Here is a 113,783-nt window from a genome sequence, read left to right on the forward strand (position 1 = left end):
CAGGCAGCCGCCGTACTCACGAGGCAGTTGGGGCAGAGGGGGAGTCAGGCCGGGGGCGTCTTGGGGGGGTCTCATCCCCCCCCCCCCCCCTCCCCCCTTCCCCTCCCCCCCCCCCCCCCCCCCCCCCCCGCCGCGCTCCGAGGAAGCGGGCACCGCCCACCAGTGTGGGGTACGACGCGGGCCCGCCACGAGGGGCGTGCGGGCACTTTCTGCGCCCGGACGGTGACCGGGCGGTTACAGCGCGGCCGCGCCGCGGTCCTTCAGGGCACGCCCGTACTGCTCCAGCACCCACAGCTCGTTGGCCACGGCCGCCAGGTGGTCGGGGTCGGCCTGGTTGCCCAGCCGGACCATGTTCGCCTGGACGTCCTTGACCCGGCGCTCGACCGCGCGCAGCCGGACCTGGACCAGCTGCACGCCGGCGTAGGCCTCGTCCACGGTCTTCGCGCGGACCGCCTCGACGGCCAGCTCGGTGACGAGCGAGCGGACGGTGTCGTCGGGCGCCGCGTCCCGGACCCTGGCCAGGTAGCCGGCGTCCCCTTCGGTCGCCGCCTGGGTGACGCCGCCCGCCTGCTCGATGGCGCGGCGCACCAGCACGTAGGGGGCGCCGGTGAACTCGTCCTCGCCGTAGGCGTCGAACGCGGGGGCGACCAGGGCGGGGTGCTGGAGGGCGAGCTTCAGCAGCTCGCGCTCGGTGAGCTGGGCGGGGCTGCGCAGGTTCAGGGCGGGCCCGGGGCGGGCCTGCGGGGCGGCCGGCGCGGCGGGCTGCCGCTCGGCGCCCGGCCGCGGCCGGGCGCCCGCCTGCTCGGGGCGCCGGGCGCGCTCGCGGGCCCAGCGGGCCAGCTGGCCGACGCGGTGGACGACGAACTGGGTGTCGAGGATGCCGAGCATGCCGGCGAGCTGCACGGCGTACTCGTGCTGGATGGCGCCGTTCTTGATGTTGGCCACGATGGGCGCGGCGGCCTCCAGGGCGGCGGCGCGGCCCTCGGCGGTGTCGAGGTTGTGCCGGGCGACGACCTGGCGGATGGCGAACGCGAACAGCGGGGTGCGCGACTCGACCAGGGACGCCACGGCCGCGTCGCCCTCGGCGAGGCGCAGCTCGCAGGGGTCCATGCCGCCGGGGGTGATGGCGATGGAGGTCTCGGCGGCGAACTTCTGGTCGTCCTCGAAGGCGCGCAGGGCGGCCTTCTGGCCCGCGGCGTCGCCGTCGAAGGTGAAGACCACCTCGGAGGCGGCGTTGTCCATCAGCAGCCGGCGCAGGATCTTGATGTGGTCGCCGGCGAAGGCGGTGCCGCAGGTGGCGATGGCGGTGGTGACGCCGGCGAGGTGGCAGGCCATGACGTCGGTGTAGCCCTCGACGACCACCGCGCGGTTGGTGCGGGCGATCTCCTTCTTGGCGAGGTCGATTCCGTAGAGGACGTGCGACTTCTTGTAGATCGCCGTCTCGGGGGTGTTGAGGTACTTGGGGCCGTTGTCGTCGTCGCGCAGCTTGCGGGCGCCGAAGCCGACGACCTCGCCGGTGATGTCGCGGATGGGCCACATCAGACGGCCGCGGAAGCGGTCGATGGGCTTGCCGCTGCGGCTGTCCTGGGAGAGGCCGGAGAGCAGCAGCTCCTTGTCGCTGAAGCCCTTGCCGCGCAGGAAGCGGGTGAGGTGGTCCCAGCCGGCGGGGCTGTAGCCCACGCCGAAATGCTCGGCGGCGGCCTGGTCGAAGCCGCGGCCCGCCAGGAACTTCCGGCCGATCTCGGCCTCGGGGCTCGCCAGCTGCTCGGCGTAGAACCGGGCGGCGATCTTGTGCGCCTCGACCAGGCGGATGCGCTCGCCCTGCTGGCGGCCCGGGGTGTAGCCGCCCTCCTCGTAGCGCAGCGTGATGCCGGCCTGGGAGGCGAGCCGCTCGATGGTCTCGGAGAAGGAGAGGTGGTCGATCTTCATGATGAAGTCGACGGTGTCCCCGCCCTCCTGGCAGCCGAAGCAGTAGAAGAGCCCCTTGGCGGGGCTGACCTGGAAGGACGGGGACTTCTCGTCATGGAAGGGGCAGAGGCCCTTGAGGTTGCCGCCGCCCGCGTTGCGCAGCTGGAGGTACTCGGACACGACGGCGTCGATCGGGACCGCGTCCCGGACCGCCTTCACGTCGTCATCGTTGATCCTGCCTGCCACGGGTGAATTCTACGGTGGCCCGTCGCCGCTCCCGTCCGCGCGGCCCCTCTCCGGTCTCCCACCGAGCTTGATCACGAATACGAGGTGGGGTCCGACGCCCTCGACGGTGAACTCCTCGCCGCGGGCCTCGAAGCCGTGCCGCTCGTAGAAGCCGCGGGCGCCGGTGCGGCCGTTGCACCACACCAGGGCGGCGCCCCGGGCCGCGGCCTCGGCGAGGCCCGCGCGCAGGACCGCGACGCCGTAGCCGCGGCCGCGCACCGCCGGGTCGCTGGCCATGCCGCGGAAGCGGTAGGCGTCCTCACCGGTGCCGCCCTCACCCGTGCCGCCCTCGCCGGTGCCCGGCAGCGGCTCGGGCAGGAAGGTCACGCAGCCCCGGACGGCGCCCCCCGCGTCGTACGCGGCGACGTGGAAGGTGCCGGGCGCCGCGTCCTCGGGGAAGGCCGCCTCGGCGGCGGGCAGACCGGGGCGCAGCACGGCGTGCCGCAGGGCGAAGACCTCGGCGACGGGCACCAGGGCGGTGCGGATGCCGCCCGTCATGCCGTCGCCAGGGAGTCCAGCGGCACGGACGGGTCGGCGAGCGCGTCGGGGTCCGGGCGGGCGCCGGCGCGCACGAGGCGCTGGACGGACGTGGCGACGTCCCACACGTTGACGTTCATCCCGGCCAGCACCCGGCCCTCGGAGAGCCAGAAGGCGATGAACTCGCGCTTGCCGACGTCACCGCGGCAGACCACCTGGTCGTAGCTGCCGGGGGGCGCCCAGCCCGAGTACTCCATGCCCACGTCGTACTGGTCGGAGAAGAAGTACGGCACGCGGTCGTAGGAGACGTCCTGGCCGAGCATGGCGCGGGCGGCGGCGGGGCCCTCGTGGAGGGCGTTGGCCCAGTGCTCGACGCGCAGCCGGGTGCCGAGCCAGGGGTGCTCGGCGGCCGCGACGTCGCCCGCCGCGTAGATGTCGGGGTCGGAGGTGCGCAGCGAGGCGTCCACGGCGATGCCGCCGCCGTCCGCGCGGTCGACCAGGGCCAGCCCCGCGGCCTCGGCCAGCGCGGTGCGGGGGGCGGCGCCGACGGCGGCGAGGACGTCGTGGGCGGGGTGCTCCTCGCCGTCGTCGGTGCGGGCTGCCAGCACCATGCCGTCGTGGCCGGCGATCTCGGTGAGGCGGGCGCCGAAGTGGAAGCGGACGCCGTGCTCGGCGTGGAGGTCGGTGAAGAGCTGGCCGAGCTCGGGGCCCAGGACGGTGTGCAGCGGGGTCGGTTCGGGCTCGACGACGGTCACCTCGGCGCCGTAGCCGCGGGCCGCCGCGGCCACCTCCAGGCCGATCCAGCCGGCGCCGGCGATGACGAGGTGGCCGTTGTCGCGGCCGAGGGAGGACAGCACGCCGCGCAGCCGCTCGGCGTGCGCCAGGCGGCGCAGGTGGTGGACGCCCGCCAGGCCGGTGCCGGGGATGTCGAGGCGGCGCGGCTCGGAGCCGGTGGCCAGGAGCAGCTTGTCGTAGTGCACGAGCGTGCCGTCGCCCAGGCGCACCGAGCGGGCCGCGCGGTCGAGGTGGACGGCGGGCTGGCCGAGGTGGAGCTCGATGTCGGCCTTGGCGTACCAGTCGGGCTTGTGGACGAAGACGCTGTCGCGGGCGTCGCGGCCCGTGAGATAGCCCTTGGAGAGCGGCGGCCGCTCGTAGGGGTGCTCGCGTTCGTCGCAGATGAGGATCACCCGGCCGGTGAACCCCTCGGCGCGGAGGGTCTCGGCCGCCTTCGCTCCGGCCAGGCCCCCTCCGACGATGACGAACGTCCGGTGTGCGTCCACCACTTGCTGCCTCCTCGCTGCGCGCGGAACGGGTCGGTCGCCCGGCACGTCCGCGGTTGTCGTCCTCGGGCGGAAAGAGCCACTGCCGAGAGTCCCGTACCCCGCGTGGCGCCGGTAGAGGGACTACCCCGGAGCGGGTGCCGCCCGCAAGAGCCGCGCGGGGTCAGCCGCGCGGGCCCGTCGGCACGTCGCTCCGCGAACCGACGAGCCGGGCGTGCAGGGTGCGGGCCGAGCTGTCGGTCAGCGCGGCGATCTGGTCGACGATCGCGCGCATCCGGCCCGCGTCGTCGGACGCCTCGGCGAACAGCGTGCGGAACTGCGGGTCGAGGCCGTCGGGGGCGCGGGCGGCCAGCGCGGCGCCCAGCTCGGCGATGACGACGCGCTGTTCGGCGCGGAGCTTCTCCTGGTCCTCGCGCTGCATGACGTAGCGGTCGGCGACGGCCTTGAGCACGGCGCACTCCAGCCGGGTGCCGTGCGGGACGACCAGCTCGGCCCCGTAGCGGGTGAGCCGGCCGGGCCCCCAGGCGGCCCGGGTGGCCCCCTCGGCGGCGAGGCAGAAACGGCCGATGAGCTGGCTGGTGGCGTCCTTGAGGCGGGCCTGGGAGACGGCGGAGCCGTCGTAGCCGTGCGGCCACCACTCCTGTTCCAGGAGCCGGTCGAGGGCCTCGGCGAGCTCCTGCGGGTCGGCGCCCGGGGCGTAGCGGCCGGCGGCGACGGCGAAGACCTCGCGCCGCTCGGGCTCGGCGAGCAGGACGTTGGGGTCGAGGTGGCCGGCGTGCAGCCCGTCCTCGACGTCGTGCACGGAGTAGGCCACGTCGTCGGCCCAGTCCATGACCTGCGCCTCGAAGCTCTGCCGGTGGCCGGGGGCGCCCTCGCGCAGCCACTGGAAGACGGGGACGTCGTCGGCGTAGACGCCGAACTTCCGCGAGGCGGGGTCGGTGGGGTGGGCGCCGCGGGTCCAGGGGTACTTGGTGGCGGCGTCCAGGGCGGCGCGGGTGAGGTTGAGGCCTACGCTGACCAGCTCGCCGGTGGCGGGGTCGGGCACGAAGCGCTTGGGTTCGAGCCGGGTGAGCAGGCGCAGCGACTGGGCGTTGCCCTCGAAGCCGCCGCAGAGCCCGGCGACGCCGTCGAGGGCCTGCTCGCCGTTGTGGCCGAAGGGCGGGTGGCCGAGGTCGTGCGCGAGGCAGGCGACCTCGACGAGGTCGGGGTCGCAGCCGAGCGCCGCGCCCAGCTCGCGGCCCACCTGAGCGCACTCCAGGGAGTGGGTCAGCCGGGTGCGGGGGCTGGCGTCCCAGGCCTGGGAGCGGGTGCCGGGGGTGACGACCTGGGTCTTTCCGGCCAGCCTGCGCAGCGCGGCGGAGTGCAGCACCCGGGCCCGGTCGCGCTGGAAGGCCGTGCGGCCGGGCCGCTTGTCGGGCTCGGGCGCCCAGCGCTCCAGATCCGGCGTTCCGTAGCCCGCGATGCCGTTCCGCTCCGACGCTGTGTCCGCTGTGCTGGCGTTCATACTCCCGACGGTAGCCGCAGGGTGTGACAGCAGCGATGCGCGTGGGGGGCGGGAACCAGCCGGACGTCCACCGCGTTCACCTCTTCGCGAACGGGGGAGGTCTCATGGAATTCGCGGGTCCGGTGCGAAGGGCACGCCTGCGGCTGCCCGCCACGAGGAGTGGCCGGCGGCGCCTGCTGTGGGTCGTCATGACGGCCTGCGTGCTGGGGCTGCTGCCCGCCACGTGGGTGTACGCGGCCGGCACGCCCCGGGTGCGCGACATCTCCGACGTGCCGTCCGCGCCGGTGGCGATGGTCTTCGGCGCCGGGCTGTGGGAGGGCCGGCCCTCCCCCTATCTGGCGCACCGGCTGGACGCGGCCGCGGAGCTCTACCGCGCCGGCAAGGTCCGTGTCGTGCTGGTGACGGGGGACAACAGCCGCGACGACTACGACGAGCCGGACGCGATGCGCGCGTACCTGGTCGCGCGCGGGGTCCCGGACGGCAGGATCGTCAGCGACTTCGCCGGTTTCGACACCTGGGACTCCTGCGCCCGCGCGGAGCGCGTCTTCGGCGTGAAGCAGGCGGTCCTGATCACCCAGGGCTTCCACATACGCCGCGCGGTGGCCCTGTGCGAGGCCGCCGGGATCGACTCGTACGGCGTCGGGGTGGCCGCCAAGCACGACGTCACGTGGTACGCGGGCGGCGCCCGGGAGGTGTTCGCGGCGGGCAAGGCGGCGCTGGACGCGCTGGTCCGGCCCAGCCCGGCGTTCCTCGGCCCGCACGAACCGGGCGTGGAGCGGGCCCTGAGCGCCGCCGGGGACAGGCCCTAGCGCGCCTGTCCGGGCGTCAGGCGCGCCGGGGCTCGCGGCCGTTTATGGCGTCCACGTAGAGCCGGAAGATCTCGTCGTCGTTCAGGGGGCTGTAGGAGATCTTGTCGCTCTCCTCGCCGTCGGGGCCGCCGCCGTTGAGGCCGCCCAGGACCCCGATGAGGTCGCCGGTCCGGGTCCGCTCGTCGAAGTTCGCCAGCCAGGGGCTGCCCGAGGTGCCGCCGTAGAAGCCGTCGCAGCGCATGGTCATCTGCTTGTGGCCGGTGAGTCGGCCGGTCATGGCGGTGCAGCGGATGGCCCGGTCGGCGGGGTCGCTGTCCGAGCTGGGGTAGCCGACGACGGTGACCCTGTTGACGTAGCCGGGGGTGCGCACCAGGCGGTTGGCGCCGGTGACGCGCTCCAGCTGGCGGCCCCGGCTGTCGGCCTTGACGGTGGCGAAGGCGAAGTCGAGGTCGGAGGCCTCCCCGGTGTCGCCGCGCCGCGGGTCGACGAAGGACCGTTCCACCGCCCAGACGCCGTACGGCTGGCTGCTCTCGCCCTGCCGGTAGTCCGGGACGAACGCGGCGTCGTCGAAGCCGCAGTGGCCGGCCGAGACGATGAGGTTGCCCTTGGGGCTGTGCACCACGCTGGCCGTGCAGTGGTGGTCCCGCATGTCCTCGCCGACGTAGAAGAGCACGCCGACCGTGGGGATGCCGTCGAAGTGGCGGGCGCTGCTCGTGACGGGCGGGGCCGCGACCGCGCGGTCGCCGTCGGCGGCGTCGTCCCCGGCGGCGGCCGTGGACATCCGCGCGGGGCCCCAGAACCGCCGCGCCTCCTCGCTGGACCAGCCGGTGTCCCGACCGTGCCCGCCGGCCCCTTGGGGTACGGCGGCCGCCAGCGCGACCACATAGAGCCCCGCGAACAGGGCCCGGACCCACCGGGCCCGGCTCCACCGGGAGAAACGCACGAGCACCCCCACCACGTCAGGAAGGTAGCGACAGGCTAACCGCACGGAGGGGATTTGCCGTGCACCGGGCTGTATTTCCGCATGGTCATTTCGCGCATGGTCGGGAGGGCGCATCGTCACATGAGCCCACGAACGCCTCACCCGCCCCACTGGTCATACGCCAGCTTGCACACCAGCGCCAGCACCACGACGACCAGGACGCCCCGCACGAAGCCGCTCCCCCGCCGCAGGGCCATCCGCGCGCCCAGCGCCCCGCCGGTGAGGTTGAAGACGGCCATCGGGCCCGCCACCTGCCACACCACGGCGCCCTGCGCGGTGAAGGTGACCAGCGCGCCCACATTGGTGCAGACGTTGACGATCTTGGCGGTGCCGGAGGCCGTGACCAGGTTCATGTGCAGGATGCCCGCCAGCGCCAGCACGAGGAAGGTGCCGGTGCCGGGCCCGATCAGCCCGTCGTAGAAACCGATGCCCAGCCCCGCGACCAGGACGGCGGTGAGCAGGCGGCGCGCGGTGGGCGGCCCCGCGCCGTCCGCCGCCGCCGAGGTACCGAACGACGGCCGCAGCAGCACGAACGCGAGGACCGCCAGCAGCACCGCCATGATGAGCGGCCGCAGGACGGCGCTGTCGATGCCCGACGCGAAGAACGCGCCCGCCAGCGAGCCGCCGAGCGCCGCGAGCCCGATCCGGACGGCGGTCCGCACATCGATGGGCGCCGTGCGGGTGTACGCGACGGCGGCGGCGGTCGTCCCGCAGATGGCGACGGCCTTGTTGGTGCCGAGGACGTGCGCGGGCGCCAGATGCGGCAGCCCCACCAGCAGGGCCGGCAGCTGGAGCAGCCCGCCGCCGCCCACCACGGCGTCGATCCAGCCGGCCGCCGCCGCGGTGAGACACAGCACGGCCAGCGTCGTCAGCGATATGTCGGGGGTCACACGGCGTGATCGTACGCCCAGGTCGCCAACGCCCCCGCGCGGGCGAGCCGTTCGCGCCGAGGTGATCAGGATCAGGGCGGGGGCGATCAGGAAAGGGGCGTACCGTCCCAGCGCCAGGACTCCCGCCGCGGCCGGCCGGGCAGCTCGGCGCGGCCGGTGGCCCACAGCAGCGTGCGCCACGGGTCGTCGCCCACCGGCACGTCCCGGAACAGCCGGCGCAGCACCCGGGCGCACAGGCCGGCGTCCGGCTCCCACCGCACGCCGAGCCCCTCGGCGACGTCGTGGAGGTGCGCCAGCGCCTCGACCACGCCCATGGCGGCGAACCCCTCGGGGTCCGACGTCCCGTAGCTGTGGAACGCCCGGGCGGTGGGCGGACTGGTGCGCACCATGGCCACCAGCAGCCCGGTGGCCGCCTCCAGCACCTGCAACAGCCCCGTCACGCCCGCGTCCCGCTCGGCGTGCAGGGTCTCCTCGGGGCCGCCCTCCCGCACCCGGGTCATCAGGAACGGCACATAGCCGTCCACCGGTCCGCCGCGCGACGCCAGTTGGGCGGCGTAGCAGAACATGTCGTCCGCCAAGTGCTCGATCGTCTCCCAGCAGGTCCACTCCAGCGACCCCGCCGGCTCGCCCCACCTCCCCTCGGGCGCCTCGCGCAGCAGGGCCACGGCCCCGCGCACCACGTCCTGGAGGTCCTCCGGCGTGACGGGCACACGCGGCCCGGCCGGCTCATCCGTTCGCGACATGTCGCGACGCTATCAACAGCCTTTGGCCAACGGCGCGATCGTCTTCCCGTTAGCCTGGCCGGAGGGCCGCCCTTCACCCGCAGGCGAGGAGCACAGCAGACATGAACGGCTGGAGCACGAGCGACATCCCGGACCAGAGCGGCCGCACCGCCGTGGTGACCGGGGCGAACAGCGGCATCGGGTTCGTCACGGCCACGGAGCTCGCCCGGCACGGGGCCCGGGTGGTGCTGGCGTGCCGGGACGTCACGCGCGGGAAGGCCGCCGAGGAGCTGCTGCGGGCGCGGGTGCCGGGGGCCGACGTACGGCTGGCCGAGCTGGACCTCGCGGACCTGGCGTCGGTGCGGTCCTTCGCGGCCGACCTCAAGGAGGACCGGCTGGACCTGCTGGTCAACAACGCCGGGGTCATGGCGCTGCCGCACCGCAGAACGGTCGACGGCTTCGAGATGCAGCTGGGCACCAACCACCTGGGGCACTTCGCCCTCACCGGCCTGCTGCTGCCGCTGCTGCGCGAGGCCGGCCCCGGGGCGCGGGTGGTGACGGTCTCCAGCGGGCTGCACTTCCTGGGCACGGTCGACCCGCGGGACCTCCAGATGGAGCACCGCTACCGGCGCTGGATCGCCTACGGGCGGTCCAAGAGCGCCAACCTCCTCTTCACCCACGAGCTGGCCCGGCGGCTGACGGCCGAGGGGTCCGGCGTCACCGCCCTCGCCGCACACCCGGGCTACGCGGACACCAACCTCCAGACGGCGGGGCCGCGCATGGAGGAGCGGGCCTGGGCCGAGCGGGGCGTGGAGCTGCTCAACCGCCTCGTCGCGCAGAGCGCCGACGAGGGCGCCCTCCCCTCGCTGTACGCCGCCACCGCCCCGGGCGTACGGCAGGACGACTTCTACGGCCCCCGCCACCTGCTCTGGCGCGGCGCCCCGGCCCCCTCGCCGCGCGCCCGCTGGACACGCGACGACCGGGCGAGCGCCGGCCTGTGGGCGGTCTCGGAACGCCTGACGGGCGTCACGTACCCGCCGGCGCTGGGCTAGGGCCGCTCCGGCTCCAGGCCCGAGACACGGAGCACCGCCCGGGCGCCCTCGCCGTCGATGCGTTCGGCCAGGGCGGCCAGCGGCAGCGCCCCCTCCCGCAGCAGTCCCCGCTCGCGGGCCCGCCGGGCGCCCGTCTCCAGGTGGTGCCAGAGCAGGGGGTTCGCGGTGAGGACGCCCGGGTCGAGCTCCACCCGGTTGCCTCCGACGTCCCGCAGGACCAGCCGGGGGGCGATGCCGTCGGCGCGGCGCACCTGGGTGAGGAGGTCGGTGCGCACGCGGTGCTCGCGCAGGAGGCCGCGGGCCGCCAGCCAGCCGGGGCCGGCCGTGACCCGCACGGGTCTGAGCACGCCGACGAGCGCGGCGCCGAGCGCCGCCCAGCAGGCGCCGCGCGGCACGTCGAGGCTGCCCCGGGCCAGGTCGGCGAGGAGGAGCAGGCCGCCCAGGGCCGTACCGCACCACCACGCCGAGCGGGCCTCGCGCCGCCAGCCGCGGTCCCAGGCCGGCACCGCGCCGGCCGGTGGCCGCTCCCCCGGGCCCCGGCGGTGTCCGTCGCGTACGCGCGCACGCGTCCGTAAGGTCTGTCGCCGTCCCATGGTGCCGACGCTAGGGCCGTCCACCGCCCGAAGCCCGTCGCGTTGACGTCGCGCTGACGCTGTTTTGGCCATTCCTTGCGCCTCACTGACACGCCTCTCCCCGAAAGCGTTCGGATGCGTTAAGGACCCATATGGAAACCGCCAAAATCCGCCAAGACGCCGCCAAGGACGGACGCGCCCCCGGTGGCGCGGGCGCACGCTGAGCCTCCGACCCCACGGAGGTACGACAAAAGATGTCCATGCTGGCCAATTCGGAGCACGCCGCGGGCACCGGCGACGAGGAGCCGCCGGATACCGGCGCCGCGCGGGCCGCCGAGGACCGGCACCGGCTCACCGCCACCCAGGGACTGGCGGCCCTCTCGCTCGACGCCATGGCGTCGGTGGCGTACGGCCCCGAGGCGATCGTCCTCGTCCTGGCCGCGGCCGGCGCGCACGGCCTCGGCTTCACGCTGCCGGTCACCCTCGCGATCGCCGCCCTGCTGGCCGTCCTCGTCGCCTCCTACCGGCAGGTCATCGCGGCCTTCCCGGACGGCGGCGGCTCGTACGCGGTCGCCAAGCGGCACCTCGGCCGGCGTACGGCCCTGGTCACCGCGGCATCGCTGGTGCTGGACTACGTGCTGAACGTGGCCGTCTCCGTCACCGCCGGCGTCGCCGCCCTGACCTCCGCCTTCCCCTCCCTCCACGACGACCGGCTGTGGCTCTGCCTGGGCGTCCTGGTGCTGGTCACGGGCGTGAACCTGCGCGGCATCGCGGAGTCCGCCAAGGCCTTCGTCGTCCCCACCGCCGTCTTCGTCGGCTCGATCCTCGTCCTGATCGTCGCGGGGCTGCTCCGGGACGCCCCGGCGAGCACCGAGACCGCCGCCGGGCACGCGTCCGTGCTCGCGGACGACACCACCGCCGTCGGCGCCCTGCTCCTGCTGAAGGCCTTCGCCGCCGGCTGCTCCGCGCTCACCGGCGTCGAGGCCGTGGCCAACGCCGTTCCCGCGTTCCGCGCCCCGGCCACCCGCCGGGCCCAGCGCACCGAGGTCGCCCTGGGCGCGCTGCTGGGCGTCATGCTGATCGGCCTGTCCGTGCTCATCGGCCGCTTCCACCTCCAGCCGGTGGAGGGCGTCACCGTCCTCGCCCAGCTCGCCGACGCCTCCCTGGGCCACAACTGGGCCTTCTATGTCGTGCAGTTCGCCACCGTCGTCCTGCTCGCGCTCGCCGCCAACACCTCCTTCGGCGGCCTGCCGGTGCTGATGGGCCTGCTGGCCCGGGACAACTACCTGCCGCACGTCTTCGGCCTCAAGGCCGACCGCCAGGTCCACCGGCACGGCGTCCTGGCGCTGGCCGCCGTCTCCGCGCTGCTGCTCGTCCTCTCCGGCGGCGACGTCAACACCCTCGTGCCGCTCTTCGCGATCGGCGTGTTCGTCGGCTTCACCGTCTGCCAGGTCGGCATGGTCCGCCACTGGCGCCTCGAACGCTCCCCCGGCCGGCGGGGCAAGGCGCTGCTCAACGGCTTCGGGGCCCTCCTCACCGGCGTCTCGGCCGTCGTCGTCACCGCCACGAAGTTCACCGAGGGCGCCTGGCTGATCGTCGTCGCGCTGCCGCTGCTGGTCCTGGCCTTCGAGGCCGTCCACCGGACGTACGGGCGGATCGGCGACCGCCTGGGGCTCGGCCGGGTGCCCGAGGCCCCCCGCCGCTGCCACTCGCTGGTCGTGGTGCCCGTGTCCTCGCTGTCCCGGCTGACCAGCGAGGCCCTGACGGCCGCCGTGTCGCTCGGCGACGAGGTGGTGGCCGTGACCGTCACCCAGCCCGACGCGGAGGGCCGGCGCGCGGCCGAGTCGCTGCGCCGCGACTGGGAGTTGTGGAGCCCCGGCGTCGACCTGGTCGAGCTGCCCGCCCCCACGCGCACCCTGGGCCGCCCGATCGTCGACTACGTCCGCGAGCTGTCCGACCGGCACCCGGACAACCGGGTGACCGTGCTCATCCCCGAGGTGGAGCCGGCGCGCGTCTGGCAGCGGCTGCTCCAGAACCAGCGCGGCGCGGTCGTGGCCCACGCGGTGCGCCGGGACACCGACGCGGTGATCTGCCGGCTGCGCTTCAGGATCGGGGCCTAGCGGCCCAGCGACGACGGAACGAGCCCGGGACGGCTACCCAACGGGCCCGGACGCTACGGAACCGTACCTTCTGGTTCTGGACGCCTCCGGGCCCCCGCGTAGCCCGGCTCACCCTCTTCCCGTACGCCCCACGGACCGGCGCGCGTACCCCGGCGTGCGCGAACGTCGCGCCGGCGCCCATGAATCCGCCGGCACACGGGCTCCACCACCCCCCGCGCGGGGCGCGAACCGGCGCGAACCGCCCGCCCGCCGCGGCTACATCGTGGCGGGTGTCGAGCGCTCGGGGACCGCCGACTTGACCCTGCCCCGGGACTGCGGCCCCCGGTGCCCTCCGCGCAGCAACGCCGCGCCCAGCGGGGTCAGGGTGTGCATCACCGCGCTGCCGTTGCGCAGCGTCAGCACCAGCCCGGCCTCGCGCAGCACGCCCGCGTGCTGGCTGGCCGAGGCGGCCGACACCCCCACCCTGCGGGCGAGTTCGCTGGTGGTGCAGCCGCCGCCGATGGAGCCCAGGACGGCCGAGCGGGTGTGCCCCACCAGCTTGCCCAGCGAGCGCGGGGCCGCCGGGACGGCGGGCGCCGACTCCGACATGGCCCGCGCGGGATACACCAGCACCGGCGTGAGCTCGGTGTTCTGCAGGGTCACGGGGGTGCGCCGGCAGAAGAAGGACGGCAGGAGCAGCAGCCCGCGGCCGCCCAGGTACATGTCCCGGTCCACGGGGTAGTCGACCTCCAGTACCGGGGCCCGCCAGCGCATGGTGGGCGGCAGCGAGGAGAGCAGCGCGTCGGCGCCGCCGTCCAGCAGCGCCCGGCCGCGCACGGCCCGGTCCGCCTCGATCTGGGCCTGGATATGGGCCCAGTACGGGGCGATGGCGGCCTGGTGATAGGCATGGAGGGCGCTGATCAGCTTGCCGAACGCCCGGGAGTCGCCCTCGGCGAGCGATCGTATCCAAGCCGGCAGGGTCCGGACGGTGGGCAGCCGGCTCAGTTCGTCGTGGACCCGGTCGGCCGGGGTGGCCCGCAGTGCCTCTATGCCGGAGTCGAGTCCGTCTAAGCCTTCGGCCGGTGTCAGGAAGTCGGGGAAATATCCACGGGGCGGAACGAGCGGCGCCAGAAGCCGCGTTTCACCATTCAACCGAGGCCGGGTTTCCGACCGCCAATCCCCGAAGATCGACTCGCCTTGTTTGTCCCGAAGCCGGTGCAGGCTCAATACGGTTTCCCAGAGCACGTCCGGGTCTCCGGCCAGGCGCAACCGGGCCAGATCGAGTCCAGTGAAATGGACACGCAGCACCAAACCCCCACATGAGACATCCGCGACCACCCCCCGCTCACTGAGTATGCACACCGATACGAGGTGTTACCACGTCCTTTTGGCCACAGTTGAAAGGACTCGCGGCGAACATCGCAGAAGCGAAATGCTATTCACGCACTCAGGGCCGCCCCGCTCGTTCCCGTGGGGGGTGGCGAGCGAAAAAGCGGCCGCTGGGTATGCGAGTTGCCGCCCGAGCCGATGCGGGCGGCAACAACTCCCGGTGGGGGAGTAAAGAGGGGCGGCGCTCCCGCACGGGCGCCGCCCCTTCGCCATGCGCCCGTACCTGTCGCAGGTTACGACAGGGTTAACACCCGCGAACGCGGGGCCTCCGGACGCCCAGGAGGGGCGGTCCCTTCGCGAGGACCGCCCCTCCTTCCTTCCGGAGCCGTGAGTGGGGCTGAGGGTCGAGGTCATCCCATACGGCGGCTCCGGAGGTCATATGGCCGCGCTCAGCGGCTGTCGCTGCCTCCCCGGCCGTTCAGCGCCGCGGCGCGGCCCGCCTCCAGGCGGGCGACCGGGATGCGGAACGGGGAGCAGGAGACGTAGTCCAGGCCCACCTGGTGGAAGAAGTGCACCGACTCCGGGTCGCCGCCGTGCTCGCCGCACACGCCGAGCTTGAGGTCGGGGCGGGTGGCCCGGCCGGCCTCGACGGCCGCGCGGACCAGCGAGCCCACGCCGTCCTTGTCGATGGTCTCGAAGGGGCTGACCCCGAAGATGCCCTTCTCCAGGTACGCGGTGAAGAAGCTGGCCTCGACGTCGTCGCGGGAGAAGCCCCACACGGTCTGGGTGAGGTCGTTGGTGCCGAAGGAGAAGAACTCGGCGGCCTCGGCGATCTGCCCGGCCGTCAGGGCGGCGCGCGGCAGCTCGATCATCGTGCCCAGCGGCAGCTTGAGGTCGGTGCCGCTGGCGGCCTCGACACCGGCGATGACGCGCTCCGCCTCGTCGCGGACGATCTCCAGCTCCTGGACGGTGCCCACCAGCGGGATCATGATCTCGGCGCGCGGGTCGCCGCCACCGCTCCGGCGCTCGGCCGCGGCCTCGGCGATGGCCCGCACCTGCATGGCGAACAGGCCGGGGATCACCAGACCCAGGCGGACGCCGCGCAGACCCAGCATCGGGTTCTGCTCGTGGAGCTTGTGCACGGCCTGGAGCAGGCGCAGGTCGTTCTCGTGCGCCTCCTGACGGGCCTCGGCGAGCGCCACGCGCACCGACAGCTCGGTGATGTCGGGCAGGAACTCGTGCAGCGGCGGGTCGAGCAGGCGGACCGTCACCGGCAGCCCGTCCATCGCCTCGAACAGCTCGACGAAGTCGGCCTTCTGCAGCGGCAGCAGGGCACCCAGTGCCTCCTCCCGCTCGGTGTCGGTGTCGGCCAGGATGAGCCGCTCGACGAGCTCGCGCCGCTCACCGAGGAACATGTGCTCGGTGCGGCACAGGCCGATGCCCTGGGCGCCGAAGCGGCGGGCGCGGGCCGCGTCCTCGGCGTTGTCGGCGTTGGCGCGGACGCGCAGCCGGCGGGTGCGGTCGGCGTAGGCCATCATCCGGTGCACGGCCTGGACCAGCTCGTCGGCGTCGTCGGCGCCGGCGTGCATCCGGCCCTCGAAGTACTCCACGACCGGGGACGGCACGACCGGGACCTCGCCCAGGTAGACCTTGCCGGTGGAGCCGTCGATGGAGACGACGTCGCCCTCCTGGACGACCACGCCACCGGGGGCGGTCATCTTCCGCTGCTTGGTGTCGACCTCCAGCTCCTCGGCGCCGCAGACACAGGTCTTGCCCATGCCGCGCGCCACGACGGCCGCGTGCGAGGTCTTGCCGCCGCGCGAGGTCAGGATGCCCTCGGAGGCGATCATGCCGTCGAGGTCGTCGGGGTTGGTCTCCCGGCGGATCAGGATGACCTTCTCACCCGAGCGGGACCACTTGACGGCGGTGTAGGAGTCGAAGACCGCCCGGCCGACCGCCGCGCCCGGCGAGGCGGCGATGCCCCGGCCCAGCAGCTCGGTCTTCGCCTTCTCGTCGAAGCGCGGGAACATCAGCTGCGCCAGCTGGGCGCCGCTGACGCGCTGGAGCGCCTCGGCCTCGTCGATCAGGCCCTGGTCCACCAGCTGGGTGGCGATGCGGAAGGCGGCTCCGGCGGTGCGCTTGCCGACGCGGGTCTGGAGCATCCACAGCTTGCCGCGCTCGATGGTGAACTCGATGTCGCACAGGTCCTTGTAGTGCGTCTCCAGCGTCTCCATGATCTGCATCAGCTGGTCGTACGAGGCCTTGTCGATGCGCTCCAGCTCGGCGAGCGGCATGGTGTTGCGGATGCCCGCGACGACGTCCTCGCCCTGCGCGTTCTGCAGGTAGTCGCCGTAGACGCCCTGGTGGCCGCTGGCGGGGTCACGGGTGAAGGCGACGCCGGTGCCGGAGTCGGGGCCCAGGTTGCCGAAGACCATGGAGCAGATGTTGACGGCCGTGCCCAGGTCGCCGGGGATGCGCTCCTGACGGCGGTAGAGCTTGGCGCGGTCGCCGTTCCAGGAGTCGAAGACCGCCCTTATGGCGAGGTCCATCTGCTCGCGCGGGTCCTGCGGGAAGTCCCGGCCGGTCTCCTTGGAGACGATGCCCTTGAACTCCTCGACCAGGTGCTTCAGGTCCTCGGCGCGCAGCTCGACGTCGGTGACGACGCCCTTGGCCCGCTTGGTCTCCTCCAGCGCCTCCTCGAAGAGCTCGCCGTCGACGCCCAGCACGGTCTTGCCGAACATCTGGATGAGGCGGCGGTACGAGTCCCAGGCGAACCGCTCGTCGCCGGCCTGGGCCGCGAGGCCGGTCACGGACTCGTCGGACAGGCCGATGTTCAGGACGGTGTCCATCATGCCGGGCATGGAGAACTTGGCGCCCGAGCGCACCGACACCAGCAGCGGGTCGTCGGCCTGGCCGAGCTTCTTGCCCATGTGCGCCTCGAGGGCCTCCAGGTGGGCGGTGACCTCGTCGCGCATCGACGCGGGCTCCCGGCCGCCCTCCAGGTAGACCTTGCAGGCCTCGGTGGTGATGGTGAAGCCCGGAGGGACGGGCAGCCCGAGGTTGGTCATCTCGGCGAGGTTGGCACCCTTCCCGCCGAGCAGGTCCTTGAGGTCCTTGTTGCCCTCGGTGAAGTCGTAGACGAACTTCTGGCGATCTTCGGATACCGGCACGGGAATCGACTCCTCACTCGGGCCTCCCGGGGACGCTGAGGGGGGGAGGGCTGCCCTGACGGCGGGGAGCGTACCCAGATCGAAGGCGTCTGAGGAGGTCTACTCCGCCAACTTGGGGGCGCAACCACCCGTCCGCCAGCAGATCGAAAGTTGCGCGCTCATTTGAGGCACCCACCCTCCTCCTTCATTTCCTGAACGCAACATGACCGAAAATCATCAACCCGTCACGTCGCGTCGAGAAAACCCGCCATCCGCCGTCACCTTGTGAAGCCAAAAGGGGTGGCACGCAGTGCCACCCCTCGGAAAGGTGTACCCCTGATTCCGGTGCTCATCTGAGCGAGACCCTTATCAGAGGTGGCGAGAATCACGCCGTGTTCGACGCCCTTTCGGCGGCGTTTCACCCGCCCGACGTGTCGAGTTCCGCGTCCGCGCCCACAGTCGCGGCGTCGTAGGGGTCGTTCAGCCACCCGTCCGGAAGCACCACGCGGTTACGGCCGGAGGTACGGCCGCGGGGGCCGTCGGCACCCACCGGCCAGGCCTGATCCAGGTCGAGCTCGCTCAAAAGAGCGTCCAGTTCGCCCAGAGATGAGGCGATTGCCAGCTTCTTACGGAGCTCCGACCCGATGGAGAAGCCCTTGGTGTACCAGGCGACGTGCTTGCGGAAGTCGATGACGCCCCGCTCCTCGTTCTCCAGCCACTGGCCGAGCAGCTCCGCGTGGCGCAGCATCACGGCCGCCACCTCGCGCAGCGTGGGCGCGGTGGCCGCGCCCTCCCCGCCGTCCTCGAAGACGTTCACCAGGTCGCGGAAGAGCCAGGGGCGGCCCAGGCAGCCACGCCCGACGACCACGCCGTCGCAGCCGGTCTCGCGCATCATGCGCACCGCGTCGTCGGCGGACCAGATGTCGCCGTTGCCCAGGACGGGGATCTCGGGCACGGCCTCCTTCAGCCGGGCGATGGCCTCCCAGTCGGCGGTGCCGCCGTAGTGCTGGGCGGCCGTGCGGCCGTGGAGGGCGATGGCCGTGACGCCCTCCTCGACGGCGATCCGCCCGGCGTCGAGGTAGGTGATGTGCTCGTCGTCGATGCCCTTGCGCATCTTCATGGTCACCGGCAGGGAGCCGGCGTTGCCGACGGCCTCGCGGAGGATCGAGCGCAGCAGGTTGCGCTTGTACGGCAGCGCGGAGCCGCCGCCCTTGCGGGTGACCTTGGGGACGGGGCAACCGAAGTTGAGGTCGATGTGGTCGGCCAGGTCCTCGTCCACGATCATGCGGACGGCCTTGCCGACGGTCACCGGGTCGACGCCGTAGAGCTGGATGGAGCGCGGCTTCTCGGTCCCGTCGAAGTGGATCAGCCGCATCGTCTTGGCGTCCCGTTCGACGAGCGCCCGCGTGGTGATCATCTCGCTGACGAAGAGCCCCTTGCCGCCGGAGAACTCACGGCACAGCGTGCGGAAGGGAGCATTGGTGATCCCCGCCATAGGGGCCAGGACCACCGGCGGCTGCACCGGGTGCGGACCGATCTGGAGCGTCATTGGGCGGGCTTCCTCGCAAGTCGTGCGGACGATGGGGCGGACCGTTCATTGTCCCTCATCCGGCGCAACCGCCTCAGCGGCCGAAGGTCCCGTCCCGCCGGGTCCTCCTGTCCGCCTCCGTTCCCGCCTCCCCCCGTACGAGGGCGTGGAGCCTGCGCAGCCCCTCCTCGGACTCCTCGTCGACGGGGGTGAACGTGATCAGACGGGTGCCGGGGCCCGGGCCCGCCCACAGGCTGGTGTGGTCCAGGCGCAGCATCCCGGCGTACGGGTGCCGCAGGACGGCCGTCTTCTGCTCCTCGACCGGGACGACCTCGTGCCGCGTCCAGAGCTCGCGGAACTCCGGCGAGGCGTCGCACATCCTCTTGAGCAGGCACTTCCACGCGGGCTCGGCGACGTGCTCGGCCATGGCCCGGCGGAACTTGGCCACGATGGCCCGCCGGGCCTCCGCGCCGTTGAGGGCCGAGGCGCGCCAGACGGGGTCGGTGAACTGCAACCACAGGCAGTTGCGGTCCTCCGGCGGGACGGCGTCGAGGTCGCACGTCAGCCGGGCGTAGACGCGGTTGTAGGCCAGGATGTCGTAGCGCGCGTTCTGTACGCAGGCGGGCAGCGGTTCGAGCTGGTCGAGCATCCGGCGCAGGGCGGGCGTGACGCGCACGACGTCCGAGCCGGGCAGCGGGTCGACGACGTCCGCGAGGGCGAAGAGGTGGGCGCGCTCGCCCCGGTCGAGCCGCAGGGCGCGGGCGACGGAGTCCAGGACCTGCGCCGAGACGCGGATGTCGCGGGCCTGCTCCAGCCACGTGTACCAGGTGACGCCGACGGCGGCGACCTGGGCGACCTCCTCGCGGCGGAGCCCCGGCGTGCGGCGGCGGGGGCCGCGCGGCAGGCCCGCCTCCTCGGGGGAGATGCGCTCGCGGCGGCTGCGCAGGAAGGCCGCCAGCTCATGGCGGCGGACCTCGTCGGGCCGGGCGGCCGCGTACTCGGCGGCCAGGGTCTCGATCATCGTCGTGCTCACGCGCTCCAGGGTGTGCCACCGCCGATCCGGTTGCCAGGTGGCTCCGGTACCAGGATAACGAGGCTCTGGTACCCGGCTGGGGGCGCTGCCATCGTCGGTCCGTGAGCGAAATCCCCATACCGAGTCCTGCCGCCGCCGGCGCGCCCGCCCCGGCCTCCTCCGTCCCCTCCCCCGACCCCCGTACCTCCCCCGGCACCGGCTCCGTTCCCGCCATCGGCCGGCTGGGGCTGTTCACCGTGCTGATCGGCGCCGCGCTGCCGTTCCTGGACTTCTTCATCGTCAACGTCGCCCTGCCGACCATCGACCACGACCTGGACGCGGGCCCGGCCCTGCTGGAGATGGTGGTCGGCGGCTACGGCGTCTCCTACGCGGTGCTGCTCGTGCTGGGCGGCCGGCTGGGCGACATGGTGGGCCGGCGCCGGCTGTTCCTGTGGGGAACGGCCGCGTTCGGCGTGACGTCGGTGGCGTGCGGCCTGGCGCCGGACGCCTGGTCGCTGGTGATCGCGCGGGTCGCGCAGGGCGCGGCGGCCGCGCTGATGCTGCCGCAGGTGCTCGCGACGATCCAGGCGACGACCAGCGGTGAGCGCCGCACCCGGGCGATGAGCCTGTACAGCGGTACGGCCGGGGTGGCCAGCGCGGTCGGGCAGGTGCTCGGCGGGGTGCTGGTCTCCGTCGACCTCGCCGGGACCGGCTGGCGGTCGATCTTCCTGCTCAACGCGCCGATCGCGGTGGTGGCGCTGGTCCTGGCGCTCCGCTCGGTGCCCGAGACCCGGTCGGCGAACCCGACGCGGGTGGACGCCCGGGGCACGGTCCTGCTGACGCTGACCCTGGTGTCGCTGCTGCTGCCCCTGACCGAGGGCCGGTCGACGGGCTGGCCGCTGTGGTCGTGGCTGCTGCTGGCGGTGTTCCCGGTCGCGGCGGTGGCGCTGGTCGTGGTGGAGCGGCGCGAGGAGCGGGCCGGGCGGACGCCGCTGGTGCCGCCGTCGCTGCTGCGGATCCACTCGGTACGCAGCGGGCTGGCGCTGATCGTGCCGTTCTCCATCGGCTGGGGCGGGTACATGTTCGTGCTCGCGGTGGCGCTCCAGGAGGGGCTGCGGCTCGGGCCGATGGCGGCCGGGCTGGCACTGCTGCCGCTGTGCGTGACGTACCTCGCCGGCTCGCTGGCGGGGCCCCGGCTGGCGGCCCGGTACGGGAGGTCGCTGGTGACGGCCGGGTCGCTGCTCCAGGCGGTGGGGCTGACCACGGTGATCGCGACGTTCTGGTTCGGCTGGGACGGGCTGGGGCCGGCCGGCCCGGGGGCGGGACTGGCCGTCCAGGGCCTGGGCCAGGGGCTGCTGCTGCCGCTGACGCTGCGGATCGTGCTGAGCGAGGTGCCGCCGGACCGGGCGGGCGTCGGCAGCGGGGTGATGGTGACGACGCAGCAGGCGTTCATGGCGCTGGGCGTGGCCACGATGGGCTCGCTCTTCCTGTCCCTGACACCGGCGACGGGGATGCGGGACGCGCTGGCGATCACGCTGGGGGCACAGCTGGTGCTGGTGGCGGCGACGGTGCTGCTCAGCCTGCGGCTGCCGCGCACGGCGCACTGAACCGGGGGCCTCGATCCCGGGTGCGGACACACATGGACTGACAGATATTGAAATCTGTCAGTCCATGTGTCACGCTGTGGGGGTACCACCCGCTCCGTCCCCGAGGAGTTCCCCGTGCTGCACCGCACTCTCGGCACCACCGGCCCCAAGGTCTCCGCTCTCGGCCTCGGCTGCATGGGCATGTCCGCCCTCTACGGCGACGCCGACCGCGCCGAGTCGATCGCCACCCTCCACGCCGCCCTGGACGCCGGCGTCACCCTGCTCGACACCGGCGACTTCTACGGCATGGGGCACAACGAGCTGCTCATCGGCGAGGCCCTGCGCACCGCCCCCGCCGCCCACCGCGAGAACGCCCTCACCAGCGTCAAGTTCGGCGCCCTGCGCGACCCGGACGGCGGCTGGTCGGGGTACGACGGCCGCCCCGCCGCCGTGAAGAGCTTCGCCGCGTACTCGCTCCAGCGGCTGGGCGTCGACCACATCGACGTCTACCGGATCGCCCGCGTCGACCCGGACGTCCCGATCGAGGAGACCGTCGGCGCGATCGCCGAGCTGGTCGAGGCCGGGCACGTCCGCCACATCGGCCTGTCCGAGGCCGGCGCGGACACCATCCGCCGGGCCGCCGCCGTCGCCCCCATCGCCGACCTCCAGATCGAGTACTCCCTGATCTCCCGCGGCATCGAGGACCGCATCCTCCCCACCTGCCGCGAGCTGGGCATCGGCGTCACCGCCTACGGCGTCCTCTCCCGGGGCCTGATCAGCGGCCACTTCTCCCACGACCGGCAGCTCGCCGCGAATGACTTCCGCGGCATGAGCCCCCGCTTCCAGGGCGAGAACCTCCAGCGCAACCTCGACCTGGTCGACGCCCTGCGCAAGGTCGCTGAGGACCGGGGCGCGACGGTCGCCCAGACGGCCATCGCCTGGGTCCTCTCCCGCGGCGAGGACATCGTCCCCCTGGTCGGCGCCCGCCGCCGCGACCGCCTGACCGAGGCCCTCGGCGCCCTGGACATCACCCTCACCCCGGCCGACCTGACCGCCATCGAACAGGCCGTCCCCGCGGGATCCGCAGCCGGCGACCGCTACCCGGCCTCCCAGATGACCCACCTGGACAGCGAGCACTGAGGGCCCCCACCCGCGCCGGGTCTGGGCACAACCCGGCCCACCGGGCCGCACCGGTACGGTCGTAGTACCACCCACCCCCGGAAGGGACCCACCCCCAGATGCCCGAACCGCTGACACAGGACCGCATCCTCGAGGCCACCGAAGACGTGCTGCGCCGCTACGGCCCCGCCAAGGCCACCGTCGTCGACGTGGCCCGAGCCCTCGGCGTCAGCCACGGCAGCGTCTACCGCCACTTCGGGAGCAAGGCCGCCCTGCGGGAGGCGGTCACCGGGCGCTGGCTCGACCAGTCGCACGCCGAGCTGTCGGCCCTGGCCGACGCCGAGGCCCCGGCCGACGGCCGGCTGCGCGAGTGGCTCGCCGCGCTGTTCGCGGCCAAGCGCCGCAAGGCCGGCGACGACCCCGAGCTGTTCGCCACGTACATGGTCCTGGTCGGCGAGAACAGCACCACGGTCGAACGCCACATCGCGACGATGATCGAGCAGCTCGCCCGGATCATCGAGGGCGGCGTGGACGAGGGCGCGTTCCGCCCGGTCGACCCCGCGACGGCCGCCCGCGCGGTCTGGGACGCGAGCAGTCGCTTCCACGACCCGGCCTACGCGGCGGAGTGGTCACGGCCGGACATCGAGCCGGCCTTCGACGCGGTGTGCGACCTGGTCCTGCGCGGCCTCCACCACTAGGCCGGCCCGGGGGTCACCCCACCCCGAGGAACCGCAGCACCGCCAGCACCCGCCGGTGGTCGGCCTCGGCCTTCGGCAGGTCCAGCTTGGCCAGGATGTTGTTGATGTGCTTGGCCACGGCGCTCTCGCTGATGACGAGCCGTTCGGCGATCCCCGCGTTGGACCGGCCCTCGGCCATCGACGCGAGCACCTCCCGCTCGCGGGCCGTCAGCCGGTCCAGCGGGTCGCTGTGCCGCCGCGTCAGCAGCTGCGCGATCACCTGCGGGTCGAGCGCGGTGCCGCCGGCCGCCACCCGCCGCAGCACCTCGATGAACTCCTCGACGTCCGCGACGCGTTGCTTGAGGAGATAGCCGAAGCCCGCGGTTTCGCCGGTCAGCAGGTCGGTGGCGTACCGCTCCTCGACGTACTGGGAGAGCAGCAGCACGGCCACCTCCGGCCACCGCGCGCGCAGGACCAGCGCGGCCCGTACGCCCTCGTCGGTGAAGCCCGGCGGCATCCGCACGTCGCACACGGCGAGGTCCGGCCGGTGCTTCTCCACGGCCGCCAGCAGGGACTCGGCGTCGCCGGTCTCCGCGACCACCTCGAATCCGGCCGCCTCCAGGACCTTCACCAGGCCCACCCGGAGCAGGACGGAATCCTCGGCGATCACAGCGCGCACGGCAGCTCCACGGTCACTTCGGTCGGGCCCCCCACGGGGCTGCTGATCGAGAACGTGCCGTCGACCGACGCGACGCGCTTGGCCAGCCCGGCCAGCCCGGTGCCGCCCGAGGGATCGGCCCCGCCCACGCCGTCGTCGGTGACGACGATCAGCAGTATCCCCTCCCGCGTTTCGACCGTGACATCCGCCCTGGAGGCGCGCGCGTGCTTGACCACGTTGGCCAGCGTCTCGGAGACCACGAAGTAGGCGACGGCCTCGACCGCGGGCCCCGGGCGCACCGGCAGATCCACCGTCACCCGGACCGGCAGCGGGGCGCGTTCGGCGAGTCCGGACAGGGCGGCGTCCAGGCCCCGGTCCTCCAGCACCGCCGGGTGGAGTCCGCGCACCAGGTCCTGAAGCTCGGCGACGGCCTCCTTCGCCTCCCGGTGGGCCTCGTCGATCACCTTGCGCGCGTCGTCGGGCAGATCGGTCAGCGTGACCTTGGCCAGGCCCAGGTTGACCGCCAGCGACACCAGGCGCTGCTGGGCGCCGTCGTGGAGGTCCCGTTCGATCCGCCGCCGCTCGGCGTCCGCCGCGTCCACCACGCCGGCCCGGCTCTCGGTGACCTCCTCCACCCGCCGCTCCAGCTCCTCGGCCCGGCTGGGCCCGAGCCGGCGCAGCGCGGCCCGGGTGTCGAGCCGGGCGAGCACCCCGGACAGCCAGGCGGCCGCGTACAGCCCGGCGATCCCGGCCGCGGTGAGGTAGCCGGCCGCCACGGCCCAGCCGGGCCGCGCGAGCCGCGTCTCGGGCGGCAGCGCCCATATCCACACGGAGACGGTGGCCGCCACCGCGGACGCGGCCCACAGCAGCAGCACCCCGGCGCCGCCCGCGGCGATCAGCGGCCCGACCAGCAGGTGGTACCGCGCCTGGGGCCATGAATAGGCCTGCCCGGTGGCCGGGATGTCCACCCCGAGCCGGCCCCGGAAGCGGGCCCGCTGCGCCCGCGACAGCAGCGGCACCGCGGCCCCGAGCACCGCCAGCGGCACCAGCACGGCCACCAGGCAACTCAGCGCCTCGGTCGGCCCGCCGGGCAGCCAGGGCACGGAGAGGACGAGGAGCGCGGCGAGCTGGACGATCACCCCGACGGCGAGGAAGGCGGTGGAGCGGCCGGCCCCCTGGAAGGGGCGACGGAGCAGAGCGGCGATGTGCATGCGGGACACGGTAGGCGCGCAGGTCAGGGGCGTGGAATGGCGGTGGTGCCCGGCTCGGGGTGCAAGCAGCACCACCTCGGCGGCACACCGGAACGCCGGAAGGCCCCGGCCCCCGCGGGACGCGGGGAGCCGGGGCCTTCCGGTGAACGCTCGGGCAGCGTCTGCCCGCCTGATCAGCAGCCGATCAGGCGCGCGGCCAGGTAGCCCTCGATCTGGTCGAGGGAGACGCGCTCCTGCTTCATGGTGTCGCGCTCGCGGACCGTCACCGCGTTGTCCTCGAGGGTGTCGAAGTCGACGGTGACGCAGAACGGGGTGCCGATCTCGTCCTGACGGCGGTAGCGGCGGCCGATGGCGCCGGCGTCGTCGAACTCGATGTTCCAGTGCTTGCGCAGGTCGGCGGCCAGGCCCTTGGCCTTCGGGGACAGCTCCGGGTTGCGGGACAGCGGCAGGACCGCGACCTTGACCGGGGACAGGCGCGGGTCGAGGCGCAGGACGGTGCGCTTCTCCAGCTTGCCCTTGGCGTTGGGGGCCTCGTCCTCGACGTAGGCGTCGAGCAGGAAGGCGAGCATGGTGCGGCCGACACCGGCGGCGGGCTCGATGACGTAGGGGGTCCAGCGCTCGCCGGCCTCCTGGTCGAAGAACGACAGGTCCTGGCCGGAGGCCTTGGCGTGGGCGCCCAGGTCGTAGTCGGTGCGGTTGGCGACGCCCTCCAGCTCGCCCCACTCGTTGCCGCCGAACTGGAAGCGGTACTCGATGTCAGCGGTGCGCTTGGAGTAGTGGGAGAGCTTCTCCTGCGGGTGCTCGTACCACCGCATGTTCTCCTCGCGCAGGCCGAGACCGGTGTACCAGTTCCAGCGCTGCTGCATCCAGTACTCCTGCCACTGCTCGTCCTCGCCCGGCTTGACGAAGAACTCCATCTCCATCTGCTCGAACTCGCGGGTGCGGAAGATGAAGTTGCCGGGCGTGATCTCGTTGCGGAAGGACTTGCCCATCTGGGCGATGCCGAACGGGGGCTTCTTCCGGGAGGTCTGCTGGACCTGGGCGAAGTTGGTGAAGATGCCCTGGGCGGTCTCGGGGCGCAGGTAGGCGACCGAGCCGGAGTCCTGGGTCGGGCCGAGGTGCGTGGAGAGCAGGCCGGAGAACTGCTTGGGCTCGGTGAACTGCCCCTTGTTGCCGCAGTTGGGGCAGTTGATGTCGGCCAGGCCGTTCTCGGGCAGCTTGCCGTGCTTGGCCTCGTAGGCCTCCTCCAGGTGGTCGGCGCGGTAGCGCTTGTGGCAGGAGGTGCACTCGGTCAGCGGGTCGGAGAAGGTGGCCACGTGACCGGAAGCCACCCACACCTCGGAGGCGAGGATCACCGACGAGTCGATGCCCACGACGTCCTCGCGCGAGGTGACCATGTAGCGCCACCACTGACGCTTGATGTTCTCCTTGAGCTCGACGCCGAGCGGGCCGTAGTCCCAGGCGGCACGCTGGCCGCCGTAGATCTCACTGCACGGAAAAACAAAGCCACGGCGCTTGCTCAGGCTGACGATGGTGTCGATCTTGTCGGCGGCCACGGTGCTCTCTTCATTGCGACGACGAACAGCGAATGGCTCAGGTTACCGGCGCCACACCCCCTCTCATCAAATCGGCTCTGGCCTTGGCTTGACCCGGTCCCCCGGACCCTCTGCTGTTGACAATCGTTTCCATCTTTGTTGAAAATGAGTGTCATGAACGTACGTCCGATCCGTCCCCTTCGCTCCCGCCGCCGAATAACCGGCGCCGCGGTCGCCCTCGCCGCGACGCTCGGCCTGGTGTCCCTCTCGGCCTGTTCGGTCCTGAGCTCCGACGGACGGACGGCGGACGGGAAGCTCAAGGTCGTGGCGTCCTTCTACCCCATGGAATTCCTGGCGAGGGAGATCGGCGGCGACCACGTCAGCGTCACCGGGCTCACCAAGCCCGGCGTCGAACCGCACGACCTGGAGCTCACCCCCCGGCAGACCGGCTCCCTCCAGGACGCCGGGGCGATCGTCTACCTCAAGGGCCTCCAGCCCGCCGTCGACACGGCGATCGGACAGTCCGGGAACAAGCACGTCGCCGACGCGGCCTCGCTCACCTCTCTGGAGAAGCACGGCACCGAGGTCGACGGCCACGACCACGGCGGTCACGACGACCACGAGGAGCACGAGGGCCACCGGCACGCCGACGAGAGCGGCGCCGACCCCCACATCTGGCTGGACCCCGTGAAGTACGCCGAGGTCGCCAAGGGCGTCGCCGCCACCCTCGCCGAGGCCGACCCCGACCACGAGGGCGACTACACGAAGAACGCCACCGCCCTGGCCGACCGGCTGCACGCGCTGGACCGGAAGTTCTCCGAGGGGCTGAAGAAGCGCGCCTCGGACACCTTCGTCACCACCCACGCCGCCTTCGGCTACCTCGCCGAGCGCTACGGCCTGGACCAGGAGTCCATCAGCGGCGTCGACCCGGAGTCCGAGCCCAGCGCCGCCCGGATGAAGGACCTCCACAAGCTGGCCGGCGACCACCACGTCAGCACCGTCTTCTTCGAGACCCTGGCCAGCCCCAAGACCGCCCGGACGCTGGCGAAGGACCTGGGCCTGCGCACCGACGTCCTCGACCCGCTCGAGGGCATCACCGACGACTCCAAGGGCCGCGACTACTTCGAGGTCATGGAGTCCAACCTCACCGCCCTGCAGAAGGCGCTCGGCACCACGTGACCACGCCCGAGGAGATCATCATGGAGCAGCCCGTCATATCCCTGCGCGGGGGCACCGCCTCGCTGGGGTCGCGCCCCGTGCTCCGCGGCGTCGACCTGACCGTCCGGCGCGGCGAGGTCGTCGCGCTGCTCGGCGCCAACGGCTCCGGCAAGTCCACGGCCGTCCGCTCGATCGTCGGCCAGGTGCCGCTCACCGGCGGCGAGCTGGAGCTCTTCGGCACCCCCCGGCGCCGCTTCCGCGACTGGGCGCGCGTCGGCTACGTGCCGCAGCGCACCACCGCCGCCGGCGGGGTGCCGGCCACCGTCCGCGAGGTCGTCGCGGCCGGCCGGCTGGCCCGCACCAGGCTGGGCCCGGTCCGCAAGGCCGACCGGGAGGCCGTGCACGAGGCCCTGGAGCTGGTGGGCATGGCCGACCGCGCCAAGGACCCCGTCGACGCCCTCTCCGGCGGCCAGCACCAGCGGGTGCTCATCGCCCGCGCGCTGGCCGGCCGCCCCGAGCTGCTGATCATGGACGAGCCGATGGCCGGCGTCGACCTGGCCAGCCAGGAGGTCCTCGCGACCGCCCTGCGCGGCGAGGTCGCCCGGGGCGCCACGGTGCTGCTCGTCCTCCACGAGCTCGGCCCGCTGGAGCCCCTCATCGACCGCGCGGTGGTCCTCCGGGACGGCTGCGTCGTCCACGACGGGCCCCCGCCCAAGGCCGTCGGCCAGCACGCGCTGCCCGGCCACGACCACGTACACCCGCACGCCGACCCGGCCGCGGAACCGATCCGGACAGGGCTGCTGAGCTGATGGACATCCTCGAACTCGCCTTCATGCAGCGGGCGCTGCTGGCCGCCCTCCTCGTGGGCGTCACCGCCCCCGCCATCGGCATCTACCTCGTCCAGCGCCGCCAGGCGCTGATGGGCGACGGCATCGGCCACGTCGCCCTCACCGGCGTCGGCCTGGGCTTCCTGCTCAACACCAGCCCCGTGTGGGTGGCCACGGCCGTCTGCGTGGCGGGCGCCGTGGTGATGGAGCTGATCCGGTCGTACGGCAGGACCCGCGGCGACATCGCGCTCGCCCTGCTGTTCTACGGCGGCATGGCCGGCGGCGTCATGCTGATGAGCCTCTCCGCGAACGGCTCCAACGCCAACCTCACCACGTACCTCTTCGGGTCCATCACCACCGTCTCGCAGCAGGACATCGTGGCGATCTGCCTGCTCGCCGCCTTCGTGGTCGCCACCACGATCGGCCTGCGCCGGCAGCTGTTCGCCATCTGCCAGGACGAGGAGTTCGCGCGCGTCACCGGTCTGCCGGTGCGGCTGCTGAACCTGCTCGTCGCCGTCACCGCCGCCGTGACCGTCACCGTCGCCATGCGCGTGGTCGGCCTGCTGCTGGTCAGCGCCCTGATGGTGATCCCCGTGGCGGCCTCCCAGCAGATCACCCGCAGCTTCGCCGCGACCTTCTCGATGGCCGTCTCCATCGGCGTCCTGGTGACCCTTTCGGGCACCGTCACCTCCTACTACGTGGACGTGCCGTCCGGCGCCACGATCGTGCTGATGGCCATCGGCGTCTTCCTGGTCCTGACCGCGCTGGCCACCCCGCTCGCCCGGCGGAGGGCCGACCGGGCGGCCCTGGCCGAGCACTGCACCCTCGAGGACTCCCCCGCCGCGACGCCCGGGGCCCCCGACGACGTCCGCGTCTGACGAGCCTGCCGGGCCCGCCCCGAGGGCCTGGCACAATTGGCGTGGCAACACGTGCGATGTTCTGGCCGTCCTGAGGAGGCAACTGTGGCGACCGCCGGACCCCCGGTACGCGGACGAGCCACCAAGCAGCGGGCGGCCGTCGCGGCCGCGCTCGACGAGGTGGACGAGTTCCGCAGCGCGCAGGAACTCCACGACATGCTCAGGCACCGCGGCGCCTCCGTCGGTCTGACCACGGTCTACCGCACCCTGCAGTCCCTGGCCGACGCCGGCGAGGTCGACGTACTGCGCACCAGCGAGGGCGAGGCGGTCTACCGCCGCTGCTCCAGCGGTCACCACCACCACCTGGTCTGCCGCGCCTGCGGCAAGGCCGTCGAGGTCGAGGGCCCGGCCGTCGAGAAGTGGGCCGACTCCATCGCGGAGGACCACGGCTTCGTGGACGTCGCCCACACGATCGAGATCTTCGGTACGTGCGGCGACTGCGCGGCGGCGCAGGCCGAGAGCTGACCTGATACGCGAACTGCCCCGGACGTCCTCGGACGTCCGGGGCAGTCGTCGTTCTCCGGCGCTAGACCCGCGGCAGACTCGCGTCCAGCAGCGCGCGGAGGCGGTCGACGTCGCCGGGGGCGGCGAGGGCCCGCTTGGGCAGGATCACCAGGCACGCGCCGCGCCTGTCGGCGCTCAGCAGCACGAAGAGGTCCTTCGTCTCGGTGTAGCGGCCGAACGCCGACCACGCCATCGAGCGGGACCCGTTCGCCGACGTACCGGCCAGGCCGCCGGCCGCCACCGTCGTCCGCGTCCGGCCCTCGCGCTCCAGGATCTTGTGGGCGTTGCGGGCCCGCAGCGCGGGGGCTCCCCACAGCGTGAAGACGGTCAGGAGGCCGAAGGTCACCAGGGGGTTCCAGTCCCTCGGCTCGACCCCCTTGGCCACGACCCCGGCCACGAAGACCGCGTAGCACAGCGGCAGTGCCACCTTCAGCAGCCGGGCGCTCCGTACGGTCCGGCCACGGGCCCGCAGCGCCGACCGGACGTCGGCGACCGTCAGCTCGTAGTCGAACGTCAGGGCGTCGGCCGGGGCCGGCGCCGTCGTGGTCTCGCTCATGCGGTGGTGGATTCCCCGCCCTCGACCGCGTCCTCGATCGCGTCCTCGACCGCGTTGGGGATCGCGCCGCCGAAGCGCCGGTCGCGCTGGGCGTACTCCAGGCAGGCGCGCCACAGGTGGCGGCGGTCGAAGTCGGGCCACAGGACGTCCTGGAAGACCATCTCGGCGTAGGCGCTCTGCCAGATCAGGTAGTTGGAGGTGCGCTGCTCACCGGAGGGGCGCAGGAAGAGGTCCACGTCCGGCATGTCCGGGTAGTACATGTACTTCTGGAGGGTCTTCTCGGTGACCTTCGAGGGGTCGAGCCGGCCCGCCTTCACGTCCTCGGCCATCGCCTGCGCCGCGTCCGCGATCTCCGCGCGGCCGCCGTAGTTCATGCAGAAGTACAGCGTGAGCTTGTCGTTGTCCTTGGTCTGCTCCTGGGCGACCTGGAGCTCCTTGGCGACCGACTTCCACAGCTTGGGCATCCGGCCCACCCAGCGTACCCGGATGCCGAGCGCGTCGAGCTGGTCGCGGGTCTTGCGGATGAAGTCGCGGTTGAAGTTCATCAGGAAGCGCACCTCGTCCGGGGAGCGCCGCCAGTTCTCGGTGGAGAAGGCGTAGAGGGAGATGCTCCCGACGCCCATCTCGATGGCGCCCTGGAGGACGTCCAGCACGCGCTCGGCGCCGACCTTGTGCCCCTCGGTGCGCGGCAGGCCGCGCTCCTTGGCCCAGCGGCCGTTGCCGTCCATGACGATGGCCACGTGGCCGGGGACGAGCTCACCGGGGATCTTCGGCGGGCGGGCGCCCGACGGGTGCGGGTCGGGGGTGCGGTACTCGCGTCGGGAACGGCCCAGAATCCCGCGTCGTGCCATCGAAGCCACTTCTCCTTGATCCCTGTTTCTCGGATTCCTATTGCTCGACATACCGGAGCGAGCGAAGCCCCCGCTCCAGATGCCACTGCAGATACGCGGCCACCAGGCCGCTGCCCTCGCGCACATGACGCGCCTCGCAGGCATCCGCCGTAGCCCAGTCCCCGGTCAGCAGCGCGCCGAGCAGCTGGATCGACTCCGAGGAGGGTACGACGCATCCGGGCACCCGGCACTCCCCGCACACCACGCCGCCGGCCGACGCCGAGAAGAACCGGTTGGGACCGGGCATCCCGCACTTCGCGCAGGCGTCGAAGCTGGGCGCGTAGCCGTTGACCGCGAGCGAGCGCAGCAGGAACGCGTCGAGGATCAGGTGCGGGGCGTGCTCCCCGGCGGCGAGCGTCCGCAGCGCCCCGACCAGCAGCAGGTACTGCTGGACCGCCGGCTCGCCCTCGTGGTCGGTGAACCGCTCGGCGGTCTCCAGCATGGCGGTGCCGGCGGTGTAGCGGGCGTAGTCGGTGACGATGCCGCCACCGTACGGAGCGATGGTCTCGCTCTGGGTGCACAGCGGCAGCCCCCGGCCGACCAGCTCACCGCCGCGCGCGAAGAACTGCACGTCGACGTGGGAGAACGGTTCGAGCCGGGCCCCGAACTTCGACTTCGTGCGCCGGACGCCGCGCGCCACGGCCCGCACCCGCCCGTGTCCCCGCGTGAGCAGGGTGATGATGCGGTCCGCCTCCCCCAGCTTCTGGGTGCGCAGCACGATGCCGTCGTCACGGAAGAGGGTCATGCCGCCATTCTCGCGTACGCGGCGGGGTGCCCCGGGCCACGGGCGGCCCCCCGCCGTCCGGCCGGCGCCCGGCTCAGGCGTCCGGCTCAGGCGCCCGGACCGGCGCCCTCCGGGAAGGCCCGGCCGGCGGCACGGCGCCAGCGGTTGGCGGGGAGGGCGGGGCGCAGGGCGGCGTAGGCGCCGCAGTACTTGGTGAAGACGGCCGGCCGCACACCGTGGTGGTGCAGCAGCAGGTCCGCCTCCGTCAGGTGGCCCGCGCTCTTGGTCTCCACGAGCACCAGCCCGTCGGCGCAGCGCACGGTGTGCCCGGTGCGCAGGTCGGTGCAGACGAGCCCGGCGTCGCACGTGATGCGCTCGCCGTCGGCGACGAACGTGGTCCGCAGATAGTCGGTGCTGAGCGAGGGGGCGAGCGCCCCGGGCGCCTCGATGCCGTACGCGGCGCGCAGGGTGGCGGCGAGGAAGGCCCGGTACGGGGCGTCCAGCGGGCCGTCGGCGCCGGTCAGCGGGCGGCGGTGCTTGACGGTGTCGCCGCGCCGGCCCTTGAGCTTGATCTCGAACTGCCGCTCCCCCGAGTCCTGGTAGAGGCGCTCGCGGATCTTGAAGCGCAGCCTGCGGCCCTGCCGGTGGTCGTGGAAGGAGCGCAGGCCGGGGGTGTCGTAGTAGACGGAGTGGTAGCCGAAGGCGCGGCGGCCGTCGATGGTCAGGGCGCGGAAGGGGCCGCCGGGGCGGCGGGGGTCGGTGAGGCGCGCGACCACCTGAAGGAACGTTTCAGCGGGCACCAGATAGCTGCGGTCGAAGCGGGTGAGCAGCTCGGCGCGCGCGGTGACCTCGGCCAGGGTGATCGACCGGGCGGTAGCGGCGGCCCGGTCGAGGGCCCCGGCGGCGGCCGGGGCGGCGAGGGCGGGCCCGGAGGCGGAAGTGGCGGCCCCGGGGACGGGGGTGGCGGGGGCGGGGGCCGGGGCGCTCACGCGGCCTCCCACGCGGGCGCGGCCGGCCGGCTCACGGCCTGGCCGCCCCGGTCGGCGGACCGCTCGGGCGAGCGCGCCGCGCCCGCCTCGGGCTCGCGGTAGCGGACGTCGACGACGGTCAGGTCGCGGACGTAGTCGATCTCCATGACGGTCCACTGCTGCGGCTCGCCGAGCCGCCGCGCGAGGTCGGCGCGCAGATCGGCGGGGTCGGCGTGGACGGTGTCGAGGGTGACGAGGGTGCGGCGCGAGCGGGCGAAGAGCCGGGGGTGGTCGGCACCGTAGACCACCAGCAGCAGGATGCCGCTGAGCGCCGCGGCCATCCCGAACGCGAGGTGCGGCAGACCGCAGACCAGGCCGAGGACGAGGGTGGTGAAGTAGTAGGCGACCTCCTGGTGCTGGACGGCGTCCGAGCGGAGCCTGATGATCGACAGGACGCCGAAGAGGCCGAAGCCGAGGGCGAGACCGCCGTTGCCGCCCACCTCGGCGAGCGCGGCTACCACGGTGAACAGCGCGACGTTCAGCGCGAGATACGCGGGGACCAGGTCGCGTCGCCGGTGCCTCGGGTAGTAGATCGCGAAGGTCAGCAGACCCACCGCGGCCAGGTCGAGACCCAGATGGGCGGCAAGGTGTCGCACGGTTTCCATCGTTCCCTCTCTCTGTGCGATCGAACGATCACAGATCCGAGGGAAACTCTGGATGAACACGGCCGGTCACTCAGAGAAACAATGCGATTTCTTGACGAACACACCTGTCACGTTGACCGGAAACGGAAGGATCAGGTCGCAATTCGCGCTCTTGTGCGGGCGGGCGCCGGCTCACATGGGAGGCGCCGGGCGCCCGCGCCGTTCACGAGGGCGTACGTGCCGCGGCCAGGAGTCTGTCGGTGTCCTCCGGGCAGAGCAGCAGCGCCCGGCCCACCGTCGCCAGGACCTCCCGCTCGGCGGGCCGGTACGGGCCGTCCGCCAGTGCGATCCGGGCCCCCTGGAGCAGGATCGACTCCCGCCCGGCCGGCGCCAGGTGCGGCGCCAGAGGCTCCAGGGCCTCGTGGAGCTCGATGGCCAGCGCCGTGCCGCACGCGTCGAAGCCACCGCCCTGGCCCGCGCCGCCCGGCGGCGTCGCGTACCGCCCGGGCAGCCGCCCGGTGTCCGCGGCCAGCGCCTCGATCAGCGTGACCAGCTGCTCCTCGCTGCAGTCCGCGAAGCCCGCCGCCCGCACCGCGCCGACCGCCGCGCGCCGGACCGTACGCGCCTCGGTGCCGCCCGCGGCCAGCACGGCCAGCGCGACGGTGTGCACGGCGTCCCGCAGCATCGCCGAGAACCGCGTCGTCGTCGGGTGGTCGAGCACGTCCATGGCGAACCGGCCGCGGCAGGCCGTGCATTCGACGATGGGCCCCACCGGGCCGCGCGGCAGCAGCGGTACACCGAACGCGACGAGGCGACGGCGGCCCGTACGGCGGTGGTAATTGCGGTCGCCGCCGCAACCGGGGCAGAAGAACTCGCCGTCCCCGACAGTGCGCCACACGGTGCGTACGCCCACCACGCACCGGTCCGGGCTGTGTCGGCCTTGCGCGTGCATCACGGCGCACCTCCATAACGCCACGGCCTCGTCGCCGCGTTGACGTGATGTTAGCCACATCCTTGATGCGGCGTCAGTACCTCGTCACGCACAGGCACGCGGCATGCGGCCGCCGGCGCCACCGAGCCCACCGGATGCGGTGCTTTCGGTGGCGCCGCGTTGACGGACGGACCGCCTGACGACCGCCTCCGCCCCCGTCAGCCGCGGTACGCCCGGTTCACCGCCGACACGACGGCCTTGATCGAGGCGCGCGTGGTGTTGGCGTCGATGCCGATGCCCCACAGCACCTTTCCGTCGATCACGCACTCGATGTACGAGGCCGCCTGGGCGCTGGCGCCCTCGCTCATGGTGTGCTCGGTGTAGTCGAGCAGACGGGCGTCGACCCCGGTGGCGGCCAGCGCGTCGAAGAACGCGGAGATCGGGCCGTTGCCCGTACCGGTCATGACCGTCTCCACGCCGTCCACGACGGCCTCGACGGTCAGCGCGTCGGTGCCCTCGCTGGTGGTGGACGTCTGGGCGCTGCGCAGGGTGATCCGGCCCCACGGGTCGGTGGCCATGGGCAGGTACTCGTCCTGGAAGACCGCCCAGATCTCCTGCGGGGTGACCTCGCCGCCCTCGGCGTCGGTCCGGGCCTGGATGATCCTCGAGAACTCGATCTGCATCCGGCGCGGCAGGTCCAGCTTGTGGTCGTTCTTCAGGACGTAGGCGATGCCGCCCTTGCCGGACTGCGAGTTCACCCGGATGACCGCCTCGTAGGACCGGCCGACGTCCTTGGGATCGATCGGCAGGTACGGCACCGCCCACTCGATGTCGTCCACGGTCTTCCCGGCGGCGGCCGCGTCGGCCGCCATCGCCTCGAAGCCCTTCTTGATGGCGTCCTGGTGGGAGCCGGAGAAGGCGGTGTAGACCAGGTCGCCCGCGTAGGGGTGGCGCGGGTGGACCTCCATCTGGTTGCAGTACTCGGCGGTGCGGCGCACCTCGTCGATCTGCGAGAAGTCGATCATCGGGTCGACGCCCTGGGAGAAGAGGTTCATGCCCAGGGTGACCAGGTCGACGTTGCCGGTGCGCTCGCCCTGGCCGAACAGGCAGCCCTCGACCCGGTCGGCGCCGGCCATGACCGCCAGCTCGGCGGCGGCGACGGCGGTGCCGCGGTCGTTGTGGGGGTGCGCGGACAGGCACACGAACTCCCGGCGGGAGATGTTGCGCGACATCCACTCGAAGCGGTCGGCGTGGGTGGAGGGCGTGGAACGCTCGACGGTCGCCGGCAGGTTCAGGATGATCTCGCGGCCCTCCTCGGGCTGCCAGACGTCCATGACGCCCTCGCAGACCTCCAGGGCGAAGTCCAGCTCGGTGTCGGTGAAGATCTCCGGGCTGTACTGGTAGCCGAACACGGTCTCGTCGCCGAGGATCTTGTCGGCGTACTCCATCACCAGCCGGGTGCCGTCCACCGCGATCTGCTTGACCTGCTCGCGTGAGCCGCGGAAGACCACCCGCCGGAAGACCGGGGCCGTGGCGTTGTAGAGGTGGACGGTGGCGCGGTGGGCGCCGCGCAGGGACTCCACGGTCCGCTCGATCAGCTCCTCGCGCGCCTGGGTGAGGACGGAGATCGTCACGTCCTCCGGAATCGCGCCCTCCTCGATGATCGAGCGGACGAACGCGAAGTCCGTGGCCCCGGAGGAGGGGAAGCCGACCTCGATCTCCTTGTAGCCCATCCGGACCAGCAGGTCGAACATCTCACGCTTGCGGGCGGGCGACATCGGGTCGATCAGTGCCTGGTTGCCGTCCCGCAGGTCGGTCGACAGCCAGCGGGGCGCGGCGGTGATACGGCGGTCCGGCCAGGTGCGGTCGGACAGGTCCACGGCCTCGAAGGGGCGGTACTTGTGGATGGGCATCCCGGAGGGCCGGCGCACGGCGGTGGCGGCGGTGACGGGCGTGGGGCGGCCGACGGACGGGGACGTCTGGGACATCTGCGGAGGGCTCCTCGGTGATCCGCGGGGTGCGGCCGACGGGCTGCTGCTCGGGATTCTCCGGTTTCTCCGGGGCGTTTCCGCAACGCCGAAACTCCGCGGGGAGGGGGTCGGCCTACGTCTACAGGCCCTCGCCGCGGCAGCTAAGAAGAAGCAGCACGTCACGCATGATGCGAGAAACACTAACCGAGGCGCGCGGGGATCGGCAGGGCCGTTCCAGCATGCGGGACACCCGCGGAAGCCCGCGGGAACCCACGAGAACCGGCCGGAACCCGCGAGACACGGAACGCCGCCACTCGTTTGTGTTAATCACCGCATCGCCCAATGACAAGGCCCGGGGGCGGTGTCAGATTGCACGCATGGCCGAATCAGAGAAGTCAGAGAAGACGGTTTTCTGCACCATCGTTCCGCCGCACGTCCTCGATCATCTCGCCCAGAGGGAAGACCCGCTCCTCCACGAGCCCGCCCGCCGCACCCTGGAGCACGACGGCGCCCTGCGCACCCGCCGCCGGGTCACCGCCCTGCGCGGGGTCTACGCCGACTCCTCGGCCGGCACCCCCTCCGAGACGCCGCGGCGCACGATCTACGACGCGCGCCACATCGAGAACCTGCCGGGCACCAAGGTGCACGCCGAGGGCGACGCGCCGAGCAAGGACGCCACCGTCAACCGCGCCCACGCCGGTCTCGGCGCGACGTTCGATCTCTATCTGAAGGTCTACGGCCGGCATTCCATCGACGACTGCGGACTGCCGCTGAACGCCAGCGTCCATTACGGCCACAAGTACAACAACGCCTTCTGGGACGGCGAGCAGATGGTCTTCGGGGACGGCGACGGCGACGTCTTCCTCGATTTCACGATTCCCGTGGACGTGATCGGCCACGAGCTGACCCACGGGGTCGTCCAGCACACGGCCAATCTGGAGTACTACGGCCAGTCGGGCGCGCTGAACGAATCCCTGGCCGATGTCTTCGGCTCCCTGATCAAGCAGTACGCCCTGGGGCAGACCGCCGACCAGGCCGACTGGCTGATCGGCTCGGGGCTGCTGGGCCCGGGCGTGGACAAGGGCACGGCCCTGCGCTCGATGAAGGCCCCGGGCACCGCGTACGACGACGACGTCCTCGGCAAGGACCCGCAGCCCGCCACCATGGACGACTACGTCCGCACCAGCCGGGACAACGGCGGCGTGCACATCAACTCCGGCATCCCCAACCACGCCTTCTACCTGCTGGCCACCGCCCTCGGCGGGCAGGCCTGGGAGCGGGCCGGGCGGATCTGGTACGCCACGCTGACCGGCGGCGAGCTGGCGGCCGACGCCCAGTTCGCGGACTTCGCCCGGCTGACCGTGGCCTCGGCCCGGACACTGTACGGCGAGGGCGACGCGGTCAAGGCCGTGCTGGAGGCGTGGCGCCAGGTGGGCGTCCCCACGGCGTAGGGACCCGTAGACGGAGGACGACGGGGTAGGGATGACGCCATGCGTATCGTCATCACCCGAACCGGCGGATTCGCCGGCATCGAGCGCCGGGCCGAGCTGGACACCTGCGGCCGGCCCGACGCGACGCACCTGGAGGCCCTGGCGCACCGCGCCCTCGCGCCGGGCCGGGACGCGCCGGCGAGGGGGGTGCCGGACGGCTTCCACTACGTGATCGACGTGGACGGCCGCTCGGTCCACCTCGCCGACCCCCACCTCACGGAGGACCAGCGCGAACTGATCCGCACCGTCCTGAAGGAAGGGGCGTGACGGCAGGGGCGTGAGGTAAGGGGCGCGACGGCCTAGAAGCCCAGCTTCCGCAGCTGCTTCGGGTCCCGCTGCCAGTCCTTCGCCACCTTCACATGCAGATCCAGGAAGACCGGCGTACCCAGCAGCGCCTCGATGTGCTTACGGGACTTCATGCCGACCTCCTTCAGCCGGGCGCCCTTGGGGCCGATGATGATGCCCTTCTGGCTGGGGCGCTCGATGTAGACATTGGCGTGGATGTCCAGCAGCGGCTTGTTCTTGGGACGGTCCTCGCGCGGCAGCATCTCCTCGACCACGACGGCGATGGAGTGCGGCAGCTCGTCGCGGACGCCCTCCAGGGCGGCCTCGCGGATCAGCTCGGCGACCATGACCTGCTCGGGCTCGTCGGTGAGGTCGCCCTCCGGGTAGAGCGGCGGGCTCTCCGGCAGCATCGGCGCGATCAGGTCCGCCAGCAGCGACACCTGCTTGTCGCCGACCGCGGAGACCGGCACGATCTGCGCCCACTGGATGCCCAGCTCGTCGCCCAGCTGCTGGATGGCGATCAGCTGCTCCGCCAGCGTCTTGGAGTCCACCAGGTCCGTCTTGGTGACGATGGCGATCTTGGGCGTCTTCTTGATCCCGGCCAGCTCGCCCGCGATGAAGCGGTCACCGGGGCCGAGCTTCTGGTCGGCGGGCAGGCAGAAGCCGATCACGTCGACCTCGGCCCAGGTGGTCCGCACCACGTCGTTCAGCCGCTCGCCGAGCAGGGTGCGCGGCTTGTGGAGACCGGGCGTGTCCACCAGGACGAGCTGCGCGTCCGGGCGGTGCACGATGCCACGCACGGTGTGGCGGGTGGTCTGCGGACGGTTCGAGGTGATCGCGACCTTCGTCCCCACCAGTGCGTTGGTCAGGGTCGACTTGCCCGCGTTGGGCCGGCCGACGAAGCACGCGAAGCCCGCGCGGTGGGGGGCCTGGGAGGGGGACGAGGCGTTATCCATACCGGCCATTCTCCCCGATCCCGGCCGAGACGCCGACCAGCGGTCGGCGGGAGGGGCGGGCCGGCGTCCCCGCCGCGTTCGACGCCACGCCGGGTGCGGCCGTGAGGCTCCGGGCCGCTCCGGGCCCGCCCGCGCTACCGCCCCCGCCGCGGTTCCGTCGCCGTGATCAGGAGGCCGCCCAGGATGGACAGGTTGGTGAAGAAGCCGACGCGGTGCTGGGCGCGTTTGGCCGGGTCGGTTTCCTTCCAGTAGGGGTGGCCCGCCAGGGTGGTCGGGATCAGGCTGGCGGCCAGGGCGAGGGCGGAGAGGCGGGGCAGGACGCCTAGGGCGAGCAGGGTGCCGGCGCCCGCGTGGACCGCGCCGTTGAGGCGGACCAGGGCGCGGGCGTCGCGGGGCAGCAGCCCGGGGACGAGGTCCGCGATGGCCAGGGCCACGGGGGCCGCGACGGGGGCCAGCGCCTCCGGGTGGCGGTACGTCTGCACGCCGCTGGTGACGAACGCGGACGCCAGCAGCGGTCGGGCGACACGGGTGACCACTCGCACGTGGCACAGGTTCCCGGGCCGGGCCGGGGGAAATCGCCGCTCGCGCGGGATTCCCCCGGTCAGACCTCGCCGTCCGCGCGGACCGGCTCGACCAGCACGGTCACGATGCGGTTCCGGCGGCCGGCCGACGCCTCCGCGGTCAGCCGCAGGGCGGTCAGGGAGGGGTCCGGGCCGTGCCCGGCGAGCAGCGGGACCCGTGCCGTGGCGCCGGCGATCGGCACCCGGCCGAGGGACTTCGCCAGCAGGCCGCCGACGGTCTCCACGTCCTCGTCGTCGAACTCCTCCAGGCCGTAGAGCCGGCCCAGGTCGCCGATGTCGAGGCGGGCGGTGACGCGGAAGCGGTCGTCGCCGAGCTCCTCGACGGGCGGCAGCTCCCGGTCGTACTCGTCGGTGATCTCGCCGACGATCTCCTCCAGGATGTCCTCGATGGTGACGATGCCGGCCGTGCCGCCGTACTCGTCGATGACGACCGCGCAGTGGGTGCGCTGCTGCTGCATCTCGCGCAGCAGGTCGCCGGCGTTCTTGGTGTCGGGTACGAAGACGGCGGGCCGCATGGCCGTGGAGACGAGCTCGCTCTCGGCGTCGCGGTTGATGTGCGTCTTGCGGACGAGGTCCTTGAGGTAGACGATGCCGACCACGTCGTCCTCGTTCTCGCCCGTCACCGGGATGCGCGAGAAGCCCGAGCGCAGCGCGAGGGTCAGCGCCTGGCGGATGGTCTTGCCCCGCTCGATGACGATGAGGTCGGTGCGCGGCACCATGACCTCGCGGACGAGGGTGTCGCCGAGCTCGAAGACGGAGTGGACCATGCGCCGCTCGTCGTCCTCGATCAGCGACTCCTTCTCGGCCAGGTCGACCATGGCCCGCAGCTCGGCCTCCGAGGCGAAGGGGCCCATGCGGAAGCCCTTGCCGGGGGTGAGGGCGTTGCCCAGGAGGATCAGCAGCCGGGGCACCGGGCCCATGATCCGGGCGAGCGGCAGCAGCACGTAGGCCGCCGCGGTGGCGGTGTTCAGCGGGTGCTGGCGGCCGATGGTGCGCGGGGAGACGCCGACGGCCACGTACGAGACGAGGACCATCACGGCGATGGCGACGGTCAGCGCCTGCCAGGTGGAGTCGAACTCCTCCAGGCAGACGTAGGTGACGAAGACGCCCGCCGCCATCTCGCAGGCGACGCGCACGAGCAGCGCCACGTTCAGATAGCGGGTGGGGTCGGCGGCGACGGCCATCAGCCGCGCGCTGCCCCGCCGCCCGGACCGGACGGCCTCCTCGGCCCGGAACCTGGTGGTCCGGGCGAGGCCGGCCTCGGCGCAGGCGGCGAGCCAGGCGACGACGAGCAGCAGGACCGCGGCGGCGATCAGCTGGCCGGTCACGTGAACGTGGGAGCCGGGGAGGGCCCTTCGATGCCGCGCTCGGCGCGCCAGCCGTCGATGATCGCCGCCTGGAGGCCGAACATCTCGGCCTTCTCGTCGGGTTCCTCGTGGTCGTAGCCCAGGAGGTGGAGGACGCCGTGGACGGTCAGGAGCTGGAGCTCCTCGTCCATGGAGTGCCCGGTCGGCGCCTCCTGGCCCTGCTTGTGCGCGACCTCGGGGCACAGCACGATGTCGCCGAGGAGGCCCTGCGGCGGCTCGTCGTCGTCCTTGGCCGGCGGCCGCAGCTCGTCCATCGGGAAGGACATCACGTCCGTGGGACCGGGCAGGTCCATCCACTGGATGTGGAGCTGCTCCATGGCTTCGGCGTCGACGACGATGACCGAGAGTTCGGAGAGCGGGTGGATGCGCATCCGGCCGAGGGCGTAGCGGGCGACGTCGAGGATCGCCTGCTCGTCGACCTCGGTGCCGGATTCGTTGTTGACGTCGATTGCCATCGTTGCTGCGCTTTACTTTCCGTTGCGGCTGTCGTACTGCTCGTACGCGTCGACAATACGTCCGACGAGCTTGTGCCGGACGACGTCGTTGCTGGTGAGCAGCGAGAAGTGGACGTCGTCGACGCCCTCCAGGATCTCCCGCACCTGGCGCAGACCGCTCTTCGTGCCCCCGGGAAGGTCGATCTGGGTGATGTCACCCGTGATGACGATCTTGGAGTCGAAGCCGAGCCGGGTCAGGAACATCTTCATCTGCTCGGGGCTGGTGTTCTGCGCCTCGTCGAGGATGATGAACGCGTCATTCAGAGTACGGCCGCGCATATATGCCAGCGGCGCGACCTCGATCGTCCCGGCGGCCATCAGGCGCGGGATGGAGTCGGGGTCGAGCATGTCGTGCAGCGCGTCGTAGAGCGGCCGCAGATACGGGTCGATCTTCTCGTAGAGCGTGCCGGGCAGGAAGCCCAGGCGCTCGCCCGCCTCCACCGCGGGGCGGGTCAGGATGATGCGGTTGACCTGCTTGGACTGGAGCGCCTGGACCGCCTTGGCCATGGCCAGGTAGGTCTTGCCGGTGCCGGCGGGGCCGATGCCGAAGACGACGGTGTGCTTGTCGATGGCGTCGACGTAGCGCTTCTGGTTGAGGGTCTTGGGCCGGATGGTGCGGCCGCGGCTGGAGAGGATGTTCTGGGTGAGGACCTCGGCGGGGGTCTCCGACCCCTTCTCCTCGTCCCTGAGCATGGCGATCGACCGTTCCACCGCGTCCTCCGTCATCGGCGCACCCGTGCGGAGCACCAGCATCATCTCGTCGAACAGGCGCTGGACGAGGGCCACTTCGCGCTGCTCGCCCGTCGCGCTGACCTCGTTGCCCCGTACGTGGATGTCCGTCGACGGGAAGGCCTTCTCGATCACGCGCAGGAGAGCGTCCCCGGAACCCAGGACCGTCACCATGGGGTGCTTGGCCGGGACCGTGAAGCGGGCTGTCGCCTGCGGTCGTGTGGGTGTCTGAGTCATGGGCCGGCCCTGAAGGCCTGCTCATCCCCTCTTTCCTGCGTTCCTGTATCCGAAGAACCCTTGGATACCAAGGGTACGACGGGCCGCCCGCGGGCCCGAAGGGATTTACGGCCGCCGGAAGCCCAGGGTGGGGACGGCCCGGCGCAGCGGCCAGGGCCGGGGGGCGGCGGGCAGCAGGCCGTCCAGGAAGGCGTAGCGGCGCAGCGTGGCCGGGGACTGGTCGTCGAACGACCGCACGTGCTGCCACCAGGCCGCGATCTCCACCCAGCCGGGCGCGGACAGCGACCCCCCGAACTCCTGCACCGACAGCGCGGCGGTCAGCCCCGCGAAGGCCAGCCGGTCCGCCAGCGGCCAGCCGGCGAGGGTGCCGGTGACGAAGCCCGCCACGAAGACGTCCCCGGCGCCGGTCGGGTCCAGCGCCTCCACCACGATGGCGGGCACCTCGGCGCTCTCGCCCGTCCGGCCGTCCACCGCGTACGCGCCGCGCTCGCCCATCGTCACCACGGCCAGCGGCACCTTCTCCGCCAGGGCGTGCGCGGCGGCGCGCGGCGAGCGGGTGCGGGTGTAGCGCATGGCCTCCTCGGCGTTGGGCAGGAAGGCCTCGCAGTGCTCCAGGTCCGCCAGGTCCGCCGGGTCCCAGCGGCCGGTCTCGTCCCAGCCCACGTCGGCGAAGATCCGGCTGCCGCGGCGGGCCGCCGTGGCGATCCACTCCTCCTGCTTGCCGGGCACCAGCAGGGCCACGCAGGCCCGGGCGGCGGGCGGGCACTCGGGGGCCGGCTCCTCCGGCGGCGGCGCCTCGTGGCCGTGCGAGACCATCGTCCGCTCGCCCTCGTACGCCATCGAGACGGTGACCGGGGAGTGCCAGCCGGGCACCGTGCGCGACAGGCTCAGGTCGATGCCCTCGCCGCGCGAGAGGGACTCCCAGCAGTACTCCCCGTACATGTCGTCGCCGAAGGCGGCCGCGAGGGAGGTGTGGAGGCCGAGCCGGGCCAGGGCGGTGGCCATGTTGGCGATGCCGCCGGGGCTGGAGCCCATGCCGCGCGCCCAGGACTCGGTGCCGCGCACCGGCGCCGAGTCCAGCCCGGTGAAGATGATGTCCAGGAAAACAGTTCCGGTCAGATAGACGTCGGTCGCGGGATCTCCGTCCGAACGCACCGCGGCGAGCGGGTCCAGAACGGGCGCCGCGCCCTCGTAGCGCTCGACCGGGATCGGCCCGCGGTGACCGGCTGCCCGGTCCGTGACGTGCGACGTGTGCGGCGAAGAGACCGTCATGCTCGCTCGTTGCTCCTCTCAGGGATGCACGGGTGCGGGTCCGGACAGTCTGCCCGATGCTGCGGTACGTTCCGGCCATGAGGCTGACGATTCTCGGCGGTGGCGGATTCCGGGTGCCGTTGGTGCACCGGGCCCTTCTCGACGACGCCCGGCGCGACGCGCCGGGCCGCTGCACGGAACTCGTGCTCCACGACACCGACTCGACCCGTGCCAGAGTGATCGCGTCCGTGCTGGCCGCCCAGGCCGCCGGCGTGCCGGGCGCCCCGTCCGTGCGCATCGCCGACGACCTCGACGACGCCCTGCGCGGCGCGGACTTCGTCTTCTCCGCGATCCGGGTCGGCGGCACGGCCGGCCGGGTGATGGACGAGCGAATCCCGCTCAGCGAGGGCGTGTTGGGGCAGGAGACGGTCGGCGCGGGCGGTGTGCTCTACGGTCTGCGCACGGTCCTGGTGGCGCTCGACATCGCGGAACGGGTGGCGGCGGTGGCCCCGGACGCGTGGGTCATCAACTTCACCAATCCCGCGGGCATGGTGACCGAGGCGATGTCCGCGGTTCTCGGCGACCGCGTCATCGGCATCTGCGACTCCCCGGTGGGCCTGGTGCGGCGCGCCTCGCGGGCGCTGGGTGCCGACCCCGATCGGGTGACGTTCGACTACGTGGGGCTCAATCACCTCGGATGGCTCAGGACGTTGGAGGTCGACGGCCGGGACGCGCTGCCCGGCCTGCTCGCCGACGAACGGGCCCTGGGCTCCTTCGAGGAGGGCAAGCTCTTCGGCGCCGAGTGGCTGCGGGCGCTGGGCGCGCTGCCCAACGAGTACCTCCACTACTACTACTTCCGGCGGGAGACCCTGCGCTCGGTGCAGGAGGCCGCCAAGACCCGCGGCGAGTTCCTCGACCAGCAGCAGAGCGGTTTCTTCCGGGAGGCCGCGGCCACCCCGCACCGTTCGCACGAGCTGTGGGAGCGCACCCGGCTCCAGCGCGAGGTGACGTACATGGCGGAGAGCCGGGCCGCCAGCGGCGGCTGGCAGCGCGACAGCTGCGACCTCGACGGCGGCGGCTACGACCAGGTCGCCCTCGCCCTGATGCGGGCCGTCGCCGGCGACGCGGGCGCCCGCCTGATCCTCAACGTCCGCAACGGCCCCACCGTGCCGGCGCTGGCCCCCGACGCCGTCATCGAGACCGTGTGCGTCGTCGACGGCAAGGGCGCCCACCCGCTGCCGTGCGCGCCCCTGCGCGAGGACCAGCTCGGGCTGATGCTCCAGCTCAAGGCGGTCGAGCGGGCGGCCATCCAGGCCGCCGTGCACGAGGACCGCGACGCGGCCCTGCGTGCCCTGGCGCTGCACCCGCTGGTCGACTCCCCGGCCGTCGCGGCCCGCATCCTGTCCCGGGCGCACGGCGCGAAGGCGGTGGCGGGGGTCCGCTAGCCGGCGTACGCCCGGCACCGGGCGCCTCCGGAACGCCGGACGGGCCGTACGCCCGCGCGTACGGCCCGGTCCGGCTCCCGGGGACGGCCCCCCTGTGGTCCTCCAGCGGGCTGTGGTCCTCCAGCGGGCTGTGGCCCTCTAGCGGGCGGCCCGGGAGCGGGCCCCGCGCAGGCCGATCGCCGTCAGGACGGCCACCAGCGCCACCACGGCGGCGTCCACGCCCAGCCCCAGCCGCACCCCGCCCAGCGTCGCGGCGGCGAAGGACGAGCCGCCGTCCCGGAGCGCGGCCGCGTGGGCCGACGCCAGGGCGCTGAGCAGCGGGATGCCGATGGTGATGCCCACCTGCTGCGAGCTCGTGACGAGGCCCGTGGCCAGGCCCTGCTCGCCGTCCGGCAGGCCCGACGTCGCCGTCACGCCGTAGGCGACGATCGCCCACAGATGGCCGACGCAGCCCAGCGAGACCGCGACCAGCGCCGGCAGCGCGCCGGAGGAGACGCCCACACCCAGCAGTGCCGCCGTGAAGACGGCCTGGACGACGAGGCCGGCGATCAGGGTGCGGTGGGCGCCGAACCGGGCGATGAGCCGCGGCGCCGTCATGCCGGCGACGACCGCGAGCAGCCCCTGCACGCCGAAGACCAGACCCGTGCGGAACGCCGACAGCTCCAGCACCTCCTGGAGGTACAGGGTGAGCAGGAAGACCACCGTGCTCATCATCGCGAACGTCACCAGACCGGCGAGGTTGCCCCACGCGACCGTCCGGCGCCGCAGCATCGCCAGCGACACCAGCGGTTCGGCGGCCCGCGACTCCACCACCACGAAGGCCACCAGCAGCAGCACGCCCGCGACCAGGGTCGCCGGCACGTCCGCGTCGCCGAAGCCGCGCTGCGCCGCCGTCGACAGGGCGTAGATCAGGGCCAGCAGGCCGCCGGTCACGGTCACCGCGCCGGGCACGTCCAGCCGGGGCCGCGCCGGGTGCCGCGACTCGGTGAGCAGGCCGGGCGCCGCCAGCAGGACGCCCACGCCGGCCACGGCGAGCAGCCCCATGGTCGACCGCCAGCCGAACGTGTCGGTCATGACGCCGCCGAGCACCATGCCCACGGTGAAGCCCAGCGAGAGCAGGGTGCCGCTGATGCCCAGCGCCCGCTCGCGCTCCGGCCCCTCGGCGAAGGTGGTGGTCAGCAGGGACATGCCGGTGGGCACGATCACTGCGGCGCCCAGGCCCTGGAACGCCCGCCCGGCCAGGAAGGAGGCCGGGTCCCAGGCGAGCGTGGCGAGCACCGAGGCCACGGTGAACAGCGCGAGACCCGCCAGGAAGAGCCGGCGCCGTCCGTACAGGTCGGCGATCCGCCCGAAGAACAGCAGGAAGCCGCCCGAGGGCAGCGCGAACGCGGTGACCGCCCACTGGAGGTCGGCCTGGCCCATGCCGAGGTCGTCGCCGAGGACGGGCAGCGCCACGTTCAGGATGGAGAAGTCGAGCGCGACGATGAACTGCGCGGCGCACAGCACCACCAGGATCAGCTTCGCGCGGGTGGACAGGACGGGCGCGGAGGGCGCGGGGGCGGACGGGGCCGGGGCTGTGGTGCCGCCGCGTTCCGTACGGGAGAGGGAGTCGGTCGCCATGCGGACCACCCTCCGGCGTCCGGAACACCCGTGGGGAGTGCGTGTTTATGGTGGTGGTCGCACCACCAGCCGAGGGGGAGAGTTGAGCGTCGCGCAACAGGAAGCCGTCACCCGGACCGCGGAGGACAAGCCGCGCCGCCGCCAGGAGCTCCGCGAGTTCCTGATGAGTCGTCGGGCCAGGGTCTCACCCGCCGAGGCGGGCCTGCCGGGCGGCGGGGGCCGCCGCCGTACGCCGGGACTGCGCCGCGAGGAGGTGGCGGTCCTCGCCGGGGTGGGCGCCAGCTGGTACCAGTGGCTGGAGCAGGGGCGGGACATCACCGTCTCGCCGCAGGTGCTCGACGCGGTCGCGCGCGTCCTGCGGCTGGCCGGCGCCGAGCGCCGCCACCTCTACCTCCTGGCGGGGCTGAACCCGCCGCTGCCCGAGTCCGCGCACGACCCCGAGTACCTGTGCGACGGGCTGGTGCGGCTCATCGACGCCTGGCTGCCGGCGCCGGCCCACATCATGGACCCGTACTGGAACATGGTCGCCTTCAACGAGGCCGCCGGTACGATCCTGGGCCTGCGCCGGCGCGAGCGGCAGAACTGCATCGTGGACTTCTTCACCGACCCCGTCTACCGCGCGCGGGCCACGAACTGGGACGAGAACGCCCCGAAGGTCGTCGCCCAGTACCGCGCCGCCTGTTCCGAGCGTCCCGGCGACGAGGGCTTCGAGGCCGTCGTCGCGGAGCTCTCGGCGCGCAGCCCGGAGTTCACCGAGCTGTGGGCGCGCGGCGACGTGCAGCCCGGGGGCCTGCTGCTCAAGGAGATCGAGCACCCGCTCATGGGCACGCTCCGGCTGGAGAGCACCCAGCTGCGCGTACCGGCCCGGCCGGACCTGACGGTCGTGCTGCACAACCCGGTCCCCGGCTCCGGCACGGCCGAGAAGATCGCCTGGCTCACCTCGCCCGAGGGGCGGCGCGGCGCGATGTACTCGGTGCCGGGGGACGAGGCGGGCGGGGAGGCGGGCTGAGGGCCGCCGGGGGCGGCACCTATGCTCCGGGTATGACGGATGCCCTGGACCCCGAGGACCGCAAGCTCATCACGCTCGCCCGCGCCACCCGCGCCCGCAACGGCGTGGCCGAGGGCGCGGCCGTCCGCGACGAGACGGGCCGTACGTACGTCGCCGGAACGGTCGCCCTGGACTCGCTGCGGCTGAGCGCGCTGCGGACGGCGGTGGCGATGGCCGTGGCCAGCGGCGCGACGTCGCTGGAGGCCGCCGCGGTGGTCTCCGAGGCGGAGTCGGTCCCCGGCGAGGACCGCGCGGCGGTCCACGACCTGGGCGGCCCCGGCACCCCGGTGCTGCTCGCGGGCCCGGACGGCACCGTGCGCGGCACGGTCGCGGCGGGCTAGCCCGTGGCCCGGAGACGGTCCCGGGCCTGGGGCCCCTGGTTCATGGTCGCCGTGTCGACCGGCCTCACCGGCATGCTGGTCGTGGACCACTGGGGACGGGGCGAGGACTTCGACTGGAAGACGCTCGCGATGGTGTCCTTCCTGTGGCCGCACGTCCTGGAGGAGCTGCTGCGCGACCGTGGCCGGCGGGCCGCCGCCGACCGCGCCCGTGCCGTCGGCGCCTCGACCCCCTTCGTGGCCACCGCCTTCCTGTGGGCCGACGTGATCCTCGGCTGGGTGGACGGCGAGGGCACGGACTGGTTCGCGCTCGCGTGCGGCCTCCTGCTGCCCGCCGCCGGCCTCCTGAAGCTGGCCTCCGTACTGGCCGGACGCTCGGCACGCCGGGCCTGACCGCGCCCGCCCGGTCGCGGGACCGCTGACCGGCGCGGGCGGGTCGGCCGAACGGCCGGGCCCCTAGAACACCACCACCGACCGCAGCACGTCACCCGTGTGCATGCGCTCGAAGGCCTTCTCGACGTCGTCCAGGCCGATCGTCTCGGTGACGAAGGCACCGAGGTCCAGGCGGCCCTGCTGGTGGAGGTCGATGAGCATGGGGAAGTCCCGCGACGGGAGGCAGTCGCCGTACCAGGAGGACTTCAGCGCGCCGCCCCGGCCGAAGACGTCGAGCAGGGGCAGTTCGATCTTCATGTCGGGCGTCGGGACGCCGACGAGGACCACCGTGCCGGCCAGGTCGCGGGCGTAGAACGCCTGCTCGTACGTCTCCGGGCGGCCGACCGCCTCGATGACGACGTCGGCGCCGAAGCCGCCGGTGAGCTCGCGGATGGCCTCGACGGGGTCGGTCGTGCGGGAGTTGACCGTGTGGGTGGCGCCCATGCCGCGCGCCATCTCCAGCTTGCGGTCGTCCACGTCGACGGCGATGATCCGGGCGGCCCCCGCCAGGCGCGAGCCGGCGATGGCCGCGTCGCCGACGCCGCCGCAGCCGATGACGGCGACCGAGTCGCCGCGTCCCACCCCGCCGGTGTTGATCGCGGCGCCGATGCCCGCCATCACGCCGCAGCCGAGGAGGCCGGCGACGGCCGGGGAGACGGCCGGGTCGACCTTGGTGCACTGGCCGGCGGCGACGAGCGTCTTCTCGGCGAAGGCGCCGATACCGAGGGCCGGGGAGAGCTCGGTGCCGTCCGTGAGCGTCATCTTCCGGCGCGCGTTGTGGGTGTTGAAGCAGTACTGCGGGCGGCCCCGCAGACAGGCACGGCACTGGCCGCACACGGCCCGCCAGTTGAGGACGACGAAGTCACCGGGCGCCACCTCGGTCACACCCTCGCCGACGGACTCGACCACGCCCGCGGCCTCGTGGCCCAGCAGGAAGGGGAAGTCGTCGTTGATGCCGCCCTGCTTGTAGTGGAGGTCGGTGTGGCAGACGCCGCACGCCTGGACCTTCACCACGGCCTCGCCGGGTCCGGGGTCCGGTACGACGATCGTCTCCACCCGCACCGGCTCGTTCTTCCCCGGTGCGATGACTCCGCGGACTTCCTGCGCCATGGTCAGCGCCCCACCCTTCTCGTCGCTGGATCTGTCACACGGCCGGCGAAATCGCCGACAAGGTCACGGTACGCCCAAGGATCTTTCTCCGCGCGTAGAGGGCTCTTGACCAGTCCATGCCGAGCCGCTTAGCTTCGCGCTGCACCCTCGTTGTTACCCAGGAGTCAACACGTGTCGCTGTCCCTGAAGTCCACCCGCGTGCGCATCGCGGCCGCCACCGCCGCCCTGGCCGTCGGCGCCGGCCTCTACACCGCCGGCGCGGCCTCCGCCGACCACGCGGTGCCCCGTACGGACAAGGAGATCCCGAACCTCACCCAGGTCCAGGACAAGATCAAGGCCTTCTACGGCGACACCGTCGACGCGAACGGCCAGCACTACGCCTCGCCGGACAGCAACTACGCCAAGCAGGTGGCCGGCATCGAGAAGAAGGCCAAGGCCCAGCTCGAGCAGGTCGTCAAGAACAGCGCCCACGCCAAGAAGGGCGCCAAGAAGCCCGCCATCGTCCTCGACCTGGACGACACCACGCTCCTGACCTACAACTACGAGCTCCAGGTGGGCTTCCACTTCACGCCCGAGTCGCAGGACGCCTACCTGAAGTCCACCGACATGGCGGCCGTCTTCGGCATGCCGAAGCTCGTCAACTGGGCCAAGTCGAAGGGCATCGAGGTCTTCTACGTCACCGGCCGCGGCGAGCACCAGCGCGAGTGGAGCGCCCGCAACCTCAAGAACGTCGGCTACAAGCCCGTCGCCGACACGCAGCACTTCTTCCTGAAGAACAAGCAGAACCCGCCGGCGTACCTCCCGTGCGGCGCGAAGTGCACGACCGTCGAGTACAAGGCGGGCACCCGCAAGTACATCGAGTCCAAGGGCTACGACATCGTCGCCAACTTCGGCGACCAGTACAGCGACCTCAAGGGCGGCTACGGCGACCGCACCTACAAGCTGCCGAACCCGATGTACTACCTGCCCTGATCCCACAGGGCCCCACATGAGGGCCCCACATGCCACCGGGCCGGTGTCCCACGGGGGGACATCGGCCCGGTTCGCTCGTACGGCGGTTCTGTACGGCGTTCTGTGCGGCGTTCTGTACGGCGTTCTCAGCGCCGCTTCGGCACCGGCACCCGCATCAGGTCGCGGGCGACGGTCAGCTCGCCGGTGAAGCCGGCCTCCCGCGCCTGCCGCTCGAAGACCGACGGGTCGTCGTAGCGCTGCGAGAAGTGGGTCAGCACGAGGTGCCGCACCCCCGCCCGCGCCGCCACCCGGGCCGCCTGACCTGCCGTCAGATGCCCGTGGTCCACCGCCAGATCCTCGTCCTCGTCGGTGAACGTCGACTCGATGACGAGCAGGTCGCAACCCTCGGCGAGCTCGTGGACGCCGTCGCACAGCCGGGTGTCCATCACGAACGCGAAGCGCTGCCCGCGCCGCACCTCGCTCACCTCGTCCAGGGTGATCCCGCCGACCGCGCCCTCGCGCTGGAGCCGGCCGATGTCCGGCCCGGCGATCCCATGGGCCGCCAGCAGCTCCGGCAGCATCCGGCGCCCGTCGGGCTCGACCAGGCGGTAGCCGTAGGACTCCACCGGATGCGAGAGCCGGCGTGCCTCCAGGGCGTACGACGGGGTGTCGGCCAGCACCGCGCCCGTGCCCGCCACCGGCTCCTCGGCCAGCTTCACCGTCTCCTTGTACGCCGTGGCGTACCGCAGCCGGTCGAAGAAGCGCTGTCCGCTCGCGGGGTAGTGCGCGGTGACCCGGTGGGGCACCCGGTCGAGGTTGACGCGCTGGATCACCCCGGCGAGGCCGAGGGAGTGGTCGCCGTGGAAGTGGGTGACGCAGATCCGGTTGAGGTCGTGCGCGGCCACCCGGGCGCGCAGCATCTGACGCTGCGTTCCCTCGCCCGGGTCGAAGAGGATGCCCTCGCCGTCCCAGAGCAGGACGTAGCCGTTGTGGTTGCGGTGCCTCGTCGGCACCTGGCTGGCCGTACCGAGGACGACCAATTCGCGGACGGACAAGGTCTACCCCGGGGGCCAGTCGAAGCCGCGGCCGCCGAGGACGTGGGCGTGCGCGTGGAAGACGGTCTGCCCGGCGCCGGCACCGGTGTTGAAGACGATGCGGAAGCCGTTGTCCCCATTCTCCTGGAGGGCCACCTCGCCGGCCTCGCGGAGCACGTCGGCGGCGATCGCCGGCTCGGCGGAGGCGAGGGAGGCCGCGTCCGGGTAGTGGACCTTGGGGATCACCAGGCAGTGCACCGGGGCCTGGGGGTTGATGTCGCGGAACGCGAGGGTCGTCTCGGTCTCCTTGACGACCGTCGCGGGTACATCACCCGAGACGATCTTGCAGAACAGGCAGTCGGCCTGCGGTTCTCCCGCCACCGGTGGGCTCCTCCCGGATCGTCGGCTCGTACGGTCCGGATGTTACCGGGCCGTCCGTACGAGCGTGGCGACCCGCCCCGTCACTTGCCCTGCGGCGGGGCCGGCGAGGGCGCGTGCGGCGGCGTCCTGTCCGTGCAGTCCGGCGAGGGGTGCGAACCGGGGGTGTGCGGCGGCGGCTTCGCCCCGCCGGGCCGGCTCGGCGCGGGCGGCGGGTCGGCGGGTTTGCCGCCGCTGTGCGCGCAGTCGCCGAGCACGCCGGCGGAGAACACCGTCCGGCCGTCGACCTTGGCGGTGAGGAGGCCGCGCAGGCAGGACCGGTCGGTCATACCGGTGATCCGGCCGAAGACGATGATCTTCTTGCCCGACTCGGTGCGCCCCTCGCAGTCGACGCCCACGACGGTGACCGGCTGGGTGGCACCGCTGCCGTCCGGGCCGCCGTTCTCCGCCTTGCCCCGGCAGTTGAGCCAGGCGGCCTTGGCGCCGACGTGGTCCAGCTCGGCCCCGGCCAGCCGCTGCGTGGTGACGGCGACGGTCACCGCGTCGAGCCCGCCGGCCGGTTCGCAGCCGGCCAGGGTCAGCACCGCGACGCCGGTGACCACGGCGGCGCCCGCCGCGTACCGCGCCCTGGACAGACGTATGCGCCCCAACGCACCCATAGCGGGAGTGTCCCATTGGCCGGACGCGTGGGGAAGGACGCCTCCGGGCCACGGCCACGCGGGCAATTCCCCAACCGGCCGCGGCCGTTCACCGGACGGGGCCCGCCGGCGCCCCGCCTGCGCGCGCCCCGCTCACCGCCGAGGGCGTACGTGGCCACGAACCAGCGCTCCGGATATCGCACGCGCCCCCACGTCGCTGCAAGCTCTGGCCTTCAGGTCACCACAGGAGACGCAAGGGTGGTCGGAAAGCGAAGAGGTCCGGGAATAATACGAGCCGCCAGAGGCGCAAATCCTCGACAGGGACAATCGAAAACTCCCGAAGAAGGTGCCATGCCCGACCTCAAGAGCGGCTCAAAAAAGCAGGACGTGCTCATTCTGACGTTCACGGTCCTGCTCCCTGCCACGGGTTCGGCCATCGGCTGGATAGCCAAGGACGCCCACGGCCTGGCGAAGCTCGGGCTCGTCACCCTCACCATCCTGCTGGCCGCCGCGCCCCCCGTATGGGCGTTCGTCCTGCACAAGCGGAACACCGTGCAGGACCGCGCGCGCAGGGAGGGGCTGCTCGCGCCGATCATCGAGTACATAGGCGAGGCGTTCACGAAGCCGGCGACCGCGACGGTGAAGGCGGAGAGGATTCTCGAGCGGCTCGCGCCCCTGCTGGCGGAAAGCCTGGGCAGTGACGCGCGGTGCGCGTTCTACTCGTTCGACCCGGTCAAGGAGCTCTACACACGGGAGGTCGTGTCGGGCGGGCCGAACGGAACGCCGTCGGAATTCACCTCCCACTCAGGGAAATTCTCCAAGCTGAAGCACGTGATGGAGAACAAGGACCCGGTGTATGTGAAGGACGTGCTGAAGCCTGACGCCATTCTGGACTTCACGCTGGGCAGCGGGCACCGCTCCATCATCGCCCAGGGCGCGTGGGCCGGGGAGGAAGTGCAGGGGATCCTGATAATCGACGCCCCGAAGCCCGGCGACCTGTCCAGGCGGAAGGTGCCGGGGACCTATGTCTGGGTATTCGCATCCTTGTTCGGCGTCGCAAACGCTCTGAAATCGCAACCGGAGGGCGGAGAACCCGGTGACGACGGACCGGTCAAGGGGTAAAAACAAAGAAGATGCTGCATTCCGAGCGTGCCCGCTCGCGGCTCACTAGAGTCGATTCGCATCTCGACACAGGTTGGGGGACCCGTCATGCCTGAGCATGAACTGACGATCACGGCGTCGGGGCGTCGGTGGATGGACGGCAAGGAATCCACAGATGCATATATCGACAAAGTCCTGCGGTACGCGGCGGCCACGCCGGGCCAGGAGCTGGCACGTCGTCTCAAGGCCTGGATAACGGCGGCCCTGCAGCAGGCCCACCTCAGGTCGTAGCTCTAGGCGCTGACCACGTCCCGGACCGCCGCGAGGAAGTCCTCCGTGCGCGGATGCGTGGGGTGCGCCGGGCGGGCGAGATAGACGGTGGCGACGGGAGCGTCGGCGACCGGCACGAAGCGGACGCCGGGATGGCCGTGGCTCTCCGCCGTGCCCTCCGCGCCGACGCCGAACGCGCCACCCGTGGCGATGAGGTTGAGCCATTCGTCGACGTTACGGACCTCGACCGTCCGGGCCGGGCGCAGCTCCGGGGGCCACAGGTCCACCGAGGCGGTGCCCGTGCCCGGCCACAGGGCCAGCGGCAGGGGTTCCGGGTGGCCGGCGGTGAGGTCGGCGAGGCGGACCCGGTCGCGGGCGGCGAGCGGATGGTCGTCGGGCAGGGCGGCGACGCGGTCCTCGGTGTAGAGGGCCTCGGCGCGGATCCGCGGGTCGCCGGGCACGGTGCGCAGCACCGCCACATCGGTGTCGCCGGTGGCGAGCCCGGCGGTGCTGTTGTCCTGGCGGACGACCTCCAGCGGCGCGTGCGGATGTGTACGACGCCAGGAGCGCAGCAGCGGGACGGTCTGCTGCCCGAGGACGGCGCAGGTGTAGCCGAGGCGCAGGGGCCGGTCGACGGCGCGGGTGTCGGCGAGCGCGGCGTCGACGTGGGCGAGGATGGCGCGGCCGTGGCCGAGCAGGGTCGTGCCGGCCGGGGTGAGTTCCAGGTGCCGGGAGGACCGGTCGACGAGCCGTACACCGACGCGCCCTTCGAGCTGGGCGAGGGTGCGGGAGAGGGCCGGCTGCGTCATGTGCAGCCGGGTCGCGGCCGCGGTGACGGTGCCGGCCTCGGCTATCGCGGCCAGGGCGCGCAGGTGGCGCAGTTCCACATCGTCCATGCCCGCCGAGCATAGTCGCTGCCCGGACGGCATTTCCGAGCACCGGCGGTCGTCCGTAGCGTCGGTGGCGCCGGGGGGAACCTCCCCGGATTCGTTCCCAGTCATTGGACGGTGGGCTGTGAGGATTCTTCTGGTCGGCGCGGGCGGCACGCTGGGCGGCGCGGTGCGCGCGGCGCTCGTGGGGCGGGGTCACGAGGTGGTCGGCGTGGGCCGCTCGGGCGGCGACCTGGTCTGCGACGTGACCGATCCGGAGGCGATGGCCCGGATGTACGGGCAGGCGGGCGCGCTGGACGCGGTGGCGGTCGCGGCGGGCGACGCCGTGTTCGCGCCGCTGGCGAAGCTGACCGCCGACGACTTCGCGGCGACGTTCCGGGGCAAGGCCCTGAGCCAGCTGGAGCTGGTCCGCCAGGGCGCCCGGCACGTAGCCGCGACCGGCTCGTTCACCCTGGTCAGCGGCATCCTCACGGAGGAGCCGATCGTGGCCGGGGCGGCCGCTTCGGCGGCGAACGGCGCGGTCGAGGCGTTCGTACGGGCCGCCGCGATCGAGCTGCCGCCGCGGCGGATCAACGCGGTGAGCCCGACGGTGGCCGAGGAGTCCCTGCCCTCCTACGGGCCGTTCTTCGCGGGCATGGAGCCGGTGCCGGCGGCGCGTGTGGCGATGGCGTACGTCCGCTCGATCGAGGGCGCGGGGACCGGCCAGGTGTACCGGGTGCGTTAGGACCCGGGCCGGGACGGGGGCGGGGGCCGGGACGGGCCGGGGGCGGGGGCCGGGACGGGCCGGGGGCGGGCCGCCGGCCGCCCGTGCCCGCTACCGGCAGAAGGCGTGGGCGGTGCCCAGGATCCGGGTTCCCTGCGTCGGGGTGATGTCCAGCTCCCGCATGGTCTTCCTGGCCTGGTCGCCGAGGGCCTGGCCCCGGGCGAGGCAGAACGCGTTGCCGTGGGCGACGAGGTCGTCGTCGCCGATGCGGTCGAGGTCCGGGTAGTTCTTCCGGATGGTGCGCAGGTAGAGCGCGGCCGTCAGTTCCGTCAGCTTCCGCGGCTCCGCGGTGCCGCCCGACGGGCTCGCGGAGGGGGCGGCGGACGCGGACGCGGACGGAGCGGCCGAGGCGGCGGGACGGTCGGCGCCGCTGTCGCCCGAGGTGTCGCACGCCGACGTGCCGAGGACGACGGCCGTGAGGCACAGGACGGACAGGGGAAGGCGCTTGTACATGAATCTCCTGGTACATAGGTGAAGCGACGAACATTGTCACCTGTGTCCGGAGTGTGCCGAAACGCGGGTGGGGCCGGAACGGGGGCCCGGCCGCGCTACTGACGCCGCTTCAGCGTCTTGGACAGGTGGACGTCCGCGTGCCCGCCGGGGACGCCGGCGATGCGCCCGACCTCGGTGTAGCCGTGGCGCGCGTAGAAGCCCGGCGCCTGGAAGGTGTACGAGGAGACCGTCACGCGGTCGCAGCCGCGCCGGGCGGCCTCCGCCTCGGCCTCGGCCGGCAGCCGTGCGCCCCAGCCGCCGGAGCGGCTGTCCTCGCGCACCCACAGCAGCTCGATGCCGCACAGGCCGCCCCACGTCCAGGCGGTGAGGCCGCCGACGAGCCCACCGTCGTCGTCCATGGCCCGTACGGAGAACTCACCGCGGGCCGCGCCCCCGGTGGCCGCGTCGTTGAACGCGCCGAGCTCGCTCTCCAGCCGCTCGGTCAGCTCGGCGTCGTTCCCGCCGACGGTCAGGAACGCGCTCTCCGCAGCAGTCATGAACCGCAGTATGCGCACAGGGGCCGGGGCGGGCGCCACGGAATACGCGGGGCGCCGACGTCGATCCCCCCGTGGCCGGCGTCGGCGCCCCCTCCCTTTTCCGTACCACGATCATCGCGTCCGCGCGGCCCCCCGCGCCATGGGAAGAACTGCCCATGCCCGCGTGGTCAGGGAACGATGCCCACCCGCTTGGCCAGCAGTACGGTGGAGACCCGGTTGTTGGTGCCCAGCTTGCGGTAGATCCTCTCCAGGTGGCGGTTGACCGTGTGGGGGGAGATCGTCAGGCGGCGGCCGATGCCGTGGGCGGTGATGCCCTCGGAGAGGAGGCCCAGGACGGTCAGTTCACGGGGCGTCAGACCGTGTCCCGGCCCGGCGGCCGGGTCGGCGGCGGGCGTGGCCTCGACCGCGTCACGCAGGCGGCGCAGCTCGCGCACATGGCGGTCGGCGGTGACGAGGAGCGGCTGGACCCGGGTGGCGAACGCCAGGTCCTGCGCGGTGAACGCGCCGTCGCGGCCCAGGGAGACCGCCCGCAGCACCGGGCCGTCGGCGGGCAGGGGCAGGGCCAGCTGGTGGGTGGTGCCGTAGTCGCGGTGGGCCTCGTCGCGCCAGGCGGAGTGGTGCCAGCGGCGGTCGCCGCAGAGCCGGTTCATCGTCATCGGCTCGCGCCCGCCCGTGGCGAGGTAGGGGATCAGGGGGTGGCGCTGGCGCGTCCGCCGCCGGACCACCTCGGCCACCGCCTCCTGGTCCAGCCGCCGCGGCGCCCATCCGTCGGACCCGCCCGGCAGTCCCGGCTCCGCGGCGACACGGGCGAAGATGACCGTGCCGCAGTCGAGGGCGCCGAGGAGGTGTTCCGCCATCAGGTGCCGCCGGGCGCCGGGGTCGTCGCTCTCCAGGACCGCGACGACCAGATCGAGCATGGCCTCGTAGTCGCGCGCGCGAAGCTGTGGCATGACGGCTGCCTTCCCTGTGGTCCACCCCCGTCGCCCGGCGAACGGCACGCCGGGTAGTCCCCCTGCCACGGCATGTTACGGCGCCCGGTCGGGGCCCTCCACCGGCCCGCGGGGCCGGGCCGCCGGCGTCCCCGTCGCCCCGCCCGGCACGAGTCCCGCCTGCTGCGCCAGCAGCACCGCCGACACACGGTTGTTCGTACCCAGCTTCCGGTAGACCTTCTCCAGGTGCCGGTTGACGGTGTGCGGGGAGATCGCCAGCCGCCGGGCGATGCCGAGCGTCGGCAGGCCCTCGGCCAGCAGGCCCAGCACCGTCAGTTCCCGGGGCGTCAGGCCGTGCCCCGAGGGACGGTCCACGGCGAGCGCCGGAGCGGTGGCGCGCAGCCGGCGCCAGTGCTGGACGTGGTTGCCCGCGCTGACGAGCAACGGCTGGACGCGGGCGGCGAAGGCCAGGTCGTCGGCCCGGAAGCTGCCGTCGCGCCCGACCAGCACCAGCCGGACGAGGTCCGGGTCGCCGGGGATGGGCAGGCCCAGCTGCTGGGTGACGCCGAAGTCCCGGCGGGCCTCCTGGTACCACTGGCTCTGCCGCCAGGTGTCACAGATCTCGCTCACGGTCACCGGCGACTGCCCGCCGTCGACGATGTAGGAGACCAGCGGATGGCCCTGGCGGAGCCGTCTGGGCACCAGGTCGCCGACGTGCTCGCTCAGCCGCTCGGGCGCCCAGCCCTCGATGCGTCCCGTCCCCTCCGCGACGTTCACCACGGAGAACGTCGCGGAGTCGCACCCCATCGCCTCCAGCAGCTGGCCGGTGATCAGGTGCCATGCCGACTCGGTGCCGTCGTCCTCCAGCACCGCCACGGCCAGGTCGAGCATCCGCTCGTAGTCACGTGCACGCAGCCGTGCCATGTGTTCCCCACGCCCGCCCTTCCCCCCGTCGGTCCTGTGCGCCGGCCCCGGTGACCCCGGCCGGCCGTGATCACCAGTCTCCCCGGCCCCGGGCGTCCCGGTGAGTCCGGCCCCGGTCAACCGGGGCCGGAATCCGCCGCTCCGGGGCCGGAATCCGTCGGTCGGGGGGTCCGTCAGCCCCAGCGGCCCGTCCGGCCCAGGAGCAGCGCCGCGGCCGCCGTACCGGCCGTCGAGGTCCGCAGCACGCTCGGGCCCAGGCGGTACGGATGGGCGCCCGCCTCGGCGAAGGCGGCGAGCTCCTCCGGGGACACCCCGCCCTCCGGACCGACGACCAGCACGATGGAGCCGGTCGCCGGCAGCTCGGCCGTGGCCAGCGGCGTGCTGCCCTCCTCGTGGAGCACCGCCGCGAACGTGGCGTCGGCCAGCAGCTCCGCCACTTGCCGGGTCGTCATGGCGTCGGCCACGGTGGGGAAGCGCAGACGCCGGGACTGCTTGCCCGCCTCACGGGCCGTCGCGCGCCACTTGCCCAGCGACTTCAGGCCGCGCTCGCCCTTCCACTGGGTGACGCAGCGCGAGGCCGACCACGGCACGATCGCGTCGACGCCCGTCTCGGTCATGGTCTCGACGGCCAGCTCGCCCCGGTCGCCCTTGGGCAGGGCCTGGACGACGGTGATGCGGGGCTGGGGCAGCGGTTCGGACCGCACGGACGTCACCGCGACGTCGAGGTGGTCCTTGCCCTCGACGGCCGCCACGGTGCCGTGGGCGCCCGTGCCGTCGCCGTCGGTCAGCACGATCTCCTCGCCCACGCGCAGCCGGCGCACGGAGACCGCGTGGCGGCCCTCGGGGCCGTCCAGGGGGAAGACGGTGCCGGGGAAGACACCCGTCAGGGAGCCCTCTTCGACCAGGAACACCGGCGCTGTCATGACGTACTCGCTCTCTAGGACTTGCTGTTCGACTCGACGACCGGGACCGGCGATCCGGGCCGTGCGGCCGTGTGGCCGTGTGGCCGTGTGGCCGTGTGGCGTTGTGGTCCGGCTCAGGCGGTCGGCGGCACCCGGGCCGCCGCCAGCTCGGCGGCCAGCACCCCGACCAGCTCGCCCGCCGGCAGGGCGCGGGCCAGGCGGTGGCCCTGCCCGGCCCACAGGTGCATGCCCTGCGCGTCGCCGGCCGTGGCGGCGGCCTTGCGCAGGCCCGAGGTCAGATGGTGGATCTCCGGATAGGCGGCCGGGGCGTACGGGCCGTGCTCCCGGATGAAACGGTTCACCAGGCCCCGCGCGGGACGCCCTGTGAAGGCCCGGGTCAGCTCGGTGCCCACGAACACCGGATCGGTCAGGGCCTGCTTGTGCAACGGGTGGGCGCCGGACTCCGGGCAGGGCAGGAACGCCGTACCGAGCAGCGCCGCGCAGGCCCCCGCCGCCAGGACCGCGGCTATCTGCTCGCCGCGCATCAGCCCGCCCGCCGCGAGGACCTGCAGCGGCACGGCCTCGCGCACCTCGGCGAGCAGCGGCAGCAGCCCGGCCCCGGCGCCCGGGCCACCGGCGTGCGGGTCGTCGTGGTGGGTGCCCCGGTGGCCGCCGGCCTCCACGCCCTGGACGCAGACCGCGTCCGCGCCCGCCTCCCACGCCGCGCGGGCCTCGGCGACCGACGTCACGGTCACCACCGTGAGCGTGCCGGCCGCGGCCAAGGCGTCCACGGCCGTCCGCGAAGGACACCCGAAAGTGAAGGAGACGACGGGCACCGGGTCGTCGAGGAGGAGGGCGAGCTTGGCGTCGTAGGCGTCGTCCGAGGCCTGGTCCGGGTCGCCCAGCGGCGTCCGGTACCGGGCGGCCTCGCCGGCCAGTCGCTCCGCGTACACCTCGACGGCGGCCGGGTCGGCGGCCGGCGGCTGCGGCATGAAGAGGTTGACGCCGAAGGGCCGGGAGGTCAGCGCGCGGAGCTGCTCGATCTCCTCGTACATCGCGGCCGGCGTCTTGTACCCCGCGGCGAGGAACCCGAGGCCGCCGGCCTCGCCGACCGCCGCCACCAGGGCCGGGGTGGAGCCGCCGCCCGCCATCGGGGCCTGTACGACCGGATGCTCGAACAGTCGGGTGAGTCCGGTCAGTCCGGACAACGGAGCCATGACCACATCGTGTCACAAACCGACCGGGCCGCCCGATGGGCGGCCCGGTCGTCGGAAGAGGTACGGGCTACCGCCCGTTGAACGCGTCCTTCAGCCGCGAGAACAGCCCCTGCTGCCCCGGCTTACCGTGCTCGCCCGGGGGACGAACCCCCGGACCCCCGGCCGGGCGCCTACCGCCCGTTGAACGCGTCCTTCAAGCGCGAGAACAGCCCCTGCTGCCCCGGCTTGAACTCGCCCATCGGGCGTTCCTCGTTGCGCATCTTGGCCAGCTGCCGCAGCAGTTCCTCCTGCTGGGCGTCCAGCTTGCTGGGCGTGGTGACCTCGACGTGCACGATGAGGTCACCGCGGCCGCCGCCGCGCAGGTGGGTGACGCCGCGCTGGTGCAGCGGGATCGACTGGCCGGACTGAGTGCCCGGGCGGATGTCGATCTCCTCGACACCGTCCAGCGTCTCCAGCGGCACCTTCGTGCCGAGCGCGGCCGCCGTCATCGGGATGGTGACCGTGCAGTGGAGGTCGTCGCCGCGGCGCTGGAAGACCGGGTGCGGGGTCTCGTGGATCTCCACGTAGAGGTCACCGGCCGGGCCGCCGCCGGGGCCGACCTCGCCCTCGCCCGCGAGCTGGATGCGGGTGCCGTTGTCGACACCGGCGGGGATCTTGACGGTGAGGTTCCGCCGCGACCGGACGCGGCCGTCGCCGGCGCACTCCGGGCACGGGGTCGGCACGACCGTGCCGAAGCCCTGGCACTGCGGGCACGGGCGGGAGGTCATGACCTGGCCCAGGAAGGACCGGGTGACCTGGGAGACCTCGCCCCGGCCGCGGCACATGTCACAGGTCTGCGCGGACGTGCCCGGGGCCGCGCCCTCGCCGCTGCACGTGGTGCAGACGACGGCGGTGTCGACCTGGATGTCCTTGGTGGTGCCGAAGGCGGACTCCGCCAGGCTGACCTCGAGCCGGATCATGGCGTCCTGGCCGCGGCGCGTACGCGAGCGCGGACCGCGCTGCGAGGCCTGGCCGAAGAACGCGTCCATGATGTCGGAGAAGTTGCCGAAGCCCGCGCCGAAGCCGCCGGCACCGGCGCCGGCGCCGCCCGAGGAGGACAACGGGTCACCACCGAGGTCGTAGACCTGCTTCTTCTGCGGGTCGGAGAGCACCTCGTAGGCGGCGTTGATCTCCTTGAAGCGTTCCTGCGTCTTCGGGTCCGGGTTGACGTCCGGGTGCAGCTCGCGCGCGAGACGGCGGAAGGCCTTCTTGATCTCATCCTGCGAGGCATCGCGCCGGACGCCCAGGATCGCGTAGTAATCCGTGGCCACTTACGACTCCGCCAGGATCTGTCCGACGTAACGTGCCACTGCGCGTACCGCTCCCATCGTTCCGGGGTAGTCCATGCGGGTCGGTCCGACCACGCCGAGTTTGGCGACGGCCTCGTCGCCCGAACCGTAGCCGACGGCGACGACCGATGTGGAGTTCAGACCCTCGTGCTCGTTCTCGTGACCGATGCGTACGGTCATCCCCGAGTCCTTGGCCTCGCCGAGCAGCTTGAGCAGCACGACCTGCTCCTCCAACGCCTCCAGCACGGGCCGGATCGTCAGCGGGAAGTCATGACCGAAACGAGTGAGATTGGCGGTGCCGCCGATCATCAGCCGTTCCTCGGTCTCCTCGACCAGGGTCTCCAGCAGGGTGGCGAGAACCGTAGAAACGGTTCCGCGATCTTCCGGTTCGAAGGACTCCGGGAGGTCCATGACCAGCCTCGGCACGTCCGTGAACCGGCGTCCCACGACCCGGCTGTTCAGCCGCGCGCGCAGGTCTGCCAGGGAGGTCTCGCCGACCGGCGCCGGGCAGTCGACCATGCGCTGCTCGACCCGCCCGGTGTCCGTGATCAGCACGAGCATGACCCGGGCCGGGGCGAGCGCGAGCAGCTCCACGTGCCGCACGGTCGAACGGCTCAGCGAGGGGTACTGCACCACCGCGACCTGCCGGGTCAGCTGCGCCAGCAGCCGCACCGTGCGGGCCACCACGTCGTCCAGGTCGACGGCGCCGTCCAGGAAGTTCTGGATGGCCCGGCGCTCCGGCGACGACAGCGGCTTGACGGCCGCCAGCTTGTCGACGAAGAGGCGGTAGCCCTTGTCGGTCGGGATCCGGCCAGCGCTGGTGTGGGGCTGGGCGATGAAACCCTCGTCCTCCAGCGCGGCCATGTCGTTGCGGACCGTGGCCGGGGAGACTCCCAGCCGGTGCCGCTCGGTGAGGGCCTTGGAGCCGACGGGCTCCTCGGTGCCCACGTAGTCCTGGACGATGGCGCGCAGCACTTCGAGCCTGCGTTCGCTCAGCATCGCGCGCACCTCCAGTCGGTCCGGTCCGTCGGCCGTCGTCACGGGTCGTTCAGGTCGTACGGGTCGCACGACCCGTACGAGGGTCGCACGCGCGGGGGTCCGGTTCGACCCCCGCCCTTGGCACTCAAAGGTCACGAGTGCCAGAACCCTCAAGCCAGTGTACGGCCGGGCACCACGGCCAGGGCAAGGGCGGCCCCCGCCACGCGCCCCCGCCGTGCGTCCGGGCGGGCGGCCGCGACGCCCGCCCGCTAGCGTCGCGGTATGGAGAACCACGGGGATTCCGGCGCCGTCGCGGCGCACTGGGAACGGCTCGCTCCGGGCGTCGTACGCCGCAGGTTGCCGGGCTGGGACGCCACCACGGGGGCGATCGCGGGGCCGGACGGCGTCCTGGTCGTGGACACCGGCTCGTCGCTGCGCGAGGGCACGGAGATCCGGCGCGAGGTGCAGCGGCTCTTCGGCCGGTCCGTGACGCACATCGCACTCACCCATCCCCACTTCGACCACGTCCTGGGCACGGCCGCGTTCTCCGGCGTGGAGGTCTACGGGGCGGTGGGACTCGCCGAGCGGATGGCCACCGAGCGCGAGCGCGAGGAGCTGCGGCGGGACGCGCTGCGCTACGGGGTGCCGCGCGAGGCCGCCGCCGAGGCGGTGGAGCTGCTCGTCCCGCCCCGGCACGCCGTCTCGGGGGAGGTCACGGTCGACCTGGGCGGCGGGCGGCGGGTGCTGCTCGCGAACGTGGGCCCGGCGCACACGGCGTACGACCTGGCCGTCCTCGTGCCGGGCGGACCGGGGGAGCCCGAGATCGTCTTCTGCGGCGACGTGGTCGAGGAGTCCGGCGAGCCGCAGGCCGGGCCGGACGCGCTGCCGCACGCCTGGCCGGCGGCGCTGGACCGGCTGCTGGAGCTGGGCGGCGAGGACGCGGTGTACGTGCCGGGGCACGGGGCGGTGGTGGACGCGGGGTTCGTACGGCGCCAGCGCGACGCGCTACGGGACCGCTTCGGCGTGTCGTGATCCACAATGGCGCGCATGCGCAGCAGAGAGTACGGACCGGACCTGACCCCTCCGTGGAAGCGGAGCGCGCCCGTTCCGGAGGTGCCGGCCGAGGTGGATCTCGTGGTGGAGGAGGTGACCACCGGGTTCTGCGGGGCGGTGATCCGCTGTGAGAAGTCGGCGCAGGGGCCGACGGTGACGCTGGAGGACCGCTTCGGGAAGCACCGGGTGTTCCCGATGGACCCCCGGGGGTTCCTCCTGGAGGGGCGCGTGGTGACCCTCGTACGCCCCTCGGCCCCCGCCGCGCGCGGGCCGCAGCGCACGGCCTCCGGCTCGATCGCCGTACCGGGCGCCCGCGCGCGGGTGGCGCGCGCCGGGCGCATCTACGTCGAGGGGCGCCACGACGCGGAGCTCGTGGAACGGGTCTGGGGCGACGACCTGCGGATCGAGGGCGTGGTCGTGGAGTACCTGGAGGGCGTCGACGACCTCCCCGAGATCGTCCGCGCCTTCGGCCCCGCCCCCGACGCACGCCTGGGCGTCCTGGTCGACCACCTGGTCCCGGGCTCGAAGGAGTCCCGCATCGCGGCGTCCGTGACGAGCGAACACGTCCTGGTCGTCGGCCACCCGTACGTGGACGTGTGGGAGGCCGTGAAGCCGTCGTCGGTGGGCATCGGCCAGTGGCCCCGGGTGCCGCACGGCGAGGACTGGAAGACGGGCGTGTGCCGGGCCCTGGGGTGGCCGCAGAACACGGGCGCCGCGTGGCAGCGGATCCTGGGCTCCGTGCGGTCGTACAAGGACCTGGAGCCGGCGCTGCTGGGGCGCGTGGAGGAGCTGATCGACTTCGTGACGGAAATCAGCCCCTCCGGCGTTTGAGGAGCGGGGGTCCGGGGGCGGAGCCCCCGATCAGTCCACCAGGTCCCGCACCACGGCATCGGCCAGCAGCCGCCCCCGCAGCGTCAGCGCCGCACTCCCCGCCTCGTACGCCTCGGCCCGCAGCAGCCCGTCCGCCAGCGCCCGGTCCGCCGCCGCGCGACCCGCCGGCCGCAGCAACGCCAGCGGGCACCCCTCCTCCAGCCGCAGCTCCAGCAGGATCCGTTCCACCCGCCGGTCCTCGTCCGACAAGAGCTCGCGACCGGCGCCCGGGGAGCGCCCCTCGGCCAGCGCCTGCGCGTACGCGCCCGGGTGCTTGACGTTCCACCAGCGCACGCCCCCCACATGGGAGTGCGCCCCGGGGCCCGCGCCCCACCAGTCGGCGCCGCGCCAGTAGAGCTCGTTGTGGCGGCAGCGGGCGGCGTCGTTCGTGGCCCAGTTCGAGACTTCGTACCAGGAGAAGCCCGCCCCCGAGAGCATCTCCTCGGCGATCAGGTAGCGGTCGGCGTGGACGTCGTCGTCCGTCATCGGGACCTCGCCGCGCCGGATGCGCCGGGCGAGCTGCGTGCCCTCCTCGACGATCAGGGCGTACGCCGAGACGTGGTCGGGGCCGGCGCCGAGGACGGCGTCCAGGGAGGCCCGCCAGTCGTCGTCGCTCTCGCCGGGGGTGCCGTAGATCAGGTCGAGGTTGACGTGCTCGAAGCCGGCCGCGCGGGCCTCGGCCACACAGGCCTCGGGGCGGCCGGGGGTGTGGGTGCGGTCGAGGATCTTGAGGACGTGCTGCCGGGCGCTCTGCATGCCGAAGGAGACCCGGTTGAAGCCGGCGGCCCGCAGTTCCTCCAGGTAGCGCGGGTCGACGGACTCGGGGTTGGCCTCCGTGGTGACCTCGGCGCCCTCGGCGAGCCCGAACTCGTCGCGGATGGCGGCGAGCATCCGGCCCAGGTCGGCGGCCGGCAGCAGGGTGGGCGTGCCGCCGCCGACGAAGACCGTCTCCACCGGTCGGGGGTCTTCGCCGAGCACCTTGCGGGCCAGCCGGATCTCCTCGGCGACGGTCTCGGCGTAGTTGTCGCGGGAGGCGAGGGCGCCACCGGAGCCGCGCAGCTCACTCGCGGTGTAGGTGTTGAAGTCGCAGTAGCCGCAGCGGGTGGCGCAGTAGGGCACGTGGAGGTAGAAGCCGAGGGGCCGCTGCCCGGAGCCGGCGAGGGCGTGACGGGGCAGCGTCCCGTCGTCGGGCACGGGTTCGCCGTCGGGCAGTACGGAGGGCATGCGTCCTATTGTCCCGCACGCGCGGGATTGCCTGCCGCCCCGCGGGGTGGCGCGGCTCACTCGGCCCGGAGCACCAGCAGGGCCAGGTCGTCGTCGGGCGGGTCGGGGGCGAAGTCGTGGACGACCCGGCGGATCCGGGCGGCGACGCCCTCGGCGCTCAGGCCGGCGCACTCCGCGAGGACGGCGGCGAGGCCGTCGCCGTCGTCGAACAGGCGGCTTCCGGACTTGCGCTCGGTGACCCCGTCGGTGACGCACAGCAGGGTCTCCCCCGCCGCCAGGTCGAAGGTCTCGCTGCCGTAGCCGACCTCCTCGACAACGCCGAGCAGCATCTGGGGCGCCGCCACAGGCCGTACCGAGCCGTCGGGGCCGAGCAGCAGCGGCAGCGGGTGCCCGGCGCTGGCGAGCGTGCAGCGCACGCCGCCGGAGCCGGCGGGCACGAGCTCGCCGTGGAGCAGGGACAGGAAGCGGGGGCCCGTGCCGGCCTCCGCCTCGGCCGCCTCCTCGCCGAGCATCCGGTTGAGCCGGTCGAGGACGTCGGCGACGCCGTATCCCTCCTTGGCCAGGGCCCGCAGCCAGGGGCGGACGAGGCCGGTGGTGACGGCGGCCTCGGGGCCGCTGCCGCAGACGTCGCCGAGGGCGAAGCACCAGCGGCCGCCGCCGGCCGCGAAGACGTCGTAGAAGTCGCCGCCGGCGGAGGCGTCGCCGCGGGGTTCGTAGACGACGGCGTGGTCGACGCCGGGGATCGCCTTGATGCCGCGGGGCAGCAGTCCGCGCTGGAGGATGTGGCTGATGGTGGCCTGGCGGGTGTACCGGCGGGCCGAGGCGAGGGCGAGGGCGACGCGGCGGGCGAAGTCCTCGGCGAGGGCGGTGACGTCGCCGGCCAGGGCGGACGTGCCGCCGCGGCCGAGCAGGAGGGTGCCGAGGCCGCGGCCGCCCGCGACCAGCCGGCAGGCCAGGGCCGTGCCGCTGTCGGGCCCGTACGGCCAGGGGACGGCGCTGCCGGCGGCGGGGAAGGCGGGCGGGGTGCGCTGGAGGGTGGTGCGGAGGGGCTCGATGCGGTGTTCGCGGGCGTGCCAGACGCAGGACAGGCGCGGGGCGGGGCGGATCGCGCCGGGGGCGCCGTCGGCGTCGAGCCATACGGCGCTCCAGTCGGCCAGGCGGGGGACGGCGAGCTGGGTGGCGAGGGAGGCGACCATGTCCTCGTCGAACTGCCCGGCGAGGAGTTCGGAGGCCTCGGCGAGGAAGGACAGGGCGCGGTGGTGGCCGCGTTCGGCGAGGCGGCGGGCGGGCGGGACGGCGACCGGGGGGACGGGGAGGGCGGCGGGGACGGGGGCGAGGACCTCGGCGACGTCCAGGTCGCGCAGCAGGGCCTGTTCGGGGATGCCGGCGGGGGCACGGGCGCCGGCCGCCGCGGGGTCGCCCGGGCAGGTGGGGAGGTGGAACCAGACGGTCTTGTCGGTGCGCCGGTAGGCGGTGCCCCAGGTCTCGGCCAGTTCGGCGACGAGCCGCAGGCCGCGGCCGCTGTGCGCGGCGGCGCCGTCGCGCCCGGCGGCGCGGCGGGGGCGGGCGCGGAACTCGCGGGCCGGGTGGTGGTCGGTGACCTCCACGACGAGGTTGCCGCCGCGCGCGGGGTCGAGCCGGCACTCCAGGTCGACGGAGGTGCCCGCGTGCACGACGGCGTTGGTCACCAGCTCGCTGACCAGCAACGTGGCGTCGTCGGTGACCATGTCGTGGGCGTTCCAGCCGGCCAGCACGCTGCGGACGAACCGGCGCGCCGCGGAGGGCGCGCGGGCGTCGGCGGGCAGGCTGGTGCGGGCCGTCGGCGGGCCCTCGCCGGGGCAGCCCGGCGGGGCGCCGGGTCGCGGCCCCGCGGTGTGGTGCGGCGCGGCGGCCGCGTCGGTCCGGCGGGCGGGCGCGCGGGCGACGGCCTGGTCGCCCTGGCCCCCGCCGCCGCTCGGTGATGTCCTCACGGTGGTGCTCCTGACCGCTTACGGCATAGTGCGGAATTCACCACCGACAGACTGGCAGACCTACCGGGCCGGGGTTGGCCGAGTTGCGCAAGTGCCCCGCTACGAGTGCGTAAACGCCAGTTCGACGAGTGCCGTGCGGGCCCTCATGCCTCCCGCGAGCCCTCGTACATCTCCTCGATGAGGTCCTTGTACTCGCGCTCGACCACGGGCCGCTTGAGCTTGAGGCTCGGGGTGAGCTCGCCGTGCTCGACGTCGAGGTCGCGCGGCAGCAGCCGGAACTTCTTGATCGTCTGCCAGCGCTGGAGGCCCTCGTTGAGCCGCCGTACGTAGCCGTCGATGAGCTCCTGGGTCTCCGCGGCCGCGACGACCTCGGCGTACGGGCGTCCCGCCATGCCGTGGTCCTCGGCCCAGGCGAGGATCGAGGGTTCGTCCAGGGCGATGAGGGCGGTGCAGAAGTTCCGGTCGGCGCCGTGCACCAGGACGTTGGAGACGTAGGGGCAGACGGCCTTGAACCGGCCCTCGATCTCGGCGGGCGCGATGTACTTGCCGCCGGAGGTCTTGATCAGGTCCTTCTTGCGGTCGGTGATGCGCAGATAGCCGTCCGGGGAGAGCTCGCCGATGTCGCCGGTGTGGAACCAGCCGTCGGACTCCAGGACTTCGGCGGTCTTCTCGGGCTGCCCGTGGTAGCCCTCCATGACGCCGGGGCTGCGCAGCAGGATCTCGCCGTCGTCGGCGATGCGGACCTCGGTGCCGGGCAGGGGCTTGCCGACGGTGCCGGTGCGGTAGGCCTCGCCGGGGTTGACGAGGTTGGCGGCGCTGGTCTCGGTGAGGCCGTAGCCCTCCAGGATGTGGATGCCGGCGCCGGAGAAGAAGTAGCCGATGTCGGGGGCGAGGGCGGAGGCGCCGGAGACACTGGCGCGCAGCCGGCCGCCGAAGGCGTCGCGGATCTTGGCGTAGACGAGGGCGTCGGCGGCGCGGTGCTTGGCGGCCAGGGCGAACGGCACGGTGCGGTTGCCGGTGCGGCGGTAGTTGTCCTGGGAGACCTTGGCGTACTCGCGGGCGACCTCGGCGGCCCAGCGGAAGATCTTGTACTTGGCGCCCCCGGCCTCGCGGGCCTTGGCGGCGACGCCGTTGTAGACCTTCTCGAAGATGCGGGGCACGGCGGCCATCAGGGTGGGCCGGACGACCTTGAGGTTCTCCACGAGCTTGTCGACCCGCCCGTCCACGGCGGTCACATGGCCGACGGTGATGCCGCCGGCGGTGAGGACCTTGCCGAAGACGTGGGCGAGGGGCAGCCACAGGTACTGCACGTCGTCGGAGCGCATCAGCCCGGTGGACTCGATGGCGCGGCCCATGTAGGACCAGGCGTCGTGGCGCAGCCGGACGCCCTTGGGGCGGCCGGTGGTGCCGGAGGTGTAGATGAGCGTGGCGAGGTCTTCGGGGCGCAGGGCGTCGATGCGCTCGCGGACGGCCCCGGGCTCGCGCTCCAGGAGGGCGGCGCCGCGCTTCTCCAGCTCGGCGAGGGAGAGCACCCAGCCCTCGGGGTCGTCCTCGGCGGCCACCGCGTCGGCGGCCTCCAGGACGACGACGTGGGCGAGGCCGGGCAGCTCGGAGCGGCGCAGCCGGGCCTTGGCCAGCTGGGCGGCGTCCTCGGCGATCAGGACCCGGCACCCGGCGTCGGAGAGCATGAAGGCGGTCTCGTCGGCGTTGGTGCTGGGGTAGACGGGGGTGGTGGCGGCACCGGAGCACATGATGCCCAGGTCCGCGAGGATCCACTCCAGGCGGGTGGACGAGGCGAGGGCGACCCGCTCCTGGGGGAGTATCCCGAGGTCGATCAGGCCCGCCGCGACGGCGAAGACCCGGTCGGCGGCCTGACGCCAGGTGATCGAGGCCCAGTCGTCGGGCCCCTGGCCCGAGGCGGGTGGCACGGGGTGACGGTAGGCCTCCGCGTCGGGTGTCGACCCGACCCGCTCAAGAAGGAGGTGCGCCACGGAGGGCGGCCGGTTCTCGATCAAGCTCTGGCTGTCCGTCACGGCATCCTCCGGGGCCCGCTTCATTGCTGGTGACTCGTGAGTAACCTTTCAAGCAGAGATCAGAGTAGAGCCGAAGCGCCGTTTGCGTAAGAGCCTCGTGAACGGGGTGGTGCGCCGGAGCGCGAAAGTGCCCGTCCCCTCGTGGGAACGGGCACTCCTCGACCGCCGGGCGGCGGGCGGGCGGTACGCGGGCGGTGTCACCTCCCGCGTCACCGCTCCGCCGCTACTTCTTGCCCTTCTCGCCGCTCTCGTCGCTGGACAGCACCGCGATGAAGGCCTCCTGGGGGACCTCCACGCTGCCGACCATCTTCATGCGCTTCTTGCCTTCCTTCTGCTTCTCCAGCAGCTTCCGCTTACGGGAGATGTCACCGCCGTAGCACTTGGCGAGGACGTCCTTGCGGATGGCGCGGACCGTCTCACGGGCGATGACCCGCGAGCCGATGGCGGCCTGGATCGGCACCTCGAAGTTCTGTCGCGGGATGAGCTCGCGCAGCTTGGCGACCAGTCGCACGCCGTAGGCGTACGCCTTGTCCTTGTGGGTGATGGCGGAGAAGGCGTCGACCTTGTCGCCGTGCAGCAGGATGTCGACCTTGACCAGGTCGGCGGTCTGCTCGCCGGTGGGTTCGTAGTCGAGCGAGGCGTAGCCGCGGGTCTTGGACTTCAGCTGGTCGAAGAAGTCGAAGACGATCTCCGCGAGGGGCAGGGTGTAGCGCAGCTCGACCCGGTCCTCGGAGAGGTAGTCCATGCCCAGCATCGTGCCGCGGCGGGACTGGCAGAGCTCCATGATCGCGCCGACGAACTCGGTGGGCGCGAGGACGGTCGCCTTGACGACCGGCTCGTGCACCTCGGCGATCTTGCCCTCGGGGAACTCGCTCGGGTTGGTGACGACGTGCTCGGCGCCGTCCTCCATCCGCACGTTGTAGACCACGTTGGGCGCGGTGGCGATGAGGTCGAGGCCGAACTCGCGCTCGAGCCGCTCGCGGACCACGTCCAGGTGGAGCAGGCCGAGGAAGCCGACGCGGAAGCCGAAGCCGAGGGCGGCCGAGGTCTCCGGCTCGTAGACGAGCGCGGCGTCGTTGAGCTGGAGCTTGTCGAGGGCCTCGCGCAGCTCCGGGTAGTCCGAGCCGTCCAGCGGGTACAGGCCCGAGAAGACCATGGGCTTGGGGTCCTTGTAGCCGCCCAGGGCCTCGGTGGCGCCGCCCTGCTGGGAGGTGATCGTGTCACCGACCTTGGACTGCCGGACGTCCTTCACACCGGTGATGATGTAGCCCACCTCGCCGACGCCGAGGCCGTCGGCCGGCAGCATCTCGGGCGAGTTGGTGCCGATCTCCAGCAGCTCGTGGGTGGCGCCGGTCGACATCATCTTGATGCGCTCGCGCTTCTTGAGCTCGCCGTCGACGACACGGACGTAGGTGACCACGCCGCGGTAGGAGTCGTAGACCGAGTCGAAGATCATCGCGCGGGCCGGGGCGTCCTTGACGCCGACCGGGGCCGGGACCTCGCGGATGACCTTGTCCAGCAGCTCGGGGACGCCGACGCCGCTCTTGGCGGAGACGCGCAGCACGTCCTCGGGCTCGCAGCCGACGAGGTTGGCCAGCTCGGCGGCGAACTTGTCCGGCTGGGCGGCCGGCAGGTCGATCTTGTTGAGGACCGGGATGATCGTGAGGTCGTTCTCCATCGCCAGGTAGAGGTTGGCGAGGGTCTGGGCCTCGATGCCCTGGGCGGCGTCCACCAGGAGGATGCAGCCCTCGCACGCGGCGAGCGAGCGCGAGACCTCGTAGGTGAAGTCCACGTGGCCCGGCGTGTCGATCATGTTGAGGATGTGGGTCGTGCCCTCACCCTCGCCCTCGGTGGGCGCCCAGGGCAGCCGGACCGCCTGGGACTTGATCGTGATGCCGCGCTCGCGCTCGATGTCCATCCGGTCGAGGTACTGCGCGCGCATCTGCCGCTGGTCGACCACGCCGGTCAGCTGGAGCATCCGGTCGGCGAGCGTCGACTTGCCATGGTCGATGTGCGCGATGATGCAGAAGTTACGGATCAGAGCCGGGTCGGTACGGCTCGGCTCCGGCACGTTGGTAGGGGTCGCGGGCACGCAGGATCCATTCGGTGACTTCGGCGTTTGAACGCTGGTCTCGGCGGGAGTCGGGTATACGACTCCCCCATGGTCCCATGACCGGCGGCCGCGGTCCGGTTTGGGACGCCCGAGGACGTACTGGTAGCCTGGTCCACTGTGCCTGTCGTGCCTCTCACACGTACATGGCGCGCAATCGAAATCCAACGAACCTGAAAAGGCTCTTTTCGTGGCGAACATCAAGTCCCAGATGAAGCGGATCAAGACCAACGAGAAGGCGCGCCTGCGTAACAAGGCCGTCAAGTCCTCGGTCAAGACCGCCGTCCGTCAGGCCCGTGAGGCCATCGCCGCCGGTGACGCCGTCAAGGCCGTCGCCGCCGTCGCCCTCGCCGGCAAGAAGCTGGACAAGGCCGCCAGCAAGGGTGTCCTGCACAAGAACGCCGCCGCCAACAAGAAGTCGGCGCTGGCCAAGCAGGTCGCCTCGCTGAAGGGCTGAAGCCTTTCCGGGGCGTGAGCCCCGACCCTCGCCGGTACGGATCAAGCGGCCCCTCTACCGCTCCGGACCGGCACCCCGCCGCTCCCGGTCGTTCGCCACGCGGGTGCGGCATGAGCCCGACGGCTCGCTGAACGATCCGAAGGCCCCGCCTCCGCCCTTCCCCAGGGCAGGAGGCGGGGCCTTCGGCTTGCCTCGGGCGGGCTTGCCTCGGGCGGGCTTGCCTCAGGAACGGCCGGCGCGGGCCGCCCTGGCCACGGCGACGACGGCCTTCTCCAGGGCGTACTCCGGGTCGTCGCCGCCACCCTTCACCCCGGCGTCCGCCTCCGCGACGGCGGTCAGCGCGGCGGCCACGCCGTCCGCCGTCCAGCCGCGCATCTGCTGACGCACCCGGTCGATCTTCCACGGCGGCATGCCGAGCTCGCGGGCGAGATCACCCGGCCGGGCGCCGCGCGGGGCGGAGGCCAGCTTGCCGATGGAGCGCACGCCCTGGGCCAGGGCGCTGGTGATGAGCACGGGCGCGACGCCGGTGGACATGGCCCAGCGCAGGGCCTCCAGGGCCTCGGCGGCCCGGCCCTCGACCGCCCGGTCGGCGACGGTGAAGCTCGACGCCTCGGCGCGGCCCGTGTAGTAGCGGGCGACGACGGCCTCGTCGATGACGCCCTCGATGTCGGCGACCAGCTGCGCGCAGGCGCTCGCCAGCTCGCGCAGATCGCTGCCGATGGCGTCGACCAGCGCCTGGCAGGCCTCCGGCGTGGCGGACCGGCCGGTGGCGCGGAACTCCGACCGGACGAACGCCAGCCGGTCGGCCGGCTTGGTCATCTTCGGGCAGGCGACCTCACGGGCGCCGGCCTTGCGGGCCGCGTCCAGCAGACCCTTGCCCTTGGCGCCGCCCGCGTGCAGCAGGACCAGGGTGATCTCCTCGGCGGGCGCGCCCAGATAGCCCTTGACGTCCTTGATCGTGTCCGCGGACAGGTCCTGGGCGTTGCGGACGATCACGACCTTCCGCTCGGCGAACAGCGAGGGGCTCGTCAACTCGGCCAGCGTGCCGGGCTGGAGGGCGTCGGGCGTGAGGTCCCGTACGTCGGTGTCGGCGTCGGCCGCGCGGGCCGCCGCCACCACCTCCTGCACGGCGCGGTCGAGGAGGAGGTCCTCCTGGCCCACGGCGAGCGTGACGGAGGCGAGCGGGTCGTCGGTTGCAGTCTTCCTGGCCATCGCGTCCAGCATCCCACGCCCCGCTGACACGCCTCCCGTTCCCCCGCCCCACCCCCTCTCACGGCCGCCGGGGCATACCGCACAATGAGCGGGTGATCAGCGTTTCCTCCTTCTCCGACACCTCCGACTCCGTACGGCACCTGCTGGTGCTCCCCGACCGCGACGCCGCCGAGGAGGCGGCGGACGAGGCCGGGCAGCGCTTCGGCCTGGACGAGGAGCCCCAGATCGTCCGCGAGGCCCTCGCCGGCGAGGACGACGCCGAGGACGCCCAGTGGCTGGTGGTCCTGGAGGACCCCGACGGCACCCTGGACGTCGCCGCGCTGCGCGAGCTCGCCGAGGAGTACGACGGCTGGCTCGAGGCGGAGTGACCCCGCGGGGCGGAGCGCCCCGCGGGGCGGATCACCGCCCCGGGGCCGCCACCCAGGCCTCCCGCACCTGCGGCTCGCGGTCCAGGGCGAACCCGAAGTGGGTCCGGTAGGCCGCCACGACCTCGCCCTCCGGCAGCTCCCGGCGCCCGGTCCGCCCGTCGGCGCCGGTCTCGACGAGCGTCCGGCCGCTGATCGACACCCGGCCGCCGTCCTCGGTGAGCCGCGAGCACAGCAGCGACCGCGTGAACGGGGACGCCGGCGACGTGCGGTGCCACCAGCAGCCGCTCGTGAAGTCCCGCAGCTCCCGGGGCCGCGTCTCCAGGCGGTACTGCGTCGCCCCGTCCTTGGCGACGTCCAGCTCCTCTCCTTCCGCCGCTCCCTCCACCGGCACGATCTCGAACACACCTGACGCGTCCTGCTGCGGGCCCCGCCCGGTCAGGACGAGCGGGTGGTGGCTGTTGCGTCCGAAGCCGACGTCCACGAGGAACGGCTCCGGCGCCCCCTCGGCCTCCACCCGCAGGGCCATGTGGTCGTAGGGGATGCCGAACGTCCCGTCCGGCATCGCCACCCGCGCCGCCAGCAGGCTCACCCCGTAGCCGAGCGAGGACAGCAGCTCCGCGAAGGCGCCGTTGAGCTCGTAGCAGAAGCCCCCGCGCCCCTGCTCGACGATCTTGTCGACCAGTGCCGCGCCCTCCAGCACGATCTCCTCTCCCCGGTGGACGGACAGATTCTCGAAGGGCACCGCGACCAGGTGGCGGAACTGGAGCTCCCGCAGGGAGGCGGCGTCGGGGGCGGCCGGGCGGGCGGCCCCGATGCGGCGGAGGTAGGCGTCGACGACAGTGTTTTCCATAGATCATTTATGCCGCAGGGCGGGCCGCCGCGGCATCGGCCCCAAGTCGTACGTCCACCCCGGCGTCTCCCTCCTCCCCGGCCTCGGACCACGGCCCGCCCGGCTCCCGTCACCGCGACCGGGCCGTCCGTGTCGGTACGCAGCACCGCCGCGCCCCGGTCCCGCAGCGCGGCGAGCGTACGGGCCGCGGGGTGACCGTAGGGGTTGCCGGCCCCGGCCGAGATCACGGCGAGCCGGGGGCGGACCGCGTCCAGCAGCTCCGGGTCCTGGTGGGCGGAGCCGTGGTGGGCCACCTTGAGGACGTCGACGGTCGGCAGACCGGGGCGGCCCAGCCGCAGCTCCCGCTGGGCCGGTGGTTCGAGGTCGCCCAGCAGGAGCAGCGTCAGGCCCCCGGCGCGCACGAGGAGGGCGACGCTGGCGTCGTTGGGCCCCTCCTCCGCCACGGCGGACGTGCCCGCGGGCGGCGGCCACAGCACCTCCCAGGCCAGGGCGCCCGTCCGCCGCCGCTCCCCCGGCACCGCCGCCGCCACCGGCACCCCCGCCCGCCGCGCCGCGCGGCGCACGAACGCCGCCCGTTCGGCCGGCCTGTCGAACGGTGTCGTCTTGATCAGCCCGACCGCCCTGCCGCGCAGCACCCCGGGCAGGCCGTCGACGTGGTCCGCGTGGAAGTGGCTGAGCAGGAGCAGCGGGACCCGCTCGACGCCCAGCTCCGTCAGGCAGCGGTCCACCGCCCGCGGTTCGGGCCCCGCGTCGACCACCACGGCGGCACCGGGCCCGGCCGCGAGGGCCAGCGCGTCCCCCTGCCCCAAGTCGCACGCCACCAGGCGCCAATCCGGCGGCGGCCACCCGGTGACCGCCCGCGTCAGCGGCGCAGGGCGGACGACGGCCAGCAGCAGGAGCAGCGCGCAGCCCGCGCAGATCCAGGGGCTCCGCACCAGACGGCGGCCGGCGAGCACGGCGAGGACCGTGACCGCGGCCAGCAGCAGTCCGCCCGCGAGGCCCGGCGGCCAGTCGGCCTCCGCGCCCGGGAACCCCGCCCCCGTACGGGCCACCGAGGCCGTCCAGGCGGCGGCCGCCCCGGCCGGCCAGGCCAGGGCCGTGGCCACCGGCATCGCCACCGGCGCCAGGGCGAGGGCGGCGAAGCCCAGCACGGTGGCGGGGGCGACCGCCGGCTCGGCGAGGAGGTTGCAGGGCACCGCCACCAGGCTCACCCGCGCCGCCAGCACGACGATCACCGGGGCGCACACGGCCTGCGCGGCCGCTGCCGCCGCGAGGGCCTCCGCGATCCGGGGCGGCACCCCGCGCCGGCGCAGGGCGGCGCTCCAGCGCGGCGCGATGGTCAGCAGCGCCCCGGTGGCCAGGACGGACAGCAGGAATCCGTAGCTGCGGGCCAGCCAGGGGTCCCAGAACACCAGGAGCAGCACGGCCGCCGCCAGGGCGGGCAGCAGGGCGCGCCGCCGGCCGGTGCCCAGGGCCAGCAGGGTGATCAGGCCGCACGCGGCGGCCCGCAGCACGCTCGGCTCGGGGCGGCACACCACCACGAACCCCAGGGCCAGCCCGCCGCCCAGCAGTGCCGTGAGCCGCAGGGGCACGCCCAGCCGCCCCGCGAGCCCCCGCCGCTCGGAGCGCGCGGCCAGGTGGGCGGGCCCGACGAGCAGGGCGAGCAGCACGGAGAAGTTGCCGCCGCTCACCGCGAGGAGGTGCGTCAGGCCCGTGGCGCGGAAGGCCTCGTCGAGGTCGGGCGGCACCCGCGAGGTGTCGCCGGTGACGAGGCCGGGCAGCAGGGCCCGCGGGTCCGGTGCGAGGCCGTCGGTCGCCTTCCGCAGGCCGGACCGCAGCCGGGCCGCGCCCCGCTGGAGGAGGGTGGGCCCCTCGACGACGACGGGGCGCTCCTCGCCGGCCCCGACGCGCAGGACGGCGGCGAAACGGTCGCCGGCCCGGGACGGCGGTGCCAGTCTCCCCTCGGTCCGCAGGCGCGTGGACGGCAGCAGCCCGGACCAGGACTGACGGGCGATCAGCAGCACGGGCGTCCGGACGGCGACGGCCGCGGTGGCCGGACGGTCCCCGGCGACGACACGGGTCGCCTCGGCCTCCACCACCACGTCGTGCCGCTCCCGGCCCGATCCGCCCGCCCGTGCCCGTACGGGCCGGGGGTCCCCGGTGAGCGTCACGTCGACGGTCGCCCGCGCGTGGCGCCGCGCCAGCTCCGGCACCGGGCCCCGGCGGGTGTCGGCGCCCGTCAGCGCGCCCACGGCCGCCCCGGCGGAGCCGCACAGCAGCGCCGCCGCGGCCACCACCGCCACGCCCCCGCGCCCGGCCGCCAGGAGCGCGCAGGCCGCGAGCACGGCGACCGCGCAACTGACGGCGACGGTCCGGCCGTCCGCGGTCAGGGCGGCGGCGGCCGCCGCCCACGCGGCGAGCGCGGGCACGGCCAACCGCAGGTCGAGCGGGTCCTCCTGGCGTCGCGTCAGCTCCGGCCCGCCGGCCTTCCCGGTCTCCTCCGTCCGGGTCATGGCCGCACCAGGGGTGCGAGGTCCGTGAAGCGGCGGGCTCCGATGCCGTCGACGTGCCGCAGGTCGGACACCGAGCGGAAACCTCCGCGCCGGGTGCGGTAGTCGACGATGCGCCGGGCCAGGACGGGGCCGACACCGGGGAGGCCGTCGAGCTGCTCGGCCGTCGCGGCGTTCAGGCTCAGGGGACTCCCGGGGACGCCCGCGCCGCCCGCCGTCCCCGACCCGCCCGGGGGCGCGGGGCCGGGCCCGGCGGGACCCGGGACGCCGGAGGTGGGGGCGGAGGCGGAGGCGGGAGCGCCCACCACGATCTGCTCGCCGTCGACGAGCGGCCGCGCGCGGTTGAGGCCGGTCGTGTCGGCGCCCGGCCGTACTCCCCCGGCCGCCTCCAGCGCGTCGGCGACCCGGGAACCGGCCGGCAGCCGCCGCACCCCCGGGCGCGGCACCTTGCCCGCCACGTCCACGACCACCTCCCGCGCGGAGGCCGGGGCAGCGGCCGGGCCGTCGGGCGCGGCGCCGGCGGACTCCGCGGCCAGCCGGCCGGCCGGGCCGGCCCGGGAACCCTCCGGGCCCGCCGCGGCCGGGGCCTCGCGCTCGGGCGGCCGGACGGTGTGCGGCAGCCCGGACCGGAAGTGGTGGACGGCGAGGAGCGCCGCCGCCACCAGCACGACCGCGAGCGCCGCGAGCGTCCTCCGCTCCATCCCGCACCGCGCCTGCGCCCACGCCGGCAGCCGCTCCGTCAGGGCGAGCCGCCAACGTCCGGGCGCCGGCAGGGCGTTTCCCGCGGGTCCCGGCGACCCCGGCGAGCCCGCGGGAGCCGGGACACGGTCGCGCAGCGCGCCGAGGTCCGCCGCGAGCCGGTCGACGCCCGCGGCGACGGTGTGTGATCGAGTGGTCATGGCACGCGACCGTAGCCGCGTTCCCGCGACGCCGTCCGGATGCCTGAATTCCGGTGGAAAACCGGGTGGTTGTGGAAAACCCGGTCACCCTCCCGGGCGACTCACCGCGCCGAGACCACCACGCCCAGCAGCCCCGGGCCCGTGTGCGCGCCGATGACCGCGCCCACCTCGCTCACATGCAGGTCCACCAGGCCCGGCACCCGCTCCCGCAGGCGTTCCGCCAGCAGCGCGGCGCGCTCGGGCGCCGCGAGGTGGTGGACGGCGATGTCGACCGGCGCGGCGCCGGCCCGTTCCACAGCGATCTCCTCCAGGCGCGCGATGGCCTTCGAGGCGGTGCGCACCTTCTCCCGGGGCTCGATCCGGCCGCCCTCCAGCTGGAGCAGCGGCTTGACGGCGAGCGCGGAGCCCAGCAGGGCCCGCGCGGCGCCGATGCGGCCGCCGCGCCGCAGGAAGTCGAGGGTGTCGACGTAGAAGTAGGCGGCCGTGCCGTGCGCGCGCTTCTCGGCCGCGGCGACCACCTCGTCGAGGCTGCCGCCCGTGCGCGCGGCCTCGGCGGCGGCCAGCGCGCAGAAGCCGAGGGCCATGGCGACCATGCCCGTGTCGACGACGCGGACCGGCACGGGCGCCTCGCGCGCCGCGAGGACGGCCGCGTCGTAGGTGCCGGAGAGCTCGGCCGACAGGTGGAGCGAGACCACCTCGCGCGCGCCCGCCTCGGCGGCGGCGCGGTAGGCCGCGGCGAAGACGTCGGGGCCCGGGCGGGAGGTGGTCACGGGTTTGCGCTTCTGCAGGGCCTGGGCGACCGAGCGGGCCGAGATCTCGGTGCCCTCCTCCAGCGCCTCGTCGCCCAGGACGACCGTCAGCGGTACGGCGGTGATGCTGTGCCGCTCCATCTCCTGCTGCGGCAGGTAGGCCGTGGAATCGGTGATGATCGCGACATGGCGGGACATGCCCCGGAGATTACCTTCCGGGCCGCGTGGACGGCAGTGCGAGCCGGACCGGCATGATCCGTTTCCGGCCGGGGCGGCATGTGGCCGCTGTCGCCCGCGCCCGCCGGGACCCGCCCGCCCGGACAGGACCCCCCCGCCCGGACAGGTCCCTCCGGGCCGGGCCGCCCGGAGCCGTCAGGCCGTGCTCTCCGGCCGCTTCGCCTTCTGCCAGGAGTACCCCGCCTGCCAGCGGTCATTCCGCCCGCTGAGCGCCGGACGCTCCGCCCCGGAGCCGGCCCCGGCATCCGCCCCGTCCACGCCATCGGCACCGCCCGTGCCCCGTTCCCCGGAGCGCTCGGCCGACGCCGTACGCCCCTGCTGCCGCGTACGCGCCTCCGCGCCACCGTCCACGCCCACGTCCGCGCCCGTCTCCGCCTCGTCCTCCCAGTGCCGCAGCGCGCCCGCCTCCATGCGGATCTGCTCGCTCAGCAGGGACAGGTCGTCGTCGGAGAACCGCCGCGCGCGGTCCTGGGCGGCCCAGCGCAGCGAGTCGGCCGAGTGTGTGATGCGCTCGGTGCGCTCGCGCAGATCCGGCAGGGAGGAGGCGACGCGGTCGCGGTCGGGCTCGGCCTCCAGCTTGCGCAGGTCCTCGTCCAGCTCGTGGCCGTGCGCGCTGAGCCGTTCGAAGAGGGCGAGCGACTCCGACAGGGAGGAGTCGTCCGTCGCGCCCGCCCGCAGCACCTCCTGGGTGGCGCGCATGGACGTCCGCAGCGACAGGCGCAGCTGCGCGACCTCGCCCGCCGGGCCGGTCGCGGTGAACTGCCTCGCCTTCAGCCGGGTGTCCTCGACGGTGCGCCGCGCCTGGGTGACCGTGCGGTCCACGCCGCGCTTCACCGCCCGTACCGCCCTGACCGTGGCGATCACCGCGAAGGCGACGACGAGCGCGCAGATCACGGCGATGATCGCGGCGGCGGCTTCCATGGGCGCTCCTCAACGGTTCGTCTGCGGGCGATCTCCCTGTCCCTCCACGGTAAACGCAAGGGGCAGGTCGAGGGTTCCATCGGAACCCCCAACCTGCCCTTAGGGAGAAACCCCCAACGCGTTACGCCGGGACGATGTTCACCAGCTTCGGCGCCCGCACGATGACCTTGCGGATGCCGGCGCCGCCCAGCGCGGCGACGACGGCCGGGTCGGCCAGGGCGACCTTCTCCAGCTCCTCGTCGGAGATCGACGGGGCGACCTCCAGGCGGGCCTTGACCTTGCCCTTGATCTGGACGACGCAGGTCACGGCCTCGTCGACCAGGTACGCCGGGTCGGCGACCGGAAAGTCCTGGTGGACGACCGAGCCGGTGCGGCCCAGTCGGCGCCACAGCTCCTCGGCGATGTGCGGGGCCAGCGGGGCGACCAGCAGCACCATGCTCTCGGCGACCGTGCGCGGCACCTCGGACAGCTTGGTCACGAAGTTGTTCAGCTCGGTGAGCTTGGCGATGGCGGTGTTGAAGCGCAGGTTCGCCAGGTCCTGACCGATGCCGTCGACGGCCTTGTGCAGGGCGCGCAGCGTCGCCTCGTCGGGCTCGGCGTCGACGACCGTGACCTCGCCGGTGGCCTCGTCCACCACGTTGCGCCACAGGCGCTGCAGCAGGCGGTACTGGCCGACGACGGCACGGGTGTCCCAGGGGCGGGAGACGTCCAGGGGACCCATGGCCATCTCGTACAGGCGCAGCGTGTCGGCGCCGTACTCGGAGCAGATCTCGTCCGGCGTCACGGCGTTCTTCAGGGACTTGCCCATCTTGCCGAGCAGGCGGGAGACCTTCTCGCCCTGGTAGTAGTACGCGCCGTCGCGCTCCTCCACCTCGGCGGCGGGCACCGCGATGCCACGCGCGTCGCGGTAGACGAACGCCTGGATCATGCCCTGGTTGTAGAGCTTGTGGAACGGCTCGGCGGAGGAGATGTGACCCAGGTCGAAGAGGATCTTCGACCAGAAGCGGGCGTAGAGCAGGTGCAGCACCGCGTGCTCGGCACCGCCGACGTACAGGTCGACGCCGCCGTGCGGCTGGCCCTCGCGCGGGCCCATCCAGTACCGCTCGGCCTCGGCCGACACCAGCCGCTCGTCGTTGTGCGGGTCCAGGTAGCGCAGCTCGTACCAGCAGGAACCGGCCCAGTTGGGCATGGTGTTGGTCTCGCGGCGGTAGCGCTTGGGGCCGTCGCCGAGGTCCAGCTCCACATTGACCCAGTCCTCGTTGCGGGAGAGCGGGGTCTCGGGGCGCGTGTCGGCGTCGTTGGGCTCGAAGGTGCGCGGCGCGTAGTCGTCGACCTCGGGGAGCTCCAGCGGCAGCATCGACTCGGGCAGCGCGTGGGCGACGCCGTCCTCGTCGTAGACGATCGGGAAGGGCTCGCCCCAGTAGCGCTGGCGGCTGAACAGCCAGTCGCGCAGGCGGAAGTTGACGGTCGCCTCGCCGATGCCGCGCTCGGTCAGCCACGTGACCATGCGCTTCTTGGCCTCGGGGACGTGGAGGCCGTCCAGGGTGACGTCGGCGCCGGCCGAGTTGATGATCTCGGCGTCGTACGAGTCGAAGGACTCGGCCCACTCGGCCGGGTCGGTGCTCCGGTCGTCGGAGGGGCGCACGACGCAGCGCATCGGCAGGTCGAAGGCGCGCGCGAAGGCGAAGTCGCGGCTGTCGTGCGCCGGGACGGCCATGATCGCGCCGGTGCCGTAGCCCATCAGGACGTAATCGGCGACGAAGACGGGGATGTGCTCGCCGCTGACCGGGTTGACCGCGTACGCGCCGGTGAAGACGCCGGTCTTCTCCTTGGCGTCGGCCTGGCGCTCGACGTCGGACTTGGCGGCGGCCTCCTTGCGGTAGGCGGCGACGGCCTCGGCCGGGGTGGCGTGCCCGCCGGTCCAGTCCTCGTGGGTGCCCTCCGGCCAGGCGGCGGGGACGACACCGTGGTCGTCGGTGACGACCAGCGGGTGCTCCGGCGCCAGGACCAGGTAGGTCGCGCCGAAGAGGGTGTCCTGGCGGGTGGTGAAGACGGTGGCCTTGGCCTCGGGGTGACCGGCGATGGGGAAGTCGACGCGGGCGCCCTCGCTGCGGCCGATCCAGTTGCGCTGCTGGAGCTTGATGGCCTCGGGCCAGTCCAGCGCGTCCAGGTCGTCCAGCAGGCGGTCCGCGTAGGCGGTGATGCGCATGTTCCACTGGCGCAGCTTGGACTTGAAGACGGGGAAGTTGCCGCGCTCGGACCGGCCGTCGGCGGTGACCTCCTCGTTGGCCAGCACGGTGCCCAGGCCGGGGCACCAGTTGACGGGCGCGTCGGAGGCGTAGGCCAGGCGGTACTCGCCCAGGACGTCCTCGCGCTCGCTGGCGCTCAGGCCGTCCCACGCGCGGCCGCCGGGGACCTCACGCCGGCCGGTCGCGAACTCCTCGATCAGCTCGGCGATCGGGCGGGCCTTCCTCGCCTCCGGGTCGTACCAGGAGTTGAAGATCTGGAGGAAGATCCACTGGGTCCACTTGTAGTACTCGGGGTCGATCGTCTCGAACGACCGGCGCTTGTCGTGTCCCAGACCCAGGCGGCGCAGCTGCGCCTTCATGTTCTCGATGTTGGCCTCGGTGGACACCCGGGGGTGCGTACCGGTCTGCACGGCGTACTGCTCGGCGGGCAGGCCGAAGGCGTCGAAGCCGAGGGTGTGCAGGACGTTGTGGCCGGTCATGCGGTGGTAGCGCGCGTAGACGTCGGTCGCGATGTAGCCCAGCGGGTGACCGACGTGGAGGCCCGCGCCCGAGGGGTACGGGAACATGTCCATGACGAACTTCTTGGGCCGGGCGACGACCTCGGGGTCGCCCGCCAGCTCACCGCTGGGATTGGGGGCCGCGTACGTACCGTCGGCGTCCCAGAAGTCCTGCCAGCGCGCCTCGATGTCGGCGGCCAGGGCGGCCGTGTAGCGGTGCGGGGCGGCCACCTCGGCGGCGGTGGGGGTCTCGCTCATCGTCCTCTAAGCTCCATCGATCGTCGTCTCTGCCTGCGCCGCAAATGAAAAAGCCCCTCGCACAGGAGGGGACGGCCGCGCCGATTCCGACCGGAAGGTCACCGGTCGGTGCTCATCAGCGCGGCTCGCTAAGCAGGAGGCGTACGGCACGCATGGGCCCAGATTACCGCAGCGGCGGAAGGTACCGCACGAGAGGTGCCGTACCGGGGCAGGGGCTCCGCAGACGGTAGCAGCGGCACACCGCCGCACGCCGGGGTTGCGCGAAGCCGACCGCCGGAACCGGACGGCTGCCTACCGTCCCGGGGCATGGACCTCCACCGCTTCCTCGACCAGACGGCGGGCGTGCTCACCCTGGTCTCGCTCACCGCGACCGTCGTCTGGGGACTCCTCGCCACCGCCCGCACGACGCTCGGGCCCCGCGGCCGGCTGCTCGCGCAGGCCGTGCACCGGGCCACCGCCGTGGGCGCGCTCGGCTTCCTCCTGGTGCACGTCACCGTCAAGATCGTCGAGGCGCACGCCTCCGCGGCCACCGCCCTGCTGCCGTTCGCCGCGGGCCCGTGGGGCGCCGGCGGGCTGCTGGGGCTGGGCTCGCTGGCGGCCTACCTGATGGTGCTCGCCGCCGCCACCGGCACCCTGCGCAGCGCCTTCGCCGGACGAGGGCGCGGCGCGCGGCGCTGGCACGCGCTGCACGGCTGCGCGTACGCCTCCTGGTGCGCCGGCGTGCTGCACGGACTGAACGCGGGGCGTCCGGCGGCCGGTTGGGTCACCGCCTGCTACGCGCTGAGCCTGGCGGCCGTGGCGGCGGCCCTGCTGTTACGCCGTTCGTCCCGGCCGCTGCGCTCCTTCCTGCCGCTCCTGTCGCGCCGGCCGTTCCCGCGGCTCCGGCCGGCGGGGGCGCACGCCGCCGGCAAGGAGCCCGCGCCGCGCCCCGCCCCCGGACCGGCGCTCGACCCCGGCGCCCACGCCGCGCCCACCCCGTACCCCGCGTACCCCGCGTCTCTCGCGCCTCCCTGGTCTCCCGATCCCGACGATCCCGACTCCCCGGCGAGCACCGCGTACCCCGCCCACGCCGCCCACGCCGCGCCCGTCGGTCGTACCGAGCGCGCCGGGATCGCCCCCGGGCGGCCCTCGTGACCGGCCCCCTGCCCGAACTGCCCCAGGTCCTCACCCTCGGGCTGCCCCGCCTGACGGCCGGCCTGGACACGGCCGAACGCCTCGACCGGCGGGCCCATCTGGCCGTGCACGGCACGGCCCCCCGGCTCACCGAGGACGAGCTGACGCGGCTGGCCGAGGCGGTCGCCCTGCGGGGGCGCGGCGGGGCGGGCTTCCCGTTCGCCCGCAAGCTGCGCGCGGTGGGCACGGCGGCGCGGCGACGCGGCGCCCGGCCCGCCGTGGTGGTCAACGGCTGCGAGGGCGAGCCCGCCTGCCGCAAGGACGCGGTCCTGCTGCGCCGGGCCCCGCACCTGGTGCTGGACGGCGCCCTGCTGGCCGCCGAGGCGCTCGGCGCGGCCACCCTGGTGGTCGGGGTGACCCGGCCGGCCGCGGCGGCCTCGGTACGCGAGGCGCTGGCCGAGCGCGGGCTCACCGACCGGCGTGGGCGCGCCCTGCGCGCCCGGGTCGTGCGCGTACCCGAGCGCATGGTGTCCGGCGAGTCCTCCGCGCTGCTGCGCGCGCTCGACGGCGGCCCCGCGCTCCCTCCCGGCCTACGCGTCCGGTCCGCCGAGGAGGGGCTGGGCGGCGCGCCCACCCTGCTGTCGAACACCGAGACCTACGCCCAACTCGCCCTCGCCGCCCGCCTGGGCGCCTCCGGGCACGCGGCGACCGGCACGCCCGACGAGCCGGGCACCCTCCTGCTGACCGTCTCCGGCGCGGTGCCCCGGCCGCGCGTGGTCGAGGTGCCGGGCGGGACCGCGCTGCCGTACGTCCTCGCCCAGTGCGGCGGCGACCCCGCGCCCCAGGGCGTCCTGGTCGGCGGCTACCACGGCGGGTGGCTGGACGCGGCGGGCGCGGACCGGGCGGCGCTCTCCCGGGACGCCCTGGCGGCGCTCGGCGCGAGCCTGGGCGCCGGGGCGGTGCTGCCGCTGCCCGGCGACACCTGTCCGCTGGGCGAGGCGGTACGGGTCGCCCACTGGCTGGCGGCGGAGTCGGCCGGGCAGTGCGGTCCGTGCCGGCTGGGCCTGCCGGCCCTGGCGGGGGCGCTGGCCGACGTGGTGGCCGGGGGCGGGCGCGGCGCGCTGGAGGCCGTACGGGAGGCCTCGGGCGCCGTCCGGGGCCGGGGAGCGTGCGGGCACCCGGACGGAGCGGCGCGCTTCGCGCTGAGCGCGCTGGCGGCGTTCACCGACGACCTGGCCGCCCATGTGCTGGCCGGCGGCTGCGGGCGCGGCACGGCCGGGGTGCTGCCCCTGCCGGCCGCGGCGGGCACGGCGGCGGACGACGGCCTCGGCGGCCGCACGGAGCGGCTGGCGGTGGACTGGACGCTGTGCGAGGGCCACGGGCTGTGCGCGGGGCTGCTGCCGGAGCTCGTACGGATGGGCGCGGACGGATTCCCCGCGCTCGCGGACGCCGGGGTGCCGCGCCATCTGCGCGGACGGGTCCGGCGGGCCGTCCGCCGCTGCCCGGCCCTGGCCCTGCGCCTGGACCGCGACCCATGACCCGATGACCCCGTGCGCCGTGTCCCCTGTCCCCGTGCGCCGCGTCCCCGTGTCCCCGGGAGCGGGCACAAAAAGAAGAGCGGGCCGTCCGTCCGGACGACCCGCTCTTTCCCTGTGGAGCTAAGGAGAATTGAACTCCTGACCTCCTGCATGCCATGCAGGCGCTCTACCAACTGAGCTATAGCCCCTTGTCAACTTTTCCGCCGGGGTTTTCCTCGCGGTCTCCCTGGCGACACGGATTACATTACACGGACCTCCCCCCGATCCACCAAATCGGTGGCCGCCGGGGACCAGTTCGTTCCTGTATGCCCGATTTCACCCGGAGCGGTGGACCCCATCAGGCCGTGGCGAAGGAGTAGAACCTCTTCAGGGCGCAGTGCTCGTCGAGCAGCCGTCCGTAGATCGGCTCACCCTCGAGCTCACGGTAGGTCTCGATGGGGTCGCCTTTTATGATCAGCGCCCGCGCGCACTCCACACACCAGTACTGGTACTCGGAGTTGAGCGGCTCCATGTCGCGGACGATCGGCGTTCCACTGCCGCACCAGTCGCACTTCCGGCTGTGAGCACCCATGGGACAGCTCCGACCCCCTCCCCTTCGACTGCGGTCCCTCCCGGCGGTCCGATTCTGCCACGGGACCCCGCGGGAACAGCAACAATCCCGCCTCCCCCGGAGGGGAGACGGGATCGTCTTCACTGTGGAGCTAAGGAGAATTGAACTCCTGACCTCCTGCATGCCATGCAGGCGCTCTACCAACTGAGCTATAGCCCCGCTGTTCTCGGCTTCCCCGGAGGTTTTCCCCCGCGTTCCCCGCGAACAAGAAGAACTTTAGCCTGTGACCTGCCCGGATGTGAAATCGGGCCCGGGAGCCCCCACGAGGGCCCCCTCAGTCGTCGTCGCCGAGGACCGGCTCGGGCAGCGTCCCGGCGTTGTGCTCCAGCAGCCGCCAGCCGCGCGCCCCCTCGCCCAGCACCGACCAGCAGCAGTTGCTGAGACCGCCCAGGGCCTCCCAGGAGGTGGACTCCAGGCCCAGCAGCCGGCCGATGGTGGTGCGGATGGTGCCGCCGTGGCTGACCACGACCAGGGTGCCGCCGTCGGGCAGCTTGTCCGCGTGGGACAGCACGACCGGCGCGGCCCGCTCGGCCACCTCGGTCTCCAGCTCACCGCCGCCGCGCCGCACGGGCTCGCCGCGCTTCCACGCGGCGTACTGCTCGCCGTAGCGCTCGATGATCTCGTCGTGGGTCAGCCCCTGCCACACGCCCGCGTACGTCTCGCGCAGCTCGGCGTGGTGGGAGGCCGCGAGGCCCGTGAGGGCCGTCAGCTCGGCCGCGGTGGCCCGGGCCCGCTGGAGGTCGGAGGCGACGATCGCGTCCGGCCGCATCGCGGCCAGCAGCCGGGCGGCCCGGCGCGCCTGGGCGACGCCGGTGCCGGTCAGCTCGATGTCCGTGGAGCCCTGGAAACGGCGCTCCACGTTCCATGCGGTCTGACCGTGCCGCCACAGCACGATCCGCCGTCCGCGCGCGGCGTCGGCGCCGCTCAGCTGAGGGCTCCGTCCGCGTCGTCCGCGGCGGCCTGGGCGCGGGCGTGCTCCTCGGCCTTGCCGCGCGTGGCGACGGCGTCGGCGGGCAGCTCGATCTCCGGGCAGTCCTTCCACAGCCGCTCGAGGGCGTAGAAGACGCGCTCCTCGCTGTGCTGGACGTGGACGACGATGTCGACGTAGTCCAGCAGCACCCAGCGGGCGTCGCGGTCGCCCTCGCGGCGCACGGGCTTGGCGCCGAGCTCCTCGAGCAGCCGCTCCTCGATCTCGTCGACGATCGACTTGACCTGGCGGTCGTTGGGGGCCGAGGCCAGCAGGAAGGCGTCGGTGATCGACAGTACGTCGCTGACGTCGTAGGCGATGACGTCGTGCGCGAGCTTGTCGGCGGCGGCCTGGGCGGCGGCCTGGATGAGCTCGATGGAGCGGTCCGTGGCGGTCACAAGGGAAGCTTTCGGTAAAGGTGGTCAGTCGGTACGTCTCAAGGGTCTCACGACCCGCCGACGGCACTCCCGGGGTTTTCCGCCCGCCCGGGGACGACCGCCCACCGCCGCTCAGCGCCCGCGGCCCCCGTAGTCCCGGCCCAGGACCACCGCCACGTCGGTGGGGCCGGCGGTCCGGTCCCTGCGCACCGCGCGCCCCGGCAGGCCCAGCGTCCGCGCCACTTCCGCGGCCTCGGCCGCCCGCCCCTCGTCGGCGTAGAGCACCGCGGAGGCCGGCTCCGGGGAGCCCGCCGAGCCCCCGTCGACGTAGGCGTAGCCGCCGTTGACCAGGGTGATCCGGGCCGCGCCGGAGGCCGCCGCGTCGCCCGTGGCGTTCCTCACGCGCACCCTGGGCGCCGCGCCCCCGGCGGCGTCGTGCACCGCGCCGCCGAGGACGCGCTCGACGAGGGTGTCGGCCGCCCGGCCGGCCAGCGAGCCGTCCGGGCGCACGGGCAGCACCGCGGTCCCGTACGCGCCCTCCCTCGCCCTCTCCCCCAGCCGGGCCAGCCGGGCGCCCAGCTCGTCGGTGCTCAGCGAGGGGTCCGGGATCTGGGCGAGCGACTCGACGGTCGTGGTGGCGGCCCGCGGGTCGCCGGACATCTTGCGCAGGACCGCCCCCATGACCTGCCCGAACCGCGCGAGCTGCGCGGTCCGGACCTCACCGGCCGCCCGGTAGGTGGCATAGGCGACGGCCGCCCGGCCGTCGAGGCTCCGGTGCCCGCCGGCCGCCACGAGCGGACGCTCCCCCGCCCGGGCCCGGTCATCGCCGGCCCCGTCCCCGCCACCGGCCCCGGATGCCCCGGGGACGGCGGTGTCCGTGTCGACGGTGATGCCGCCGACGAGCTCGACCAGGTTCTCCAGGTACGGGGTGTCCAGCCGCCAGCTGCCCTTGATGTCGGTGCCGAGGAGGGTGTCGAGCGCGTCGCGGGTGCCCCCGGTGCCCGCGTCCAGGACCGACCGGCCCAGCGTGGTGACCCCGCCGCCCTCGCCGGTCAGGGCGAGCGAGTCGGGCAGCAGGAGCGTGGTGGCGCGGTGCGCGCGCTCGTCGTCGACGAGCAGCGCGGTGGAGCTCTCGCCGCCCGTGGTGGGCCGGAGGTGCACCACGATCACGTCCCGGCCGCGCGGCCCGCCGGCCACCGCGCCGCCCCCGTCGTCACCGCTCAGCAGCAGCCACGCGACGCCCACGACGGCGGCCAGCCCCACCACCGCGGTCAGGGCGGCGACGCGCCTGCGGCCCCGGCGCCGGCGCTCGCCCCGGCGTTCCGTACGGCTCTCGCTGAACGCGAGCCAGTCGATGACGTCCGGGGAGTCCCGGTCGGGCCCGGAGAGGAAGGAGAAGGGCCCCGTGGGACGGTCGGGACTGTCGGGACGGTCGGGACTGTCGGGGCGGTCAGGGTGATCCGGACGGTCCTGGCCGCTCGTGGCACCGTCGGCCGCCGGACGCGGCTCGGGGATCTGCGGCTCGGGGATCCGCGCCGGGGCGTCCGACCGGTGGGTGGCCCTCCGGTGGGCGGGACCCTGGGCCCGCCGCCGTGCGTACGCGTCCCGTCCGTCGTCCACCAGCGCCCCTCCGTACCCCTTGAGCCGGAGACGGCCGTCGCGGTCGCTCTCAGCCGTCGTGACGGTACAGCTTGCGCTTGTCGATGTAGCGCACCACACCGTCGGGCACGAGGTACCAGACGGGGTCGCCCTGCGCCACGCGGGCGCGGCAGTCGGAGGAGGAGATGGCCAGGGCGGGTACCTCGACGAACGAGACCCGGTCCTCGGGCAGTCCGGGGTTGGCGAGTATGTGCCCCGGTCGGGTGACACCGATGAAGTGCGCGAGCGAGAACAGCTCCTCGGTGTCCCGCCAGGTGAGGATCTGCGCCAGCGCGTCGGCGCCCGTGATGAAGAACAGGTCCGCGTTCTCGTTGAGGGCGCGCAGATCCCGCAGCGTGTCGGTGGTGTACGTCGGACCGCCGCGGTCGATGTCGATCCTGCTGACCGAGAACTGCGGGTTGGAGGCGGTGGCGATCACCGTCATCAGGTAGCGGTCCTCGGCCGGGGACACCTTCTTGTGGCTCTTCTGCCACGGCTGCCCGGTCGGTACGAAGACCACCTCGTCGAGGTGGAACTGCGAGGCCACCTCGCTCGCGGCGACCAGGTGGCCGTGGTGGACCGGGTCGAACGTCCCGCCCATCACGCCGAGCCGCCGCTTCGCCGGCCCTGTCTGTTCTCCCATGCGTGCAGACCCTACTGGGCGTGCCGACGCGCCGGGTCCTCAGGGACCCGCGGGATCAGCGGTCGCGGTTGAAACGGGTGGTGACCCAGAGCAGGAGCAGCAGGATGACCAGGGCGGCGCCACCGGTCATGTAGGGGCTGATGCTCTCGTGGCTGTCCACGTGCTCGCCCTCGGAGGCGAGGGCGACGAGGGCGTTGTGGGCGGAGGCGATGATCACGGCAGGACCTATCCGGGATGGGATCGGGTGGAGACTTCTGCCACATCGTATGCGGGGCCCCTCGGCGAGCTCACGCCGACTCCGCGGGACGTGGGGTCAGTCCTTGTTGCGGTACCCGCGCAGCAGGAACCAGGCCAGGAGCACGATGCCCACGACGCCGACGATCAAAACCGTGCGCAGGACCGCGCCCGGCCCCTGGTCGCCCTTGGACACGGCGAGCAGCTCGGTGAAGCCGGGATGGGCGGTGATGGTGTGAATGGCTGGCATGTCCCCACGGTAGCCCGGCCGGTGGTACGGCCTAGGCTGGGGTCCGGCAGCCGGGGGACGGGCCATGGTTCCAGCCCATCTGAGGGGGTCTCGATGACCGACAGCTCGATGACGGACAACACCGGCGGCGGCAGTGCGGGCGGCGACGGCGACAGGGTGAGCGGCGACGGCGGGCGGGAGACCGGCCACGGACGCCGGCGCTTCCCGGACATCTCCTCACGCGCCTACGAGCACCCGGCCGACCGCTCGGCCCTGGTGGCGCTGCGCCGGCTGAGCGGGTTCGACACGGTCTTCAGGACGCTGAGCGGGCTGCTGCCGGAGCGCAGTCTGCGGCTGCTGTACCTGTCCGACTCCGTGCGGGTGAGCGAGCGGCAGTTCCCGCACCTCCACACCCTGCTGCTGGAGGCCTGCTCCGTCCTGGATCTGCCGAAGGTCCCGGCGATGTACGTGGTGCAGGAGCCGCGGCCCAACGCCATGTGCATCGGCCTGGACGAGCCGATCGTCGTGGTGAGCACGGGTCTGGTGGAGCTGCTGGACGAGGACGAGATGCGGGCGGTCGTGGGCCACGAGGTGGGCCACGCCCTGTCGGGCCACGCGGTGTACCGCACGATACTGCTCTTCCTGACCAACATGGCGCTCAAGGTCGCCTGGATCCCGCTGGGCGGCGTGGCGGTGATGGCGCTCGTGACGGCGCTGCGCGAGTGGTTCCGCAAGTCGGAGCTGTCGGCGGACCGGGCGGGGCTGCTGGTGGGCCAGGACCTCCACGCGTCCCTGCGCGGGCTGATGAAGCTGGCCGGCGGCAACCACCTGCACGAGATGAACGTGGACGCGTTCCTGGAGCAGGCGGACGAGTACGAGAAGGGCGGCGATCTCCGCGACTCCGTACTGAAGATCATGAACATGCTGCCGCGCAGCCACCCGTTCACCGCGGTGCGGGCGGCGGAGCTGAAGAAGTGGTCGGAGAGCCGCGACCACCAGCGGATCCTGGACGGTCACTACGCGCGGCGGTCGGAGGACAAGGACGCCTCGGTGTCCGGTTCCTTCCGCGAGTCGGCGCAGCACTACGCGGACTCGGTGCGTTCGAGCAAGGACCCGCTGATGGGGCTGGTGCGGGACCTGGCGGACGGAGCGAGTGGCCTGGGCGGCCGGCTGCGGGACACGTTCACGGGCGGCGGCCGCCAGGCCGGGTCGGGGCCCGGCGAGGCGAAGGGCTCCGGGGAGCCGAAGGAGACGGGCGGCCCGAAGGAGACGGGCGGGCCGAAGGAGACGGGCGGGCCGAAGGGCCCGGACGAGCCGAAGGGCCCGGGGCCGGACGACGCGCCCCGGTCGTAGCCATCCGCGCGCCCCGGCGGCTACCGCGAGCCGCCACGGCCCCGCTCAGCGCTTCGGCGGGCTCGGCTGGGCGCCCGGCGCCAGGGTGCCGCAGAGGGAGGCCGTCGTGGGGGTCGAGGTGTACGGGTCGGTGCCGGCGGGCCCGCCCGGGGCGGCCTTCTGGCCGGCCAGCAGCGGCCGGAGGTACGACGCGTCGTCGGCCGCGCAGGACTCCGGGCCGGCCTGCAGGGCGCTCTGGAGCACCTGCAGATGGTGTTCCTGCAAGTCGTCGCGGTCGAAGCGGAAGTGCATCGTGCGGCGCACGGTGAACAGCGAGGCGTCCGTGGGGTCGCCGTGCGCGGCCCGGAGGGCGTAGACGAACGTGTGGTCGGAGGTGACCTCCAGCGCGGCCGGGGACGCCTCGACGATGGTGAAGGTGCCGTGGGTCCGTACGACGGGGTCGGCGAGGGCCACCTGGCCGGGGTCGAAGCGCACCATCCAGCCGGTGGCCGCGTGCCGGCCGTCGTCGGCGGGGCGGGACAGGCTGCGGTCGAACTGGTCGAGCTGGGAGGGCGCGAGCAGCAGCCGGACGCCGCGCCGGCCGCCGCCGGTGAGGACGCCCGGGTCGAGCGCGGACTTGACCGTGTACTCCTTGGCCGTGGCCAGGGCGGTCATCACCAGGCTCTCGGAGAAGTTCTGGGTGCGGCGGGCGGCCGGAAGGGTGACACCCTCGACGCCGTCGCGGAACTGGGCGGCCGGGCTGTTGTCGAAGAGCTCCCTCGGGGCGGCCGCGCCGGGAACCGGGTCGGCGGGCGCCAGGGGGACGAGGCTGATCCGCAGCGGCTCGGCGGACGGCGGCCTGGGCTCCTTGTAGGGATGGCGCAGGCCCATGTAGACGGCCGTGCCGAAGGCGAGGGCGATCAGCATCACCAGAAGCATCACCTGCCGCGAGGCGCTGACGCGTGCCCAGGCGTGCCGGGTCCGGACGGCGGGGGCGTGGTCGTCCATCCGCTCGCGGGCCGAGAACTCCTGGAGGCGGGCAGCCCGGACGAACGATTCGTCGAAGACGACGGATCGGTACTCCTCGTCACCGGATCCCTGGGGGCCTTCGGGCGTGCCCTCAGGGGGGTCTCCAGGCCCGTTCATATCTCAAGAGTAGGTCTGTGGAGCGCCTGGTAAACGCCCTGGTACACGACAACTTCCGACGGCGTCGCGGGCGGCCGGGGCCCCGCGCCGAATCCCTGGCCAGTGCGTGGGCGCGCCGTCATCGGACCACGGAGCGTGACCGGGCGAGGGGGGCGCCCCTCAGCGCCGGAGCGGGACTGCGGAGGCCACCGGTGGCTCGGTGTCGGCCGAGACCGAGGGGAGGGGGCCCTGCCGCTCGCCGACCGGGGCGTCCACGCCCGTCGTGGCGGGCGGCGGGGCGGGGTCCTGCCGGTCCCCGGAGGAGGCGCCGCGGTAGACGGCGGTGAAGGCGAGGGCCACCACGCCCATGCCCATGACCACGGCGAGCACCCAGGCCACCGGGCGGTGCCAGCGGGCGTGGCCGCGGTAGGGCCCGCGCACGACGCCGTACCGGCCGTAGGGGCCGTAGGCGTCGTCCGGGTCGAGGTCCCGGGTGAGGCCCTGGAGATCGCCCAGCCGGTTGGCGTGGGCGCCCGTGGCACGGCCGGGCGGCAGGTCGTCGTCGTACGGGTCGTCGTCGGCGGAACCGCCGCCGGACCGGGCCCGCGCGGCGTCGGCCTCGGCGCGCGTCCGGTCGGCGGCGAGCATCCGCTCGACCGCTGAGGGTTCGTGGATCGCGGCGGACCGCACGAAGTCCTCGTCGAAGACCACGGAGGCGAACGGATCGTCCGCGCCTCCGTGGCGGTGGCTGTCGGGCTCCTCGCCGTCCGGGAACGGCCTGCCCCCCACGTCGTCCGGCACCCGTCCAGCGTAGACCCGAACCGGTCAATCCGCGCGGCCGGTACGGGAATTCGGGCTACCGCCGCCGGACGCGAGGCGTCCGGCGGACGGGCCGTCGGCTAACGGATGTGGCCGTCGCCCGTGACGATGTACTTGGTGGACGTCAGCTCCGGCAGCCCCATCGGCCCTCGGGCGTGCAGCTTCTGCGTGGAGATGCCGATCTCCGCGCCGAAGCCGAACTGGCCGCCGTCGGTGAAGCGGGTGGAGGCGTTGACCGCGACGGTGGTGGAGTCGACCAGCTGGGTGAAGCGGCGGGCGGCGGCCTGCGAGGTCGTCACGATCGCCTCGGTGTGCCCGGAGGTCCACAGCCGGATGTGGCGGACGGCCGCGTCGAGGTCCTCCACCACGGCGGCGGCGATGTCGTGCGACAGGTACTCCGTCTCCCAGTCCTCGGCCGTGGCGGGCACGACCGTGGCCGGGGAGCCCTCGGCGAGCTCCAGGACGCGCTCGTCGCCGTGCACCGTCACACCCGCCTCCGCCAGCGCGGCCAGCGCGCGCGGCAGGAAGCGCTCGGCGATGTCGCGGTGGACCAGCACGGTCTCGGCGGCGTTGCAGACGCTGACCCGGCTGGCCTTGGAGTTGACCAGGATCTCGACGGCCATGTCGAGGTCGGCCTCGGCGTCGACGTAGACGTGGCAGTTGCCCGTGCCCGTCTCGATCACCGGGACGATGGACTCCTCCACGACCGTACGGATCAGCGAGGCGCCGCCGCGCGGGATGAGGACGTCGACCATGCCGCGGGCGCGCATCAGCTCGCGCACCGACTCCCGGCTCTCGCCCGGCACCAGCTGGACGGCGTCCGCCGGCAGCCCGGCGCCGCCCACCGCGTCCCGCAGGACGCGCACGAGCGCGGTGTTGGAGGCGTACGCGGAGGAGGAGCCGCGCAGCAGGACGGCGTTGCCCGACTTCAGGCACAGGGCGGCGGCGTCGACCGTCACATTGGGCCGGGCCTCGTAGATGATGCCGACCACGCCGAGCGGCACCCGCACCTGGCGCAGGTCGATGCCGTTGGGGAGCGTGGAGCCGCGCACCACCTCGCCGACGGGGTCGGGCAGGGCGGCGACGTCCCGGACGTCCTTGGCGATGGCCCGCACCCGCTCGGGGGTGAGGGTGAGCCGGTCGACGACGCTCTCGCTCGTCCCGGCGGCGCGCGCCTTCGCGACGTCCTCGGCGTTGGCCTCGACGATCTCGCGGGTGCGGACCTCCAGCGCGTCGGCGACGGCCAGCAGCGCCTCGTCCTTCGCCGACCGTGGCAGCGGCGCCAGCTCGGCGGCCGCGGCGCGGGCGCGATAGGCGGCGCGCAGCACCGGGGACTGCGGCATGGGATCGGCGAGGGGCGAGGGGAAGACACTGCTCATGGCCGCAGCCTAACCGCGGCGGGCCGGTGGACATCCGGTATTCCACACTCCGGGACGACCGGTACGACCGGAGCGAGACGCGGGGAGGGGGGACCGGACCCGTGCCCCGGGCCCGGTCCCCGGGGCCGGAAGGCCCCCGGTGTCAGAACGGATGCACCCCCACCGGCGTGGCCGGCAGCGGGCCGAAGCCCTCGGCGACGCGCTGGTGGTACGTCTCCCGGTCGATGACCTCCAGGCCGACGATCTCCCAGGGGGGCAGCCGGGCCGTCGAGCGGTGCTCGCCCCACAGCCGCAGCGCCACGGCCGCCGCGTCGTGGAGGTCGCGCGCCTCCTCCCAGTAGCGGATCTCGGCGTGGTCGTTGGCGTAGCGGCTGGTCAGCAGGAAGGGATGGTCGTGGGCGAGCTGCTCCAGCGCCCGCCGGACCTCTCCCAGCGGGGCCTCGGCACCCGAGACGCTGAGCGTGACGTGCCACAGCCGTGCGGCCACGCCCTGCGCGGCGTCCCCTGCCCGGTCCCCCGTGTCGCCTGTCCCGACGCTGGTCAGTGTCCGCCCAGCCGTCCCTCGGGGCAGCGCCCCTGGGCGCCCTCGTCTCACCGGCGGCCTCCTTGCTCGCTGCTCCGCGCGCGGCGGAGCCGTGGTGCCGAGGGGCCGTGCGTCCATCACGGCCCCATGCATCAAAGTTGACCAGTCCGGGGGCGGCCGCGTGACCGTTTTACGGAAAGGCTCCATGGAAAGGCTTGCCTCACCGACCGTTTCTCGCCCTTGCGTAACGCCCGTCAGCCAGGCGGCACGCCGCCCGGTGGTGATGCCCGGGCGCGACGGCCGTCAACGGCCCAGCACGACCAGGTCGTCGCGGTGCACGACCTCCCGCTCGTAGCCCGGGCCCAGGTCGCGCGCCAGATCGCGGGTGGAGCGGCCCAGCAGCTGGGGGATCTCCGCCGCGTCGTAGGTGACCAGCCCGCGCGCCACGGCCCGCCCGGCGGCGTCCCGCAGCTCCACCGGGTCGCCCGCGCTGAACTCGCCCTCGACCGACGCGATGCCCGCCGGCAGCAGCGAGGCCGTGCCCTCGATCACCGCCCGCACCGCGCCGTCGTCCAGGGTCAGCGCCCCGCGCGGGGTGGAGGCGTGCGCCAGCCACAGCAGCCGGTCGGCCGAGCGGCGGCCGGTGCGGTGGAAGTACGTGCCCGTGGTGTGGCCCCGGAGGGCGTCGGCGGCCTGGGAGGCGGAGGTCAGCACCACCGGGATGCCGGCGGCGGCCGCGATCCGGGCGGCCTCGACCTTGGTGACCATGCCGCCGGTGCCCACGCCGGCCTTGCCCGCGCTGCCGATGGAGACCCCTTCGAGGTCCGCGGGACCGGCCACCTCGGCGATCCGCGAGGTGCCCGGGAGGGAGGGGTCGCCGTCGTACAGGCCGTCGACGTCCGACAGCAGGACGAGCAGATCGGCCCGGACCAGGTGGGCCACGAGGGCCGCCAGCCGGTCGTTGTCACCGAAACGGATCTCGTCCGTGGCGACCGTGTCGTTCTCGTTGACGACCGGCACCGCGCCCATGGCCAGCAGCTGGTCCAGGGTCCGGCGGGCGTTGCGGTAGTGCGCCCGGCGGCTGGTGTCGTCCGTGGTCAGCAGCACCTGCCCGACCCGGCGGCCGTAACGGGCGAACGACGCGGTGTAACGGGCGACGAGCAGCCCTTGGCCGACGCTGGCGGCGGCCTGCTGCCTGGCCAGGTCGCGCGGTCGGCGGTCCAGGCCCAGTGGCGCCAGGCCGGCGGCGATGGCGCCCGAGGAGACCAGCACGATCTCCTTGTCCCCGCCGGCCTTGGCCAGCGTGTCGACCAGCGCGTCAACGCGGTCCGCGTCCAGTCCCCCGCCCGCGGTGGTGAGGGAGGAGGACCCCACCTTGACCACGATCCTGCGGGCGTCCACGACCTCGCGCCGGACCGCCTCCAGCTCGCCTTCGCCTGTCAACGTTCGTACACCCCTGTGTGCTCGCCGTTACCGTTCGTGCCTGCTCAGGCCCGCAAATCTACCGCCTGGCGATTGTGGTCGTTCGACCCTATTTTGTGCCGCTCGCCGTGAGGGAAGATTGCTCCCGGACCGGCGACCGTCATACGGTCGGTGGTCGACCGTTGTCCACCGCGGGCTCCGCGCGTCACGACGGTTCCCCCCATGAATCCCTAGCCCTCCTGCCAGGAGCCCGTCCAGTGCCTTCTGCCGGATCCACCCGCCGAGCCGTACAGCTCGCGGCGCTGCTCGCGATGCTGGTGTTCTTCGCCACCCAGCTCGCCGGCGCGCTGCTGCCCAATGTGCCGCTCCTCATCACCGCCTCGGCGGCGGGCCTCGCGCTCGACCTCTACCTGCAACACCGTGACCCCGGTCTCGTCGCCGTACTCGGCAAGATCCGCTTCGACGTCATGGTGCGGCAGCTGCTGCGCGACATGCTGCTCCTCGTCGGACTGGTGCGACTGCACGGCGACGGCTCGCTGCGCGGCTACGTCCCGGTGGTCACCGGGCTCGCCCTCTTCTACGCGGCCCACCTCGCCTGCCAGGCGACCGCCATCATGGTCCGCCGGGCCCGCACGCTGCCCTTCCTCACCCGCAACATCGACGCCTCCGGGCTGCGCCTGACGGCCGCCCCGCCGCGCATCCTGGCCCGCCAGCACGGCCGCCGGCTGCTGCGCTTCGCGGTGCCCGCCACGGCCGGTCTGCTGGTCACCGCCGGCACCGACAAGCCGCTGTGGGCCGGTGCCGGCGTCGGCGTCTCGCTCCTGCTCGCCCTCGGCGGCACCCTGTACCTCGCCGGCTGGCTGCGCCCCAAGAAGCGCATCGCCCGCGAGCAGCAGGCCCTGGAGTGGCTGGACCGCTGGCTGGCCGACTACAAGCCCACCGTCGGCATGTACTTCTCCGGCGGCACCACCTCGGCCTACCAGGCCAACATGTGGCTCTCCACGCTCGCCGAGCTGGACGGCAACCCGGTCATCGTGCTCCGTGAGCGCTTCATGATGCAGAAGATCGAGGCCACCGACGTGCCGATCATCTGCATCCCCAAGGTCGTCCACCTGATGGCCCTGGAGAAGTCCTCGCTCAAGACGATGCTGCACCCGGCGAACTCCGGTAAGACCTCGCAGGTCCTGCGGATGCCGTCGATCAAGCACGCCTTCATCAACCACGGCGAGAGCGACAAGCTCTCCAGCTGCAACCCGTACTCCAAGGCCTACGACGAGATCTGGGTCGCCGGCCCGGCGGCGCGCGAGCGCTACCAGCTCGCCGACATCGGCGTCGAGGACAAGGACGTCGTGGAGGTCGGCCGCCCGCAGCTCGCGCCGATCACGCCGTACGCCGGCGCGCCCACCGGCGCGTACACCACCGTGCTGTACGCCCCCACCTGGGAGGGCTGGGACGGCAACCCCGGCAACACCTCGGTCATGCTCGCCGGCGAGAACATCGTCCGCGCGCTGCTCGCCGACCCGGCCGTGCGCCTGCTCTACAAGCCGCACCCGATGACCGGCTCCGTCGACCCGCGCGCCGGCCGCGCCAACGAGCGCATCCAGGCCATGATCCGCGAGGCCAACACCCACCGCTCGGGGGCCCGCCCCGGTGCCGAGGCCTCCGCCGAGCTGGCCCGCCGCACCACCGAGCTGGACGCGCTCACCACCAGCACCTTCCGCGACAGTGCGGACGAGGTGGAGCGCATGATGCAGCAGAGCACCCCGGAGAAGGGCCGCGCCGCGACCGTCGAGGCCGCCACGGCGGCCTGGGAGGCCGCCTACTGGGCCTCGCTGCCGGAGTGGGAGCACCAGATCATCACCACCGCCCGGCCGGCGCTCTTCAACTGCTTCAACGTCTCGGACCTGCTCATCAGCGACGTCTCCAGCGTCGTGTCCGACTACCTGATCAGCGAGAAGCCGTACGCCGTCGCGAACACCAGCGGCATGTCCGAGGAGGAGTTCAAGGCGAACTTCCCCACGGTCAGCGCCGCGACGATCATCACGCCGGAGGCCGGTGAGGTGGCCGGTCTGCTGGCCGCCGTCCGCGACCCCGCGCTGGACGGTCTCGCCGACGCCCGCGCCGAGCTGAAGGTCCAGCTGCTCGGCCCGTCCGACCCGCCGTCGCTGGTCCGCTTCAACGCGGCCGCGCTGGCGCTGTGCGCCGAGGCGGACGAGCGCCGGGCCCGGATGGACGCCCGCGCCTCCGACATCCCCGCGCCCCGCGCCGCCGGGACCTCGGACGAGCCGGTCACGGCCGCCTAGCACCGCACGGCACCGCACATGACGAAGGCCCCCGGGAGGTTCTCCTCCCGGGGGCCTTCGTCATGCGGGGCACATCGCCCGTGGCGCGTTCCGTACGGCGCCGGGGCGCTCCGGCACGGGGCCGGGCCCACGCGGCCCGTACGGGGCGCCGTACGGGCCGCGTACGGCCACTAGCCGCCGAACGGGTTGAAGCCCTCGTACTCCTGCGCCGCCTCGTCGCGCTCCGCGTCGCGGTCGCGACGGCGCTGCGCGGCCGGGCGCGGCGCCTCGAGGCGGTGGTCCTCGCCACGGCGGCCCAGCATCTCCGCGCCGGCGGCCATCGTGGGCTCCCAGTCGAAGACGACCGCGTTCTCCTCGGAGCCGATGGCGACGCCGTCGCCCGCACGGGCACCGGCCTTCATCAGCTCGTCCTCGACGCCGAGGCGGTTGAGACGGTCCGCCAGGTAGCCGACGGCCTCGTCGTTGTTGAAGTCGGTCTGGCGCACCCAGCGCTCCGGCTTCTCGCCGCGCACGCGGTAGATGCCGTCCTCCTCCAGGGTGACCGTGAAGCCCGCGTCGTCGACGGCCTTCGGACGGATGACGATGCGGGTCGCCTCCTCCTTCGGCTTCGCGGCGCGCGCCTCCGCGACGATCTCGGCCAGCGCGAAGGAGAGCTCCTTCAGGCCCTGGCGGGAGACGGCCGAGGCCTCCAGGACGCGGTAGCCGCGGGCCTCCAGGTCGGGGCGGACCATGTCAGCCAGGTCCTGGCCGTCCGGGATGTCGATCTTGTTGAGGACGACGATGCGGGGCCGGTTCTCCAGGCCGCCGTACTCCTTGAGCTCGGCCTCGATGACGTCGAGGTCGCTCAGCGGGTCGCGCTCGGACTCCAGCGTCGCCGTGTCCAGGACGTGCACCAGCACCGAGCAGCGCTCGACGTGCCGCAGGAACTCCAGGCCCAGGCCCTTGCCCTGGCTGGCGCCCGGGATCAGACCGGGGACGTCGGCGATGGTGTAGACGGTCGAGCCGGCGGTGACCACGCCGAGGTTGGGCACCAGGGTGGTGAACGGGTAGTCCGCGATCTTCGGCTTGGCCGCGGACAGCACCGAGATCAGCGAGGACTTGCCCGCGCTGGGGTAGCCGACCAGCGCCACGTCGGCGACGGTCTTGAGCTCCAGGACGATGTCCTGGTCCTGCCCGGGCTCGCCCAGCAGCGCGAAGCCGGGCGCCTTGCGGCGGGCGGAGGCCAGCGCGGCGTTGCCGAGGCCGCCGCGGCCGCCCTGGGCCGCCACGTAGGTGGTGCCCTGGCCGACGAGGTCGGCGAGGACGTTGCCCCGCTTGTCCAGCACGACGGTGCCGTCGGGGACGGGCAGGACCAGGTCCGTGCCGTCCTTGCCGGAGCGGTTGCCGCCCTCGCCCGGCTTGCCGTTGGTGGCCTTGCGGTGCGGGCTGTGGTGGTACTCGAGGAGCGTGGTGACGGACTGGTCGACGACCAGGGTCACGTCACCGCCCCGGCCGCCGTTGCCGCCGTCGGGGCCGCCGAGGGGCTTGAACTTCTCACGGTGTACGGAGGCGCAGCCGTGGCCTCCGTTACCCGCGGCGACGTGCAGCTCGACGCGGTCCACGAAGGTGGTCATAGCGGTGTGCCTCCTGGGGGTGCCCCCGGCCGAGCGGGCCGGAGGGATGGGGATGTCTCTGTTGTAACGCGACAAGGGCGGACCCGCTTCCCCGCAGGGAAGCGAGGTCCGCCCTCGCTCATCGCTCTACGGCGTACTGATCAGATGATCAGACAGCCGGAACGATGTTGACGACCTTGCGGCCACGGTGGGTGCCGAACTGCACCGCACCGGCCTGCAGCGCGAACAGGGTGTCGTCGCCGCCGCGACCGACACCGGCGCCCGGGTGGAAGTGGGTGCCACGCTGGCGGACCAGGATCTCACCGGCGCTCACGACCTGACCGCCGAAGCGCTTCACGCCGAGCCGCTGAGCATTGGAGTCGCGACCGTTCCGGGTGGACGATGCGCCCTTCTTGTGTGCCATCTTGTCTCAGTCCCCTCTACTTACTTCGCAGCCGTCGGGATGCCGGTGATCTTCACCGCGGTGTACTGCTGGCGGTGACCGATGCGCTTGCGGTAACCGGTCTTGTTCTTGTACTTCAGGATGTCGATCTTGGCACCCTTGTGGTGGTCCACGACCTCGGCCTGGACCTTGATGCCCGCCAGGACCCACGGGTCACTGGTGACGGACTCGCCATCGACGACGAGCAGCGTCGAGAGCTCGACCGAGTCGCCCACCTTGGCCTCGGAAATCTTGTCAACCTCGACGATGTCGCCGACAGCAACCTTGTGCTGGCGACCACCGCTACGCACGACTGCGTACACGCGGATCTCACTCTCTCGCTAGTAGACGGGACCTCTGATGCCAGCCGCTCGCACGGGCCGGGGCCCGTGGCGGTCCGAGTGGACGAGCGGCCTCCCCCGACCGGAGCCGGGAGGGTATGTGCTCAGGGGTGTGGCGTCACAGACGCCGACGGTCAAGGTTACGGGGCCTTGACCAGGGGGTCAAACCGGGCTCCGGGCCCCGTGGCGGGGCCCGGAGCTCCGGGTCGTTCTCAGGCCTCCGAGGCGGCCTCGGCGGCCGCCGCGGTCTTCTTGGCCGCCGCCTTCTTGGTGGTGGCCTTCTTGGCGGTGGTGGCCTTCTTCGCCACCGTCTTCTTGGCCGTGGCCTTCTTGGCGGTGGCGGTCTTCTTCGCCGTCGCCTTCTTGGCCGTGGCCTTCTTCGCCGGAGCCTTCTTGGCGGCCGTCTTGCGGGTCGTCTTCTTGGCGGGGGCCTCCTCGGCCTCCACCACGGACTCCACCGCGGGCTCCTCCGCCGGCTGCTCGGCGACGACCGGCTCGGCGGCCACCGGCTCGGCGGCGGGCGCGCTGACGACGACCACGGCCGCGTCCTCGGCACCCGTGGGCGAGCCCGCCGGAGCGGACGCCCTGCGGGTCGCCCGACGCCGCGGACGCGCCGGAGCGGCGGTCTCGGCGACCGGGGCGGCCTCGGGCTCGGCGACCGGCGCGGGCGCCGGCTCCGGCTCCACGACGGCCTCCACGACGGCCTCCGCGAGCGGAGCGACGGGCTCCACGACCTCGGCGACGGTCTCGGCCGGGGCCGGGACGGGCGTCCCGACGACGGCCTCCGGCTCCCGAGCGGCCGCCGGGGCACCCGCCGGAGCGGACGCCTTGCGGGTCGCCCGGCGGCGCGTACGGCCACCGCGGCGCGCGGCGGCCTCGGCCTCGGCCGGGCTGCCGAACCACTCCTCGTCACCGCCGACCGACGGCACCAGCTCCGCCTCGGCCACCGTCACCGGCTCCAGCTCGGGAGCCTCGACGGCCTCGGGGGCCTCCTCGACCTCGGTCACCGGCGCGGCCTCGGCGGCCTCGACGGCGCCCTTGCCCTTCTTGCGGCCGCGCTTGCCGCCGCCACCGCCACCGCCCGTGGTCGCCGGCTGGTCCATGTGGACGATCACGCCGCGGCCGTTGCAGTGGACGCAGGACTCGGAGAACGACTCCAGCAGGCCCTGGCCGACACGCTTGCGCGTCATCTGGACCAGACCCAGCGAGGTCACCTCGGCGACCTGGTGCTTCGTACGGTCCCGGCCCAGGCACTCCAGCAGGCGCCGCAGCACCAGGTCCCGGTTGGACTCCAGCACCATGTCGATGAAGTCGATCACGATGATGCCGCCGAGGTCGCGCAGCCGCAGCTGACGCACGATCTCCTCGGCCGCCTCCAGGTTGTTCCTGGTGACCGTCTCCTCCAGGTTGCCGCCCTGGCCGGTGAACTTGCCGGTGTTGACGTCGACGACGACCATCGCCTCGGTCCGGTCGATGACGAGCGAACCGCCGCTGGGCAGCCAGACCTTGCGGTCCAGCGCCTTCATCAGCTGCTCGTCGATCCGGTACGTGGCGAAGACGTCGACGTCCGACGTCCACTTCTGCAGCCGGTCGGCCAGGTCGGGGGCGACGTGCGAGACGTAGCCGTGGACGGTCTCCCAGGCGGTGTCACCGCTGACGATGACCTTCGAGAAGTCCTCGTTGAAGATGTCGCGCACGACCCGGACGGTCATGTCCGGCTCGCCGTACAGCAGGCTCGGCGAGCTCGTCGAGATCTGCTTCGACTTCTTCTGGATCTCCTCCCACTGCGCCTGCAGCCGCTCGACGTCACGGCGCAGCTCGTCCTCGCTCGCGCCCTCGGCGGCGGTGCGCACGATGACGCCCGCGTCCTCGGGGACGATCTTCTTGAGGATCTGCTTCAGACGCGCGCGCTCGGTGTCGGGCAGCTTGCGGCTGATGCCGGTCATCGAGCCCTCGGGCACGTAGACCAGGTAGCGGCCGGGCAGGGAGACCTGGCTGGTCAGGCGGGCGCCCTTGTGGCCGATCGGGTCCTTGGTGACCTGGACGAGCACGGACTGGCCGGACTTCAGGGCGGACTCGATGCGGCGCGGGCCGTTGCCCATGCCGAGCGCCTCGAAGTTGACCTCGCCCGCGTACAGCACGGCGTTGCGGCCCTTGCCGATGTCGACGAAGGCGGCCTCCATCGACGGCAGGACGTTCTGGACCTTGCCCAGGTAGACGTTGCCGACGTAGCTGGTGGCCTGCTCCTTGTTGACGAAGTGCTCCACCAGGACGTTGTCCTCGAGGACCGCGATCTGGGTGCGGTCGCCGTTCTCACGGACCACCATCACGCGCTCGACGGCCTCACGGCGGGCCAGGAACTCGGCCTCGGTGATGATCGGCACCCGGCGGCGGCCCTGCTCACGACCCTCGCGGCGGCGCTGCTTCTTCGCCTCCATACGGGTCGAGCCCTTGATGGACTGGACCTCGTCGAAGCCGGTGCCCGGCTCCCGCTCCTCGCGCTTGCGCGGCTCGCGGACCTTGACGACCGTGCGCTCCGGCTCGTCGGCACCCGGCTCGGTCTCCATGGCCTCACCGCTGCGGCGGCGACGGCGGCGACGGCGACGGCTGCCCGCGGAGGCGGACACACCGGCCTCCTCCTCGACCTCCTCCGGCTCCTCGGCCTCGGCGGCCTCCTCGGCCTCCTCCTCGCCGGCCTCCAGCTCGGCCTCGGCGGCCTCACCACGGCGACGGCGACGGCCACCGCGACGACGGCGGCGCGACGGGCGCTCGCCCTGCTCCTCGTCCTCGTACGCGGCGTCCTCGGGTTCCTCGGCGGCCTCCGGCTCCTCCTCGACGGGGGCGACGGCCTCGACCGGGGCGACGACGGCCTCGACCGGGGCCGGGGCGGCCTCGGCGGGCTCGCCACGGCGACGGCGGCGACGACGGCCGGCGGGGCGCTCGGCCTCGACGACGCGCTCCTCCTCGCGCTCCGGCTCCTGCTCGCGCACCTCGGCGGCAGCGGCGGCGGCCGCGGCGGCGGCGGTCTCCGGCGTCTGGAACATCGGCTCGGCGAACACGGGCGCCTGGAACACGGCGGTCGGCGGGCGCACGGCACGGCGGCGACCGCGCGCGGGCGCGGCCTCCTCGGCCGGGCGCTCCTCCGCGGCCGGGGCCGCGGCGGCGGCCTGGCGGGTGGCGCGGCGGCGGGTGCGGACCGGCTTCGGGGCCTCCTCGGCGGCCTCGGCGATCGCGGGAGCGCTCTCGGCGATCTCGGCGACGGCCGCGGTCTCCTCGGCCACGAGCGGCGCGGCGGCCAGCGGCTCCCCGGTCGGGGAGGTCACGGCACGGGTGGCACGGCGACGCGTACGGGCCGGCTTGGCGGCCGGGACCTCGGCGGCGGGGGCGACGGCCTCCTCGGCCTCGGTCTCCTCCTCCGCGATCTCCTCGGCGGCGGGCTCGGCGACGACCGGCTCGGCCTTCGGCGCGGACACGGCACGGGTGGCGCGACGGCGCGTACGAGCGGGCTTCGCGGCCTCCTCGACCGGCGCGGCCTCCACGGCGGCCTCGGCCTCGGTCTCCTCCTCGGCGGTCTCCTCGGCGGTCTCCTCGGCGACGACCGGCTCGGCCTTCGGCGCGGACACGGCACGGGTGGCGCGGCGACGCGTACGAGCGGGCTTCGCGGCCTCCTCGGCCGGCGCGGCCTCGGGGGCCACGGCGGCCTCCGGAGCGGCCTCGGCGGCCTGCGGGGCACCGGCCGGAGCCGTCGCCTTACGGGTGGCACGACGACGCGGACGCGCCGGCGCCTCCTCCGCGACGGCCTCGGCGGCCGGCTCGGCGGGGGTCTCCTCGGCGGGCTGCGGAGCGCCGGCGGGGGCGGTCGCCTTGCGGGTGGCACGGCGGCGCGTACGGGCGGGCTTCTCCTCGGCGGGGGCGGCCTCGGCGACCGGCTCGGCGGCCGGCACGGCCTCCGGAGCGGCCTCGGCGGCCTGCGGGGCACCGGCCGGAGCCGTCGCCTTACGGGTGGCACGACGACGCGGACGCGCCGGCGCCTCCTCGGCCACGGCCTCGGCGGCCGGCTCGGCGGGGGTCTCCGGAGCGGTCTCGGCGGCGGCGGACGCGGTCGCCTTGCGGGTGACACGGCGGCGCGGGCGCGCCGGGGTCTTCGGCGCGGCGGCCTCGGCGGCCGGCTCGGCCTCGGCGTCGGCCGTCACGGCCGTCTCCGCGGCCGGCGGACCGGCCGGGCGGGACGCCGCACGGCGTCGGCGACGCGGCGGCAGCGTGTCGCTGGGGCTGTCGTCGGCGTTGTGGTTGCCGGGAACGCTCTGCGCGGTCCCGGACTCGCTGGGCTCAATGGATTCGAGCATGCGGGCGGTTCTCCCGTCACGCTCCCGGGCGCCGCGTCGTGGTCCGACCCGCCGGTCCGCGTGATGAGCGCGGTACCGCCGTCCGGGGCGCGGTCGCCGCACGGGAGCTGTCGTCTCGCTCGCCGGGTCCGAGTGTCACGGCACCGGCGAAAGTCTCCTGGTCAGTGCGCCTGCCGGACCGGGTGGCTCCCTGGTGGCGCGGCGGCGCTTCGACGGCCGTCCCTACGCGGGACCGTCCGGCACCTGCTGCGCGGCGCTCGGCCCGGCGGCCGTGGTAGGAGCGGCCGGGGCGGCGTCGCGGTCGGGCGCGAGCGGATCGGTCACCGTGCCGGTCTCATCGTCGAGCGGCCCCTGCGCCAGCCTGGTCACCGCAGCGGGGACCGGCGGCGCCAGGTCGGCCGTGGCGCGGAGCCCGGACAGGACGTCGTCGGGTCGAACGGCGGGTGTGGCGTGCCGAACAACCAGCCGCAGTATCGCACAGGCACCGTCGCCGAGCCTATCGGCCGGGGCGCCCAGTGCCTCGAGTCGGACCACGGCACCTCGCGCGTCGAAGGTCCGCACGCCGTTCTTCGTCCGGCGCTGGACCTCGACGGTCTCCGCCGCCAGGAAGGCCGCCACGGCCTTCTCGGCGTCCTCGGGCGCGACGCCCTCCAGCCGCAGCTCCCACACCGACGCCTCCAGGCGGTCGGCGAAGGAGGAGGTGTGGGCCTCCACCGCGTCGGTGATGTCGAGCCCGTCCGGCAGCGACGCGTCGAGCAGCTCGCGCAGGCGCGCGGGGTCCCGCGTCTCGGCGAGCTGGATCTCCAGATACTCGGCCTCACTGCCCGTGCCGGTGGGTGCGGCATTGGCGTAGGAGACCTTGGGGTGCGGGGTGAAACCCGCCGAGTAGGCCATGGGCACCGCGGAGCGGCGCAGCGCCCGCTCGAACGCGCGCTGGAAGTCGCGGTGGCTGGTGAACCGGAGGCGGCCGCGCTTGGTGTAGCGCAAACGGATGCGCTGCACCACAGGTGCGGGCGGCGGGCCTTCGGGCTGTCGCTTGCCCAGGGGTCTTGTCCTTCGTGAGTGCGGTCGTACTGCTACCTAGAGTACGTGCAACAGGGGCCCCGCCAACCCGGCAGGGCCCCTGTTCGATCGTATGTACTACTTGACTACCGACAGGGGGAGCAGCTTCCTGCCCGTCGGGCCGATCTGGATGGACGTGTCCATTTGCGGGCAAACGCCGCAATCGAAGCACGGGGTCCAGCGGCAGTCCTCGACCTCGGTCTCGTCGAGCGCGTCCTGCCAGTCCTCCCAGAGCCAGTCCTTGTCCAGACCGGAGTCCAGGTGGTCCCAGGGCAGGACCTCCTCGTAGGTGCGCTCGCGCGTGGTGTACCAGGCGACGTCCACGCCCTGCTCGGGCAGCGTCGTCTCGGCGCACTTCATCCAGCGGTCGTAGCTGAAGTGCTCGCGCCAGCCGTCGAAGCGGCCGCCGTCCTCGTAGACCGCGCGGATGACCGCGCCCACGCGGCGGTCGCCGCGCGAGAGCAGGCCCTCGATGATGCCGGGCTTGCCGTCGTGGTAGCGGAAACCGATCGAACGGCCGTACTTCTTGTCACCGCGGATCTTGTCGCGGAGCTTCTGCAGACGGGCGTCGGTCTCCTCGGCGGAGAGCTGCGGCGCCCACTGGAACGGGGTGTGCGGCTTGGGCACGAAACCGCCGATGGAGACGGTGCAGCGGATGTCGTTGGACTTCGACACCTCACGGCCCTTGGCGATCACGTTGACCGCCATGTCGCCGATCTGGAGCACGTCCTCGTCGGTCTCGGTCGGCAGGCCGCACATGAAGTACAGCTTCACCTGGCGCCAGCCGTTGCCGTAGGCCGTCGCGACGGTCCGGATGAGGTCCTCCTCCGAGACCATCTTGTTGATGACCTTGCGCATGCGCTCGGAGCCGCCCTCGGGGGCGAACGTCAGACCGGAACGGCGGCCGTTGCGGGTCAGCTCGTTCGCGAGGTCGACGTTGAACGCGTCGACGCGGGTCGACGGCAGGGAGAGGCCGATCTTGTCCTCTTCGTACCGGTCGGCCAGGCCCTTGGCGATGTCGCCGATCTCGGTGTGGTCGGCGGAGGAGAGCGAGAGCAGGCCGACCTCCTCGAAGCCGGTCGCCTTCAGACCCCGGTCCACCATCTCGCCGATGCCGGTGATGCTTCGCTCCCGCACGGGGCGCGTGATCATGCCGGCCTGGCAGAAACGGCAGCCGCGGGTGCAGCCGCGGAAGATCTCCACCGACATCCGCTCGTGCACCGTCTCCGCGAGCGGCACCAGCGGCTGCTTCGGGTACGGCCACTCGTCGAGGTCCATGACGGTGTGCTTGGACACGCGCCACGGCACGCCGGAGCGGTTCGGGACGACGCGCGCGATGCGGCCGTCGGGCAGGTACTCGACGTCGTAGAAGCGCGGCACGTAGACCCCGCCCGTACGGGCCAGGCGCAGCAGCACCTCGTCGCGGCCGCCGGGACGGCCCTCGGCCTTCCAGGCCCGGACGATCTCGGTGATCTCCAGGACGGCCTGCTCGCCGTCGCCGATCACCGCGCAGTCGATGAAGTCCGCGATGGGCTCGGGGTTGAACGCCGCGTGACCGCCGGCCAGGACGATCGGGTCGTCGACGGTACGGTCCTTGGACTCCATCGGGATGCCGGCGAGGTCCAGGGCCGTGAGCATGTTGGTGTAGCCGAGCTCGGTGGAGAAGCTCAGGCCGAAGACGTCGAACGCGCCGACCGGACGGTGGCTGTCGACGGTGAACTGCGGCACCTTGTGCTCACGCATGAGCTCCTCGAGGTCCGGCCACACGCTGTAGGTGCGCTCGGCGAGGACGCCCGGGCGCTCGTTGAGGACCTCGTAGAGGATCATGACGCCCTGGTTGGGGAGCCCGACCTCGTAGGCGTCCGGGTACATCAGGCACCAGCGGACGTCGCACTCCTCCCAGGGCTTGACCGTGGAGTTGAGCTCTCCGCCGACGTACTGGATGGGCTTCTGCACATGCGGGAGCAGGGCCTCGAGCTGTGGGAAGACCGATTCGGCAGTCATCTGGGGCGAACCTTCGTGAGCGGGCACAGGGCGACTCTCAAGCGTAACGTGCCGCGCGCCGACCCTCGTACGCGATCTTCCCCGGGGCCCTCCGGCGGGGGCGGATCAGGCCGCGAGCCCCTCCCGGTACCGCTCGTCCGAGACCTTCGCCCACAACCCGGGCAGCTCCCGCTCGTCGTCGGCCGCGCGCCGCTCCTCGCGGCCGTGGAGGACGCCGAAGGTGAAGGACGGCTCGCCCGCGGCCTCCGCCTCGGCGGCCACGGTCCGCAGGGCACCCCGGGCCATGACGCTGTCCTGGTGGTCGCCCAGCAGGGTCTGGAGGGCCTTCATCTGCTGGGCGAACCGCCGGGCCGCGCCGCCCAGCGCGGGCGTCGCCGCCTCCGCCGCGTACCGGGCGCGCTTGGCCGCCTTGCGGGCGTCGTGCAGCGCCAGGTCGCGGTCCTGGCCGGGATCCGTGGCCAGGGCGTGCTCGACCCGGCCGGCGAGCCGGCCGTAGTCGCCCAGGACGGCCTTGGCCAGGACCGGGCGCGGCGGCTTCGCGGCGGCGGGGCGCAGCGGCGGGTCGGCGAGGAGGGCGTCGAGGGCGTCGAGGAGGGCCAGATAGCGCCCGCCGTCCAGGACGGCGGTCAGCCGGCGGCGGGAGCCGGCGCGGTTGCCGGTGGACCAGCGGCGCAGCCGGGCCCGGACGGGTCCGTGGACCAGGGCGCGCGGCACCTCGTCGAGGCGCTCGCGCAGGCGTTCGGCCAGGACCTCGCGGTCGCGGTCGACGCCGAGCTCGGCGGCCAGCCACCTGAGCTCCGCGCCCAGCGGGTCGGTGACCCGGCGGTCGAGGACCTTGCGGTACGTGCGGAAGGCGCCGCGCAGCCGGCGGGTGGCGACGCGCATCCGGTGGACCGCGTCCTCGGTGCCGCGGCGGGCGCCGGGGTCGAGGGCGACCACGGCCTCGACCTGCTCGCGCAGGAAGGCCAGGATGTGCGCGCCGGCGTCGGCGTCGCGCGGCGGCGGTCCGGCCACGGCCCGCTCGGGGAGCTTCACCCCGGTCTCGGCCAGGGCCCGGGCCAGCTTGCTCGGGGCCTTGGCGGGGCGCAGCCCGGCCGCGCGCAGGTGCGGTTCCAGGGTGTCGAGGAGGGCGGGGTCGCCGTCCGGGACGAGCTCGACCTCGACCTCGGTCCAGCGGGCGGTGGCCCCGCCGTCGGCGAGGCGGGTGGCGGTCACCGTGTCGGCGACGGCCTCGGCGAGCGGGGTGCCGTCCGCGTCGAGGAGGTGGCGGGTCTCGCGCCGGGTGACCAGGCGGATGACGGGCAGCAGGGTGTGCTCGCGGGTCCGGGAGCGGACCAGGGCGGCCAGGGCGCGCGGCACCCCGGCGGTCAGGGGGGCGCGGATCTCGTCCCGTACCCCGGGGGCGACCGGCAGTTTGAGGTGCCAGCCGGCGTCGTCGCCGCCCGTGCGGCGGCGGAGGGTGATGCCGGCCGCGGCGAGGCGGTGGTCGGCGGTGTCGTAGTAGACGGCGTCGAGCTCGGCCGTTCCCCGGTCGGCGACGCGCGCGACGGGCGCGACGCCGGTCAGGTCCGGGAGCCGGGCCGGGCCGTCCGCGCCGTCCGCGGCCTCGTACTTCCGCTCGATCTCTCTCACGGTGTCCGCCATGAAGCCGAATCTAGTGGCCGACGGCCCGGCCGACCAGGGCGCTTTTGCGACCGCTGGTACGGCCTCGGGCCGGTTCAGGCGGACATCGGGCGCTGTGCCTTGATCGACTGGAGGAGGCCGACCGCTATCCAGGCGGCGAACATCGACGATCCGCCGTAGGAGACGAAGGGCAGCGGGAGGCCGGTGACGGGCATGATGCCGAGGGTCATGCCGATGTTCTCGAAGCTCTGGAAGGCGAACCAGGCGATGATCCCGGCGGCCACGATGGTGCCGTAGAGCTCGGTGGTCTCCCGGGCGATGCGGCAGGCCCGCCAGAGCACCACGCCCAGCAGGACGATGATGGTGCCGGCGCCGACGAAGCCGAGCTCCTCGCCGGCCACGGTGAAGATGAAGTCGGTCTGCTGCTCGGGCACGAACTGGCCGGTGGTCTGGGAGCCGTGGAAGAGGCCGGAGCCGGTGAGGCCACCGGAGCCGATGGCGATACGGGCCTGGTTGGTGTTGTACCCGACGCCGGCCGGGTCGAGGGCGGGGTTGGCGAAGGCGGCGAAGCGGTTGATCTGGTACTCGTCGAGGACGCCCAGCTGCCAGACGAGGACGCAGCCGATGACGCCGGTGCCGATGAGCCCGGCGATCCAGCGGTTGGAGGCGCCGGAGGCGAGCAGCACGGCCAGCACGATGATCACCAGCACCATGACGGAGCCCAGGTCGGGCATCAGCAGGATGATCACGATGGGTAGGGCGGCCAGCCCGAGGGCCTCCATGACAGTGCGGTGGTCGGGCTGTTTGCGGTCGCCGGCGTCGACCTTGCCGGCCAGCAGCATCGCCATGCCCAGCGTGATGGTGATCTTCGTGAACTCGGAGGGCTGGATGGAGAAGCCGCCGCCGAGCTGGATCCAGGAGCGGGCGCCGTTGATGGTCGCGCCGAGCGGGGTGAGCACGGCGAGGACGAAGAGCACCGAGATGCCGTAGAGGATGGGCACGGCGCCGCGCAGCGCCCGGTGGCCGACCCAGACCGCGCCGATGGCGAGGGCCAGCCCGATGCCGGTGTTGAGGATGTTGCGCAGCAGGAAGTAGTACGGATCGCCCTGGTTGAGCTCGGTGCGGTTGCGGGTGGCGGAGTAGACGAGCAGGGTGCCGATGCCGGACAGGGCGAGGGCGGCGAGCAGCATGACCCAGTCCAGCCGGCGCAGGACGGAGTCCCGGGCGGTGAGCCTGGACCAGGTGCCCCGCTCGGGGGTGAAGCGGCGTACGCGGTAGCCGCCGGCGGTACTCACCGGTCGTCGTCCTCCTTCCGGGACGGGGACTCTTCGGGCGAGGCCGGGTACTCCTCCGGCGAGGGGGGTGCCGAGGCGGGCGGCGAGGAGCCGTCCGACGCGGAGGCCGAGGGGGTGGGCGTGGGCGAGGCGATGGGCTGGGCCTCGATGGTGCCGTCCTTCTCGATCTTCGGCAGTTTGCTCTCGGGACGCGGGAGCAGGGCCCGCTTCTCGTCGATGCCGCCCTTCTCGTCGACGCCGTAGAGGGCGTTGTAGATCTTGCGGACGGCGGGTCCGGAGGCGCCGGAGCCGGTGCCGCCCTGGGAGATCGTCATCACGACCGTGTAGTCGTCGGTGTAGGTGGCGAACCAGGAGGTCGTCTGCTTGCCGTAGACCTCGGCGGTGCCGGTCTTGGCGTGCATGGCGATCTGCTTCTGCGGCCAGCCCTCGAACCGCCAGGCGGCGGTGCCCTTGGTGGCCACGCCGGCGAGGGCGGCGTCGATCTGGTCCCGGGTCCGCCCGTCGAACGGCAGTTTGCCGTGGGACGTCGGCTTGATCTCGTGGACGCGGGTGCCGTCGGGGCTGATGACGGCCTTGCCGACGGTGGGGTTCCAGAGGGTGCCGCCATTGCTGATGGCGGCGTAGATGGTGGCCATCTGGATGGGGGTGACGAGGGTGTCGCCCTGGCCGATGGAGTAGTTGACGGAGTCACCGGCGCGCATCCGCATGCCGGACTCGCAGTTCTCCTTGGCGATCTTCCCGGCGTAGCTGTCGTCCTTGTCGCCCTGCTTGCACCAGGTGTCCTTGTTGGCCTCCCAGTAGCGCTTCTTCCACTCGCGGTCCGGGACCCGGCCGCGGACCTCGTTGGGGAGGTCGATGCCGGTCTCCTTGGCGAGACCGAACTGGTGGGCGGTCTTGTAGAACCAGTCGGCCGGGTGCTTGGGCTTGTTGCCGCCGTCCTTCTGCCACTGGCGGTAGGCCAGGTCGTAGAAGACGGTGTCGCAGGAGACCTCCAGCGCCCGCCCGAGGTTGATGGCCCCGTAGCCCTTGGACTCGAAGTTCTTGAAGACCTGTCCGCCGATGCTGTACGCGCTGGAGCAGTTGTAGCTGCCGTTGAAGTCGTATCCGGCCTGGACGGCCGCCGTGGTGGAGATGACCTTGAAGATGGAGCCCGGCGCCGCCTGGCCCTGGATGGCCCGGTTGAGCAGCGGGTAGTCGGAGTCCTTGCCGGT

The 113,783-nt window shown here is 73.3% G+C and carries 101 protein-coding genes, 2 tRNA genes and 1 pseudogene (1 of these 104 cut by a window edge); 28 read left to right on the forward strand and 76 right to left on the reverse strand.

Annotated elements, in window-relative coordinates:
• Positions 1–234 precede the first annotated feature (234 nt).
• The 4 genes from dnaG to AC07BS_RS09140 form a co-directional block, all read right to left on the reverse strand.
• The gene (gene dnaG, locus AC07BS_RS09125; RefSeq protein ID WP_478931160.1) at positions 235–2,154 is read right to left on the reverse strand and encodes a DNA primase; all 1,920 of its coding nucleotides are present in this window, start codon (positions 2,152–2,154) and stop codon (positions 235–237) included.
• 9 nt (positions 2,155–2,163) lie between these two features.
• Positions 2,164–2,691, reverse strand: a complete 528-nt coding sequence (locus tag AC07BS_RS09130) for a GNAT family N-acetyltransferase (protein WP_478641444.1) — start codon at positions 2,689–2,691, stop codon at positions 2,164–2,166.
• Entirely contained in the window at positions 2,688–3,953 is a 1,266-nt protein-coding gene (locus tag AC07BS_RS09135; protein WP_478641446.1) for an NAD(P)/FAD-dependent oxidoreductase, read from the reverse strand. The genes AC07BS_RS09130 and AC07BS_RS09135 overlap by 4 nt, the downstream gene beginning before the upstream one ends.
• A 160-nt stretch (positions 3,954–4,113) precedes the next feature.
• Positions 4,114–5,454, reverse strand: a complete 1,341-nt coding sequence (locus AC07BS_RS09140) for a deoxyguanosinetriphosphate triphosphohydrolase (RefSeq protein WP_478641448.1) — start codon at positions 5,452–5,454, stop codon at positions 4,114–4,116.
• A 104-nt stretch (positions 5,455–5,558) separates the two neighbouring features.
• Between AC07BS_RS09140 and AC07BS_RS09145 the strand changes: the two genes are divergently transcribed.
• Positions 5,559–6,263 carry a SanA/YdcF family protein gene (locus tag AC07BS_RS09145; protein ID WP_478641450.1) on the forward strand — a complete coding sequence of 235 codons (705 nt, stop codon included), beginning with the start codon at positions 5,559–5,561 and terminating at the stop codon, positions 6,261–6,263.
• A gap of 16 nt (positions 6,264–6,279) precedes the next feature.
• Here the strand turns inward: AC07BS_RS09145 and AC07BS_RS09150 are convergent, their stop codons facing one another.
• The 3 genes from AC07BS_RS09150 to AC07BS_RS09160 all read right to left on the reverse strand — a co-directional run bounded on the left by AC07BS_RS09150 (position 6,280) and on the right by AC07BS_RS09160 (position 8,878).
• Positions 6,280–7,221 (reverse strand): trypsin-like serine peptidase, encoded by a 942-nt coding sequence (locus tag AC07BS_RS09150; RefSeq protein WP_478641452.1) that lies wholly within the window; start codon positions 7,219–7,221, stop codon positions 6,280–6,282.
• A 122-nt stretch (positions 7,222–7,343) separates the two neighbouring features.
• Complete coding sequence (locus tag AC07BS_RS09155) at positions 7,344–8,135, reverse strand: TSUP family transporter (protein ID WP_478641454.1); 792 nt, start codon at positions 8,133–8,135, stop codon at positions 7,344–7,346.
• Positions 8,136–8,221: 86 nt separating this feature from the next.
• Positions 8,222–8,878 carry a maleylpyruvate isomerase mycothiol-dependent enzyme family protein gene (locus AC07BS_RS09160; RefSeq protein ID WP_478931164.1) on the reverse strand — a complete coding sequence of 219 codons (657 nt, stop codon included), beginning with the start codon at positions 8,876–8,878 and terminating at the stop codon, positions 8,222–8,224.
• A gap of 101 nt (positions 8,879–8,979) precedes the next feature.
• On the opposite strand from AC07BS_RS09160, the gene AC07BS_RS09165 reads away from it, so the two are divergent.
• Positions 8,980–9,909, forward strand: a complete 930-nt coding sequence (locus tag AC07BS_RS09165; protein ID WP_478641458.1) for an oxidoreductase — start codon at positions 8,980–8,982, stop codon at positions 9,907–9,909.
• Here the strand turns inward: AC07BS_RS09165 and AC07BS_RS09170 are convergent.
• Complete coding sequence (locus tag AC07BS_RS09170; RefSeq protein WP_478931166.1) at positions 9,906–10,502, reverse strand: hypothetical protein; 597 nt, start codon at positions 10,500–10,502, stop codon at positions 9,906–9,908. The genes AC07BS_RS09165 and AC07BS_RS09170 overlap by 4 nt on opposite strands.
• Before the next feature lie 233 nt (positions 10,503–10,735).
• Between AC07BS_RS09170 and AC07BS_RS09175 the strand changes: the two genes are divergently transcribed.
• Positions 10,736–12,601, forward strand: a complete 1,866-nt coding sequence (locus AC07BS_RS09175) for an APC family permease (RefSeq protein ID WP_478641462.1) — start codon at positions 10,736–10,738, stop codon at positions 12,599–12,601.
• Between the two features lie 255 nt (positions 12,602–12,856).
• On the opposite strand, the gene AC07BS_RS09180 is transcribed toward AC07BS_RS09175, so the two are convergent.
• The 4 genes from AC07BS_RS09180 to AC07BS_RS09195 all read right to left on the reverse strand — a co-directional run bounded on the left by AC07BS_RS09180 (position 12,857) and on the right by AC07BS_RS09195 (position 19,607).
• On the reverse strand, positions 12,857–13,888 hold the full coding sequence (locus tag AC07BS_RS09180) for an ArsR/SmtB family transcription factor (protein ID WP_478641464.1): 1,032 nt from the start codon (positions 13,886–13,888) through the stop codon (positions 12,857–12,859).
• A gap of 470 nt (positions 13,889–14,358) precedes the next feature.
• Positions 14,359–17,079: a pyruvate, phosphate dikinase gene (ppdK, locus tag AC07BS_RS09185; RefSeq protein ID WP_478931169.1), complete on the reverse strand. Its 2,721-nt coding sequence runs from the start codon at positions 17,077–17,079 to the stop codon at positions 14,359–14,361.
• 397 nt (positions 17,080–17,476) lie between these two features.
• Positions 17,477–18,607 (reverse strand): tRNA dihydrouridine synthase DusB, encoded by a 1,131-nt coding sequence (gene dusB, locus AC07BS_RS09190; protein ID WP_478641465.1) that lies wholly within the window; start codon positions 18,605–18,607, stop codon positions 17,477–17,479.
• A 73-nt stretch (positions 18,608–18,680) separates the two neighbouring features.
• The gene (locus AC07BS_RS09195; protein WP_478931287.1) at positions 18,681–19,607 is read right to left on the reverse strand and encodes a helix-turn-helix transcriptional regulator; all 927 of its coding nucleotides are present in this window, start codon (positions 19,605–19,607) and stop codon (positions 18,681–18,683) included.
• A gap of 113 nt (positions 19,608–19,720) precedes the next feature.
• On the opposite strand from AC07BS_RS09195, the gene AC07BS_RS09200 reads away from it, so the two are divergent.
• The 3 genes from AC07BS_RS09200 to AC07BS_RS09210 all read left to right on the forward strand — a co-directional run bounded on the left by AC07BS_RS09200 (position 19,721) and on the right by AC07BS_RS09210 (position 23,001).
• Positions 19,721–21,205, forward strand: a complete 1,485-nt coding sequence (locus AC07BS_RS09200; protein ID WP_478641481.1) for an MFS transporter — start codon at positions 19,721–19,723, stop codon at positions 21,203–21,205.
• Positions 21,206–21,319: 114 nt separating this feature from the next.
• A complete protein-coding gene (locus tag AC07BS_RS09205; protein ID WP_478931171.1) occupies positions 21,320–22,324 on the forward strand; it encodes an aldo/keto reductase in 1,005 nt (334 codons plus the stop codon).
• A 98-nt stretch (positions 22,325–22,422) separates the two neighbouring features.
• A complete protein-coding gene (locus tag AC07BS_RS09210) occupies positions 22,423–23,001 on the forward strand; it encodes a TetR/AcrR family transcriptional regulator (protein ID WP_478641483.1) in 579 nt (192 codons plus the stop codon).
• Between the two features lie 13 nt (positions 23,002–23,014).
• On the opposite strand, the gene AC07BS_RS09215 is transcribed toward AC07BS_RS09210, so the two are convergent.
• From AC07BS_RS09215 to AC07BS_RS09225, 3 genes are all read right to left on the reverse strand, one after another.
• Complete coding sequence (locus AC07BS_RS09215; RefSeq protein ID WP_478931173.1) at positions 23,015–23,659, reverse strand: response regulator; 645 nt, start codon at positions 23,657–23,659, stop codon at positions 23,015–23,017.
• Positions 23,647–24,849 (reverse strand): sensor histidine kinase, encoded by a 1,203-nt coding sequence (locus AC07BS_RS09220; RefSeq protein ID WP_478931175.1) that lies wholly within the window; start codon positions 24,847–24,849, stop codon positions 23,647–23,649. Before AC07BS_RS09220 ends, AC07BS_RS09215 begins: the two co-directional genes overlap by 13 nt.
• A gap of 173 nt (positions 24,850–25,022) precedes the next feature.
• Positions 25,023–26,405 carry a glycine--tRNA ligase gene (locus AC07BS_RS09225; protein WP_478641487.1) on the reverse strand — a complete coding sequence of 461 codons (1,383 nt, stop codon included), beginning with the start codon at positions 26,403–26,405 and terminating at the stop codon, positions 25,023–25,025.
• Positions 26,406–26,558: 153 nt separating this feature from the next.
• Here AC07BS_RS09225 and AC07BS_RS09230 point away from each other — a divergent pair, with 153 nt between their 5' ends.
• From AC07BS_RS09230 to AC07BS_RS09245, 4 genes are all read left to right on the forward strand, one after another.
• The gene (locus AC07BS_RS09230; protein ID WP_478931177.1) at positions 26,559–27,563 is read left to right on the forward strand and encodes a metal ABC transporter substrate-binding protein; all 1,005 of its coding nucleotides are present in this window, start codon (positions 26,559–26,561) and stop codon (positions 27,561–27,563) included.
• 20 nt (positions 27,564–27,583) lie between these two features.
• On the forward strand, positions 27,584–28,351 hold the full coding sequence (locus AC07BS_RS09235; protein WP_478642102.1) for a metal ABC transporter ATP-binding protein: 768 nt from the start codon (positions 27,584–27,586) through the stop codon (positions 28,349–28,351).
• Positions 28,351–29,247: a metal ABC transporter permease gene (locus AC07BS_RS09240; RefSeq protein WP_478641490.1), complete on the forward strand. Its 897-nt coding sequence runs from the start codon at positions 28,351–28,353 to the stop codon at positions 29,245–29,247. Before AC07BS_RS09235 ends, AC07BS_RS09240 begins: the two co-directional genes overlap by 1 nt.
• A gap of 84 nt (positions 29,248–29,331) precedes the next feature.
• Complete coding sequence (locus tag AC07BS_RS09245; RefSeq protein ID WP_478641491.1) at positions 29,332–29,751, forward strand: Fur family transcriptional regulator; 420 nt, start codon at positions 29,332–29,334, stop codon at positions 29,749–29,751.
• Between the two features lie 61 nt (positions 29,752–29,812).
• Here AC07BS_RS09245 and AC07BS_RS09250 read toward each other — a convergent pair whose 3' ends face one another.
• From AC07BS_RS09250 to leuA, 7 genes are all read right to left on the reverse strand, one after another.
• A complete protein-coding gene (locus AC07BS_RS09250) occupies positions 29,813–30,346 on the reverse strand; it encodes a YcxB family protein (RefSeq protein WP_478641493.1) in 534 nt (177 codons plus the stop codon).
• Positions 30,343–31,197: an isoprenyl transferase gene (locus AC07BS_RS09255; RefSeq protein WP_478641494.1), complete on the reverse strand. Its 855-nt coding sequence runs from the start codon at positions 31,195–31,197 to the stop codon at positions 30,343–30,345. The genes AC07BS_RS09250 and AC07BS_RS09255 overlap by 4 nt, the downstream gene beginning before the upstream one ends.
• A 37-nt stretch (positions 31,198–31,234) precedes the next feature.
• Positions 31,235–31,981: a DNA repair protein RecO gene (gene recO, locus AC07BS_RS09260; protein ID WP_478641496.1), complete on the reverse strand. Its 747-nt coding sequence runs from the start codon at positions 31,979–31,981 to the stop codon at positions 31,235–31,237.
• A gap of 86 nt (positions 31,982–32,067) precedes the next feature.
• Entirely contained in the window at positions 32,068–32,823 is a 756-nt protein-coding gene (locus AC07BS_RS09265) for a polyphosphate polymerase domain-containing protein (RefSeq protein WP_478931289.1), read from the reverse strand.
• Between the two features lie 122 nt (positions 32,824–32,945).
• Complete coding sequence (locus AC07BS_RS09270; RefSeq protein ID WP_478641498.1) at positions 32,946–33,593, reverse strand: DUF4956 domain-containing protein; 648 nt, start codon at positions 33,591–33,593, stop codon at positions 32,946–32,948.
• A 202-nt stretch (positions 33,594–33,795) separates the two neighbouring features.
• A complete protein-coding gene (locus AC07BS_RS09275) occupies positions 33,796–34,524 on the reverse strand; it encodes a tellurite resistance TerB family protein (protein WP_478642108.1) in 729 nt (242 codons plus the stop codon).
• Between the two features lie 197 nt (positions 34,525–34,721).
• On the reverse strand, positions 34,722–36,491 hold the full coding sequence (gene leuA / locus AC07BS_RS09280) for a 2-isopropylmalate synthase (RefSeq protein ID WP_478641499.1): 1,770 nt from the start codon (positions 36,489–36,491) through the stop codon (positions 34,722–34,724).
• Positions 36,492–36,850: 359 nt separating this feature from the next.
• On the opposite strand from leuA, the gene AC07BS_RS09285 reads away from it, so the two are divergent.
• A complete protein-coding gene (locus AC07BS_RS09285) occupies positions 36,851–37,924 on the forward strand; it encodes a M4 family metallopeptidase (RefSeq protein ID WP_478641500.1) in 1,074 nt (357 codons plus the stop codon).
• A gap of 39 nt (positions 37,925–37,963) precedes the next feature.
• Complete coding sequence (locus AC07BS_RS09290; RefSeq protein ID WP_478641501.1) at positions 37,964–38,230, forward strand: protealysin inhibitor emfourin; 267 nt, start codon at positions 37,964–37,966, stop codon at positions 38,228–38,230.
• A 32-nt stretch (positions 38,231–38,262) separates the two neighbouring features.
• On the opposite strand, the gene era is transcribed toward AC07BS_RS09290, so the two are convergent.
• From era to AC07BS_RS09320, 6 genes are all read right to left on the reverse strand, one after another.
• Entirely contained in the window at positions 38,263–39,204 is a 942-nt protein-coding gene (gene era, locus AC07BS_RS09295; protein WP_478641503.1) for a GTPase Era, read from the reverse strand.
• A gap of 134 nt (positions 39,205–39,338) precedes the next feature.
• Positions 39,339–39,746 (reverse strand): DoxX family membrane protein, encoded by a 408-nt coding sequence (locus tag AC07BS_RS09300; protein WP_478641505.1) that lies wholly within the window; start codon positions 39,744–39,746, stop codon positions 39,339–39,341.
• Between the two features lie 59 nt (positions 39,747–39,805).
• Positions 39,806–41,113 (reverse strand): hemolysin family protein, encoded by a 1,308-nt coding sequence (locus tag AC07BS_RS09305; RefSeq protein WP_478641506.1) that lies wholly within the window; start codon positions 41,111–41,113, stop codon positions 39,806–39,808.
• Positions 41,110–41,607, reverse strand: a complete 498-nt coding sequence (gene ybeY / locus AC07BS_RS09310; protein ID WP_478641507.1) for an rRNA maturation RNase YbeY — start codon at positions 41,605–41,607, stop codon at positions 41,110–41,112. Before ybeY ends, AC07BS_RS09305 begins: the two co-directional genes overlap by 4 nt.
• 12 nt (positions 41,608–41,619) lie before the next feature.
• A complete protein-coding gene (locus AC07BS_RS09315; RefSeq protein ID WP_478641509.1) occupies positions 41,620–42,612 on the reverse strand; it encodes a PhoH family protein in 993 nt (330 codons plus the stop codon).
• A gap of 105 nt (positions 42,613–42,717) precedes the next feature.
• Positions 42,718–43,884, reverse strand: a complete 1,167-nt coding sequence (locus tag AC07BS_RS09320) for a carbohydrate kinase family protein (RefSeq protein WP_478641510.1) — start codon at positions 43,882–43,884, stop codon at positions 42,718–42,720.
• A 77-nt stretch (positions 43,885–43,961) separates the two neighbouring features.
• On the opposite strand from AC07BS_RS09320, the gene AC07BS_RS09325 reads away from it, so the two are divergent.
• Positions 43,962–45,308, forward strand: a complete 1,347-nt coding sequence (locus AC07BS_RS09325; RefSeq protein ID WP_478641512.1) for a 6-phospho-beta-glucosidase — start codon at positions 43,962–43,964, stop codon at positions 45,306–45,308.
• Positions 45,309–45,446: 138 nt separating this feature from the next.
• Here the strand turns inward: AC07BS_RS09325 and AC07BS_RS09330 are convergent, their stop codons facing one another.
• Positions 45,447–46,928, reverse strand: coding sequence for an MFS transporter (locus tag AC07BS_RS09330; protein WP_478641513.1), 1,482 nt, complete (start codon positions 46,926–46,928; stop codon positions 45,447–45,449).
• A gap of 163 nt (positions 46,929–47,091) precedes the next feature.
• On the opposite strand from AC07BS_RS09330, the gene AC07BS_RS09335 reads away from it, so the two are divergent.
• The 3 genes from AC07BS_RS09335 to AC07BS_RS09345 are packed head-to-tail and all read left to right on the forward strand — an operon-like array spanning position 47,092 to position 48,707.
• Entirely contained in the window at positions 47,092–47,937 is an 846-nt protein-coding gene (locus AC07BS_RS09335; RefSeq protein ID WP_478642111.1) for a helix-turn-helix transcriptional regulator, read from the forward strand.
• A gap of 32 nt (positions 47,938–47,969) precedes the next feature.
• Entirely contained in the window at positions 47,970–48,317 is a 348-nt protein-coding gene (locus AC07BS_RS09340; protein ID WP_478641514.1) for a cytidine deaminase, read from the forward strand.
• Positions 48,318–48,359: 42 nt separating this feature from the next.
• Complete coding sequence (locus AC07BS_RS09345) at positions 48,360–48,707, forward strand: hypothetical protein (RefSeq protein ID WP_478641516.1); 348 nt, start codon at positions 48,360–48,362, stop codon at positions 48,705–48,707.
• Between the two features lie 63 nt (positions 48,708–48,770).
• Here the strand turns inward: AC07BS_RS09345 and AC07BS_RS09350 are convergent, their stop codons facing one another.
• Entirely contained in the window at positions 48,771–49,856 is a 1,086-nt protein-coding gene (locus tag AC07BS_RS09350) for an S-(hydroxymethyl)mycothiol dehydrogenase (RefSeq protein WP_478641517.1), read from the reverse strand.
• A 171-nt stretch (positions 49,857–50,027) separates the two neighbouring features.
• On the opposite strand from AC07BS_RS09350, the gene AC07BS_RS09355 reads away from it, so the two are divergent.
• A complete protein-coding gene (locus tag AC07BS_RS09355) occupies positions 50,028–50,828 on the forward strand; it encodes an HAD family acid phosphatase (protein ID WP_478641518.1) in 801 nt (266 codons plus the stop codon).
• A gap of 125 nt (positions 50,829–50,953) precedes the next feature.
• Here the strand turns inward: AC07BS_RS09355 and AC07BS_RS09360 are convergent, their stop codons facing one another.
• From AC07BS_RS09360 to AC07BS_RS09370, 3 genes are all read right to left on the reverse strand, one after another.
• Positions 50,954–51,862, reverse strand: coding sequence for a ribonuclease Z (locus AC07BS_RS09360; RefSeq protein WP_478641519.1), 909 nt, complete (start codon positions 51,860–51,862; stop codon positions 50,954–50,956).
• A 3-nt stretch (positions 51,863–51,865) separates the two neighbouring features.
• Positions 51,866–52,222 (reverse strand): histidine triad nucleotide-binding protein, encoded by a 357-nt coding sequence (locus tag AC07BS_RS09365; RefSeq protein ID WP_478641521.1) that lies wholly within the window; start codon positions 52,220–52,222, stop codon positions 51,866–51,868.
• 80 nt (positions 52,223–52,302) lie between these two features.
• Positions 52,303–52,878 (reverse strand): hypothetical protein, encoded by a 576-nt coding sequence (locus AC07BS_RS09370; protein ID WP_478641522.1) that lies wholly within the window; start codon positions 52,876–52,878, stop codon positions 52,303–52,305.
• A gap of 330 nt (positions 52,879–53,208) precedes the next feature.
• Here AC07BS_RS09370 and AC07BS_RS09375 point away from each other — a divergent pair, with 330 nt between their 5' ends.
• Together AC07BS_RS09375 and AC07BS_RS09380 are read left to right on the forward strand one after the other, a co-directional pair.
• Positions 53,209–53,979, forward strand: coding sequence for a hypothetical protein (locus AC07BS_RS09375; protein ID WP_478641523.1), 771 nt, complete (start codon positions 53,209–53,211; stop codon positions 53,977–53,979).
• 87 nt (positions 53,980–54,066) lie between these two features.
• On the forward strand, positions 54,067–54,249 hold the full coding sequence (locus AC07BS_RS09380) for a hypothetical protein (RefSeq protein WP_478931187.1): 183 nt from the start codon (positions 54,067–54,069) through the stop codon (positions 54,247–54,249).
• Positions 54,250–54,251: 2 nt separating this feature from the next.
• Here the strand turns inward: AC07BS_RS09380 and AC07BS_RS09385 are convergent, their stop codons facing one another.
• The gene (locus AC07BS_RS09385; RefSeq protein ID WP_478931189.1) at positions 54,252–55,124 is read right to left on the reverse strand and encodes a LysR family transcriptional regulator; all 873 of its coding nucleotides are present in this window, start codon (positions 55,122–55,124) and stop codon (positions 54,252–54,254) included.
• A 118-nt stretch (positions 55,125–55,242) separates the two neighbouring features.
• Here AC07BS_RS09385 and AC07BS_RS09390 point away from each other — a divergent pair, with 118 nt between their 5' ends.
• Positions 55,243–55,842, forward strand: a complete 600-nt coding sequence (locus AC07BS_RS09390) for a short chain dehydrogenase (protein WP_478931190.1) — start codon at positions 55,243–55,245, stop codon at positions 55,840–55,842.
• A gap of 90 nt (positions 55,843–55,932) precedes the next feature.
• Here the strand turns inward: AC07BS_RS09390 and AC07BS_RS09395 are convergent, their stop codons facing one another.
• From AC07BS_RS09395 to hrcA, 8 genes are all read right to left on the reverse strand, one after another.
• Positions 55,933–56,334, reverse strand: coding sequence for a hypothetical protein (locus AC07BS_RS09395; protein ID WP_478931192.1), 402 nt, complete (start codon positions 56,332–56,334; stop codon positions 55,933–55,935).
• A 95-nt stretch (positions 56,335–56,429) separates the two neighbouring features.
• Positions 56,430–56,870 carry a GNAT family N-acetyltransferase gene (locus AC07BS_RS09400; protein WP_478931193.1) on the reverse strand — a complete coding sequence of 147 codons (441 nt, stop codon included), beginning with the start codon at positions 56,868–56,870 and terminating at the stop codon, positions 56,430–56,432.
• A gap of 167 nt (positions 56,871–57,037) precedes the next feature.
• On the reverse strand, positions 57,038–57,820 hold the full coding sequence (locus AC07BS_RS09405; protein WP_478931194.1) for a helix-turn-helix transcriptional regulator: 783 nt from the start codon (positions 57,818–57,820) through the stop codon (positions 57,038–57,040).
• Positions 57,821–57,895: 75 nt separating this feature from the next.
• Positions 57,896–58,723 (reverse strand): response regulator transcription factor, encoded by an 828-nt coding sequence (locus tag AC07BS_RS09410; RefSeq protein ID WP_478931196.1) that lies wholly within the window; start codon positions 58,721–58,723, stop codon positions 57,896–57,898.
• Between the two features lie 173 nt (positions 58,724–58,896).
• Complete coding sequence (locus AC07BS_RS09415; protein ID WP_478641532.1) at positions 58,897–59,646, reverse strand: 16S rRNA (uracil(1498)-N(3))-methyltransferase; 750 nt, start codon at positions 59,644–59,646, stop codon at positions 58,897–58,899.
• A gap of 113 nt (positions 59,647–59,759) precedes the next feature.
• Positions 59,760–60,842 (reverse strand): nitronate monooxygenase, encoded by a 1,083-nt coding sequence (locus tag AC07BS_RS09420; RefSeq protein WP_478931198.1) that lies wholly within the window; start codon positions 60,840–60,842, stop codon positions 59,760–59,762.
• A gap of 170 nt (positions 60,843–61,012) precedes the next feature.
• A complete protein-coding gene (dnaJ, locus tag AC07BS_RS09425; RefSeq protein ID WP_478641535.1) occupies positions 61,013–62,152 on the reverse strand; it encodes a molecular chaperone DnaJ in 1,140 nt (379 codons plus the stop codon).
• Positions 62,153–63,169 carry a heat-inducible transcriptional repressor HrcA gene (hrcA, locus tag AC07BS_RS09430; RefSeq protein WP_478642114.1) on the reverse strand — a complete coding sequence of 339 codons (1,017 nt, stop codon included), beginning with the start codon at positions 63,167–63,169 and terminating at the stop codon, positions 62,153–62,155.
• Between the two features lie 261 nt (positions 63,170–63,430).
• Between hrcA and AC07BS_RS09435 the strand changes: the two genes are divergently transcribed.
• Positions 63,431–64,180 (forward strand): MBL fold metallo-hydrolase, encoded by a 750-nt coding sequence (locus tag AC07BS_RS09435; protein WP_478931201.1) that lies wholly within the window; start codon positions 63,431–63,433, stop codon positions 64,178–64,180.
• Between the two features lie 15 nt (positions 64,181–64,195).
• Positions 64,196–65,032 (forward strand): DUF3097 domain-containing protein, encoded by an 837-nt coding sequence (locus tag AC07BS_RS09440; RefSeq protein WP_478641538.1) that lies wholly within the window; start codon positions 64,196–64,198, stop codon positions 65,030–65,032.
• Positions 65,033–65,062: 30 nt separating this feature from the next.
• Here AC07BS_RS09440 and hemW read toward each other — a convergent pair whose 3' ends face one another.
• The 4 genes from hemW to lepA all read right to left on the reverse strand — a co-directional run bounded on the left by hemW (position 65,063) and on the right by lepA (position 72,390).
• Positions 65,063–66,295, reverse strand: coding sequence for a radical SAM family heme chaperone HemW (gene hemW, locus AC07BS_RS09445; protein WP_478931203.1), 1,233 nt, complete (start codon positions 66,293–66,295; stop codon positions 65,063–65,065).
• A gap of 56 nt (positions 66,296–66,351) precedes the next feature.
• On the reverse strand, positions 66,352–68,265 hold the full coding sequence (locus AC07BS_RS09450) for a SpoIIE family protein phosphatase (RefSeq protein WP_478931205.1): 1,914 nt from the start codon (positions 68,263–68,265) through the stop codon (positions 66,352–66,354).
• A gap of 143 nt (positions 68,266–68,408) precedes the next feature.
• Positions 68,409–70,322: an AMP-dependent synthetase/ligase gene (locus AC07BS_RS09455; protein WP_478931207.1), complete on the reverse strand. Its 1,914-nt coding sequence runs from the start codon at positions 70,320–70,322 to the stop codon at positions 68,409–68,411.
• A gap of 199 nt (positions 70,323–70,521) precedes the next feature.
• Entirely contained in the window at positions 70,522–72,390 is a 1,869-nt protein-coding gene (gene lepA / locus AC07BS_RS09460; protein ID WP_478641542.1) for a translation elongation factor 4, read from the reverse strand.
• Between the two features lie 208 nt (positions 72,391–72,598).
• Here lepA and rpsT point away from each other — a divergent pair, with 208 nt between their 5' ends.
• Positions 72,599–72,865 carry a 30S ribosomal protein S20 gene (gene rpsT / locus AC07BS_RS09465; protein WP_478641543.1) on the forward strand — a complete coding sequence of 89 codons (267 nt, stop codon included), beginning with the start codon at positions 72,599–72,601 and terminating at the stop codon, positions 72,863–72,865.
• A 222-nt stretch (positions 72,866–73,087) separates the two neighbouring features.
• On the opposite strand, the gene holA is transcribed toward rpsT, so the two are convergent.
• Positions 73,088–74,077, reverse strand: a complete 990-nt coding sequence (holA, locus tag AC07BS_RS09470) for a DNA polymerase III subunit delta (protein ID WP_478641545.1) — start codon at positions 74,075–74,077, stop codon at positions 73,088–73,090.
• A gap of 92 nt (positions 74,078–74,169) precedes the next feature.
• Between holA and AC07BS_RS09475 the strand changes: the two genes are divergently transcribed.
• Complete coding sequence (locus tag AC07BS_RS09475; RefSeq protein WP_478641547.1) at positions 74,170–74,445, forward strand: hypothetical protein; 276 nt, start codon at positions 74,170–74,172, stop codon at positions 74,443–74,445.
• Between the two features lie 31 nt (positions 74,446–74,476).
• On the opposite strand, the gene AC07BS_RS09480 is transcribed toward AC07BS_RS09475, so the two are convergent.
• The 6 genes and pseudogenes from AC07BS_RS09480 to leuS all read right to left on the reverse strand — a co-directional run bounded on the left by AC07BS_RS09480 (position 74,477) and on the right by leuS (position 83,615).
• Positions 74,477–75,295, reverse strand: coding sequence for an arylamine N-acetyltransferase family protein (locus tag AC07BS_RS09480; protein WP_478931211.1), 819 nt, complete (start codon positions 75,293–75,295; stop codon positions 74,477–74,479).
• An 80-nt stretch (positions 75,296–75,375) separates the two neighbouring features.
• Positions 75,376–77,808: pseudogene (locus AC07BS_RS09485) on the reverse strand (ComEC/Rec2 family competence protein); the annotation flags it as partial.
• A complete protein-coding gene (locus AC07BS_RS09490; RefSeq protein ID WP_478931213.1) occupies positions 77,805–78,704 on the reverse strand; it encodes a ComEA family DNA-binding protein in 900 nt (299 codons plus the stop codon). The pseudogene AC07BS_RS09485 and the gene AC07BS_RS09490, both read right to left, overlap by 4 nt.
• 101 nt (positions 78,705–78,805) lie before the next feature.
• A complete protein-coding gene (locus tag AC07BS_RS09495) occupies positions 78,806–79,651 on the reverse strand; it encodes a DegV family protein (RefSeq protein ID WP_478641551.1) in 846 nt (281 codons plus the stop codon).
• 174 nt (positions 79,652–79,825) lie between these two features.
• Positions 79,826–80,611, reverse strand: coding sequence for a hypothetical protein (locus tag AC07BS_RS09500; RefSeq protein ID WP_478641553.1), 786 nt, complete (start codon positions 80,609–80,611; stop codon positions 79,826–79,828).
• A 121-nt stretch (positions 80,612–80,732) separates the two neighbouring features.
• On the reverse strand, positions 80,733–83,615 hold the full coding sequence (gene leuS / locus AC07BS_RS09505) for a leucine--tRNA ligase (protein WP_478641554.1): 2,883 nt from the start codon (positions 83,613–83,615) through the stop codon (positions 80,733–80,735).
• A gap of 306 nt (positions 83,616–83,921) precedes the next feature.
• Between leuS and AC07BS_RS09510 the strand changes: the two genes are divergently transcribed.
• Both AC07BS_RS09510 and AC07BS_RS09515 read left to right on the forward strand, forming a co-directional pair.
• Positions 83,922–84,749, forward strand: a complete 828-nt coding sequence (locus AC07BS_RS09510) for a hypothetical protein (protein ID WP_478931216.1) — start codon at positions 83,922–83,924, stop codon at positions 84,747–84,749.
• Entirely contained in the window at positions 84,746–86,266 is a 1,521-nt protein-coding gene (locus tag AC07BS_RS09515) for an NADH-ubiquinone oxidoreductase-F iron-sulfur binding region domain-containing protein (RefSeq protein ID WP_478931218.1), read from the forward strand. The genes AC07BS_RS09510 and AC07BS_RS09515 overlap by 4 nt, the downstream gene beginning before the upstream one ends.
• Before the next feature lie 115 nt (positions 86,267–86,381).
• Here AC07BS_RS09515 and AC07BS_RS09520 read toward each other — a convergent pair.
• The 9 genes from AC07BS_RS09520 to AC07BS_RS09560 all read right to left on the reverse strand — a co-directional run bounded on the left by AC07BS_RS09520 (position 86,382) and on the right by AC07BS_RS09560 (position 90,985).
• Positions 86,382–86,454 (reverse strand) — tRNA-Ala (locus AC07BS_RS09520).
• A 149-nt stretch (positions 86,455–86,603) separates the two neighbouring features.
• Complete coding sequence (locus AC07BS_RS09525; protein ID WP_207248642.1) at positions 86,604–86,777, reverse strand: hypothetical protein; 174 nt, start codon at positions 86,775–86,777, stop codon at positions 86,604–86,606.
• A 185-nt stretch (positions 86,778–86,962) separates the two neighbouring features.
• Positions 86,963–87,035: transfer RNA gene (locus AC07BS_RS09530), tRNA-Ala, on the reverse strand.
• A 115-nt stretch (positions 87,036–87,150) separates the two neighbouring features.
• On the reverse strand, positions 87,151–87,804 hold the full coding sequence (locus AC07BS_RS09535; protein ID WP_478642117.1) for a histidine phosphatase family protein: 654 nt from the start codon (positions 87,802–87,804) through the stop codon (positions 87,151–87,153).
• Positions 87,801–88,241 carry a ribosome silencing factor gene (gene rsfS, locus AC07BS_RS09540; protein ID WP_478641559.1) on the reverse strand — a complete coding sequence of 147 codons (441 nt, stop codon included), beginning with the start codon at positions 88,239–88,241 and terminating at the stop codon, positions 87,801–87,803. The genes AC07BS_RS09535 and rsfS overlap by 4 nt, the downstream gene beginning before the upstream one ends.
• 111 nt (positions 88,242–88,352) lie before the next feature.
• Entirely contained in the window at positions 88,353–89,840 is a 1,488-nt protein-coding gene (locus tag AC07BS_RS09545; RefSeq protein WP_478931220.1) for an LCP family protein, read from the reverse strand.
• Positions 89,841–89,889: 49 nt separating this feature from the next.
• A complete protein-coding gene (gene nadD, locus AC07BS_RS09550; RefSeq protein ID WP_478641562.1) occupies positions 89,890–90,501 on the reverse strand; it encodes a nicotinate-nucleotide adenylyltransferase in 612 nt (203 codons plus the stop codon).
• A gap of 55 nt (positions 90,502–90,556) precedes the next feature.
• Complete coding sequence (locus AC07BS_RS09555) at positions 90,557–90,718, reverse strand: hypothetical protein (RefSeq protein WP_478641563.1); 162 nt, start codon at positions 90,716–90,718, stop codon at positions 90,557–90,559.
• A 96-nt stretch (positions 90,719–90,814) separates the two neighbouring features.
• Complete coding sequence (locus AC07BS_RS09560; RefSeq protein WP_478641564.1) at positions 90,815–90,985, reverse strand: hypothetical protein; 171 nt, start codon at positions 90,983–90,985, stop codon at positions 90,815–90,817.
• 93 nt (positions 90,986–91,078) lie between these two features.
• Here AC07BS_RS09560 and AC07BS_RS09565 point away from each other — a divergent pair, with 93 nt between their 5' ends.
• Positions 91,079–92,317: a M48 family metallopeptidase gene (locus AC07BS_RS09565; protein ID WP_478931223.1), complete on the forward strand. Its 1,239-nt coding sequence runs from the start codon at positions 91,079–91,081 to the stop codon at positions 92,315–92,317.
• A 45-nt stretch (positions 92,318–92,362) separates the two neighbouring features.
• Here the strand turns inward: AC07BS_RS09565 and AC07BS_RS09570 are convergent, their stop codons facing one another.
• The 5 genes from AC07BS_RS09570 to proB all read right to left on the reverse strand — a co-directional run bounded on the left by AC07BS_RS09570 (position 92,363) and on the right by proB (position 97,567).
• Complete coding sequence (locus tag AC07BS_RS09570) at positions 92,363–93,442, reverse strand: SCO2583 family membrane protein (RefSeq protein WP_478931225.1); 1,080 nt, start codon at positions 93,440–93,442, stop codon at positions 92,363–92,365.
• A gap of 159 nt (positions 93,443–93,601) precedes the next feature.
• Positions 93,602–94,222, reverse strand: a complete 621-nt coding sequence (locus AC07BS_RS09575) for an SCO2584 family spore wall biosynthesis protein (protein ID WP_478931227.1) — start codon at positions 94,220–94,222, stop codon at positions 93,602–93,604.
• A gap of 98 nt (positions 94,223–94,320) precedes the next feature.
• Complete coding sequence (locus tag AC07BS_RS09580) at positions 94,321–95,619, reverse strand: glutamate-5-semialdehyde dehydrogenase (RefSeq protein WP_478641571.1); 1,299 nt, start codon at positions 95,617–95,619, stop codon at positions 94,321–94,323.
• Between the two features lie 142 nt (positions 95,620–95,761).
• A complete protein-coding gene (locus AC07BS_RS09585; protein ID WP_478641572.1) occupies positions 95,762–96,214 on the reverse strand; it encodes a hypothetical protein in 453 nt (150 codons plus the stop codon).
• Between the two features lie 231 nt (positions 96,215–96,445).
• A complete protein-coding gene (proB, locus tag AC07BS_RS09590; protein ID WP_478642119.1) occupies positions 96,446–97,567 on the reverse strand; it encodes a glutamate 5-kinase in 1,122 nt (373 codons plus the stop codon).
• 254 nt (positions 97,568–97,821) lie between these two features.
• On the opposite strand from proB, the gene AC07BS_RS09595 reads away from it, so the two are divergent.
• Positions 97,822–99,867 carry a hypothetical protein gene (locus tag AC07BS_RS09595; RefSeq protein ID WP_478931230.1) on the forward strand — a complete coding sequence of 682 codons (2,046 nt, stop codon included), beginning with the start codon at positions 97,822–97,824 and terminating at the stop codon, positions 99,865–99,867.
• Positions 99,868–100,037: 170 nt separating this feature from the next.
• Here the strand turns inward: AC07BS_RS09595 and obgE are convergent, their stop codons facing one another.
• The 9 genes from obgE to mrdA all read right to left on the reverse strand — a co-directional run.
• A complete protein-coding gene (gene obgE / locus AC07BS_RS09600) occupies positions 100,038–101,480 on the reverse strand; it encodes a GTPase ObgE (protein ID WP_478641575.1) in 1,443 nt (480 codons plus the stop codon).
• A gap of 148 nt (positions 101,481–101,628) precedes the next feature.
• On the reverse strand, positions 101,629–101,883 hold the full coding sequence (gene rpmA, locus AC07BS_RS09605) for a 50S ribosomal protein L27 (RefSeq protein ID WP_478641577.1): 255 nt from the start codon (positions 101,881–101,883) through the stop codon (positions 101,629–101,631).
• A 20-nt stretch (positions 101,884–101,903) separates the two neighbouring features.
• Positions 101,904–102,224 (reverse strand): 50S ribosomal protein L21, encoded by a 321-nt coding sequence (rplU, locus tag AC07BS_RS09610; protein WP_478641578.1) that lies wholly within the window; start codon positions 102,222–102,224, stop codon positions 101,904–101,906.
• Positions 102,225–102,454: 230 nt separating this feature from the next.
• Entirely contained in the window at positions 102,455–106,588 is a 4,134-nt protein-coding gene (locus AC07BS_RS09615; RefSeq protein ID WP_478931233.1) for an Rne/Rng family ribonuclease, read from the reverse strand.
• A 222-nt stretch (positions 106,589–106,810) separates the two neighbouring features.
• A complete protein-coding gene (locus AC07BS_RS09620; RefSeq protein ID WP_478641582.1) occupies positions 106,811–107,590 on the reverse strand; it encodes a TIGR03936 family radical SAM-associated protein in 780 nt (259 codons plus the stop codon).
• Positions 107,591–107,728: 138 nt separating this feature from the next.
• Positions 107,729–109,654: a TIGR03960 family B12-binding radical SAM protein gene (locus tag AC07BS_RS09625; protein ID WP_478931235.1), complete on the reverse strand. Its 1,926-nt coding sequence runs from the start codon at positions 109,652–109,654 to the stop codon at positions 107,729–107,731.
• A 105-nt stretch (positions 109,655–109,759) separates the two neighbouring features.
• Entirely contained in the window at positions 109,760–111,298 is a 1,539-nt protein-coding gene (locus AC07BS_RS09630; RefSeq protein ID WP_478641585.1) for a CYTH and CHAD domain-containing protein, read from the reverse strand.
• A gap of 74 nt (positions 111,299–111,372) precedes the next feature.
• Entirely contained in the window at positions 111,373–112,572 is a 1,200-nt protein-coding gene (rodA, locus tag AC07BS_RS09635; protein WP_478641587.1) for a rod shape-determining protein RodA, read from the reverse strand.
• Positions 112,569–113,783, reverse strand: the 3' portion of a protein-coding gene (mrdA, locus tag AC07BS_RS09640) for a penicillin-binding protein 2 (RefSeq protein WP_478641588.1). It continues 1,008 nt past the right edge of the window; the window shows 1,215 of its 2,223 coding nt (coding positions 1,009–2,223); its start codon lies beyond the right edge, outside the window; the stop codon is at positions 112,569–112,571. The genes rodA and mrdA overlap by 4 nt, the downstream gene beginning before the upstream one ends.

It is taken from the genome of Streptomyces sp. NPDC044063 (assembly GCF_056434285.1).

Coding starts and splice junctions, on each gene's coding strand:
- AC07BS_RS09510 (WP_478931216.1), top strand. CDS start 83,922: ATGGACCTCCACCGCTTCCTCGACCAGACGGCGGGCGTGCTCACCCTG.
- AC07BS_RS09270 (WP_478641498.1), bottom strand. CDS start 33,593: ATGGAAACCGTGCGACACCTTGCCGCCCATCTGGGTCTCGACCTGGCC.
- AC07BS_RS09570 (WP_478931225.1), bottom strand. CDS start 93,442: ATGAACGGGCCTGGAGACCCCCCTGAGGGCACGCCCGAAGGCCCCCAG.
- leuS (WP_478641554.1), bottom strand. CDS start 83,615: ATGAGCGAGACCCCCACCGCCGCCGAGGTGGCCGCCCCGCACCGCTAC.
- AC07BS_RS09315 (WP_478641509.1), bottom strand. CDS start 42,612: ATGACTCAGACACCCACACGACCGCAGGCGACAGCCCGCTTCACGGTC.
- AC07BS_RS09455 (WP_478931207.1), bottom strand. CDS start 70,322: ATGAAGCGGGCCCCGGAGGATGCCGTGACGGACAGCCAGAGCTTGATC.
- AC07BS_RS09395 (WP_478931192.1), bottom strand. CDS start 56,334: ATGTACAAGCGCCTTCCCCTGTCCGTCCTGTGCCTCACGGCCGTCGTC.
- AC07BS_RS09230 (WP_478931177.1), top strand. CDS start 26,559: ATGAACGTACGTCCGATCCGTCCCCTTCGCTCCCGCCGCCGAATAACC.
- AC07BS_RS09255 (WP_478641494.1), bottom strand. CDS start 31,197: ATGGCACGACGCGGGATTCTGGGCCGTTCCCGACGCGAGTACCGCACC.
- AC07BS_RS09350 (WP_478641517.1), bottom strand. CDS start 49,856: ATGGCGCAGGAAGTCCGCGGAGTCATCGCACCGGGGAAGAACGAGCCG.
- AC07BS_RS09370 (WP_478641522.1), bottom strand. CDS start 52,878: ATGGGTGCGTTGGGGCGCATACGTCTGTCCAGGGCGCGGTACGCGGCG.
- nadD (WP_478641562.1), bottom strand. CDS start 90,501: ATGGGAGAACAGACAGGGCCGGCGAAGCGGCGGCTCGGCGTGATGGGC.
- AC07BS_RS09565 (WP_478931223.1), top strand. CDS start 91,079: ATGACCGACAGCTCGATGACGGACAACACCGGCGGCGGCAGTGCGGGC.
- AC07BS_RS09500 (WP_478641553.1), bottom strand. CDS start 80,611: ATGGAAGCCGCCGCCGCGATCATCGCCGTGATCTGCGCGCTCGTCGTC.
- AC07BS_RS09320 (WP_478641510.1), bottom strand. CDS start 43,884: ATGACGGTCTCTTCGCCGCACACGTCGCACGTCACGGACCGGGCAGCC.
- rpmA (WP_478641577.1), bottom strand. CDS start 101,883: ATGGCACACAAGAAGGGCGCATCGTCCACCCGGAACGGTCGCGACTCC.
- ybeY (WP_478641507.1), bottom strand. CDS start 41,607: ATGGCAATCGACGTCAACAACGAATCCGGCACCGAGGTCGACGAGCAG.
- hrcA (WP_478642114.1), bottom strand. CDS start 63,169: ATGCTGAGCGAACGCAGGCTCGAAGTGCTGCGCGCCATCGTCCAGGAC.
- dusB (WP_478641465.1), bottom strand. CDS start 18,607: ATGACGCTCCAGATCGGTCCGCACCCGGTGCAGCCGCCGGTGGTCCTG.
- AC07BS_RS09495 (WP_478641551.1), bottom strand. CDS start 79,651: ATGTCCCGCCATGTCGCGATCATCACCGATTCCACGGCCTACCTGCCG.
- AC07BS_RS09405 (WP_478931194.1), bottom strand. CDS start 57,820: ATGCCACAGCTTCGCGCGCGCGACTACGAGGCCATGCTCGATCTGGTC.
- AC07BS_RS09340 (WP_478641514.1), top strand. CDS start 47,970: ATGACGGATGCCCTGGACCCCGAGGACCGCAAGCTCATCACGCTCGCC.
- holA (WP_478641545.1), bottom strand. CDS start 74,077: ATGGCCAGGAAGACTGCAACCGACGACCCGCTCGCCTCCGTCACGCTC.
- AC07BS_RS09630 (WP_478641585.1), bottom strand. CDS start 111,298: ATGGCGGACACCGTGAGAGAGATCGAGCGGAAGTACGAGGCCGCGGAC.
- AC07BS_RS09285 (WP_478641500.1), top strand. CDS start 36,851: ATGGCCGAATCAGAGAAGTCAGAGAAGACGGTTTTCTGCACCATCGTT.
- AC07BS_RS09325 (WP_478641512.1), top strand. CDS start 43,962: ATGAGGCTGACGATTCTCGGCGGTGGCGGATTCCGGGTGCCGTTGGTG.
- AC07BS_RS09250 (WP_478641493.1), bottom strand. CDS start 30,346: ATGAGCGAGACCACGACGGCGCCGGCCCCGGCCGACGCCCTGACGTTC.
- AC07BS_RS09380 (WP_478931187.1), top strand. CDS start 54,067: ATGCCTGAGCATGAACTGACGATCACGGCGTCGGGGCGTCGGTGGATG.
- AC07BS_RS09615 (WP_478931233.1), bottom strand. CDS start 106,588: ATGCTCGAATCCATTGAGCCCAGCGAGTCCGGGACCGCGCAGAGCGTT.
- AC07BS_RS09130 (WP_478641444.1), bottom strand. CDS start 2,691: ATGACGGGCGGCATCCGCACCGCCCTGGTGCCCGTCGCCGAGGTCTTC.
- AC07BS_RS09525 (WP_207248642.1), bottom strand. CDS start 86,777: ATGGAGCCGCTCAACTCCGAGTACCAGTACTGGTGTGTGGAGTGCGCG.
- AC07BS_RS09375 (WP_478641523.1), top strand. CDS start 53,209: ATGCCCGACCTCAAGAGCGGCTCAAAAAAGCAGGACGTGCTCATTCTG.
- era (WP_478641503.1), bottom strand. CDS start 39,204: ATGGATAACGCCTCGTCCCCCTCCCAGGCCCCCCACCGCGCGGGCTTC.
- AC07BS_RS09220 (WP_478931175.1), bottom strand. CDS start 24,849: ATGCACATCGCCGCTCTGCTCCGTCGCCCCTTCCAGGGGGCCGGCCGC.
- AC07BS_RS09440 (WP_478641538.1), top strand. CDS start 64,196: ATGCGCAGCAGAGAGTACGGACCGGACCTGACCCCTCCGTGGAAGCGG.
- leuA (WP_478641499.1), bottom strand. CDS start 36,491: ATGTCCCAGACGTCCCCGTCCGTCGGCCGCCCCACGCCCGTCACCGCC.
- AC07BS_RS09290 (WP_478641501.1), top strand. CDS start 37,964: ATGCGTATCGTCATCACCCGAACCGGCGGATTCGCCGGCATCGAGCGC.
- AC07BS_RS09210 (WP_478641483.1), top strand. CDS start 22,423: ATGCCCGAACCGCTGACACAGGACCGCATCCTCGAGGCCACCGAAGAC.
- AC07BS_RS09490 (WP_478931213.1), bottom strand. CDS start 78,704: ATGACCACTCGATCACACACCGTCGCCGCGGGCGTCGACCGGCTCGCG.
- AC07BS_RS09580 (WP_478641571.1), bottom strand. CDS start 95,619: ATGAGCAGTGTCTTCCCCTCGCCCCTCGCCGATCCCATGCCGCAGTCC.
- AC07BS_RS09345 (WP_478641516.1), top strand. CDS start 48,360: ATGGTCGCCGTGTCGACCGGCCTCACCGGCATGCTGGTCGTGGACCAC.
- AC07BS_RS09560 (WP_478641564.1), bottom strand. CDS start 90,985: ATGCCAGCCATTCACACCATCACCGCCCATCCCGGCTTCACCGAGCTG.
- AC07BS_RS09160 (WP_478931164.1), bottom strand. CDS start 8,878: ATGTCGCGAACGGATGAGCCGGCCGGGCCGCGTGTGCCCGTCACGCCG.
- AC07BS_RS09175 (WP_478641462.1), top strand. CDS start 10,736: ATGTCCATGCTGGCCAATTCGGAGCACGCCGCGGGCACCGGCGACGAG.
- hemW (WP_478931203.1), bottom strand. CDS start 66,295: ATGCCCTCCGTACTGCCCGACGGCGAACCCGTGCCCGACGACGGGACG.
- AC07BS_RS09240 (WP_478641490.1), top strand. CDS start 28,351: ATGGACATCCTCGAACTCGCCTTCATGCAGCGGGCGCTGCTGGCCGCC.
- AC07BS_RS09330 (WP_478641513.1), bottom strand. CDS start 46,928: ATGGCGACCGACTCCCTCTCCCGTACGGAACGCGGCGGCACCACAGCC.
- AC07BS_RS09140 (WP_478641448.1), bottom strand. CDS start 5,454: ATGAACGCCAGCACAGCGGACACAGCGTCGGAGCGGAACGGCATCGCG.
- AC07BS_RS09400 (WP_478931193.1), bottom strand. CDS start 56,870: ATGACTGCTGCGGAGAGCGCGTTCCTGACCGTCGGCGGGAACGACGCC.
- AC07BS_RS09415 (WP_478641532.1), bottom strand. CDS start 59,646: ATGACAGCGCCGGTGTTCCTGGTCGAAGAGGGCTCCCTGACGGGTGTC.
- obgE (WP_478641575.1), bottom strand. CDS start 101,480: ATGACCACCTTCGTGGACCGCGTCGAGCTGCACGTCGCCGCGGGTAAC.
- AC07BS_RS09195 (WP_478931287.1), bottom strand. CDS start 19,607: ATGATCGAGACCCTGGCCGCCGAGTACGCGGCCGCCCGGCCCGACGAG.
- AC07BS_RS09385 (WP_478931189.1), bottom strand. CDS start 55,124: ATGGACGATGTGGAACTGCGCCACCTGCGCGCCCTGGCCGCGATAGCC.
- AC07BS_RS09625 (WP_478931235.1), bottom strand. CDS start 109,654: ATGACTGCCGAATCGGTCTTCCCACAGCTCGAGGCCCTGCTCCCGCAT.
- AC07BS_RS09435 (WP_478931201.1), top strand. CDS start 63,431: ATGGAGAACCACGGGGATTCCGGCGCCGTCGCGGCGCACTGGGAACGG.
- AC07BS_RS09420 (WP_478931198.1), bottom strand. CDS start 60,842: ATGGCTCCGTTGTCCGGACTGACCGGACTCACCCGACTGTTCGAGCAT.
- AC07BS_RS09235 (WP_478642102.1), top strand. CDS start 27,584: ATGGAGCAGCCCGTCATATCCCTGCGCGGGGGCACCGCCTCGCTGGGG.
- AC07BS_RS09275 (WP_478642108.1), bottom strand. CDS start 34,524: ATGCACGCGCAAGGCCGACACAGCCCGGACCGGTGCGTGGTGGGCGTA.
- AC07BS_RS09145 (WP_478641450.1), top strand. CDS start 5,559: ATGGAATTCGCGGGTCCGGTGCGAAGGGCACGCCTGCGGCTGCCCGCC.
- AC07BS_RS09335 (WP_478642111.1), top strand. CDS start 47,092: ATGAGTCGTCGGGCCAGGGTCTCACCCGCCGAGGCGGGCCTGCCGGGC.
- AC07BS_RS09170 (WP_478931166.1), bottom strand. CDS start 10,502: ATGGGACGGCGACAGACCTTACGGACGCGTGCGCGCGTACGCGACGGA.
- recO (WP_478641496.1), bottom strand. CDS start 31,981: ATGACCCTCTTCCGTGACGACGGCATCGTGCTGCGCACCCAGAAGCTG.
- AC07BS_RS09410 (WP_478931196.1), bottom strand. CDS start 58,723: ATGGCACGGCTGCGTGCACGTGACTACGAGCGGATGCTCGACCTGGCC.
- AC07BS_RS09480 (WP_478931211.1), bottom strand. CDS start 75,295: ATGGAAAACACTGTCGTCGACGCCTACCTCCGCCGCATCGGGGCCGCC.
- AC07BS_RS09165 (WP_478641458.1), top strand. CDS start 8,980: ATGAACGGCTGGAGCACGAGCGACATCCCGGACCAGAGCGGCCGCACC.